The sequence below is a fragment of the Geodermatophilus sp. SYSU D00779 genome (genome assembly GCF_054050595.1).
On record NZ_JBJGZQ010000002.1, the window covers coordinates 56,176 to 171,518 of the forward strand.

The following is a 115,343-nucleotide window of genomic DNA, read 5'->3' on the forward strand; positions in this document are numbered from 1 at the left end:
GAGCAGGACGGCCGGGAGTGCTGGCTGCAACCGGGCGACTACGCGCTCTACGAGACCCACCGCCCCTTCTCCTGGGAGCTGCGCGCCGGCACGGGGCCGGCGTGGTCGCTGCTGGTCCTCACCTGGTGCCGGCCCGGCCCGACGTCCCCCGGGCTCACCGCGCGGCGGATGGACGGCTCGTCGGGTCTCACCGGCGTGCTGGGCCGGATGATGACCGACCTGCTGCGCACCCGGGACGTCGTGGGCACCGACCCCGGTGACCGGCTGGCCGGCGAGCTGCTCGAGCTGGTGACCACCGCGGCCGGCGCCGCTCCCCGACCCCCTGCCGGGCCCCCGCGGGGCGACCGGGCCCTGCTGGCCGCCGTCCGGGCGCACGTGGAGGAGCACCTGGCCGACCCCGCGCTGGACCCACGGTCCATCGCGGCGGCCCACTTCGTCTCCGTCCGGCAGCTGCACCGGCTCTTCGCCGGCGAGGCGGAGACGGCGGCCCGCTACGTGCGGCGCCGGCGGCTGGAGCGGGCCCGCGAGGAGCTGGCCCGCAGCGGCGCGCGCGACCTGCCGCTCACCGCCGTCGCCCACCGCTGCGGCTTCGCCGACCCCTCGGTGTTCGGCCGGGCCTTCCGCGCGGCCTACGGCATGACCCCGTCGCGCTACCGGGCGCTGGCCGCCGGCGACTGACGGACGGCGGCGAGGACGCGGGCCGCGGCGCCGTCGACCGGCACCTCCTCGCGCTCCCCCGTCGCCCGGTCGCGCAGCTCCACGACGCCGTCGGCCAGCCCGCGACCCACGGTGACGATGGTGGGCATCCCGAGCAGCTCGGCGTCCTTGAACTTGACCCCGGGCGAGACCTTCGGCCGGTCGTCGTAGAGCACGGTGAGCCCGGCGGCGACCAGCTCCTGGGCGAGGGCCTCCGCGGTCGAGAAGACCGCGGCGTCCTTGCCGGTGGCGACGACGTGCACGTCGGCCGGTGCGACCTCGCGCGGCCAGACCAGGCCCAGCTCGTCGTGGGTGGACTCGGCGATCGCGGCCACGGCCCGGGAGACGCCGATGCCGTAGGAGCCCATGGTGACCGTGACCAGCTTGCCGTTCTCGTCGAGCACCTTCAGGTCGAGCGCCTCGGCGTACTTGCGGCCCAGCTGGAAGATGTGGCCCATCTCCACGCCGCGGGCGAGCTCCAGGGGGCCGGAGCCGTCGGGGGCGGGGTCGCCGGGCAGCACCTCGGCGGCCTCGATGACGCCGTCCCAGGTGAAGTCCCGGCCCGCCACCAGGTCGAAGACGTGCTTGCCCGGCTCGTTGGCGCCGGTGATCCACCGGGTGCCGGTCACCACCCGCGGGTCGACGAGGTAGCGGATGCCCGACGCGCTCTCGGCGCCGAGCACCTGCGGGCCGATGTAGCCCTTGACCAGCTCGGGGTGGCCCTCGAAGTCGGTGAACGGCTCGACCTCGGCCGGCGAGACCTGCGCCTCGAGCCGCTTGGTGTCGACCTCGCGGTCGCCGGGGATGCCGACGACCAACGGCTCGCGGGCGCCGTCGGGGTGCACCAGCGTGACGACGACGTTCTTCAGCGTCGAGGCGGCCGAGTAGCCGGCGTCCGGGAACAGCTGCTGCGCGACCGCGACCAGCGTCTCGATGGTCGGGGTGTCGGGGGTGTCCTCGACGTGGGCCTCGGGCAGCCCCTCGAGCGGGATCGGCTCGGGGACGACGGTGCTGACCGCCTCGACGTTGGCGGCGTACCCCCCGGGCGAGCGGACGAAGGTGTCCTCACCGATCGGGGTCGGGTGCAGGAACTCCTCGCTCCTGGACCCGCCCATGGCCCCCGACATGGCCGAGACGATGACGTACTCCAGGCCCAGCCGGTCGAAGACCCGGACGTAGGCGTCGCGGTGGGCGGCGTAGCTCTTGTCCAGGCCGGCGTCGTCGACGTCGAAGGAGTAGCTGTCCTTCATCGTGAACTCGCGGCCGCGGAAGAGCCCCGCCCGGGGACGCGCCTCGTCCCGGTACTTGGTCTGGATCTGGTACAGCGTGACCGGCAGGTCCTTGTACGACGAGTACAGGTCCTTCACCAGGAGCGTGAACATCTCCTCGTGGGTGGGGCCGAGCAGGTAGTCGGCGCCCCGGCGGTCCTGGAGGCGGAAGAGGTTGGGGCCGTACTCGGTCCAGCGGTTGGTGGCCTCGTAGGGCTCGCGCGGCAGCAGCGCCGGGAAGTGCACCTCCTGCGCGCCCATCCGGTCCATCTCCTCGCGGACGATGCGCTCCACGTTGCGGAACACCCGGTAGCCCAGCGGCAGCCAGGTGAAGCCGCCGGGCGCGGCTCGCCGGATGTACCCGGCCCGCACCAGCAGGCGGTGGCTCGGGACCTCGGCGTCGGCCGGGTCGTCGCGCAGGGTGCGCAGGAAGAGGGTGGACATCCGCAACAGCACGCGACGAGTCTCCCAGGCGCCCGCCGGGCGCCGTCCACGGGTTTGCGCGGTGGCCGGGCGTGCGTCGCACCGGCGCTGCGCTCAGGCGACGACGCGGCCGCGGAGGACGATGCGCCGCGGGCGGGCCAGGGTGTCGAGGTCGGCGCGGGGGTCGGCGTCGTAGACCACCAGGTCGGCCGGCGCCCCCTCCTCGATGCACGGCAGCCCCAGCCACGAGCGCGCCGCCCACGAGGCCGCGGCCAGCGCCGCCTCGGCCGGGATGCCCGCCGCGTGCAGGGCACGCACCTCGTCGGCGATCCGGCCGTGGTCGATGCCGCCCCCGGCGTCGGTGCCGGCGAACACCGGCACCCCGGCCTCGAAGGCGGCCCGCACGACGGCGCCCGACGACGCGTACAGCCGGCGCATCGTGCTCGCGTAGGTGGGGAACCTCCGCTCCCCCTGCGCGGCGAAGTCCGGGAAGTTCTCGACGTTGACCAGCGTCGGGACGACGGCGGTGCCCCGGGCGACCATCTGCCCGATGAGCTCCTCGGTCAGGCCGGTGCCGTGCTCGATGCAGTCGATGCCCGCGCCGACGAGGTCGGGCAGCGCGTCGGTGCCGAAGGTGTGCGCGGTGACCCGGGCGCCCTCCTCGTGCGCGGCGGCCATCGCGGCCGCGAGGACGTCGGCCGGCCACTCGGGCGCGAGGTCGCCCACGCCGCGGTCGATCCAGTCCCCCACGAGCTTCACCCAGCCGTCGCCGCGGCGGGCCTGCGCCCGGACCTCCTCGACCAGCGCGTCCGGCTCGATCTCGGCGGCCAGGCCGGGGATGTAGCGGCGGGTGCGGGCGATGTGCCGGCCGGCGCGGACGATCGTCGGCAGGTCCGGCTCGTCGTCCAGGGCGCGGGTGTCGACCGGGGAGCCGCAGTCCCGCAGCGCCAGGACGCCCGCGGCGCGCTCGGTCAGGGCCTGCTCGCGCAGCCCGGCGAGGTCCTCGACGTGCACTCCCCCCCGACCGATGCCGACGTGGCAGTGGGCGTCGACCAGACCGGGCGCCAGCCAGCCGCCGCGGCTGACCGTCTCGGCGCCGGGCACCGGCTCGAAGGTGACGCGGCCGTCGCGGACCCACAGGTCGCGGTGCTCCCCCTCGGGCAGCACGACGCCGGACAGGTGCAGGGTCGGGGCGGTCACCGGGAGGGCCGCTCGTCCCCGGGCTGGTCGAAGTTGAGCTTGGTGAGGTCGGGCAGGCCCTGCCCCGGGGGCAGCCCGGGCATGCCACCGGGCATCCCACCGCCCGGGAACCCGCCGCCGAAGGGGTTGCCCGCGCCCGGCGGCAGACCGGGCGCACCGACGGGCCGGCGCGCGGGGCCGCCCCCCTTCTTGGCGGCGCTCCCCTTCCCCTTGCCCTTCTTGCCCTTCTTCGACTGGGCCTGCATCTGCCGCCCGCGGGCCTTCTTCGACATCGGGCCCATGCCGGGCAGGCCCATGCTGCCGGCCATCTGGCCCATCATCTTCTGGGCCTGGGCGAAGCGCTCCAGCAGCTGGTTGACCTCGGTGACGGTGACGCCCGAGCCGTTGGCGATGCGCACCCGCCGCGACGAGTTGATGATCTTGGAGTTGACCCGCTCCTCCGGCGTCATCGAGCGGATGATCGCCGCGGTGCGGTCGAGGTCGCGGTCGTCGACCTGCTTGAGCTGCTCCTTCATCTGCCCGGCGCCGGGCAGCATGCCGAGCAGGTTGGCGATCGGGCCCATCTTGCGGATGGCCATCATCTGCTCGAGGAAGTCCTCGAGGGTGAAGCCCTCGCGGCTGACGAGCTTGCCGGCCATCTTCTCGGCCTGCTCGGCGTCGAACGCCTGCTCGGCCTGCTCGATGAGGGTGAGCACGTCGCCCATCCCGAGGATGCGCGAGGCCATCCGCTCGGGGTGGAAGACGTCGAAGTCGGTGAGCTTCTCGCCGGTGGAGGCGAACATGATCGGCTGGCCGGTCACGTAGCGGACCGAGAGCGCCGCACCACCGCGCGCGTCACCGTCGAGCTTGGTGAGGACGACGCCGGTGAAGCCCACGCCGTCGCGGAAGGCCTCCGCGGTGGTGACGGCGTCCTGACCGATCATCGCGTCGACGACGAACAGCGTCTCGTCGGGCCGGACGGCGTCGCGGATGCCGGCGGCCTGCGCCATCAGCTCGGCGTCGATGCCCAGCCGGCCGGCGGTGTCGACCACGACGACGTCGTGCATGGTGCGCCGCGCGTGGTCGACGGAGTCGGCGGCGACGCGGATCGGGTCGCCGATGCCGTTGCCCGGCTCGGGCGCGAAGACGTCGACCCCGGCCTGGCCGGCGACGATGGAGAGCTGGTTGACCGCGTTGGGCCGCTGCAGGTCGGCGGCCACCAGCAGCGGCGTGTGGCCCTGGGCCTTGAGCCAGCGGCCGAGCTTGCCGGCCAGCGTCGTCTTACCGGAGCCCTGCAGACCGGCGAGCATGATGACCGTGGGCGACTGCTTGGCGTAGCGCAGCCGCCGGGTCTCCCCGCCGAGGATCTCGATGAGCTCCTCGTTGACGATCTTGATGACCTGCTGCGCGGGGTTGAGCGCCTGGGACACCTCGGCCCCGCGCGCCCGCTCCTTGACGGCGTTGATGAAGGCCCGCACCACCGGCAGGGCGACGTCGGCCTCGAGCAGCGCGATGCGGATCTCGCGCGCGGTCGCGTCGATGTCGGCGTCGGTCAGCCGGCCCTTGCCGCGCAGGCCGCTGAAGACCTTGTCCAGGCGGTCGGAGAGGGTCTCGAACACAGCACGTCCTCAGCAGTTCTCGCGGGCGCGGCCGGCCGGTCGCTCCGACCGGCTGCTCGGCCTCCGGCGTCCGGGGAGCCCCGGGGCCGTCGCGCCACCTCCCGACCAGCCTAACGAGCCCGGGCCGGGGGACGGCGGGATCGACCGGCCGGACCGCGTTCGGACCGCGGCCGGGACCCCGGAACGGTCCTCCCGCAGGGTCCCGCCGCAGCCCGGGTGACGTGCTGGAACGGCCACCTTCAGGGTCCCGCGCCGAGCCTGCGAGGCGTGGGGGGAGGGTGGTCCTCTCTCAGGCGGCGCGGCGGGCGGGCGCGGCCACGGCGGCCACCGGCGCGGCCGAGAACACCGCCGTCCCGCAGTCGGCGCAGGCCCACTCGGGGCACTCGCCGCCGTCCTCGGTGTGCCCGTCGACGCACGGCGGCTGGACGAACTCCCGGTCCCCGTCGCAGGAGGGGCAGGGCCAGACCCTGCCCTCGGCTGCGGCGACCTCGAAGGACGTGCCGGTCATGCGGTTGCCTCCCTGCCGTCGTCGGCGGGACCGTTCCGTCCCACTCGCCCCTCGACGGTGGCACGGGGGTACGACAGGACCGCGGACCTCAGCGCGGCGTGTCCGCCGGGCCGGTCACCGGGTCGGGCACCGCACCCCGGACGGCGGCGGCCAGGGCGGCCTCCACGCGGACCCGCTGGTCGCTGCTGATCGGCTCCCCCGAGGGGTTGGCGACGTAGAAGTGGTCGGCGGCGTCGGCCCCGAGGGTCTCGATCCGCGCGGAGGTGACGTCGAGGCCCTCGGTCACCAGAGCCGCGGTCAGCCGGTAGAGCAGCCCCGCCCGGTCCCCCGCGCGCACCTCGACGATGCCGGTGGCGTCGCCGGTCACCTCGCCGTTGTGCCAGGACACCCGCGGTGGGGTCCCACGGGCGGCGTCCTGCCGGTAGTCGGCCTCCCGCTGCCGCAGCCGCTCGGCCAGCGGCAGGGTGCCCTCGAGGGCCGCCCGCACGGCGTCGGCCAGGATCGAGGCCACCGGCGCCCGCCCGAACCGCGGCCGGACGGCGAAGACGGCGGTGGCCCGCTCGCCGACGACGTTGACCTTGGCGGCGCGCACGTCGAGCTGGTTGAGCGCCAGCACCCCCGCGAGCTTGCTGAACAGGCCGTGCCCGTCGGGCGCGACGATCGTCACCTGCTGGCCGTCGGCGACGTCCTCCACCCCGACCGAGATGCCGCTGCCGGCGTCGGCCGGGGCGCCGGTGCTCACCTGCGGCTCCCCCGGGTGCAGCACCGGCTCGGGCTCGGGCACCGGGCTGCCGCCCAGCCGCGCCTGCACCCGGGCGACGAGCGCGGCGACCAGGTGCGCCTTCCAGGGCGACCAGGCCGAGGAGCTGGTCGCGGCGCCGTCGGCCTGCGCCAGGGCGTGCAGCAGCTGCAGCAGCGCGGGGTCGTGCCCGATGGTCGCGGCCACCCGGTCGATCGTGGCGGGGTCGTCGATGTCGCGGCGGGTCGCGGTGTCGGGCAGCAGCAGGTGGTGGCGCACCATCGCGGCCAGCGTGGCGACGTCGGCCTCGGCGAAGCCCATGCGGGTGGCGATCCGGGCCGCGATCGGCTCGCCGACCTCGCTGTGGTCGCCGGGCCAGCCCTTGCCGACGTCGTGCAGCAGGGCGCCGACCAGGAGCAGGTCGGGCCGGTCGACGTCGTGGGTGAGCTCCGCGGCGACCGCGGCGGCCTCGACCAGGTGCCGGTCGACGGTGTAGCGGTGCCAGGGGTGGCGCTGCGGCAGCGAGCGGACCCGGTCCCACTCGGGCAGCAGCCGGGACAGCAACCCCTCCTGGTCCAGCTGCTCGAGGACCGCCACCGCGGGCCGCCCGCTGGCCAGCAGCCGCAGGAACGACCAGCGCACCTCCGACGGCCACGGCTCGGGCACCGGCGGGGAGTGCACCGCGAGCACCTTGAGCGTGTACGGGGAGAGCAGCAGGTCCTCGCGCGCGGCGGCGGCCGCGCCGCGCAGCACCAGGCCGGGGTCGGCGGCGGGGCGGGCGTCGCGGGCGAGCACGACCTCGTCACCCTGGCGGACGACGCCCTCGGCCAGCGGTTCGCGGCGGACCCGGCGGTACCGGCCGCGCGGGCGGACCAGCGCGGCCTCCACCCGCCGCCACGTCTCGTCGGCGACGAAGGCCAGCCGGCGCCCGGCCAGGCTCACCTCGCGCAGCAGCTCGTCCTCGTCGGGCAGGCCGAGTGCCACGGCGACCGGGCGCTGCTCCTGGCGGACCAGCACGTCGGCCGGTCGGCCGGTGCGCCGGCGCAGCTCGTCGCGGACGTCGAGCAGGAACGCGTAGGCCTCCTCGGCCTCGGCGCTGGGCTCGTCGGCCAGCTGGGCGGCGGCCACCGCGCGCAGCACCTGCCCCTCGCGCAGCCCGCCGTAGGCCTCCTTGAGGTCGGGCTCGAGGAGGAAGGCCAGCTCCCCGACCAGCCGGGCCCGGCCGCGGCGCAGGTCGCGCAGCTGGGGCAGCAGCCGGGACGCCGACTGCCGCCAGCTGCCGAGGGTGGCGGCGCGCAGGGTCGCCGCGAGTCCGGCGTCCCCGGCGACGAGGCGGGCGTCGAGCAGCCCGAGGCCGGCCTTGACGTCGGTGGAGGCCACGCCGACGGCCTCGGCGACGGTGCGCACCGAGTGGTCCAGGCGCAGTCCGGCGTCCCAGATCGGGTACCAGACGGCGTCGGCGAGGGCGGCGACCTCCGGCCGTCCCTCGTGCACGAGGACCAGGTCGAGGTCGCCGTGCGGCGGGGGCTCGCGGCGGCCGAGGCTCCCGACGGCGACCAGGGCGACGCCGTCGGTGCCCGTGCGCGGGGGCGCGGCGCCGCGGCGCGGCCGGGGCGGCGGGGTGCCCGCGACCGCGGCGTCCAGCAGGCCGGTCAGCCAGGCGTCGAGCACCTCGCTGCGCTCGGCCCGCGGTAGTGCGGGCAGCGCCCCGGTGTCCAGCACGTTCCCCCCTCGCTCCTCTGAGACGTCTCCCGGACGGCGTCGGCCGGGGTGGCAGGCGACCCCGCCACCCCGGCCGGCCGGCCCCGTCCCGAGGCTCACGCCGGGCCTGCGAGACGTGAGGAGGACGGGGTCCTCCTGCTACAGGGCGTCGGCGCCACGCTCACCGGTGCGGACGCGCACGATCTCGTCGATCGTGGTCACCCACACCTTCCCGTCGCCGATCTGGCCGGTGGAGGCCGCCTCGACGATCGCGTCGACGACGCGGGCGGCGTCGATCTCGTCGACGACGACCTCGATGCGGACCTTGGGCACGAAGTCCACCTGGTACTCCGCCCCGCGATAGACCTCCGTGTGGCCCCGCTGGCGACCGAAGCCCTGGACCTCGCTGACGGTGAGCCCGGCGATGCCGATCAGCTCGAGGGCGTTCTTGACGTCGTCGAGCTTGAACGGCTTGACGATGGCGGTGACGAGCTTCACGCCCGGCTCCTCTCGGTGGGAACGGTGACACCCCGGGCCTCAGCGTGCGCCTGGCCACCCAGGGTCGCGCTGCCGCCCCCGCCTCCGAGGGAGGCGAAGTCGTAACCCGTCTCAGCGTGCACGACGCCGTCGATGCCGCTCACCTCGTGCTCCTCGGAGACCCGGAAGCGCATGGTCTTGGCGATGACGACGCCGATCACCATGGTGAGGACGAACGAGTAGCCCAGCACGACGCCGGCGCCCAGCGCCTGCCGCCACAGCTGGTCGAGACCGCCGCCGTAGAAGAGGCCGTCGACGCCGGCCGTGGTGGACGCCGAGGCGAACAGGCCCACCGCGAGGGTGCCCCACAGGCCGCCGACGAGGTGGACGCCGACGACGTCGAGCGAGTCGTCGTAGCCCAGGCGGTACTTCAGGCCCACCGCCAGGGCGCAGACGACACCGGCGACCAGGCCGACGAGGATCGCCCCGAGCGGCGTCACCGACGAGCAGGCCGGTGTGATGGCGACCAGGCCGGCGACGACGCCGGAGGCGGCGCCGAGCGAGGTGGCGTGGCCGTCGCGCAGCTTCTCGATCAGCAGCCAGCCCAGGGCCGCCGCACCCGTGGCGACCAGCGTGGTCACGAAGACCTCGGCGGCCTGCCCGTTGGCGGCCAGCGCCGAGCCGGCGTTGAAGCCGAACCACCCGAACCACAGGATGCCGGCGCCGATCATCACCAGCGGCAGGTTGTGCGGCCGCATCGGGTCGCGCCCGAAGCCGCGCCGCTTGCCCAGCACCAGGGCCAGCGCCAGGCCCGCCGCGCCGGCGTTGATGTGCACCGCGGTGCCGCCGGCGAAGTCGATGGCCAGCAGGTCGTTGGCGATCCAGCCACCGGTCTCGGACTCCGCGCCGTCGAAGGCGAAGACCCAGTGCGCGACCGGGAAGTAGACCAGCGTCGCCCAGACGCCGGCGAAGACCATCCACGGGCCGAAGCGGGCCCGGTCGGCGATGGCACCGGAGATGAGCGCGACGGTGAGGATGGCGAACATCGCCTGGAAGGCGACGAAGGCCATCGAGGGCACCGTGAAGACCAGGTTCTCGGGCTGGAAGCCGCCGTCCAGACCGCTGGTGCCCAGCAGCGAGGAGAGCCCGAAGAACTCCAGCGGGTCGCCCAGCAGGCCGCCGCCGAGGTCGTCGCCGAAGGCCATCGAGTAGCCGTAGAGCACCCAGAGCACGCTGATCAGGGCGAGCGCGCCGAAGCTCATCATCATCATGTTGAGGACGCTCTTCGCGCGGACCATGCCGCCGTAGAAGAGCGCCAGGCCGGGGGTCATGAACAGCACCAGCGCGGCGCTGACCAGGACCCAAGCGGTGTCGCCGGTGTCCACGGCAACCTCCTGACGGATCGGTGCGGCCTGCATCGGGCGCGGGCCGCACGGGGCGGGGGCCGGGACGTCGCGGACGCCCGGGCCGAGGGGCTGAGCGGCACCCCCTCACGGGAGGGGGCGACGTGGCGTTCACGGTGCCGTCGGCACGTTTCGGCGACCGGCGCGCCGCTGTTTCCGGACGGTGAACTCCGGGCCGCGTGTCCGGCTCCCGTGTTCCGTCCGTGTTGCGGGGCCCCTCCCGGGTCCCGTCGCGCCTTGTTGCGACCTGTGTGCAACTGCGAGTCGTGTGCAATAAGGTCGGCCGGAGTCGCCCGCCGCTGGGGGCCGGGCGAGCTCCCGAGGAGGCAGCGTGCACGTACCCGACGGGTTCCTCGACGCCCCGACGTCCGCCGCCACCGCGGCCGTGGCAGCCGGCGGCGTCGCCCTCGCCCTCCGCGGCGCCCGGCGTGAGCTCGACGAGCGCACCGCTCCCCTGGCCGGCCTCACCGCCGCCTTCGTCTTCGCCGTGCAGATGGTCAACTTCCCCGTCGGCGCCGGCACCAGCGGCCACCTGATGGGCGGGCTGCTCGCCGCCGTCCTGGTCGGTCCGTGGACGGCGGTCCTGTGCCTGACCGTGGTCCTGGTGGTGCAGGCGCTGCTGTTCGCCGACGGCGGGCTGACGGCGCTGGGCACCAACGTGACCCTGCTGGGCCTGGTCGCCGTCGCGGTGGGCTGGGGCGTCTTCCGGCTGCTGGCGCGGCTGCTGCCCACGACGCGCGGCGGCGTGCTGACCGCCGCCGGCGTGGGCGCGTTCCTGTCCGTGCCGGTGGCGGCGCTGGTCTTCGTCGGCCTGTTCGCGGTCGGCGGGGTCGCCGACGTGTCCGTGGGCACCGTGGCCGCGGCCATGGGCGGCGTGCACGTGCTCATCGGGCTCGGCGAGGCGGCCATCACCGTGGCGGTCGTCGGCGCGGTCCTGGCCGTCCGCCCCGACCTGGTGTACGGCGCCCGTGCGCTGCGCCGGGCCACCCTGCTGGCCGAGCGGCCTGCGTCGATGCCGGCGGGCGCGCGATGAGCCGCCGGGGCCGCACCCTGTGGGTCGTCGGCCTGGTCGCCGCCCTCGTCGTGGCGGGCGTCGTCAGCTCCTACGCCAGCGCCTCCCCCGACGGGCTGGAGTGGGCGGCCGAGCAGTCCGGCTTCCTGTCCACCGCCGAGGACAGCGCGGCCGCGACCTCGCCGCTGGCCGACTACGGCGTCTCCGGCGTCGACTCCGAGCGCCTCTCCGGTGGGCTGGCCGGGGTCATCGGCGTGCTGGTGACCCTGGTGCTCGCCGGGGGCCTCACCCTCCTGCTGCGCCGCCGCGGCCGGTCCGCCGCGACCGCGGAGGACTGAGGTGACCGCAGTGCACGGCGGCGTCCTGGGCGCGGCCTACCTCGCCGGGTCCAGCCCGGTGCACCGCCTGGAGCCGCACCTCAAGCTCGTCGCCGTCCTCGGCTTCGCGCTGGTCGTCGTGGCCACCCCGGTCCACGCGCCCTGGGCCTGGGCGGCCTACGGCGGGTACCTGGCGCTGGTCCTGCTGGCCGCCGCCGTGGCCGGTGTGCGGCCGGCCCGGCTGGCCCGGGGGCTCGCCATCGAGGTGCCGTTCGTGCTGTTCGCCCTGCTGCTGCCGTTCGTCGCCCAGGGGCCGCGCGTGCAGGTCGCCGGCCTCGCGCTCTCCGAGAGCGGCCTGGTCGCCGCGGGTGGGCTGCTGGCCAAGGCGACGCTGTCGGTGCTCGCCGCCGTCGTCCTCTCGGCGACCACCGAGCCGCGGGCGCTGGTGACCGGGCTCGAGCGGCTGCGGCTGCCCTCGCTGCTCGTGCAGATCCTGATGTTCATGATCCGGTACGCCGACGTGGTCGGCGGCGAGCTGCACCGGATGCGGGTGGCCCGGGAGTCCCGCGGCTTCGTGGGCCGCAACCTCTCGGCGCTGCGGGTGCTGGGGCCGGCAGCGGGCTCGCTGTTCGTCCGCTCCTACGAGCGCGGCGAGCGGGTGCACCTCGCGATGCTGTCCCGCGGCTACACCGGCCGGATACCGGGCGCACCGGCCGCGGCGGTGCCCGTGCAGGCGTGGCTCACCGCCCTCGCCCTCCCGCTGGGTGCGGCCGCCGTCCTGGCGTCTGGTCTGCTGCTCGGGTGACCGGCCCCGCCCCCTCCCTGCTCGTCGAGGACCTCGCCTTCGCCTACCCCGACGGGCACCAGGCGCTCTACGGCGTCGACCTGCGGGTCGAGGGGGGTGAGCGGGTCGCGCTGCTCGGGCCCAACGGTGCCGGCAAGACCACGCTGGTGCTGCACCTCAACGGCATCCTGACCGGCGGTCGCGGCAGCGTGCACGTGGCCGGGCTGCCGGTCGACCGGCGGAACCTGCAGGAGGTCCGGCGGCGGGTCGGCATCGTCTTCCAGGACCCCGACGACCAGCTGTTCATGCCCACCGTCGGCGAGGACGTCGCCTTCGGCCCGCGCAACCTCGGCCTGCCGGAGCCGGAGGTCGCCCGCCGGGTCGCCGAGGCCCTGGGCGCAGTGGGCATGTCCGGCTACGCGGACCGGCCGCCGCACCACCTCTCCTTCGGCCAGCGGCGGCGGGTCGCCGTCGCCACGGTGCTGTCGATGCACCCGGAGGTCCTGGTGCTCGACGAGCCGTCGTCCAACCTCGACCCCGCCGGACGGCGCGAGCTCGCCGAGGTGCTCGAGTCGCTGCCGGTGACGGTGCTGATGGTCACCCACGACCTGCCCTACGCCCTGCAGCTGTGCCCGCGCTCGGTCGTGCTCGACGGCGGTGTGGTGGTCGCCGACGGGCCGACCCGCGAGCTGCTCGCCGACGCCGCCCTGCTGGCCCGCCACCGGCTGGAGCTGCCCTACGGGTTCGATCCGCGCACCGTGCCCTGACCACCCCACCGTCGTGCACGGACCGACCCGGCCCGGCGAGCCTGGTGACGTGCTGGAACGGCCCCTCCAGGGCACCGCCCCGAGCCTGCGAGGGGTGCGGAGGAGGGGGTCCTCCTTCAGTCGGCGCCGCCGACGAGCGCCTCGGCGAACGCCTCCGGCTCGAAGGGCGCCAGGTCGTCGGCGCCCTCCCCCAGGCCGACGAGCTTGACCGGGATGCCGAGCTCGCGCTGCACGGAGACGACGATGCCGCCCTTCGCGGTGCCGTCGAGCTTGGTGAGGACGACGCCGGTGACGGTCACCGCCTCGGTGAACACGCGGGCCTGGACGACGCCGTTCTGGCCGGTCGTGGCGTCGAGGACCAGCAGCACCTCGGTCACCGGCGCCACCTTCTCGACGACCCGCTTGATCTTGCCGAGCTCGTCCATCAGGCCGCCCTTGGTGTGCAGCCGGCCGGCGGTGTCGATCACGACGGTGTCGACCTCGCCCTCGATCCCGGTGCGCGCCGCGTCGAAGGCGACCGACGCCGGGTCGGCCCCCTCGCGGCCGCGCACGGTGAGGACGCCGACCCGCTCGCCCCAGGTCTCCAGCTGGTCGGCCGCGGCGGCGCGGAAGGTGTCGGCGGCACCCAGGACGACGCTCTTGCCGTCACCGACGAGGACGCGGGCGATCTTGCCGACCGTCGTCGTCTTGCCCGCGCCGTTGACCCCCACGACCAGGACGATGCCCGGCCGGCCGTCGTGCCGGTCCACGCCGAGGCTGCGGTCGAGGTCGGGGCCGAGCACGGCCGTCAGCTCCCGGACCAGCAGCCGGCGCAGCTCCGGGCCCGACGCGGTGGCCAGCACCATCGACTGGGTGCGCAGCCGGTCGACGATCTGCTGGGTGGCGGCCACGCCGACGTCGGCGGCCAGCAGCGTCTCCTCGACCTCCTCCCAGTCGTCCTCGGTCAGCCGCTCGCGGGTGAGGACGGTGAGCAGGCCGCGGCCCAGGTTCGACTGCGAGCGGGCCAGCCGGGAGCGCAGCCGCACCAGCCGGCCGGCCGACGGGGGTGGGGTCTCGAAGACCAGGCCGGGCTCGGGGGTGGCCGGGGGCAGCTCGACCTCGGGCGGGGCCTCGGGCGAGACGGCGTCCGGCTCGGCCGTCGTCCCCATCCCGCTGGCCGTCGCCCCCGAGGACCGGGGCGGCGCCTCCGTCGTCGGCGTGGGCGGGCGCGGCCGGGTCAGCGTGGTGCCGGCGGCGGCGTCGTCGTCCAGCCGGGTGGTCCGCCGGCCGCGACCGACGAGCAGGCTGACCCCGAGGACCAGCCCGACGAGCAGGATCGCGATCGCGATCAGCACGAACTCCATGGCCCTCAGTCTCCCAGCACCCGCGTGCGGGGTCCGTGCGGAACCCGCGGCGGTGGGCCACCCTGGGCGGCATGCCGCTGCCCGGCCGGGAGAACCCGGTCCTCCTCCTCGGTCCCCTGCTGCGGCACGTCGACCCGGTGTCGGCCACCGTGTGGGTGGAGACCGACCGGCCCTGCGAGGTGACGGTGCTCGGCCGCCGCGCCCGCACCTTCTGCGTGGGCGGCCACCACTACGCCCTCGTCGTCGTCGAGGGGCTCGAACCGGGCAGCGTCACGCCCTACGAGGTGCACCTCGACGGCGAGCTGGTGTGGCCGCAGACCTCGTCCCCGTTCCCGCCCAGCCGGATCCGGACGCCGGGCCGGCCCGGGCCCTTCACCATCGCCTTCGGCTCCTGCCGCTACGCCACCCCGAGCACCGTCGACGCCGCCGAGGGCATCCCGCCCGACGCGCTGGACAGCTACGCCGCGCGGCTGACCGGACAGCCCGAGGACACCTGGCCCGACGCGCTGGTGCTGCTCGGTGACCAGGTCTACGCCGACGAGCTGACGCACGCGACCCGTCAGTGGCTGTCGCTGCGCCGGCAGCGGCCGGCCCCGCAGGACGCCCAGGTCGACGACTTCGAGGAGTACACCCGGCTCTACGCGGAGTCCTGGAGCGACCCCCAGGTGCGCTGGCTGCTGTCCACCGTGCCGTCGTCGATGATCTTCGACGACCACGAGATGATCGACGACTGGAACACCTCCGCCGCCTGGCGGCGCAAGGTGACCGGGCAGGACTGGTGGACCCGCCGGATCTGCGGCGGCCTGGTCAGCTACTGGGTCTACCAGCACCTGGGCAACCTCAGCCCCCAGGAGCTGGCCGAGAACGCCACCTGGCAGGCGGTGCAGGAGCACCGGGACGACGCCGAGCCCGTGCTCCAGGCGATGGCCGAGGCCGCCGACCGCGATCCGCGCTCGGTCCGCTGGAGCTACGTGCGGCACTGGGGCGAGGCGCGGATGATCATGGTCGACAGCCGGGCCGGCCGGGTGCTGGACGAGTCCGCGCGGGGGATGCTCGACGAGGACGAGTTCGCCTGGGTCGAGGCGGCGATGCGCCGCGCCGTGGACGAGGGCGTCGAGCACCTGGTGCTGGGCACCTCCCTGCCGTGGCTGCTGCCGCACGCCATCCACGAGGTCGAGCGGTGGAACGAGACGCTCGTCCGGCGGCACCTGGGCCGTCCGCTGGGCTGGGTCTCCGAGCAGCTGCGGCAGGCCGCGGACCTCGAGCACTGGTCGGCGTTCGGCGACTCCTTCGAGCGGCTGGGCCGGGCCCTGGTCGCCCTGGCCCGGGGCGAGCAGGGCCGGGCGCCGGCGACCGTGCTGGTGCTCTCCGGTGACGTCCACCACGCCTACGCCGCCGAGCTCGTGGCCCCCGACGGTCTGACCACGCGGGTGCACCAGCTGACCGTGTCGCCGCTGCACAACCAGGCGCCGCACCCGATCCGGGTGGGCTTCCGCATCGGGTGGAGCCGCTGGGCCCGCCGGCTGACCACGGGGCTGTCCCGCCTGGCGCGGGTCCGCCCCTCGGAGCTGGACTGGGCCAAGCAGGCCGGCCCCTACTTCGGCAACCAGCTCGGCGAGCTGGTCCTGCACGACCGCGACGCCTCCTTCCGGTTGTTCGTCACCCACCGGGTGGACGCGGGTCAGGAGCGGCTGGAGCTGGTCGCCGACCTGCCGCTGTCGGACCCGGTCCCGGCGGAGGTGACAGGCTGACGAGGTGAGCGACCCCCTCGGCACGCGACCCGCTCCGGGCCCCGACCAGCCGCCGATCCCGGTGCGGCTGGTCACCTTCAACACCCACCACGGCGTCGGGGACGACGGCCGGCACGACCTGCCGCGACTGGCCACGGTGCTCGCCGCGGCCGACGCCGACCTCATCTGCCTGCAGGAGGTGGACCGGTACTACGGCGGGCGCAGCGAGGACGTCGACCAGGCGCTGCTGCTCTCCCGGGCGCTGGACATGCAACTGGCCTGGGGCCCGGCGATCGACGAGCCGCGCCGGGACAGGGGGCCGCGCCGGCAGTACGGCAACGCGCTGCTGTCGCGGTTGCCGATCCTCGTCAGCGACGTCCACCCGCTGCCCGGCGGCGGCGAGCCGCGCAGCGCGCTGCGGACCATGGTCGAGCTCGACGGTGCCGCGCTGTGGGTGACGACCACCCACCTGTCCACCCGCTCGCCGCAGGAGCGCGCCGAGCAGCTCGCCGCGATCGCGCAGCTGCACACCGAGCCGATGCAGACCGGCGTCCTCGTCGGGGACTTCAACGCCGACCCGGGCGCCCCGGAGCTGGCTCCGCTGACCGGGCGGTTCGCCGACGCCTGGGAGCTGGCCCCCGACCGCGAGGACCGGGCCGGGTGGCGGTTCTGGCACGCCCGCCAGGGCGGGACGCACCCCGCCCGGCGTCCGCACCGGCGGATCGACCAGGTGTGGGTCTCCCCCGGCGTCGGGGTGACCCGCGCGCACGTGCTCGACGGCGCCGGCGCCTCCGACCACCTGCCCCTGGTCGTCGACCTCGAGGTCCGGTCCGGCGTCTGACGCCGCACACCACGATCGACGTGGGTCGTGCGGCGGAGGTCGGACGACCTCGATCGGCGGAGGACGGGCTCGGGGGCGTCGCTGCTCGCGCAAGCGAGATGGGGCTCCTGGTCGGACGGCGGCGTCGGCGATGCCGACGTGGCCGAAGCGTCGGACGTGGGACACGAGCCGCATCCCCCGGCGCTCGCCCGTACGCCGGAGGCGGTGCGGCCGGCGCATCGAGCCGCACCGCGGTCAGGCGGGCTCGGCCTCGCGCAGGCGCTGGCTGATGACGCCGGTGATGCCGTCCCCGCGCATGCTCACCCCGTAGAGGGCGTCGGCGATCTCCATCGTCCGCTTCTGGTGCGTGATGACGATCAGCTGCGAGGTCGCGCGGAGCTGCTCGACGAGGGTCAGCAACCGGCCGAGGTTGACGTCGTCGAGGGCGGCCTCGACCTCGTCGAGCACGTAGAACGGCGAGGGTCGGGCCCGGAAGATGGCCACGAGCAGCGCGACGGCGGTCAGCGAGCGCTCGCCACCGGAGAGCAGCGAGAGCCGCTTGACCTTCTTGCCCGGCGGTCGGGCCTCGACCTCGACACCGGTGGTCAGCATGTCCTCGGGGTCGGTGAGGTGCAGCCGTCCGTGCCCGCCCGGGAAGAGGACGGCGAAGACCTGCTCGAACTCCCGCTGCACGTCGGCGAAGGCCGAGGCGAAGACGTCGTGGATCCGCCCGTCGACCTCGCGGACGACGGTGAGCAGGTCGCGGCGGGTGGCCTTGAGGTCCTCGAGCTGCGTGGCCAGGAAACCGTGCCGCTCCTCGAGCGCCGCGAACTCCTCCAGCGCCAGCGGGTTGACCTTGCCGAGCGTGGCCAGGTCGCGCTCGGCCTTCGCGGCGCGACGCTCCTGGGCGGCCCGGTCGTAGGGCACCGGGACGGGCTCGGGCTCGCCGGCGTCCTGCGCGGCCGCGAGCTGCGCGGGGGTGGGCGGCACCGGGGCCGCCGGGCCGTACTCGGCCAGCAGGGTGGACAGGTCGACGCCGTACTCCTCGGCGGCCCGGTCCTCCAGCGCCTCGATGCGGTAGCGCTGCTCGGCGCGGGCCACCTCGTCGCGGTGCACCTCGTCGGTCAGCCGCTCCAGCTCCGCCGTGGCCGACCGGACGGCGGCGCGCACCTCGAGCAGCTCGGCCTCGCGGGCGGTCCGCACGCGGGCGAGCCCGTCGCGCTCCGCGGCCGCCCGCTCCAGGGACGACGCCAGCGCGGTCAGCGCCGTCTCCGCGCCCGACCGCACGCGGGCGGCGACCTGCGCACCGCGCTCCCGGGCGACGCGGGCCGCCGCGGCGCGCTCGCGGGCGGCCCGCTCCTGGCGGGCCTGCCGGCGCAGCGACTCCGCCCGCCCGGACAGCGCCCGGGCCCGCTCCTCGGCGGTGCGCACCGCCAGCCGCGCCTCGGTCTCGGCCTGCCGGGCCGCGGCCGCCGCCAGCCGCAGCCGGTCGCGCTCGGCGGGGTCGGGCTCCTCCTCCACCGGCGCGGCCTCCGCTTCCGCCAGCCGCTCCGCCAGCCCGGCGAGCGCGGTCTGCGCCTGCTCGAGCGCCTGCTCGGCGCGCACCCGGGCGGCCGCGGAGCGCTCGGCCTCGGCGGTGGCCGACCGGGCGGCCGCGCCGAGCTCGGCCAGCTGCGCGGCGACGGCGGAGCGGCTGCGGTCGGCGGCCTGGCGGGCGGCGAGGGCCTCGTCGACGTCGGCGGAGCGGGCGCGGGCGGTCTCCCGCGCGGCGGCCAGCCGGTCGGCGAGCTCGGCGGCGCGCGCGGACGCGGCGGCCAGCTCCCGCTCGGCGTCGTCCACCCGGGCGCGGACCTCCAGGCCGGACGGCGCGTCGGCCTGGCCGCCGACCGACCAGTCCGAGCCGACCAGGTCACCGTCGGCGGTCACCGCCCGCACCCGCGGGTGGCGGCCGACGAGGGTGACGGCGACGTCGAGCGAGGGAACGACGGCGACGCGGTCCAGCGCGCGGTCCAGGGCGGGGTGCAGCTCCGCGGGGGCGTCGACGAGGTCGCGGGCCCAGCGCACGCCCTCGGGCAGCTGCGGCCAGCCCTCGCGCGGCAGCGCCGGCAGGCCGCCGGTGACCAGCAGCCCGGCCCGGCCGCCGTCGACGGCCTTGAGGTGGGCGAGCGCGGCGGCGGCACCGGCGACGGAGTCGACGACGAGCGCGTCGGCCAGGCCGGCCAGGGCCGCGGACAGCGGGACCTCGGCGCCGGGGGCGACGGTGACCCGCTCGGTCACCGGGCCCAGCACGCCCGGCAGCCCGGCGGCGAGCACTGCGGCCGCGCCGTCGGCGGGGGCCAGGCCCTGGGCCAGGGTGTCGCGCCGGGCCTGCGCGGAGGCGCGGTCGCGCTCGGCGGCCCGCTCGGCGGCGACCAGCTCGGTGACCGCCTTCGCGGCCTCGGTGTGCGCAGCGACGGCGTCCTGGTGCGCGGTGACGAGGGCGACGTCGCCGTCCTCCTGCTCGGCGACCGCCTCGCGGCGCTCGGCCAGCCGCTCGGCGGCGACCTCGGCGCGGTCGGCGGCCTCGCCGGCGGCCAGCGCCAGGCGCTCGATCTCCGACTCCCCCGCGGCGACGCGGGAACGTGCGGCGGCGACCTGGCCGGAGAGCCGGGCCAGGCCCTCGCGGCGGTCGGCCAGCGCGCGGGCGGCGGCGACCCAGGATCGCTCGGCCTCGGCGAGCGCGGCCTCGACCTCGGTGCGGGCGGCGACCGCGGCGGCCAGGCGACCGCGCTCGGATTCCAGCCCGGCGGCGAGCTGGGCCTCGGTGGCGGCAACCCGGTCGGCCTCGGCCTCGAGCTGCTCGGGGTCCCGGCCGGCGGCGGCCGCGGGCGGCGCGGCGGAGAGGTGGCGGTGCCGTTCGCCGGCCAGCTGCGCGATGCCGCGGAAGCGCTCGGTGAGGGCGGAGAGCCGGTACCAGGTGTCCTGGGCGGCGGCCAGCAGCGGGGCGTTCGCGGCGAGGTCGCTCTCCAGCGCCGACTCGCGCGCCGACGTCCGTGCCAGGTCGGCCTCGACGACGGTGCGCCGCGCCCGGGCGGCGGTCTCGTCGGCGACGTCCTTGTCCAGCGCGTCGCGCAGCTGCACCAGGTCGTCGGCGAGCAGCCGCAGCCGGGCGTCGCGGAGATCGGCCTGCACGCCCGCCGCACGGCGGGCGACCTCGGCCTGCCGGCCCAGCGGCTTGAGCTGACGGCGCAGCTCGGCGGTGAGGTCGGCCAGCCGGTCGAGGTTGGCCTGCATCGCCTCGAGCTTGCGGAGCGCCTTCTCCTTGCGCTTGCGGTGCTTGAGGACGCCGGCGGCCTCCTCGATGAAGGCGCGGCGGTCCTCGGGGCGGCCGGAGAGGACGGCGTCGAGCTGGCCCTGGCCGACGATCACGTGCATCTCGCGGCCGATGCCCGAGTCGCTGAGCAGCTCCTGGACGTCGAGCAGCCGGACCTTGTCCCCGTTGATCTCGTACTCGCTCTCCCCTGAGCGGTACATCCGCCGGGTGATCGAGACCTCGGTGTAGTCGATCGGCAGGGCGCCGTCGGCGTTGTCGATCGTGAGGGTCACCTCGGCCCGGCCCAGGGCCGGGCGGCCGGCAGTGCCGGCGAAGATGACGTCCTCCATCTTGCCGCCGCGCAGGCTCTTGGCGCCCTGCTCGCCCAGGACCCAGGCGATGGCGTCGACGACGTTGGACTTCCCGGAGCCGTTGGGTCCGACGACGGCGGTGATCCCCGGCTCGAGGCGCAGGGTCGTCGCGGAGGCGAAGGACTTGAAGCCCTTCAGCGTCAGGCTCGAGAGGTGCACAAGATCAGGTGCTCAGCCGCGGGCGCGGGCGACCCCGGCCCCGTTCAGGGGCTCGCCGCCCTGGGTGTGCGGAGGGCGGGGAGGACGGGGTCCTCTGACGAGGTGCGGGGCCCTCTGTCAGGCCAGCGCGGGCTCGGCGTTGTCGCCGGCCAGGCTGAGCAGCTCGTGGGCGATGGCGGCCTCGCGTTGGGTGCGCAGCTCTTCCAGTTCCTGCTCCAGACGACGCACCTTGGCCCGCAGGACGGCGTTCTCCTCGGCTACTCGGAGCTCCGCGGGGGCGACGACGTGACCGAACAGGGCCTTGGCCATGGCAACAACGGCCTTTCGACTGCGTGAGGGGATGACCTGCGCCCCGTAAGACGGTCGGCGCGGTCCGTGTGTTCCCAGGGTGACAGGCCCGGACACGCAGGTCAACGGGCACACCCCGACGCTCCCGTGTCGGGGACGTGTCACGTTCGTCACGCCGTCGTGAACCCGGTACTGCCCTCGACCGGCTCGTCCCGGACGTCGACCCGCGTCACCGCGCCGGGCGCCCGCGGGCCCTGCAGGTCGGCCAGGACGGCGTCCACCGCGGCGTCCGGTCCCTCGAGGACGACCTCGACGCGCCCGTCGGGCAGGTTGGTGGCCGAGCCGGCCAGCCCCGCCGCCTCGGCCCGCCCGCGGACGAACCAGCGGTAGCCGACGCCCTGCACCGAGCCCGAGACCAGGGCCACCGCGCGCCGCGTCACGACTCCTCCCACCCGCTCCCGCGGGGCGCTCCGCTCCTCGCTGCGGTGCCCACCTGTCCACTCACGACCGGCGGGCCCTCGGGCGCGGCTGGCAGCGCGGGCAGCTGTAGCTGGAGCGGTTCATGAACGACTCGCGCACGATCGGCGTCCCGCAGCGCGGACAGGGCCGGTCGGCCTGGCCGTAGACAGCGAGGTGCCGGGAGAAGTAGCCGCTCTGCCCGTTGACGTCGACGTAGAGCGAGTCGAAGGAGGTGCCGCCCTGGGCGAGGCTCTCGGTCAGCACGTCCCGCACCCCCTCCAGCAGGTCGGCGACCTGCGCCCGCGTGAGCCGGTCGGTCGGGCGGTTGCCGTGCAGCCGGGCCCGCCACAGCGACTCGTCGGCGTAGATGTTGCCGACCCCGCCGATCAGCGTCTGGTCCAGCAGCGCCCGCTTGACCTCGGTGCGCCGACGGCGCAGCGCCGCGCTGAACCCGTCGGCGTCGAAGCCCTCGTCCAGCGGGTCGATGGCGATGTGCGCCAGCCGGGCCGGGATGTCGTCCGCACTGGCTCCGCCCGCCCCACCGCCCCCGGCGCAGTCCTCCACCACCAGCCCGCCGAACGTGCGCTGGTCGACGAAACGCAGCTCGCGGCCCCCGTCGGTGAAGGTGAAGCGGGCACGCAGGTGCGTCTCGTCGGGCTGGGAGGGCTTCTCGACCAGCAGCTGGCCGCTCATCCCGAGGTGCGCGACGAGCGCCTGACCGGCGGGCGTGCCATCGGCCTCGGCCAGGGGCAGCCACAGGTACTTGCCGCGCCGGTGGGCGGCGGTCAGCGTGCGTCCGGTCAGCGCGGCGACGAAGTGGTCGACGCCCTCCAGGTGGCGGCGCACCGCACGCGGGTGACGCACCTCGACGGCGGCGACGGTGCGCCCGGCGACCCAGCGCTCCAGACCGCGCCGGACCACCTCGACCTCGGGCAGCTCTGGCACGCCGGCTCAGCTCGCCCCGGACTCGGCCGGGACGGCCGCACCGTCTAGCGCCTCACCGTCGGTTCCCCCGCCGTCCGGGCCGGCGCCGTCGGACAGCGCGCGCCAGGCGGCCTCCGCGGCCTCCTGCTCGGCGGCCTTCTTGGTGCGGCCGGACCCGCGGCCGTGGACGGTGCCGGAGAGGACGACGGCGGCGGTGAAGGTCTTGGCGTGGTCGGGACCGGTGTCCTCGACCACGTAGGTCGGCGCACCGAGGCCGAGCCGGGCGCCCAGCTCCTGGAGGCTGGTCTTCCAGTCCAGGCCGGCGCCGCGGGTGGCGGCCTGGTCGAGCAGCGGGTCGAACAGCCGGTGCACGATCACCGCGGCGGTCTCCAGGCCCAGCCCGACGTGCACGGCGCCGATGAGCGCCTCCACCGCGTCGGCGAGGATCGAGTCCTTGTCCCGGCCGCCGGTGGTCTCCTCGCCGCGGCCCAGCAGCAGGTGCGGGCCCAGGCCGCCGTCCCCGAGCCGGCGGGCGACGCCGGCCAGCGAGGCCATGTTGACCACCGAGGCGCGCAGCTTGGCCAGCCGGCCCTCGGGCAGCTCGGGGTGGCGCCGGTAGAGCTCGTCGGTGACGACCAGCCCGAGCACCGAGTCCCCGAGGAACTCCAGCCGCTCGTTGGTCGGCAGCCCGCCGTGCTCGTAGGCGTAGGAGCGGTGGGTCAGCGCCAACGCCAGCAGGCCGCCGGGCAGCTCGACACCGAGGGCGTCGAGGAGCCAGGCGGCCGCGCGGTCGGCGTGCGCCGCACCCGCCGGGGAGCGGCCGGCGGCCCCGCCCGGAGCGGGCTGGGTACCGGTGGCCGTCGTCCCCACGGCTGGTCCTGCCGGGGTCAGACCGAGAGGACCTGACGGCCCGCGTACTGCCCGCAGTTCGGGCAGGCCTGGTGCGGCGGCTTGGGCTGGCCGCAGGCCCGGTTCGGGCACGGCGTCAGGGTCGGCGCGGAGGCCTTCCACTGCGAACGCCGGGCACGGGTGTTGGCGCGGGACATCTTCCGCTTCGGGACGGCCACGTCAGTTCTCCTCTGGGTTGTCCGCAGCGGGGGTGCCCGGTGCGGCGGCGAAACGGCCGGCGAGCCCGGCCCAGCGCGGGTCGAGCTGCTCGTGCGTGTGGTCGGCGGGCAGGTCGTCGAGCCGCTGCCCGCAGTCGACGCACAGGCCGGCGCAGTCCTCGGTGCAAGTCGGCGCCAGCGGCAGGCTCAGGACGACGAGGTCGCGGACCATCGGCTCGAGGTCGAGGTGCTCGCCCTCGACGCGGCGGACCTCGTCCTCCTCGCTGGTGGCCTCGGTGGTGCTGCCCTCGTAGGCGAACAGCTCCTGGACGTCGAGCTCCAGGGTGTCCTCGATCGGCTCCAGGCAGCGCGCGCACGAGCCGGCGACGGGGACGTCGACCTCCCCGGAGACCAGCACGCCCTCCATGACCGACTCCAGCCGCAGCCGCAGCCGGACCTCGGCGCCCTCGGGGACGCCGATGAGCTCGACCCGCCAGTCGGCGGGTGCCGGGAGCGTGCGCTCGATCTCCTGCATCGAGCCGGCGCGGCGACCGAGCTCCCGCAGGTCCACGAACCAGGGGTGGGCGGCGGGACGCCGGGCGTCCGTGGACGCGGCGCCTGGGCGGGGCGGCGGTGCGGCAGGCATGTCAGTACTCGCGGTAGGCATCGGGGGAGGTGGCCAGCCGGGGTGCGGGGACCTCCGGCGGTCGGACCAGGGACCCAGCCTACCCGATGGGGAGCGACGCCGTTCCGGAGTGGAGGTGGTCCCTCAGCTGTCGCGGAGGCTGGCCCGCGCCTTCTCGACCGAGCGCAGCATCCGCTCGAGCGTGCCGCCGAAGTCGGCAAGCCGGGTGTCGACGTACTCGTCGACCTCGGTGCGCATCCGGGCGACGTCCGCCGCGGTCTGCGCGCCGAGCTCGTCGGCGCGGTCGACCGCGCCCCGGTAGACCTCGGTCTCGCTGATCAGCCGCTCGTGCTCGGCCTGCGCGGCCGCCAGGATCTCCGCCTGCTGGGCCTGCCCGTCGGCGATCAGCGCCTCGCGGTGCCGGCGGGCCTCCTCGACGATCTGCTGGGCCTCCTCCTCAGCCTGGGCGAGCAGGTCCTCGGCCTCGGCCTGGGCGCGGGCGAGCAGGTCGTCGCGCTGCCGGCGGGCCGTGCCGAGGATCTCCTCGCGCTGCCGCCGGGCCGCCCCGACCGCCTGCTCGGTCTCGCTGCGGATGCGGCCGGTCAGCCGCTCGGCCTCGGCCTGCGCCTGCTGCAGGATCTCGGTGCGCTGCTCGACGATCGCCCCGGCCTTGTGCACCTCGGCGGGCAGGTTCTCCCGGAGGTCGTCGAGCAGGTCGAGCAGGACGTCGCGGGGCACCATGCACGAGCCGCCGGACATCGGCACGCTGCGGGCGTTCTCGATGACGCTGCTCAGCTCGTCGACGGTCTCGTAGAGCCGGTAGACGACCTCGGTCACGTCCCCTCCTCGCTGGCGCTCGTCGGCGCCGCGACCGGCGGTGCCGCGCCCTCGCGCGACCTCGCGAGCTCGGTCACGTCCCCTCCTCGCTGGCGCTCGTCGGCGCCGCGACCGGCGGTGCCGCGTCCCCGCGCGACCTCGCGAGCTCGGTCACGGCCCCTGCTCCCGGTGCGCGGTGAGCCGTTCCTGCACGACCTTGGGGACCAGCCCCGAGACGTCGCCGCCGAAGGTGGCGATCTGCTTCACCAGGCTGGAGGACAGGTGCCCGACCTGGGGGGCGGTGGGCACGAAGAGCGTCTCCACCCCCGCCAGCTCGCGGTTCATCTGCGCCATCTGCAGCTCGTACTCGAAGTCGCTGACCGCGCGCAGCCCCTTGACGATCACGGGGATGTCCTTGGCGCGGCAGTAGTCGACGAGCAGGCCCTGGAAGCTGTCGACGGTCACGTTGGGCACGTCCGCGACCGCGTCGCGCAGCAGGGCCATGCGCTCGTCGACGCTGAACAGCCCGGCCTTGCCGGGGTTGACCAGGACGGCGACCACGAGTTCGTCGTAGAGGCCCGCCGCCCTGGTGATGACGTCGACGTGGCCGTTCGTCACGGGGTCGAACGACCCGGGGCAGACCGCTCGCCTCACGGACAGCGACCGTACCGGAGCACGGCCTCCCCATAGCGGCGCTCGCGCAGTCCGCGCAGCGGTGTCGGCCACTCGAAGGGTTCCTCGCGGCTGGAGCGCTCGACGACGACCACGGCGTCCTCGGCCAGCCACTCCCCCGCGACCAGCGCCTCGAGCACCCGGAGGACCTCGGGCAGCGGCGTGGCGTAGGGCGGGTCGGCGAGGACGACGTCGAAGCGGGCCGGCGGCGGCCCGGCGACCACCGTGGGCACCGAGCCGGACACCACCCGTGCGCCGGGCAGGCCCACCGCGTCGATGTTGGCGCGCAGCACCGGCAGCACCCGCGGGCCGTTCTCGACGAACACCACCTGGGCCGCGCCGCGGCTGAGCGCCTCGAGGCCCAGGGCGCCGGAGCCGGCGTAGAGGTCCAGGACGGCGGCGCCCTCGAGGTCGGTCAGCGTCGAGAGGCTGTTGAACAACCCCTCCCGGGCGCGGTCGCCGGTGGGCCGCACACCCGACGGCGGCACCCTCAGCCGACGACCTCCGGCGGTGCCGGCGATGATCCTGGTCACGCCTTCTCGAGGTACTCGGCGCGCTCGTCGGTGGCCAGCGCGGCCACCTCCATCGCCAGGCCCGGGTGGTCGGCGAGACCACCCTCGGTCTCCAGCAGGGAGGCGGCCTCGGCGCGCGCCTCGGCGATGAGCTCCTCGTCCTCCAGCAGCGACAGCAGCTTGATGCCGGAGCGGCGGCCGGACTGGGCGGCGCCGAGCACGTCGCCCTCGCGGCGGGTCTCGAGGTCCAGCCGGGCCAGCTCGAATCCGTCGGAGGTCCCGGCGACCGCGGCCAGCCGCTGCCCGGTGGCCGAGGTGGTGGGCGCCTCGGAGACCAGCAGGCACAGTCCCTGGTGCTTGCCGCGGGCGACCCGGCCGCGGAGCTGGTGCAGCTGGCTGACGCCGAAGCGGTCGGCGTCCATGACGACCATCACGGTGGCGTTGGGCACGTCGACGCCCACCTCGACGACGGTGGTGGCCACCAGGACGTCGACCTCGCCGGCCGCGAAGGCCCGCATCCGCGCCTCCTTGTCCTCCGGCGTCATCCGGCCGTGCAGGACCTCCAGGCGCAGCCCGGCCAGCGGCCCCTCGCGCAGCTGCTCGGCGACGTCGAGGACGGCCAGCGGCGGACGGCGGCCCGGGCCCTCCTCGGCGGGAGCGCCGTCGGCGTCGTCGGGCTCCTCCTCGGTGGCGGCGTCCTCGCCGATCCGCGGGCAGACGACGTAGGCCTGGCGGCCGGCGGCCACCTCCTCGCGCAGCCGCTCCCAGGCGCGGTCGAGCCAGGCCGGCTTGTCCCGGACCGGGACCACCGAGCTGGCCACGCCGCCGCGCCCACCGGGCAGCTGGCGCAGCGTGGAGGTCTCCAGGTCGCCGTAGACGGTCATCGCGACCGTGCGCGGGATCGGCGTGGCGGTCATGACCAGCACGTGCGGGGGCCGGTTGCCCTTGGCCCGCAGCGCGTCGCGCTGCTCGACGCCGAAGCGGTGCTGCTCGTCGACGACGACCAGGCCGAGGTCGGCGAAGTCCACGCCCGCCTGCAGCAGCGCGTGCGTGCCGACGACGATGCCGGCGCTGCCGTCGGCGACCGCGGCGCGCCCCTCCCGCCGCGCGGCGGCCTTCTGCGAACCGGTGAGCAGCACCACGCGGGTGCCGGCCGGGTCGCCGTCCAGCTCGCCGGCGCGGCCCAGCGGCCCGAGCATCGCGCTGATGCTGCGCGCGTGCTGGGCGGCGAGCACCTCGGTGGGGGCCAGCAGCGCGGCCTGCCCGCCGGCGTCGACGACCTGGGCCATGGCCCGCAGCGCGACGACGGTCTTGCCCGCACCGACCTCGCCCTGCAGCAGCCGGTGCATGGGCTGCTCGCGGGCGAGCTCCGCGGCCAGCTCCTCCCCCACCTCGCGCTGGCCCTCGGTGAGCGCGAAGGGCAGCGCCGCGTCGACGGCGTCCAGCAGCCCGCCGGACCGCCGGTGACGGGCCACGCCCGGCTCCAGAGCGGCGGCGCGGCGGCGGGCGGCGAGGGTCAGCTGGAGGGTGAGCGCCTCGTCCCACTTGAGCCGGTGCTCCGCGCGCTCGACGTCCTCGTCGGAGGTGGGCCGGTGGATGTCGAGCAGCGCGGCCGGGAGGCTGGGCAGCCCGTGCCGGACGCGCATCTCCTCGGGCAGCGGGTCCTCGACGAAGCCGAAGCCGCCGGAGGCGTCGAGCAGCAGCCGCACCGAGCGCTGGATCACCCAGCTGGAGACCTCCTTGCTGGCCGGGTAGATCGGGATGAGCGCACGGGCCCAGTCGACGTCCTCGTCGTCCCCGGTCATGAGGTGGCAGTCGGGGTGGGCGAACTGCAGCCTGCTGCGGTACTCGCTGACCGTGCCGGCGAACAGCCCCCAGGCGCCGGGCACCAGACGGGTGTGCCGGTGGTTGAAGAAGACCAGCTTCATCGTCCCGGCGCCGTCGCCGACGGTGACCTCGGTGAGGGTGCCGCGCCGCTGCCGCATCGGGCGGCTGTCGACCGACCGGACCTGGGCCAGCACGGTCACCCGGTCGCCGACCTGCAGGTCGTCGAGGCGGGTCATCTCCCCCCGCTTGGCGTAGCGGTGCGGGTAGTGCCGCAGCAGGTCGCGCACGGTGTGCAGACCCAGCGACTCCGCCATCGCCTTGGCGGTCCTGGCACCGAGCACCCGGTCCAGCCGGGTCGTCATCCCCACCGCCATCACTCCACCCCCACCTGGAGCGGGACCCCCTCGGGCGCGCCGTCGTAGCGGGAGACCTCGACCGTCGGGTGGACGCCCGCGAGGTGCGCGCACACGGCGTCGGCGAGCTCGGCGTCCGGGCCCACGACCAGGGTGACCAGCTCGCCGCCGGCCGACAGCATGCGGTCGAGCAGCTCGCAGGCGACGGCGACCGGCTCCGCACCGATGAGCAGGACGTCGCCCTCCGCGGAGCCGAGCACGTCGCCGGGCGAGCAGCGCCCCGCGCTGGTCAGCGCCTCCTGCTCGGCGACGGTGAGCTGGGCCCAGCGGGTCGCCGCGGCCGCCTCGGCCATGGTGATGACGTCGTCGCCGAAGCGCCGGCTGGGGTCGGCGACGGCCAGCGCGGCCAGGCCCTGCACCGGCGAGCGGGTGGGGACGACGGCGACGTCGCGGCCCTCCTCGCGGGCACGCTCCGCGGCGCGGGAGGCCAGTGCGGTCAGCGTCGGGTGGTTGGGCAGCACGACCACGCCGGCCGCGCCGGACCCCAGGACGGCGGCGAGCACGTCGTCCTCCCGCACGCCGTCGGGCCCGCAGGGGACGACGGCGGCGCCCTCGTCGGAGAACAACCGGGTCAGCCCGCCGTCGGGGACGATCGCCACGACCGCCCGCGCGTCGGGCACCGGCGCCGGCGGTCGCACCGGGGCCAGCGGGGTGACCGAGATGCGGTACGGGCGCCCCGCCTCGATGCCGGCCTCGATCGCGGCGCCGACGTCGGCGACGTGCACGTGCACGTTCCACTCGCGCCCGCCGGGGGTGTCGACGCCGACGACCACCAGGCTGTCGCCGAGGGCGGCCAGCCGCTCGTGCAGCTGCGCCACGGCGGCCTCGTCGCTGTCGGCCAGCAGGTACTGCACCTCGCTGCCCGGCCCGGCCGGCGGCTGGTGCGGCAGGTCGCCGTGGTCGTGGGCGTGGTGGGGGTGCCCGCGCTGGGGCCGGCGGGCCAGTGACGGGCGGTCGGGCTCGACGCCGGTCACCGTGGTCACCAGCGCGTCGAGGACGAGGCACAGCCCCGCTCCCCCGGCGTCGACCACCCCGGCGTCGCGGAGCACGGTCAGCTGCCCGGGCGTCGCCTCGAGCGCAGCGCGGGCGCCGTCGGCCGCGGCCCGCACGACCTCGCCCAGGGCGTCGTGCCCGGCCGCGACCGCGGCGACCGCCGCCTCGGCACCGGCCCGCGCGACCGTGAGGAACGTCCCCTCCTCGGGGTCGGCGACCGCGCCGTAGGCGGTGTCGGCGGCCTTCTGCAGGGCCGCGGCGAGGGTCGGCCCGTCGGCCGGGGGCTGCCCGGCGAGCTGGTCGGCCAGCCCGCGCCACAGCTGGGCGAGGATGGTGCCGGAGTTGCCGCGGGCGCCCAGCACCGCGCCGCGGGCCAGCAGCGCCCAGGCCGGCTCGGTGCCGCCCTCCCCTGCCTCGTCGAGCGCGGCCACGGCGGCCTCGGCGGTGGCCAGCAGGTTCGTGCCGGTGTCGCCGTCGGGGACGGGGAAGACGTTGAGGTCGTCGATGCGGCTCCGGGCCGCGGACAGGACGGCGACCGCGGCCCGGCACCACTGGCCGACCGCGGCGTCGTCGAGCGCCGGCAGCACGGCCGGAGGGTACCCACGCGGACCGACGACGCCGGGTGCACGACCGGGCGGAGGCGTGGTCCCGCCGACCTCCGCGACGTCTCCGCCGAGGACCGGTTAGACTCTCCGTTGGTCTGTGTGCGGGCGCGTCGGCGTGCCGCCGTCCGTGAGCGAATCTTCTGGGAGTGATCCACCGTGGCTGCCGTGTGCGATGTCTGTGGCAAGGGGCCCGGTTTCGGTATGTCGGTGTCGCACTCGCACCGGCGGACGCCGCGCCGTTGGAACCCGAACATCCAGTCCGTGCGGGCGCTCGTCGCCCCGGGCAACCGTCGCCGCATCAACGCCTGCACCTCGTGCATCCGCGCGGGCAAGGTCGTGCGCGCCTGACGGTCGCCCCCGGCGGCCAGGAGCGGGGCCTCAGCCGATGCCGCGGGCGCGGGCCGCCTCGACCACCAGGTCGACCACCGTCTGCTGCGGCAGCGCGGTGCTGTCGATCACGAGGTGGTAGATGCGCGGCGAGGTCGCGTCGACCCGGTAGGACCGGCGCACGTACCCCTCGCGCGCCGCGTCGTTGGCCCGCAGCTCCCGCCGCACCTCGTCGCGCGGGCGTCCGGTGCGCGCCACCACCGCGTCGAGCCGCCGCTCCTCGGGTCCGTCCAGGCGGACGTGCAGCGCGTCGGGACGGTCGCCGAGCACCAGCGCGGCGGCCCGGCCGAGGACCACCCCGCCCTGCCCGTCGGCGATCTCGCGCACCACCCGCTCGGTCTGCAGGCGGAACGTCCGCTCGTCGAGCTGCTCGGTCACCGGGACGACGCCGCCCATCGGGTCGGGCATGGTGCCCAGCGAGGCGACGATCCGCCACAGCCCGCGGGCGACGTTCTCGTCGTTGGCCTCCGCCTCGGCCAGCGGGACGCCGAGCCGGCCGGCCACCTGCGCGGGGATGGCCCGGTCGTGGAAGACCAGGCCCAGCCGCGCGGCGACCGCCGGGCCGACCAGGTCACCGCCGGCGCCGTAGGAGGCCGAGATCGTCACCACACCGGCTCCGCTCACCGCTCCTCCTCACCGGTCAGCCGCTTGCCCAGGAACACCGCCCCGGGCAGACCCGCGTACACGCCGTACCCGGGTGCAGGGGTGTAGCCGAGTGCGGCGTACAGCGCCAGCGCCTCGGGCTGCCGGGACCCCGAGTTCAGCACCACCGAGCGGGCGCCGGCCGCGGCCGCGCTGTCCTCGAGCGCGGCCATGAGCAGCTGCGCCAGGCCCTGCCGGCGGAACTCCGGCGCCACGTACACGCGCTTGACCTCGGCCACGCCAGGGGCGTGCACCCGCCACCCGCCGCACCCCGCGGGGACGCCGTCCACCTCGGCCACGAGGAACAGCCCCGCCGGGGCCTCGAACTCGGCCGGGCCGACCACGGCCTCGTCGGGCCCGCCGTAGCGGGTCACGTACTCCTGCTGCACGCGGCCGACGAGCTCGCGCGCCAGCGGGTCGTCGTAGGGCACCGCCCGCAGCACCACCGGGCGGCCGTCGGCCAGCCGGGCGTCAGCGGAAGTGCGCATGACCGGTCCCCTCCGCCCCGACGGCCGCGGCGACCGCCTCGGCCGGCTCGCCGTCCACCCGCACCCCCGGCTCGCCCCCGCGCACCGTGCCGATCCGCGCCCAGCCCTCCGGCAGGTCGGCACCGGCCGGGAAGGTGGCCAGCATCGCGTGGTCCTCGCCGCCGGTGAGCACCCAGGCCATCGGGTCCCCGCCGAGGGCGGCCGCGACCTGCTGCAGCGGGCCGGGCAGCTCGAGGGTCGCCCGGACCAGAGCGGCCCGGTCGACGTCGACGAGCACGCCGCTCTCCTCCGCGACGTGCCCCGCGTCGGCGAGCAGCCCGTCGCTGACGTCGCACATCGCCGTCGCGCCCGCCTCGGCCGCGGCCGGGCCGGCCGCGTACGGCGGCGCCGGACGGCGGTGCGCGGCCACCGCGGCGGCCGGGCTGGTGAACCCGCGCCGCAGCACGGCCAGGCCGCACGCCGACCAGCCCAGCCGGCCGGCCAGAGCCAGCACGTCGCCGGGCCGGGCACCCGAGCGCAGCACCGGCGCCCGCCCTCCCAGGTCACCCAGCGCGGTCACCGACAGGACGACGCCCCCGCTGTCCGGGGCCGCGGACACCGTGTCGCCGCCCACGACGGCCGCTCCCAGCGGCGCGCACTCCGCGGCCAGCCCGGCGGCCACCCCCTCCAGCCACGTCGTCGGGGTGTCCGGCGGGCAGGCCAGGCCGACCAGCAGCGCGGTCGCCACCCCGCCCATCGCGGCCACGTCGGCGAGGTTGGCCGCCGCCGCCTTGTGCCCGACGTCCTCGGCCGACGACCAGTCGCGCCGGAAGTGCCGGCCCTCGACCAGGACGTCGGTGGTGGCGACCACGCGACCGTCGGGGGCCCGCAGCACGGCCGCGTCGTCGCCGGGCCCGACCTCGGCGACCCGCGCGACGCCGGACCGCGCGAGCACGCGAGCGATCACGCCGAACTCGCCGACGACCCGCACGCTGTCGGCGGGGTCGTCGCGCGGGACCAGCGGACGAGGACGAGTCACCGGTCCCTCCAGCTCACTGCGGTAGGTTGCGCAACTGTCCGCCCACCGGCGCGGACGCCGCACCCGCAACGCCAGCCGAGGAAAGGTCTCCCGTGGTCCACGCCTACATCCTCATCCAGACCGAAGTCGGCAAGGCCGCCCAGGTGGCGTCGACCATCAGCGAGATCGCGGGTGTCACCAAGGCCGAGGACGTCACGGGCCCCTACGACGTGATCGTCCGGGCCGAGGCCGAGACCGTCGACGAGCTCGGTCGGCTGGTCGTCGCCCGCGTGCAGTCGGTCGACGGCATCACCCGCACGCTGACCTGCCCCGTCGTCAACATCTGAGCGCCCTGACCGAGAACCCCACCCCGGAGCCCGGTCCGCCGCCGCGGCCCTCCCGGCCGGACGACCCCCTGCGGCGCGTGGCGCTCGTCGTCACGGCCGTCGTCCTGCCGCTGGTGGTCGTGCTGCTGGTGCTCACCCGCGTCCTCGGTGGGGACGACGCCGGCGACCGGACCGACGACGCGGTCGCCGACGTCGAGGGCACGCAGGCGCCCGAGCGGGCCGACCTGCCGCCGCTGCCGGTGGACGTGCCACCGGTGACCCCGGAGGCCGACGCGAACTGCCCGGCGCTCATGGGCGCCCTGCCGCTGGAACTGGCCGGCGAGCAGTCCCGCCCGGTCCAGTCCGACTCCCCGTACGCCTACGCCTGGGGCGAGCCGCCGGTGGTGCTCGTCTGCGGTGTCGAGCGGCCCGCCGCGCTGGAGCCGACGTCCCCGCTCATCCAGGTCAACGGCGTCGAGTGGCTGGTCGACACCACCGACCCGGACAGCATCGTCTGGACCGCCGTCGACCGGCCGGTCTACCTGCAGGTGACCGTCTCCGCGGACACCGACTCCGCACCGGTCACCGCCCTCGGCCCGGTCATCACCGGGACGCTCCCCGCCCAGCCGGTCGACGCCGGCGGCTGAGCCGGCGACCCCGAGGAACCGGGATGGGATCCGCGTCGATCAGCGCAGGCACGGGTGCGGGACGCCCTCGTCGCTCCGGCCATCAGTGCGGTGCCGACATCCGCCGCGCACCGGGTGACCCGCTGAGGCGAGCAGCGAGCTGATGGCCCGGTTCGTCCTGTCGGTGATGCCGTTCGCCGGACACGTGACCCCGACGCTGGCCCTGGCAGCCGAGCTGGTGGGCCGCGGTCACGACGTCGTGGTGTACACCGGCGCCAAATACGCGCCGCGCTTCGCCGCGGTGGGCGCGCGCTGGGAACCGTGGCGGCAGGCGCCCGACTTCGACGACGCCGACCTCGCCGCCACCTTCCCGCAGGTGGGCACCGGCAAGGGAGTCCGGGCGGGTCGGGCCAACGGCGAGCACGTCGTCCTGGGCACCGGCGCCGGTCAGGTTCGGGACCTGGTGACGCTGGCCGAGCGGGTCCGCCCCGACGCGATCGTCACCGACCAGATGTCCGTCGGTGGTGCTCTGGCCGCCGAGGTGCTGGGGCTCCCGTTCGCCACCGTGGCGGTGATCCCGCTCGTGCTGGCCAGCCGACACCTGCCGCCGCCGGGGATGCGACTGGGACCTGCGTCCACGGCGGCCGGACGAGCCCGGGACGCCGCACTCCGGGCCCTGGCCGGCGCCGGGACCCGCCGGCTGCTCGACCCGATCATCACGGGTGTCCGCGCCCAGGTGGGCCTCGGTCCGGCCCCGGTGTCCGGCTTCGACGGGTTGTTCTCCACCCGGCTGGTGCTCGCCCAGGGTGTCCCCGGCTTCGACTACCCCCGGCCGGACCTGCCGGCGTGGGTCCACTACGTCGGCCGGCTCGCCCCGCCGCCCTCGCCGGGTGTCTCCCAGGAGCTGCCCCAGTGGTGGTCCGAGCTGGTCGAGGCCCGGGCCGAGGGCCGACCCGTGGTGCACGTCTCCCAGGGCACGTTGCACGTCGACCCCGGGGACCTCCTCCGGCCCGCGCTCTCCGGTCTGGCCGACAGCGGCGCGCTCGTCGTGGCGACCACGGGCCGGGACACCACGGGGTCTCTCGGACCCGTGCCGCCCAACGCCCGCGTCGCACCCTTCCTGCCCTACGACCTGCTGCTGCCCCTGGTCGACGTCATGGTGAGCAACGGCGGCTGGAGCAGCGTCCTGGCCTCGGTCGCGGCCGGTGTCCCGCTCGTCGTGGCAGGCGCGGACCTGGACAAGCCCGAGGTGGCCCGGCGGGTGGCGTGGAGCGGCGTCGGTGTGGACCTCCGCACCGGTCACCCCCGCGCGGCGCGCGTCCGGGACGCCGTCGACCGGGTGCTCGCCGAGCCCGCGATGCGCGAGACGGCACAGCGGTTGTCGCAGGACCTCGCCGCGGCCGGTGGCGCGGGGCGGGCCGCTGAGCTCGTCGAGGAGTCGCTCACCGGACCGTGACGGCCGGCACAGCCTCGTCGGACACCCCGCCCACCGGGAGCCCCGGCTCACGGGGACGGGAGGCGCTCCAGCTGGGCCGCCACGACGGCCCGGACCTCCGCGGTCGCCGACTCCACCGACCCGGAGACGGCGGTGACCGCCACGCTGAACGCCCCGCGCGCGCACCAGGCGAGAGCGGCCGGTGCAGCCACCCCCGCCGCCGGGGCGCCCTCCTCGAGTTGCAGCAGCCGGCAGCCCGGGGGCAGGTCCGGCGGGTCCTCGCGCAGCAGGCCGCCGTAGACCTCGGCCTCGTGGGCGGCCAGGTCCGCGGTGAACGCCGCGGCGCCGTCGGTCGTCTCGAACTGGTGGGCAGCGACGGTGGTCAGCGGCCCGGATCCCGAGCCCCAGTAGCGCTCCCAGCCGAAGCGGTAGCCGTAGTCGTCGAGCACCTCGCGCTCACGGGCGGCGTCCTCGGCGTAGCCGGCGACGTCCTCGACCAGCTTCTCCCCGGCCGGGGGTGAGAGGGCGTCGTCGGGCACGCGCGGCAGGCCGGAGGGCACCGCGGGGACGACGAGGCCCTCGAGCTGCCGGGGCGTGTCCGGTGTCGCCGCGGCCGGTGCGGCGGAGGAGTCGCCGTCCGTCGAGGTGGCGCAGCCGGTCAGCAGGGCCAGCAGCAGCGCCAGCCCGCCGCGCCGGACGGCCGCCACCGGGCTCACGCCCGGGTGCCGTCCAACGTCGGGTGGCCGGCGGCGGTCGGCGCGACGGCCAGGGCGACCTCGACCAGCCGGTCCACCAGCGCGGTGAAGTCGACGCCCGAGGCCGCCCACATCCGCGGGTACATCGAGATCGGCGTGAACCCCGGCATGGTGTTCACCTCGTTGACCACGAGCCGTTCGGCGCCGTCGGGGCCGGTGCCGAGGAAGAAGTCGACCCGCGCCAGGCCGCGGCAGTCCATCGCCAGGTACGCGCGGCAGGCCGCCTCCTGCACCGCCCGGGTCTGCTCGGGGGTGAGGTCCGCGGGGACGTCGAAGTCCGCGGCGTCGTCGAGGTACTTGGCCGCGAAGTCGTACCAGTCCGTGCCCGGGTGCAGCCGGATCTCCGCCGGGAGGCTCGCCTGCGGCAGCCCGCCGCCGGGCGTGGCCAGGACGCCGCACTCGATCTCCCGCCCGGGGACGGCGGCCTCGACGACCACCTTGGCGTCGACCGCGGCGGCGGTCGCGACGGCCTCGGGCAACTGCGCCCAGTCGGTGACCTTCGTGATCCCGATGCTGGAGCCGGCCCGCGAGGGCTTGACGAACACCGGCAGGCCCAGACGCTCCCGGGTGGGGTCGTCGAGCAGCGTGGGGTCGGGCGACAGCGCCCCGGAGGGGTCGCGCAGCACCACGTGGTCGCCCTGGGGCAGCCCGGCGGCGGTGAGGAGCTTCTTGGTGAACTCCTTGTCCATCGACGCCGCGCTGGCGAAGACGCCCGAGCCGACGTAGGGGATGCCGCTCATCTCCAGCAGCCCCTGGATGGTGCCGTCCTCGCCGTAGGCGCCGTGCAGCACGGGGAAGACGACGTCCACGGCGATCCGCTCCCCCGTGCCGTCCAGGCGCTGCAGGCCGCGCCCGCTCGGGTCGCCGACCAGCGTCACCGGGGTCCCGCCGGCGACCTCCGGCAGCGCGCCGTCGACGATCGCCAGCCGCTGCCCCGGGTCGGTCAGCACCCAGCCGCCGTCGCGGGTGATGCCCACGGGGACGACGTCGTACCGGTCCGGGTCCAGCGCCGCGAGGACGGCCCCGGCGGAGACGCAGGAGATGGGGTGTTCCGCGCTGCGGCCGCCGAAGACCACCGCGATCCGCCGCTTGCCCGCCTGTCCGCTCATCGCGGCCGACCCTAGTCGAGGCCCTCCACCGCGCCCGGACGACGGGCAGGACGGACCTATCGCGTCCGGATGTGGGAACCTCGACCCGATGAACGCAGCCGGAACGGCGACGACCTCGCGCAGGCTGCGCCTGGCGGGGGCCGCCGTCCACCTCTACACCGCGATCGGCTCGGTGCTCGGGCTGCTCATCGTGCTGGCCGCGTTCGACGGCGACGCGGTGGCCGCCCTGTGGCTGGGCCTGGTGGCCCTCGTCGTCGACGGCACCGACGGGATGCTGGCCCGCCGGCTGCGGGTCAAGGAGACGATCCCCTGGTTCGACGGCGCCCGGCTCGACGACATCGTCGACTACCTCACGTACGCCTTCGCGCCGGTGGTGCTGCTGTGGACGACCGGGTCGCTGCCCGGCGGCGCCGCGGGGTGGGTCGTCGCCGCGCTGCCGCTGCTGGCCTCCTGCTACCAGTTCTGCCGGGTCGACGCGAAGACCGAGGACCACGCGTTCCTGGGCTTCCCGAGCTACTGGAACGTGGTCGCCTTCTACGCCGTCGTCCTCGACCTGGCCCCGGCGGTGGTCGCCACGGTGCTCGTCGTGTGCTCGGCGCTGGTGTTCGTGCCGGTGCGCTACCTCTACCCGTCGCGGACGAAGGCACTGCGCGGGCTGAGCCTGGCGCTGACGGCCGTCTGGCTGGCCACCTACGCCGTCCTGCTGGTGCAGGTGCCCGACCCGCACCCAATCGTGGTGGCCCTGTCGCTGGCCTACCTCGGGTACTACGTCGGGGTGAGCCTGTGGCTGACCGCCCGGGCGGCTCGCCGCCGGCGGGCCGAGTTCGCCGCGGCCGCCTGAAAGAGGACCCCGTCCTCCCCACCCCTCGCAGGCTCAGGGCGGTGCCCGGGACGGGGCCGCTCCACGACGTCACCGGGTGCTACAGGCCCCCGAGGGCGGCGTCCAGCGCGATGGCGAGGTCGGTGACCACGTCGGTGGTGTCCTCGATGCCGCAGGAGAACCGGACGAAGCCCGGCGGGACGTCGTCCCCGCCCCACTGGGCCCGCCGGTCCAGCGTGCTGTGCAGACCACCGAAGCTGGTGGCCGCCGCCCACAGCCGGCTGGTGGCGACCAGCCGCGCGACGGCGGCCTCGTCGGGCAGCACCGCCGAGACGACGCCCACCGGACGGGCCATCTGCCTCGAGGCCAGCGGGAACGAGGGGTCCTCCGGCCGCCAGGGCCACCGGACGCCGGTCACCCGGGGATGGGCGGCCAGCAGCTCGGCGACGGCGCGGGCGTTCTCCGCCTGGCGGGTCAGCCGCAGGTCGAGCGTGGCCATCGAGCGGTGGCCCAGCCATGCCTCGAACGGCCCCGGGGTCGCGCCGGTGTGGTCCCGCCAGCTCTTCAGGCGCGCGTACACCGCGTCATCGGTGGTGCTCACGTGCCCGAGCAGCAGGTCGCTGTGCCCGGTCAGCGCCTTGGTGTCCGCCCCGATGGTGAGGTCGGCACCGAGGGCCAGCGGACGCTGGCCCAGCGGCGTGGCGGTGGTGTTGTCGACGGCGAGCAGCGCGCCGGCGTCCCGGGTCGCCTCCGCGACCGAGGCGACGTCGCAGACGTCGAGCTGGGGGTTGCTCGGCGTCTCCAGCATCACCAGCCGGGCACCCCGGAGCTCCCCACGGGCGGCGCGGCCCTCGATCTCCGGCGTCGGCACGTACTCCACCCGCAGGCCCAGCCGGTCGAGCTCCTCACGTCCCAGCAGCCGGGTCGTGTAGTAGCCGTCGGCAGGCAGGACCACCCGGTCCCCCGCGCTCGCGCAGGCCATGAGCGCGGCGGTGACCGCGGCCATGCCCGTCGCGAAGGACAGGCAGCGACCGCCGTCGAGCTCGCCCACGGCCGCCTCGAAGGCGCGGAGGGTGGGGTGCTCGGTGCGCGCGTACGCGTCCGCCCCGTCGGCGCGCGGTGGCCGGTCCCCGAGGTGGAACGGCGCGGCGAAGACCGGCGAGGGCCGCAGCGGCGCGCCCGGCACGGGCGCGTCCTCACCGGCACGGACCGAGCGGGTGCCGTCGCCCCACTCCTCCGGCAGCTCGCTCACGTGCGCTCCGCTCTGGTCGACGCGGTCACTCGGGCTTGGCCTCCCTGGACATGATGTCCTTGACGATCTGCGTCACCGGGACGCCGTCGTGGCACACCCGGACGACGGCCTCGGTCAGCGGCATGTCGACCCCGTGCGCCCGCGCCAGGTCCAGCACGGGCTGGCAGCTCTTCACCCCCTCGGCGACCTGCCGGGTGGTCCGCTGCACCTCCTCCACCGACATGCCGCGCCCCAGCCGCTCGCCGAAGGTGCGGTTGCGCGACAGCGGGGAGCTGCAGGTGGCCACCAGGTCGCCCAGACCGGCCAGCCCGGCGAACGTGGCGGGCTCGGCGCCCAGGGCCGCGCCCAGCCGGGCGGTCTCGGCCAGCCCGCGGGTGATCAGCGAGGCCCGGGTGTTGTCGCCGAAGCCCATGCCCTCGGTGATGCCGCAGGCCAGCGCGATGACGTTCTTGACCGCGCCGCCGAGCTCGCAGCCCACCAGGTCCTGGTTGGTGTACGGACGGAAGTAGGGGGTGTGGCAGGCGGCCTGCACCTGCGCCGCGCGGTCGTGGTCCTCGCAGGCCACCACGGTCGCGGCCGGCTGCTCCTCGGCGATCTCGCGGGCCAGGTTGGGGCCGGACAGCGCGGCGACCCGGTCGGGCCCGGCGCCGGTGACCTCGCCGATCACCTGGCTCATCCGCTTGGTGGTGCCCAGCTCGACACCCTTCATCAGCGAGAGCAGCACGGCGTCGGGGGGCAGCAGCGGCGCCCACTCGGTGAGGTTGGCCCGCAGCGACTGGGAGGGGACGGCGAGCACCACGATCGCGGCGTCGGCGAGCGCCTCGGCGGCGTCGGCCGTGGCGCGCAGCCGGTCGGGCAGCCGGATGCCGGGCAGGTAGTCGGGGTTCTCCCGGGTCTCGCCGATCGCGTGCGCCAGCTCCGGGCGGCGGGCGTGCAGCACCACCGAGCAGCCGGCGTCGGCGAGCACCTTGGCGAAGGTGGTCCCCCAGGAGCCGGCCCCCAGGACGGCGGCCCGCGTGCCGATGCTGCGGCTCACGCGGCGCTCCCGGGCAGGTCGCCGGGCAGCGTGCGCCGCGGGTGGGGGGTGGTCGAGGTGGGCACCGGCTCCCCGCGGAGCTCGGCCAGCTGGTCGCGCACGCAGGCCATCATGCGGTCGGTCACCTCGCGCAGCAGCTCCCCGGTCAGCGGCCGGCCCGCGCGCACCTGCGCGCGCAGGTCGGTGAGGTCCACCGGCTCGCCGACCAGGTGGTCGGCGCGCGTGCGCAGCCGCGGGTGCAGCTGCTTGGTGTGGTAGTCGTGCAGCCGCTGCGGCCCCCACTGGGCCACCGGCAGGACGACGGCGTCGGTGGTCAGCGCCAGTCGCGCGACCCCGGTGCGGGCCTCCATGGGCCACCAGTCGGGGTCGCGGGTGACCGACCCCTCGGGGTAGATGACCACGACGTTGCCGGCGGCGAGGTCGGCCTCGGCGGCCGCCAGCGAGTTGCGCGCGTCGGCCCGGCCGCGGGCCACCGGGATCTGCCCGGCGGCGCGCAGGATCCGCCCGGCGAGCCCGGTGAAGACCGCCTCCTTGGCCAGGAAGTGCGGCACGCGGCCGCAGTCCCAGACCAGCCGGGCGCAGGCCAGGGGGTCGAGCACCGACACGTGGTTGGCCACCAGGAGGACCGGGCCGGTGCGCGGGAAGCGCTCGGCGTGCCGGTAGCGCATCCGGAACAGCAGCCCCGTGACCGGGTAGACCACCGCGACGCACAGCGCCAGGGCCGGCGGCAGCGGCCGGCGGGTGCGCCACCGCGACGACGGGGCTCCGGTGCGGCGCGATCCCCCGGTCCCCGGGGACCCGTCCTGCGTCACCGGTTCCTCCCTCCTGCCCGCCCGGCCCCGGCCGGACCGGCGACGTCCTGAGGACCCATCGTGGCCCGGACCGGTCCGCGCGGCGCACCGGGGTCCGGTCCGGCCGGTCGGCGCCCTCCGCCGGTGTGCTCACATTGTGGCCGTGCGCGCGTGGTCGGTCGTCGTCCCGGCCAAGCGGCTGCGGCTGGCCAAGACCCGCCTGACCCCGCTGCCCGCGGGCCTGGAGGGTCCGCCGGGGACCGCGCACGACCGGCTGGTCCTGGCGCTGCTGGCCGACACCGTGGCGGCGGCCCTGGCCTCGCCCGCCGTCGCCGCCGTCCTCGTCGTCACCGACGACCCCGCGGCCGCCGGGACGGTGACCCGGCTGGGCGCCGCCACGGTGCCCGACGAGCCCGACCGGGGCCTCAACCCGGCGCTCGCCCACGGCGCCCGCGTCACCGGGGCCGCCGCGGTGGCCGCGCTCTCCTCGGACCTGCCGGCGCTGCGCCCGGAGGAGCTGACCGCCGCCCTCGCCGCGGCGGAGGTCGCGGCGCGCTGCTTCGTCGCCGACGCGCAGGGCACCGGGACGACGCTGCTCACCGCCGTCGGCACCGCCCTCTCCCCCGCCTTCGGAGCCGGGTCGGCGCAGCGGCACGCGGCCGGTGGCGCCGTCCCGCTGACCGGTGGCTGGCCGGGGCTGCAGCGGGACGTCGACACACCCGGCGACCTGGAGGCCGCCCGGGCGCTGGGCGTCGGCCCGCACACCGCGGCGCTGCTGGGCGGAGCCGCCCGGCCGCCCGGCTGACCCGTTGCCGGCGACCCACCGGCAACCGGACTGCGGCACGATGAGCCCGTGCCCTCGACCAGACCCGGCGCCCCCGCCGACCGGTACATCAACCGCGAGCTGTCGTGGTTGGACTTCAACGCCCGTGTGCTGGAGCTGGCGGAGGACGACTCCCTGCCGCTGCTGGAGCGGGTGAAGTTCCTGGCGATCTTCGCCGGCAACCTCGACGAGTTCTACATGGTCCGCATCGCCGGCCTGAAGCGCCGGCAGAGCACCGGTCTGACGGTGCGCTCCCCCGACGGGCTGACCATCCGCGAGCAGCTGGCGCGGGTCACCGAGCGGACGCGCGACCTGGTGCACCGGCACGCCGACGTCTTCACCAAGGACATCTCCCCGCGCCTGGAGGAGGCCGGGATCCGGATCGTGCACTGGGGTGAGCTGGCCGAGCACGAGGCCAAGCGGCTGCGGGAGTACTTCCGCGACCAGGTCTTCCCGGTGCTGACCCCGCTGGCGGTCGACCCGGCGCACCCCTTCCCCTACATCAGCGGGCTGTCGCTGAACCTCGCCGTCCAGGTGCGCGACCCCGACACCGGCGCGCCGCGCTTCGCCCGGCTCAAGGTGCCCAACAACGTGCCCCGGTTCGTGCGGGTCGCCAGCTCCGACCGCGACGCCACCTTCCTGCCGCTCGAGGACCTCATCGCCGCGCACCTGCAGCAGCTGTTCCCGGGCCTCGACGTCATCGACCACCACCTGTTCCGGGTGACCCGCAACGCCGACCTGGAGGTCGAGGAGGACCGCGACGAGGACCTGCTGCAGGCCCTGGAGCGCGAGCTGGCCCGCCGCCGCTTCGGCCCGGCGGTGCGGCTGGAGGTCGCCGAGCCGATGGACCCGCGGATCCTCGACGTGCTCATGAGCGAGCTGGAGGTGGACGGCTCCGACGTCGTCCACGTGCCCGGCCTGCTCGACCTCGCCGCGCTGTGGGAGCTCTACGGCCTCGACCGGCCGGAGCTCAAGGACGAGCCGTTCGTGCCGGCCACCCACCCGCGGTTGTCGGAGGGCGAGACGCCCAAGAGCGTGTTCGCGACCCTGCGGGAGGGCGACGTGCTCGTCCACCACCCGTACCACTCGTTCGCGACCAGCGTGCAGCGCTTCATCGAGCAGGCGGCCGCCGACCCGAACGTGCTGGCGATCAAGCAGACGCTGTACCGCACCTCGGGTGACTCCCCGATCGTCAACGCGCTCATCGACGCCGCGGAGGCGGGCAAGCAGGTCGTCGTCCTGGTGGAGATCAAGGCGCGCTTCGACGAGGAGGCCAACATCAGCTGGGCCCGCTCGCTGGAGCGGGCCGGCTGCCACGTCGTCTACGGGCTGGTGGGGCTCAAGACCCACTGCAAGACGGCGCTGGTGGTGCGCCGGGAGAGCGGCGTGATCCGCCGCTACTGCCACATCGGCACGGGCAACTACAACCCGAAGACCGCGCGGCTCTACGAGGACCTCGGCATCCTCACCGCCGACCCCCGGGTGGGCGCCGACCTCACCGACCTGTTCAACACCCTCACCGGCTACTCCCGGCAGACCACCTACCGCCGGCTGATGGTCGCCCCGCACGGCATCCGTCCCGGGCTGGTGGAGAAGATCCGGCGGGAGGCCCGCCACGCCCGCGAGGGCCGGCCGTCGGGCATCCGGATCAAGGTGAACTCGCTGGTCGACGAGGAGCTCATCGACGCCCTCTACGACGCGTCGTCGGCCGGTGTCCCCGTGGAGCTGCTCATCCGCGGCATCTGCTCGCTGCGGCCCGGCGTCCCCGGGTTGTCGGACAACGTGCGGGTGCGCTCGATCGTGGGCCGGTTCCTCGAGCACTCGCGGGCGATGTGGTTCGCCGGCGGTGGGGACGACGAGTGGTGGATCGGCAGCTCCGACCTCATGCACCGCAACCTCGACCGCCGCGTGGAGGTGCTGCTGCGGGTGTGCGACGAGACCGCCGAGCGGGAGCTGCAGGGGATGTTCGACGCGGCGATGGCCGAGGGCGTGCGCTGCTGGGAGCTGGGCAGCGACGGCACCTGGACCCGCACCGGCGAGTGCGACTACCAGGGCGCGCTGATGGCGGCGGCGGTGGACCATGCCGGCTGAGACCGGCGGTCTGGTCCGCGCCGCCGGTGGCGCCCTGTGGCGCCCGGCGGACGGCGGCGGCCTCGAGACCGCGCTGGTGCACCGGCCCAAGTACGACGACTGGTCGCTGCCCAAGGGCAAGCCCGACGAGGGCGAGCACCTGCTGGAGACCGCGGTGCGCGAGGTGGCCGAGGAGACCGGGCTGGACGTCGTCGTCGGACGGCGCAGCGTGCGCACCGAGTACGAGGTGCCGGAGGGTCCCAAGCGGGTCGACTACTGGCTGATGCGGGTGGTCGGCGGCGAGTTCGAGCCCAACGACGAGGTCGACGAGCTGCGCTGGCTGCCGGTCGAGGATGCCTGCGCGCTGGTCAGCCACGCCCACGACCGCGCCGTGCTGGCCGACCTGGCGCGCACCGACGTCCCCCGGCAGCCCTCGCTGCTGCTGGTCCGGCACGCCAAGGCCGGCAGCAAGTCCGACTGGGACGGCCCCGACGAGCTGCGCCCGCTGGATGGCAAGGGCCGCCGGCAGGCGGCGCGGCTGGCGCGGGTGCTCCCGCTGTTCGCCCCCGTGGAGCTGCTCACCGCCGAGCGGGTCCGCTGCCGGCAGACCCTCGAGCCGCTGGCCGCCCGGCTGGGCCAGGGCATCGGCTCACTGCCCCAGCTCGGCGAGGAAGAGTACGCCGCCGATCCGCAGGCGGCCCTCGTCGCGGTCGAGCGGCTGCTCGGCCCGCGTGAGGAGCCGGGGGTGGCCGTCGTCTGCAGCCAGGGCGGGGCGATCCCGTCGGTGCTGGCGGCCCTCGGCGTCCGCTTCGCCGGCGTTCCCGGCACCTTGCACCCGCCCGCTGCGAAGGGCAGCACGTGGGTGCTGGGCGGGCGGCCGGGCGCGCTGTCGGCCGACTACTACCGGGACTTCTCGGCCGACGCCGCCGAGGACCCGGCCTTCACCGGCCTGCGCTGAAGGCCGCGGGCACCCGGCGTGGTGGCTGCTGCGGTCGCTCGTACCGGGCGGCGCAGTGCCGCGCTGTCGCGCTGTTCCTGACGCCTCCGCGCCGCTGCAGCGGCGCGCACGCGGGTGGAACAGCGCGAGGGTGGGAAGTCGTGGACAGCCACCCGAGCGCACTGCCGGACGGCCCCGTCCTCAGGCGGGGAGGGCGGGCAGCGCCTTGGGCAGCCAGGCCGGACGGCGGGCCTCGAAGGCCTCGATGTCGGCCAGGTGCCGCTCGGTGAGCCCGACGTCGTCGAGGCCCTCCAGCAACCGCCAGCGGGTGTACTCGTCGACCTCGAACGGCACGCTGTGGCCGCCGTAGGAGACGCGCTGCTCCTGCAGGTCGACGGTCACCGGCGTGGCGGGGTCGGCCTCCACCGCCGCCCACAGCGCCTCGACCTCGGCCTGCGGCAGGACGACGGTGAGCAGCCCGGACTTGGTCGAGTTGTTCTTGAAGATGTCGGCGAACCGCGAGCTGATGACCACGCGGAACCCGCCGTCGAGCAGCGCCCAGCAGGCGTGCTCGCGCGAGGAGCCGGTGCCGAAGTCCGGACCGGCCACGAGGACCGACGCGTCGGCGTACTGCGGCTGGTTGAGCACGAAGTCCGGCTCGTTCCGGCGCCAGGCGACGAACAGGCCGTCCTCGAACCCGGTGCGGGTGATCCGCTTCAGGTACTCGGCCGGGATGATCTGGTCGGTGTCGACGGCGCTGCGGCGCAGGGGGGCCGCGGTGCCGGTGTGCGTGGTGAAGGCGTCCATGGCTCTCAGGGCTCCAGTGCGGGTCAGACGGTGGCCGGGACGGGGGCGTCGGCCAGGTCGGCGGGGGCGGTCAGCTTCCCGGTCAGCGCGGTGGCCGCGGCGACCGACGGGGACACCAGGTGGGTGCGCCCGCCCTTGCCCTGCCGGCCCTGGAAGTTGCGGTTGCTGGTCGAGGCCGACCGCTCCCCCGGCTTGAGCTGGTCGGGGTTCATGCCCAGGCACATCGAGCAGCCCGCGCCGCGCCACTCGGCGCCGGCCTCGGTGAACACGCGGTCCAGGCCCTCGGCCTCCGCCTGCAGCTTGACCCCGACCGACCCGGGGACGACGAGCATCCGGGTGTCCGGGTCGATGTGCTTGCCGCGCAGCAGCTCGGCGGCGATGCGCAGGTCCTCGATGCGGCCGTTGGTGCAGGAGCCGAGGAACACGGTGTCGACCTCGATCTCGCGCAGCGGCGTGCCGGGCGTCAGCCCCATGTAGGCCAGCGCCTGCTCGGCGGCGCGGCGCTCGCCCTCGTCGGCGATCGCCGCGGGGTCCGGGACCGACGCCGCGATCGGCAGGCCCTGGCCGGGGTTGGTGCCCCAGGTGACGTACGGCGTGAGCTCGGCGGCGTCGAGGACGACCTCGGTGTCGAAGACCGCGCCCTCGTCGGTGCGCAGGGTCTCCCAGTACTCGACGGCGGCATCCCAGTCGGCGCCCTGCGGGGCGTGCGGGCGGCCCCGCAGGAAGTCGAGGGTGGTCCGGTCCGGGGCGATCAGCCCGGCGCGGGCGCCGGCCTCGATCGACATGTTGCAGATCGTCATCCGGGCCTCCATCGAGAGGGCCTCGATGGCGCTGCCGCGGTACTCGATGACGTGGCCCGCGGCGCCGTTGGTGCCGATCTTGGCGATGACGGCCAGGATGACGTCCTTCGAGGACACCCCCTCGGGCAGCACGCCGTTGACGGTCACGGCCATCTGCTTGGGCCGGTACTGCGGCAGGGTCTGCGTGGCCAGCACGTGCTCGACCTCGCTGGTGCCGATGCCGAACGCCAGCGCACCGAACGCGCCGTGCGTGGAGGTGTGGCTGTCGCCGCAGACGATCGTCATGCCCGGCTGGGTCAGTCCCAGCTGCGGGCCGATGACGTGCACGATGCCCTGGTCGCGGTCGCCCATCGGGGCCAGGCGGATGCCGAACTCGGCGGCGTTCTTCCGCAGCGCCTCGACCTGCGCGCGGCTGACCGGGTCGGCGATGGGCTTGAGGATCTCCAGCGTCGGGACGTTGTGGTCCTCGGTCGCCATCGTCAGCTCGGGGTGGCGCACCGTGCGGCCGGCGGCGCGGAGGCCGTCGAACGCCTGCGGGCTGGTCACCTCGTGCACCAGGTGCAGGTCGATGTAGAGCAGGTCCGGCTCGCCCGCGGCGCTGCGCACGACGTGGGCGTCGTAGACCTTCTCCGCCAGGGTCTTCGGCACGGCTGGTCCCTCCGGGGTCGGGGCTCGCTCCGGTGCGGACGACCGGGCTGGCCATCTCACGCTGTGGGATGCGAGTATTGCTGTGTGGGACAGCCTAACCCCGTCGCCGTCTTGGACAAAGCGGTGGCCATCCTCCGCGCCGTGGCCGCCGAGCCCGCGACCCTCGCCGAGCTCGTCGAGCGCACCGGGCTGCCCCGGGCGACCGCGCACCGGCTGGCCGTGGCCCTCGAGGGGCACCGCCTGGTCCGGCGCACGCCGGCCGGCGCGTGGGCGCCCGGCCCGGCACTGGCCGAGCTCGGCCGCGGGGTGGCCGACCTCGCCGAGCTGGCCGGCCGGCACCTGGTCGCGCTGCGGGACGCCAGCGGGGAGAGCGCCCAGTTCTACGTCCGGGACGGCGCCAGCCGGGTCTGCGTGGCCGCCGCCGAGCGGGCGCACGGGCTGCGCGACACCGTGCCGGTGGGGGCGCGGCTGCCGATGACGGCGGGCTCGGCCGCGCACGCGCTGCTCGCCTTCGCCCCCGCCGACGAGGTCACCCCGCTGCTGCCCAGCGCCAGCTTCACCGCCCGCACGCTGCTCGACGTCCGCCGCAGGGGCTGGGCGCACAGCATCGCCGAGCGCGAGCCCGGGGTCGCGTCGCTGTCGGCCCCGGTGCGCGACGCCGCGGGCGGGGTCCTGGGCGCCGTCTCCATCTCCGGGCCCGTCGAGCGACTGGGTCGCCGTCCCGCCCCGGAGGTGGTCGGCGCGGTGCTCGAGGCCGCCGGCGCCATCTCGCGCGCCGCCCGCTGAGGGAGACCCCCTGCCACCCGTCCGCTCCGCTCTGGCGGCGTCGACCACGGGGTCGTTGCAGGGCCTCGCGGCGGGTCTGCGCATGCCGCCTGCCGGGAGCCCGTGATCGACCCGGGAGGGGACGGCGCGGGCCATCCCCCCAGATGGCGGCCGGAGGCCGCTGCGCAGCCGCCTGGCCGCCCGGGCAGTTCCCCTCCGCGGTCCCCCGGTCGAGACTGGGGGCATGACCGCCACCGAGCCCACCCACCGCGGCCGCGCCCGGATCGCCGAGCCCGGGGAGGGCATCGGCCTCGACGAGCTGGCCCTGGCCACCCGCAACCACGGGATGCCGCTGGAGGCGCTGCGCTACGACGTCACGCCGCCGGGGCTGCACTACGTGCTCACCCACTACGACATCCCCGCCGTCGACCCGGCCACCTGGTCGCTCGAGGTCGGCGGCGCCGTCGGCCGCCCGCTGCGGTTGACGCTGGAGGACCTGCACCGCCGTCCCGCCGTGACCTCCCGGGTGCTGCTCGAGTGCGCCGGCAACGGCCGTGCCCGCTTCGAGCCGCGGCCGGTGAGCCAGCCGTGGCTGCTGGAGGCCGTCGGCACCGCCGAGTGGACCGGCACGCCGCTGGCCCCGCTGCTCGAGGAGGCCGGGATCGCCGACGGGGCGGTCGACGTCGTCTTCACCGGCGCCGACCACGGCGTGGAGCGCGGCGTCGAGCAGGACTACGCGCGCGGCCTGCCGCTGGCCGAGGCGATGCGCCCGGAGGTGCTGCTGGTCTGGGGGATGAACGGCGTGCCGCTGCCGCCCCAGCACGGCGCTCCGCTGCGGCTGCTGGTGCCGGGCTGGTACGGCATGGCGCACGTGAAGTGGCTGACCCGGGTCGAGGTCCTCGACCGGCCCTTCGACGGCTTCCAGAACGCCACGGCCTACCGGCTCAAGGTGGACGCCGGCGACCCCGGCGAGCCGGTCACCCGGATCGCGCCCCGCGCGCTGCTCAGCCCGCCCGGCTGGCCGGACTTCATGACCCGCGAGCGCTTCCTGCGCCCCGGACCGGTTCCGCTGACCGGGCGGGCCTGGTCGGGCCGGGCCCCGGTCACCGGCGTCGAGGTCAGCACGGACGGCGGGGCCACCTGGTCGGCCGCCGAGCTCGACCCGGCCGACCCGGCGCACCCCTTCGCGTGGCGGGCCTGGCGCTACCCGTGGACGGCGGAACCGGGCACCTGGGAGCTGCTCGTCCGGGCGACCGACGCCGAGGGGAGCCAGCCCACCGAGCAGGTCTGGAACCGGCAGGGCATGGCCAACAACCTGGTGCAGCGCGTGCCGGTCACGGTCCTCGAGTGACCGGGTCCGCTCGCGGACGTGGCCCCGCCCTGAGCGTGCGCAGGGTGGGGAGGACGGTGGCCCTCCTGCAGGGACCCGCCGCGAGCGTGCGAGCGGTGGGGGGCAGGAGGGTCCTTCTTCAGTGCCCGACGGGCCGGTCCTCGTCCCCCGCGACGTCGGCGCCCGGATCGACCACCACGGGGCGCAGCCGCGACCACAGGGCGAACGCCGCGGCGAAGACCAGCATGGCGATGCCGACCCACAGGTTGGCGTTGAAGTCGCCGGTCTTGGCCCGGTCGTCCGGTGAGTCGCTGAACAGCCCCATGAGGACCAGCACGACGCCGTAGAAGCCGATGAGGCCGGCGATGACGTTGCGGACGTCGAAGGCCCCCGCCCGGTGCGCCCGGGGCTGCTGTCCGGTGTTGCTCACGTGCGGCTCCTCTGCGGTGCGGCAGTCATCGGAAGACGACGTTGAGGACGATCACCATGACCAGGGAGATCCCGGCCAGCTTGGTCGGCGACTGGTACCAGGGCAGCCGGTGCGCGTCGGGGTCGGTGCGCTGCTCGCGCGGCGTCTCGGAGTAGACCAGCCCGGCGAGCTCGGCCACCGGCTTCGGGCGGGTCACCAGGGAGACCGCGACGCTGACGACGATGTCGACGACGAACGCGGCGCTCGCGGCGACGAAGCTCGCGCCCTGACCGCTGAGCGGGATCACGCCCACCGACGCCGCGCCGAACGCGTCCTCGCTGAGGAAGGCGACGAGGACGGCGGCGAGCGTGCCGGACACCAGGCCGGCCCACCCCGCGGTCGCCGTCATCCGCTTCCAGAACATGCCGAGGATGAACGTGGCGAACAGCGGCGCGTTGAAGAAGCCGAACAGCGTCTGCAGGTAGTCCATCAGGTTGCTGTAACCGGAGGCGATCAGCGCCGTCCCGATGGCGACGACCGTCGCGCCGACCGTGGCCCAGCGGCCGACCTGCAGGTAGTAGTGGTCCGGCTCGTCCTTCTTCACGTACGTCTGCCACAGGTCGTAGCTGAAGACCGTGTTGAAGGCCGAGATGTTGGCGGCCATGCCGGCCATGAACGCGGCCAGCATGCCGGCGATGGCGACGCCGAGCAGGCCGTTGGGCAGCACGTCGCGGATCAGCGCGAGCATCGCGTCGTTGTACTGGAGCTCACTGCTCTGCCCGGCCTTGAGCTGCTGGATCTCCGGCACCAGGACGCCGGCGATGATGCCCGGGATCACCACGATGAACGGCACGAACATCTTCGGGAACGAGCCGATGACCGGCGTGCTCCGGGCCGCGGACATCGACTTGGTCGCCATCGCGCGCTGGACCTCGACGAAGTTCGTCGTCCAGTAGCCGAACGAGAGCACGAAGCCCAGGCCGAACACGATCCCGATGACCGACCACACCGGGCTCTCGAAGGTGGACAGCTCGGTGCCGGGCCAGGACCGCAGCTGCTCGGCGTTGCCGGCCTCGGTGACCCGGTCGACGAGACCGCCGATCCCGCCGACCCGGTGCAGGCCGATCAGGGTGAGCGGCAGCAGCGCCGCGACGATGACGAAGAACTGCAGGACCTCGTTGTAGATGGCCGCCGACAGCCCGCCGAGGGTGATGTAGCTGAGGACGACGGCCGCGGCGACGATCAGCGAGACCCACAGCGGCCAGCCCAGCAGCGACTCGACGATGGTCGCGAGCAGGAACAGGTTGATGCCGGCGATGAGGATCTGGGCCAGCGCGAACGACAGCGCGTTGACCAGGTGGGCCCCGGTGCCGAACCGGCGCCGCATGAACTCCGGGACGCTGCGCACCTTCGACCCGTAGTAGAAGGGCATCATCACCACGCCCAGGAACAGCATGGCCGGGACCGCGCCGACCCAGAAGTAGTGCATGGTCGGCATGCCGAACTGCGCGCCGTTGGCGGACATGCCGATGATCTCGACCGCACCGAGGTTGGCGGAGATGAAGGCCAGCCCGGTCACCCACGCGGGCAGCGACCGGCCCGACAGGAAGAAGTCGAGGCTGTCGGAGACCCGCTGGCGCGCGGCCAGTCCGATCAGGAGCACGACCGCGAAGTAGACGACGACCAGCAGGTAGTCGACGAACGAGGCGTCGAGGCGGAGCGCATCCACGGGTCGGGACCTCCTGTGGGAGCGTGTGGGTCAGGCGAGGCGCCGGGCGCCTGCGGAGGGCACGACCGCGAAGGCCCGCGGCGGGGTGAAGCCCTGCTGCGCGAAGCGATCGGTGATCGCCCGCGCCACGCCGTCGGTGCGGTCGGCGTCGACCAGCACCACGGCGCTGCCACCGAAGCCGCCGCCGACCATCCGGGCGCCGGCGGCGCCGGCCTCCAGCGCGGTGTCCACGGCGGTGTCGAGCTCGACGGTGGAGATCTGGAAGTCGTCGCGCAGCGAGGCGTGCCCGGCGGTGAGCACCGGCCCGATCGCGCCGGGGTCGGCGGTCTCGCGCAGGATCCGCACGACCTCGAGGACGCGGGCGTTCTCGGTGACGATGTGCCGCGCGCGCCGCAGCAGCACCTCGCCCTCGGGGGTGCCGTCGTCCAGCGGGGCCAGCGCGGCCACGTCCGGGACGTCGCGCAGGGCGCGCACGCCGAGCCGCTCGGCGGCCCGCTCGCACTCGCGGCGCCGGTCGCCGTAGCCGCCGGTGGCGTGGTCGTGCGTCGTCCCGGTGTCGACGACGAGCAGCTCCAGCCCGGCCGCCCGCAGGTCCAGCGGCACCTGCTCGGTGCTTCGGTCGCGGGTGTCGAGGAACAGCGCGTGCCCGGCGGTGCACAGCAGCGACGCGGACTGGTCGAGGATGCCGGTGGGCGCGCCCACGAAGTCGTTCTCCGCCCGCCGCGCCACGTCGACCAGGTCGGCGACGGCGAGGTCGGGGGCGGCGAGGTCGCGCAGCGCCAGCGCGACCGAGCAGGACAGCGCGGCGGACGACGACAGCCCCATGCCGGCCGGGACGTCGCCGTCGACCAGGACGCTCACCCCGCCGGGCACGCGGTCGCGCAGCGCGTCGACGACGCCGGCCGGGTAGCCCGCCCAGCCACCGGGCCGCCCGGGCGCGAGCTCGGTGACCGGCACCTCCACCCGGTCGTCGGGGTGCTGCGCGGAGACGAGGGCGACCAGCCCGTCGTCCCGGCGGGCGACCGCGGCGCGCGTGGTCTGCGGCAGCGCCACCGGCAGCACGAAGCCGTCGTTGTAGTCGGTGTGCTCGCCGATGACGTTCACCCGGCCCGGCGCGGCCCAGACCCCCTCGGGCGGCCCGCCGAACGCCTCGGTGAACGCCTTCCGGGCCACGTCCGCCGCCGTCACCGCACCGTCCCCACGTTCCTCAGCTGCTCGGCGACGTCCTCCGGGACCGTGTCGGTGATGAAGGCGCCCATGCCGGACTCCGAGCCGGCCAGGTACTTCAGCTTCCCCGGCGCCCGGCGCAACGAGAACAGCTGCAGGTGCAGCCACCAGTCCTCGCGCCCGCGGCCGACCGGGGCCTGGTTCCAGGAGGCGATGTAGGGCATCGGGGTGTCGAAGCGGTGGGCGAAGCGGCCCAGCACGTCGAGGTAGAGCTCGGCCAGGGCGTCGCGCTCCGCAGCCGTGAGCGCGGGCAGGTCGGGCACCCGCCGGTGCGGGAAGACCTGCAGCTCGTAGGGCCAGCGGGCGGCGGCCGGCACGAACGCCGTCCAGTGCTCGTTGGCGGTGACCACGCGGGGCCCGGCGCGCTCGGCCGTGAGCACGTCGGCGAACAGGTCGCCGCCGGTCTCCCGCCGGTGCCGCTCGACCGAGGCCAGCACCTTCTCCACCCGCGGCGTCACGAACGGGTAGGCGTAGATCTGCCCGTGCGGGTGGGAGAGGGTCACCCCGATCTCCTCGCCGGAGTTCTCGAAGACGAAGACCTGCTCGATCCCGTCGATGCCCGACAGCTCGGCGGTGCGCTCGGCCCACACGTCGACGACCAGCCGGGCCCGGTCGGCGCCGAGCGTGGCGAAGGACCGGTCGTGCTCGCTGGTGAAGACCACGACCTCGCAGCGGCCGAAGCCGGGGTGCAGCTCGGTCAGCGGGGCGCCGGGCGCGGTCGGGGGGACGTCGCGCTCGACGGCCGTCGCCAGGGACGGGAAGCGGTTCTCGAAGACGACGACCTGGTAGTCGGCCTCGGGGACCTCGGTGGGTTCGCGGCCGGGCCGGGTCGGGCACAGCGGGCAGAGGTCCGCCGGGGGCAGGAAGGTCCGCGTCTGCCGGTGCGAGGCCAGGACCACCCACTCGCCGAGCAGCGGGTCCCGGCGCAGCTGCGAGTGGGTGCTGACCGGGGGCAGGTCACGGGGGTCCTCGGCGGTGTGCGGGGGCGCGGTGTCCCCGGCGTCGAAGTAGAGGATCTCCCGGCCGTCGGCCAGCCGACGACTCGTCCGGATCACGGGTGGGACCTGCCTTCCCGCCGCTCGTGACTGTGCGTGAACGGCGTCCCGACGCTAGACCCGCCCCAGCGACCCGGCCACCCCGGCGGCACCGGAGACGACGAGAGCCCCCGGTCGGGTGACCGGGGGCTCTCGCTCGCTGTAGCCCCGAAGGGATTCGAACCCTCGCTACCGCCGTGAGAGGGCGGCGTCCTGGGCCGCTAGACGACGGGGCCGTGCGTCTCCATGCTGCCACGCGCCGTCGGTGGCCCGCGCACCGGGGTGGGCGGCCCGAGGACGACGAGAGCCCCCGGCCGGGTGGCCGGGGGCTCTCGCTCGCTGTAGCCCCGAAGGGATTCGAACCCTCGCTACCGCCGTGAGAGGGCGGCGTCCTGGGCCGCTAGACGACGGGGCCGTGCGGGTGGTGCTGAGGAACTGTGTCTCCAGGCAGACGTCTTCCTCGCTGGGGTACCAGGACTCGAACCTAGACTAACGGAACCAGAAACCGTCGGGCTGCCAATTACCCCATACCCCAAGGGTGGTGCTGCACCTCGCGGCGCTGCATACCACCATACCCGATGCCCGGGGGTGGTCCGGGCACCCCCCACGGTGACGGTGGTCGCAGGTCGAGCGCGGCGGTCCGCACCTCCGGCCGCAGCCACCGGCGGGTGCGCACGACCAGGCCGACGTACGCGGCCATGGCCAGCAGGTCGATGAGCACCACGAGCACGCCGGTCCCGGCCGGGACGGCGTCGGTGGCCACGCCCTCCCCCAGCGACCCGGCCAGCAGGAAGACCACCACGTTGTTGACGGCGTGCAGCACGATCGCCGCCTCCAGGCCGCCGGTGAGCCAGACGACCGCCGAGGCCGCCAGCCCGAAGGCGAACCGGTCCAGGAACGTCCAGACGTCGGGCGGCAGGTGGGCCGCCGAGAACAGCGCGGCGGTCAGCACCGCCGCCACCACCGCGCCCGCGCGGGGCCGGCCCACCCACCCGGCGATCGCCTGGCTGAGGTACCCGCGGAACACGTACTCCTCCGCGGCCGACTGCAACGGCGTCGTCAGCAGCACGACGAGCAGCAGCCACACGAACCCGTCGACCGGGCCGGTGGCCTCCCAGTCCCCGGCCACGAAGCCCAGCAGGACGCTGAGCAGGAGCCCGGCAGCGAGCGTGGGCAGCGCCAGCAGCGTGTACGGCGCCAGCAGCCGCCACCGCAGCCGGGCCAGCACCGACGACGACCAGCCGATCCGCATCCCGTGCGCGGCGGCCCACGACAGCCACACGCAGGGGATGGCGACGATCAGTGAGATGTTCGTGAGCAGCAGCAGGCCGGGATCGGTGAGGTCGGTCGGGTCGATCGCCGTGGGGTCCGGCAGCACCCCGGTCGCGAAGCCGGCGACGAACACCACCGCGGTCGCCGCGAGGGTGGCGACGAGGTAGACCGCGGTGAACAGCAGCAGGCCCAGCAGCGGCCGCCACCAGTGCCAGTCGCGCGAGCGCATCGCCTGCAGGTACTCGACCGGTTCGTCGTGCGGCGGGGTGCCCGGCGGCAGCTGCCACCGCATCCCGGGCGGGGGCACCCACGGCGCGGGTGGCGGCCCCCACGGCGGGGCGGTGTGCGGCCCCGGCTGCAGCGGCACCGGTCCGAGCGGCCACGGGACCGGACCGACCGCCGTCCCCGCGGCCGGCGGCGCGTGCCCGCCGTACAGCGCCCCGGGGACGTACGGCGGCGCTCCGTAGGGCCCGGTCGGCGGCGGCCCGGTGTAGGGCTCGTCGTCCGGCACGGCCCAGCCGGGCGGTCCCGCTGCGCTCATCCGGTCACCCGGGGACGGCGGCCCGCGCCGCGGCGAGGCGGGCGAGGGTGCGCTCGCGACCCAGCAGCTCGATGGACTCGTACAGCGGCGGCGACACCGTGCGGCCGCTGACGGCGACGCGCACCGGGCCGAACGCCTGGCGCGGCTTGCGGCCCAGCCCCTCGACGAGCGCCTCCCGGAGCGCGGCCTCGATGGCCGGCGTCGTCCACTCGGGCAGCTCGCGCAGCGCGGCCTGCGCGGCGTCGAGCACCTCGGTCGCCTCCGGGCCGGCCAGCTGCTTGGCCGCGGCCGCCGGGTCGACCTCGACGTCGTCCACGAACAGGAAGCCGAGCAGCCCCACGGCGTCGGAGAGGACGATCATGCGCTCCTGGGCCAGCGGGGCGATCGTCTCGAGGACGCGCCGCTGCTCGGCCGTCGGCGGCTCGGCGACCAGCCCGGCGCGGGCGAGGAAGGGCACCACCCGCTCGGTGAAGTCCGCCACCGGCAGCGCGCGCAGGTGGGTGGCGTTGATCGCCTCGGCCTTCTTCAGGTCGAAGCGGGCCGGGTTGGCGCTGACCCGGGTGACGTCGAAGGCCTCGACCATCTCCTGCATCGAGAAGACGTCGCGGTCCTCGGCGATCGACCAGCCCAGCAGGGCGAGGTAGTTGGCGAAGCCCTCGGGGACGAAGCCGCGCTCGCGGTAGACGTCGACGTTGGACTGCGGGTCGCGCTTGGAGAGCTTCTTGTTGCCCTCCCCCGTCACGTAGGGCAGGTGGCCGAAGCGCGGTGCGCCGGAGGCGACGCCGATGTCGGTCAGCGCGCCGTAGAGCGCCAGCTGCCGCGGCGTGGAGGGCAGCAGGTCCTCCCCGCGCAGGACGTCGGTGATGCCCATCAGGGCGTCGTCCACCGGGTTGACGAACGGGTAGAGCGGCACCCCGTTGGCCCGGACGATGACGAAGTCGGGCACGGAGCCGGCGGCGAAGCGGATCTCCCCGCGGACCAGGTCGGTCCAGGCGAGGTCCTCGTCGGGCATCCGCAGCCGCAGCACCGGCTCGCGGCCCTCGGCGCGGAAGGCCGCCTTCTGCTCGTCGGTGAGGAACCGGTCGGCGTTGTCGTAGCCGAGCTTCGGGTCCTGCCCCGCGGCCAGCCGGCGGGCCTCGACCTCCTCGTTGGTGGAGAAGGACTCGTAGGCGTGCCCCGCCGCCAGCAGCTTCTGGGCGACCTCGCGGTAGACCTCGTGCCGCTCGGACTGCCGGTAGGGCCCGTGCGGGCCGCCGACCTCCGGGCCCTCGTCCCACTCCAGGCCCAGCCAGCGCAGGCTGTCGAGCAGGTGCCGGTAGGACTCCTCGGAGTCGCGGGAGGCGTCGGTGTCCTCGATGCGGAAGACGAACGTGCCGCCGGTGTGCCGGGCGTGCGCCCAGTTGAACAGCGCGGTCCGGAGCAGGCCGACGTGCACCGTGCCCGTCGGCGACGGGCAGAAGCGGGTGCGGACGGCGGTCACCGCAGGCCGCCGGCGGTGGAGGTGGTGTCGGCGCCGCTGACGCCGTTGACCAGGGACCCCAGGCCCTCGATGGCGCACTCCACCCGCTGGCCGGGCCGGATCGGACCCACGCCGCTGGGGGTGCCGGTGAGCACGACGTCGCCGGGCAGCAGGGTCATCACCTGCGAGATGTAGGAGACCAGCGTCGGGATGCCGAAGAGCAGCTGGCTGGTGCGGCCGGACTGGCGCAGCTCGCCGTCCACCGTGCAGGTGACCTCGAGGTCGGCGGGGTCCTTGCCGAGGCCGGCGAGGTCGGTCTCGATCCACGGGCCCAGCGGGCAGAAGGAGTCGAAGCCCTTGGCGCGGGTCCACTGCCCGTCGCTGGCCTGCATGTCCCGCTCGGTGACGTCGTTGGCGATCGTGTAGCCGAACACGCTGCCCAGCGCCTGCTCCGGGGTGACGTGGCGGGCGCCGCGGGCGCCGATGACGACGGCCAGCTCGACCTCGTGGTGGACGTTGGTGCTGCCCGGCGGGATGCGGATGGCGTCGCCCGGGCCGATGACCGTCGTCGACGGCTTGAGGAACAGCAGCGGCTGCGACGGGGCGTCGCCGGTGCCCATCTCCTCGACGTGCGCCGCGTAGTTCTTGCCGACGGCCACCACCTTGCTCGGCAGGATCGGCGAGAGCAGCCGCACGTCGGCCTGCGCGTGGCGCTGGCCGGTGAAGGAGATGGTGCCGAACGGGTGGCCCTCGATCTGGGCGACCTGGCCGTCGCCGTCGAGGACACCGAAGGACATGCCCGAGGGCGAGGCGAAGCGGACGATGCGCACGCTCCGAGGCTAGTCGCCGCTCTGCGCGCGCCCGTGCCGAGGAGGACCTACCGTGCCCCCATGGCCTGCCGTTTCTCGGAACTCGTGGTGGACAGCCGCGATCCCGAGGCGCTGGCGGCCTTCTGGGCCGAGGTCCTCGGGTACGGGGTCCTCGGCCGCGAGGAGGACGGTGCCGTGGAGATCGGTCCGGCCGCCGGCTTCGGCGGTCCGGCGCCGACGCTGGTCTTCGCCCCGGTGGCCGAGCCGACGCCGGGGAAGGTGCGGCTGCACGTCGACGTCAGTCCCACCGACCGCGACCAGGACGCCGAGCTGGGACGGCTGCTCGCCCTGGGAGCCACCCGGGCGGACGTGGGACAGTCCGGCGCGGAGAGCTGGTACGTGCTGGCCGATCCGGAGGGCAACGAGTTCTGCCTCCTGCGCCGCCGCCTCGATCCCCTGTGACCGAGTCCAGACAGAGGAGACCGACATGATCCTGATCGTCATCAAGATGCCCGTCCGGCCCGACCGCATCGACGAGTTCCGGACCCACGCCGACGAGTACGCCCGGGCGGTGAACGCCGAGGAGGGCAGCCTGTTCTTCGAGTGGTCCCGCAGCGTCGAGGACCCGAACACCTTCGTCTGCATCGAGGGCTTCCGGGACTCCGAGGCCGGCGCCTCGCACGTCGCCACCCCGCACGCCAAGGCCGCGTTCGACTGGATGTCCGACCTGGTCGCCGAGCAGCCGCAGATCATCTACATCGACGCCCCGGAGGTCAGCGGCTTCGGCCCCATGGGCGAGGTCAAGCCCCGGGGCTAGCCGCCGCGGGGCGCGGGGGACGCGTCGTCCCCCGCGCAACCGCCGCTGCACCTGCGAGAGTGATCACGTGACCCGCGCTCTCGCGGTGCTGACGTGCCTCGCGCTGCTCACGGTCGTGGTCGAGGCGACCGACGACCCGCGCCCGCTGCTCGCCGTCGCCCTCGGCGTGACGTTCGCGGCGCACGCGCTCGTCGCGCTGCCCTGGCTGGCCGGTCAGCCCGTGCCGCGCCGGTACTGGCTGACCGCCGGCCACGTGTGCCTGCAGCTCCCCCTCGGCGTGCTGATGTTCGGGGCGGCGCACGCCGGGGTGGGGGCGACCCTGCTGCTGCTCGTGCTGGTCGCGCAGAGCGTGCTGCTCCTGCCGCTGCCGGCCGCTGCCGTGGTCACGGCACTGGTCCCCCTCGTGCACGCCGGGATGGGCTGGGCCGACTTCGCGCGCAACGGCCTCGGGATGTTGGGCGCGGCGGTCTTCACCGCGGTCGTCACCGCACTGCTCCAGCGGGAGCAGCAGGCCCGGGCCGAGCTGGCCGAGGCGAACGAGCGGCTGCGCGGGTACGCCGCCCAGGCCGAGGAGCTGGCGACGACGCGGGAGCGCAACCGGCTGGCCCGCGACATCCACGACGGCCTCGGCCACCACCTGACCGTCGTGCAGATGCAGGTGCAGGCCGCCCGGGCCGTGCTGCCGTCGGACCCCGGCCGCGCCGACGAGGTCCTCGCCAAGGCACAGCAGCAGGCCAGCGAGGCGCTGGCCGAGGTCCGCCGGTCGGTGGCCACGCTGCGCGAGCCCCGGACGTCGCCGCCGCTGCGCACCGCCCTCGAGGCGCTCACCGCGGAGGTCTCCGCGGCCGGCGTCCCCGCGACGCTCGAGGTCGTCGGCACCGAGCGGCGGCTGCCCGCGGAGGCCGAGGAGTCCCTGTTCCGGTCGGCGCAGGAGGGGCTGACCAACGTCCGCAAGCACGCGGCGGCGACCTCGGCCCGGGTGACCCTGACCTACGGCGACGACGGGACGGTGCGGCTGAGCGTGCGGGACGACGGCTGCGGCCTGCCGGCCGGTGCGCACGACGCGGACCCGCGCGGCTTCGGGCTGGTCGGGCTGCGGGAGCGGGCGGCGCGCGCCGGCGGGCAGCTGGTCGTGGCACCGGTCCCGGGCGGGGGCACCGAGCTGCTGGTGGAGGTGCCGGGATGAGCGCCGTCCGCGTGCTGGTGGTCGACGACCAGGCGCTGTTCCGCGAGGCGTTGGCCACGCTGCTGGGCGCCCGGCCCGAGGTCGAGGTCGTCGGGGAGGCCGGGGACGGGCAGCAGGCGCTGGAGCGGGCGGCCGCTCTGCAGCCCGACGTCGTCCTCATGGACCTGCACATGCCGGTGCTCGACGGGATCGCCGCGACCCGGCGGCTCAAGGTCGAGCAGCCCGGTGTGCGGGTGCTGGCGCTGACGACCTTCGACGACGACGAGGACGTCTTCGCCGCGCTGCGGGCCGGCGCGCTGGGCTACCTGCTCAAGGACGTCTCCTCCGACCGCCTGGTCGAGGCGGTGCTGTCGGCGGCGCGCGGGGAGTCGGTGCTGCAGCCGTCGGTGGCGGCCAAGGTGGTGGCCCGCTTCGCGCAGCTGGACGACGCCCCGCGGTCCCGGCCGCAGCCGCTGGTCGTGCCGCTGTCCGACCGCGAGCTCGACGTGCTCCGGTTGCTGGCGGACGGCCGCAGCAACCGGGAGATCGCGCGGGCGCTGTTCCTGGCCGAGGGCACGGTCAAGAACCACGTGACCAACGTGCTGGGCAAGCTCGGCGCCAGGGACCGCACCCAGGCGGCGCTGCGCGCCCGGGCCCTCGACCTGCTCTGAGGGTCATGCCGGGACGTGACCGGCGACCGTGACCTCCGGCACCTGGCAGGGACGGCGCGACGCCCGACGCTCTGCGGCATGACGACGCAGACCCCTCCCCAGCACACGCACAGCCGCGGCCGGCGCACCTGGCACCTCGTCCGCCACTACCTCGAGATGGTCGTCGCGATGGTGGTCGGGATGGCGGTCCTGGGCCCGGTCGAGGCCCTCCTCTGGCCCGGCGTGGACGACCGGGTCGACGTGCACGCCGTGGTCATGGCCACCAACATGGCCGTCGCGATGGCCGCCTGGATGCGGTTCCGCGGCCACTCCTGGCCGGCGATCGCGGAGATGTCCGCGGCGATGTACGTGCCGTTCGCCGTCCTGCTGGTGCCCTACTGGGCGGGCGCGGTGTCCGGCTCGTTCCTGTTCACCGCCGGGCACGTGCTGATGCTCCCCGCCATGGCGCTGGCGATGTGGTGGCGCCTCGACGAGTACGCCGGCTGCTGACGGTGCCGTGCGCCCGGGGCGCGTTCCCACCGGGGACGCGCCCCGGGCACACGACCGGCCGTCACCGCCCCCGGCAGGTCACCGGTTGCGGACGGCGTAGGTGAGGGCGTCGACCAAGGCGTGCCAGGAGGCCTCGACGATGTTGTCGTGGACGCCCACGGTGGTCCACTCCCCCACCCCGTCGGTGCTGTCGATCAGCACCCGGGTCGTGGCGCCGGTGCCGCCCTTCCAGCCCAGGATGCGCACCTTGTAGTCGGCCAGCGAGACGTCGGCCAGCTGCGGGTACCGGCTGACCAGCGCCTGGCGCAGCGCGTTGTCCAGCGCGTTGACCGGGCCGTTGCCCTCGCCGGTGCTGATGACCCGCTGCCCGTCGACGTGCACCTTGACCGTGGCCTCGCTCATGACCTGGCCGTTGCCCCAGTGCTCGACGGAGGTCCGGTAGCTCTCCAGCTCGAACAGCGGCGGCGGCGCGTCGGGCAGCTCGGCGCGCAGCAGCAGTTCGAAGGAGGCGTCGGCGGCCTCGAACGACCAGCCGTCGGCCTCGAGCACCTTGACCCGGTCGACGACGCGGCCGATGACGTCGGTGTGCCCGTCGAGGTCGACGCCGAGCTCGCGGCCCTTGAGCTCCACCGACGCCCGGCCGGCCATCTCGGTGACCAGGATGCGCATGTCGTTGCCCACGAGCTCGGGGTCGAGGTGGTTGTACAGCTCGGGGCTGACCTTGATCGCGCTGGCGTGCAGGCCGGCCTTGTGCGCGAACGCCGAGGCGCCGACGTAGGGCTGGTGCTCGTCGGGGGCGATGTTGGCCAGCTCGGCGATGGCGTGGCTGACCCGCTGCAGCTCGGTCAGGCAGCCCTCGGGGACGACCGGCAGGCCCATCTTGGTGACCAGGTTGGCGATCAGCACGAAGGTGTCGGCGTTGCCGGCGCGCTCGCCGTAGCCGTTCGCCGTCCCCTGCACGTGGGTGACGCCGGCCTCGACCGCGGCCAGGGAGTTGGCGACGGCGCAGCCGGTGTCGTCCTGGCAGTGGATGCCCAGGCGGCCCTCGACCCGCGCGCGGACGTCGGCGACGACCCGGCCCACGCCCATCGGCAGCATCCCGCCGTTGGTGTCGCACAGGACCCCGACCTCGGCGCCCGCGGCGAAGGCCGTCCGCAGCACCTCGACGCCGTGGTCGGGGTCGGCGGCGTACCCGTCGAAGAAGTGCTCGCAGTCGACGAACACCCGCCGGCCGTGCCCGACCAGGAAGGCGACGGTGTCGCGCACCATCGCGAGGTTCTCCTCGAGCGTCGTCCGCAGCGCCTCGCGCACGTGCCGGACGTCGGACTTCGCGACCAGGCAGACCACCGGCGTCTCGGCGTCGAGCAGTGCGCGCACCTGGGCGTCGTCCTCGACGCGGACGCCGGCCTTGCGGGTGGAGCCGAACGCCACCAGCTGGGCGTGCCGCAGCTTGAGCTCGGTGCGGGCGCGGGCGAAGAACTCGGTGTCCTTGGGCAGCGCGCCCGGCCAGCCACCCTCGATGAAGCCGACACCGATCTCGTCGAGCAGCCGGGCGACGGCCAGCTTGTCGGCGACGGAGTAGCTCACGCCCTCGCGCTGGGCGCCGTCGCGCAGCGTGGTGTCGAAGACGTGGAAGTCGGGCTGGGTGGACATCGGATCTCCTGCGGGTGGGCGGCCCGAACACGAAAAAGACCCCCCGGGTACGGGAGGTCGGCGCGCGGTCGGGGAGGTGACTGCGCGCTACGTGCTAATGAGCGAGGCGATGGCGTTCGAGCCGGCGGGGTGCATCGCCGTCGAGTAAAGCACGCCCGGGCGTCCGGTTCGACCGCCGCCGTGCCGTGCCCACCGATGGACTCCCGGGGGTGGCCCCGACACACTGCCCAGCGCAGGGTCGCAGGCGACGACGCCCATCGGGAGGCCCGGGTGCCCCATCCGTTCGACCGCAGCGGTACCGAGGTCGGCCCCGACGGCGTCCGGCGCTACACCCGGCTGCCCCGCCGGACGACCTGGTCGCCTCCGCCCGCGAGCGGCTGGCCGACTTCAAGGTGCCGCAGTACCTGTCCGTCCGCAGCGAACCGCTGCCCCGCAACGCCGGCGGCAAGGTGCTCAAGCCGCCGCTGCGGGAGCGGGGCGACTGGCAGCCCGTCGGCTGACGCCCGACCACCCGAGGGGTCCGTGCCCACCCTCGAGACCGTCCGTGGCCCCGTCGACACCGCCGACCTCGGCCCGACCCCCGTGCACGAGCACGACCTCGTCCTGTCGACCGAGCACGTCCGGGACCACGGGGTCGGCACCTGGTGGGACGAGGACGAACGCGTCGCCGACGTGCTGACCGAGCTCGGGTCACCCGGCAGCGACACCGATCCGGGCGCACCGTTGCGGGTCCGGGCTCACGACCGGTGGTGAGCCCGGACCCCCGGTGACCAGCTCAGCTGGTCATCGGGGGCGCTCAGCCGCCGGCGAGCGCGGCGAGCCGGTCGCCGACCTCCTGGGTGCGCACCGGGGCCTGCGGGTCGCGGGTGGAGAGGTCGAAGGCGACGGCGGCGTCGACCTTGCGGGCCTGGTCGGCACGGCCGAGGTGCTGGAGCAGCAGGCCGACCGACAGCACCGTGGCGGTGGGGTCGGCGACCCCCGTGCCGGCGATGTCGGGTGCCGAGCCGTGCACCGGCTCGAACATGCTGGGGTTGGTGCCCGAGGCGTCGAGGTTGCCGCTGGCGGCCAGCCCGATGCCCCCGGTGACGGCCGCGGCCAGGTCGGTGACGATGTCGCCGAACAGGTTGTCGGTGACGATGACGTCGAAGCGGCCCGGGTCGGTCACGAAGAACATCGAGGCCGCGTCGACGTGCTGGTAGGCGACGGTGACCTCGGGGAACTCCGCGGAGACCTCCTCGACCGTCCGCGACCACAGCGACCCGGCGTGGGTGAGCACGTTGGTCTTGTGGATCAGCGTCAGGTGCTTCCGCGGCCGGGCGACGGCCCGCTCGAAGGCGTAGCGGACGACCCGCTCGACGCCGAACGCCGTGTTCAGGCTGACCTCGGTGGCCACCTCGTGCGGGGTGTCGCGGCGCAGGACGCCGCCGTTGCCCACGTAGGGCCCCTCGGTGCCCTCGCGCACGCAGAGCATGTCGATGGCGCCGGGCCCGGCCAGCGGGCTGCGGACGCCGTCGAACAGCCGGGCCGGGCGCAGGTTGACGTGGTGGTCCAGCTCGAAGCGCAGCCGCAGCAGCAGGCCGCGCTCGAGGATCCCCGGCGGGACGCTGGGGTCGCCGATGGCACCGAGCAGGATCCCGTCGTGCTCGCGCAGCTCGTCGAGCACCGTGTCCGGCAGCAGCTCGCCGGTGCGCTGCCACCGCGACGCGCCGAGGTCGTAGGGGGTGCTCTCGACGTCGGGCGCGACCGCGCGGAGGACCTTGAGGCCCTCGGCCACCACCTCCGGACCGATTCCGTCTCCAGGGATCACAGCCAGGCGCATGGGGACAGACCCTAGGTCAGCGCGGGGTGAGGTCCGCGGAGCGGGCCTCACGCGCGCCGATCCGGCCGGCGATGTCACCGAGCAGCTCGGCCGGGACCGGGCTGTCGACGGTCACCGCCATGAGCGCCTCGCCGCCGCGGGTGGTGCGGCTGACCTGCGCGCCGGCGATGTTGATCCCGGCCTCCCCCAGCGCCGCACCGACCGCGCCGACGACGCCGGGCCGGTCGGTGTAGACGAAGAACAGCAGGTAGCCCGAGGCGTCCAGGTCCATGTCGAAGCCGTTGACCTCGACCAGCTTGGGCACCTGGTTCTTGCCGAAGAGGGTGCCCGAGACCGTCACCTCGGTGCCGTCGGCCATCGCGCCGCGGACGCTGATGAGGTTGCGGTAGTCGGGGCTCTCCACGTCGCTGGTGAGCGCCACCTCGAGGCCGCGCTGCTGGGCGAACAGCGGGGCGTTGACGTAGGTCACCTGCTCCTCGACGACGTCGAGGAAGACGCCCTTGAGGACGGCCAGCTGGAGCACCGAGTCGTCGAACTCGGCGATCTTGCCGCGCACCTCCACGGTGACCGACTGGGCCAGCCCGCCGGCGACGGCGGTGAACACCCGGCCGAGCTTCTCGGCCAGCGGCAGGCCCGGGCGGACGTCCTCGGCGACGACCCCGCCCGCCTGGACGTTCACCGCGTCGGGGACGAAGTCTCCCTGCAGCGCGAGCCGGACCGAGTGCGCCACGGCGGTGCCCGCCTTGTCCTGCGCCTCTGTCGTCGATGCGCCCAGGTGGGGGGTGACGACGGTGTTGGGCAGCCCGAACAGCGGGCTGTCGGTGCACGGCTCCTTGGCGTAGACGTCGATGCCGGCCGCGCGGACCTGGCCCGACGCGAGCGCCTCGGCCAGCGCCGCCTCGTCGACCAACCCGCCGCGGGCGGCGTTGACGATGATCACGCCGCGCTTGGTGGTGGCCAGCTCGGCCGCGCCGATGAGGCCGAGGGTCTCCGGCGTCTTGGGCAGGTGGACGGTGATGAAGTCGGCCTCGCGGAGCAGCTCCTCCAGCGACACCATGCGGACGCCGAGCTGCGCGGCCCGGCCCGGCTGGATGTAGGGGTCGTAGGCGATCAGCGTGACGCCGAAGGCGGCCAGCCGCTGCGCCACCAGCTGGCCGATCCGGCCCAGGCCGACCACGCCGACGACCTTGTCGGTGACCTCGACGCCGGTGAACTTCGAGCGCTTCCAGGTGCCCTCGCGCAGCGACGCGTCGGCGGCCGGGATGTGCCGGGCAGCGGCCAGCAGCAGCGCCACCGCGTGCTCGGCCGCGCTGACGATGTTCGACGTCGGCGCGTTGACGACCATGACGCCGCGCTCGGTCGCCGCGGCCACGTCGACGTTGTCCAGCCCGATGCCGGCGCGGGCGACGACCTTGAGGTTCGGGGCGGCGGCCAGCGCCTCGGCGTCGATCTGCGTGGCGCTGCGGATCATCACCGCGGCGGCGTCGGCCAGCGCGGGCAGCAGGGCGGCGCGGTCGGCGCCGTCCACGTGACGGATCTCGACGTCACGCCCCAGCACCTCCAGCACGCTGGGGGCGAGTTCTTCGGCGATCAGGACGACGGGCGCGGTCGTGGTCACGGGACCACAGCCTAGGGAGCAGCGCCGCCCCGGGCCCACCAGCCCCTTCCCGGGGTGATCAGCGATCCCCCGCCGAGGAGTGGGGTCGCTTGCCCGGGTGGGGACGGCCGGACATCCTGGCCGGGACGGTCGGCGGACGCCGGCGCCGACGGAGGAGACCATGAGCACCCACGACGACGAGCACGGCTCCGGCACGGACCCCCGGTACACGCCTCCGCAGCAGTACGGGCAGCCGCCCCCGCAGTCCGGGCAGCCGTACGGGGGCCAGCAGTACCAGCCCTCCCCGTACGGCCAGGGCCAGCCGCCCGGCCAGCCCGGGTACGCGCAGCAGTACGGCCAGCCGGGGTACCCGCAGCAGTACGGCCAGCCGGGCGGCTACGGCCCGTACGCGCCGCAGGGCCAGTACGGCCAGTACGGGCAGTACGGCCAGTACGGGCAGACGGCGGTGCCCGCGCGCCCCACGCCGGTCGTGGTCGCTGCCGTCCTCGGCTTCGTCTTCGGCGCCTTCGGCGTGCTGATGTCCCTGGGCCTGCTCCTCGGCGGCGCGGTGTTCGGCACCGTCTTCGAGGACCTGGTCGCCAGCGACCCGGCCTTCGAGGACGTCGACACCAGCGGGGTCGACACCGGTCAGATCACCGGCGTGCTCGTGGTCCTGGGGATCCTCGCCCTGGTCTGGACCGTGCTCATGATCTGGGGCGCGGTGCGCGCGCTGACCGGTCGCAGCCGCGTGCTGCTGCTGGTGGGCGGGGCGATCGCCGTGGCGGTGACCGCGCTGTTCCTGGTCGGCGTCCTCTCCGGCGTGTCGACCGGCGGGGCCGGTGGCGGCGAGGTCGTCTTCTCCCTGCTGCTGTTCCTCGCGGCCCTGGCGATCGTCGTGCTGCTGTGCCTGCGGCCGGCCGCGCAGTACTTCGCCGCGCACCGCGCGCGGCGCGGCCGCTGACGCCGGGCCGGGGGCGCCCCGTGTCCGAGACCGACCGGGCCGGCACCCGACGGCCGCCGCACGTCCTCATGGCGGCGGTCGCCGGCTCGGTCGAGGCCTTCCTGCTGCTGCTGGCCGCCCTGCTCTACTTCACCTACAGCGCGTTCGGTCCGTGGCTGGCCGTCTTCGGTGCGGTGTTCCTCGGCCTGGCGATCGCCTGCGTCGTCGGCAGCGTGCTGGCGCTGCGCGGCCGGACGCCCCGCGTCCTGATGGTCGCCGCGGCGACGGCGGCCGCGATCGCCGTGGTCCTCATCGCGATCTCGGCCGCCGGCGGGGCGGGCTTCGACGCCTTCTCGGCGGCGGTCGTGCTGCTCGGCGTGGGACCCGTCGTCCTGCTGCTGCAGGCGCCGTCCCGGGAGTGGTTCGCCGCCTCCCGCAGCCGCTGAGCCGCGGGACGACGAGGCCCCCGCTGCCGATCGGCAGCGGGGGCCCGGAGGATGCCGTCGGCCCCGTCCCGGGCCCCGCCCTGAGCCTGCGGAGGGTGGGGAGGACGGGGTCCTCTCTCAGCTCCGTGCAGCGGTGCCGGTGTAGTCGTCGGACGTCGACACCCAGCTCATCAGGCCGCGCAGCTTGCGCCCGGTCTCCTCGATCGGGTGCGCCTCGGCCTCGGCCCGACGGCGCTTGAAGTCCGGCGCACCGGCGTCCTGGTCGGCGATGAACTCGGCCGCCCACGAGCCGTCCTTGATCCGGGCCAGGACGTCCTTCATGGCGTCCTTGACGTGCTGGTCGATGACCTTCGGGCCGGAGGTGTAGTCGCCGTACTCGGCGGTGTCGGACACCGACCAGCGCTGCTTGGCGATGCCGCCCTCGTACATGAGGTCGACGATCAGCTTCAGCTCGTGCAGGCACTCGAAGTAGGCGATCTCGGGCTGGTAGCCGGCCTCGGTGAGGGTCTCGAACCCGGCGGTGATCAGCGCACTGGCGCCGCCGCAGAGCACGGCCTGCTCGCCGAACAGGTCGGTCTCGGTCTCCTCGGCGAACGTCGTCCTGATGACGCCGGCGCGGGCGCCGCCGATGGCCTTGGCGTAGGACAGCGCCAGCTGCAGGGCCTGGCCGCTGGCGTCCTGCTCCACGGCGACCAGCGCCGGCACGCCCTTGCCGTTCTCGAACTCGCGGCGCACCAGGTGGCCGGGGCCCTTGGGGGCGACCATGGCGACGTCGACGCCGGCCGGGGGCTTGATGTAGCCGAACCGGATGTTGAAGCCGTGGGCGAAGAACAGCGCGTCGCCGTCCTGCAGGTTGGGCTCCACCGACTCGGCGTACACCCTCCGCTGCACGTGGTCCGGGACGAGGATCATGATCAGGTCGGCCTCGGCAGCGGCCTCGGCCGGGGTCACGACCCGCAGGCCCTCGGCCTCGGCCTTGGGCTGGCTCTTGCTGCCCTCGGGCAGGCCGACGCGGACGTCGACGCCCGAGTCGCGCAGCGACAGCGCGTGGGCGTGGCCCTGGCTGCCGTAGCCGATGACGGCGACGGTGCGCCCCTGGATGATCGACAGGTCGGCGTCGTCGTCGTAGAAGATCTCGGCGGCCATGCGGTGGTTCGTCCCTTCGGTGGTGTGACGGGTGGCCCCTCTCCCGAGGCTCGCCCCGAGCTTGCGAGGGGTGAGGAGGAGAGGGGTCCTTCTGCCTTTCAGGCGGTGCGCTCGACCGGGCGCAAGGTACCGGCGCCGCTCATCGAGCGCGGACCCCGGCCCAGGGCGACCGTGCCCGACTGCGCCATCTCCTTGATGCCCAGCGGGGCGAGGACGGCGAGCAGGGCCTGGAGCTTGTCCGGCGTGCCGGTCGCCTCCAGGGTCACGGTGTCGGTGTTGACGTCGACCACGCGGGCGCGGAACAGCTCGGCGGTCTGCAGCACCTGGGTGCGGTCGGCCATCGGCGCGCGCACCTTGACCAGCAGCAGCTCGCGCTGGACGGCGGCCTCGGCCTCCAGCTCGACGATCTTGATGACCTCGACGAGCTTGTTCAGCTGCTTGGTGATCTGCTCCAGCGGCTGGCTCTCGGCGTCGGCGACGATCGTCATCCGGGACAGGTCCGGGTTCTCGGTCGGCCCGACGGCGAGGGACTCGATGTTGAAGCCGCGCCGGCTGAACAGGGCCGAGACGCGCGCCAGGACACCGGACTTGTTCTCGACGAGGACCGACAGGGTGTGGCGGCTCATTGCCAGGGTTCCTTTCGACGTGACGACTGGCACCGGGTGTGGCCCCCGTTCAGGGCCCCGCCGCGAGCCTGCGAGCGGTGGGGGGAACGGGGGTCCTTCGACTCACACCTGGTCGTCGCCGAAGACCGGGCGGACGTCCCGCGCGGCCAGGATGTCGTCGTTGCTGGCGCCCGCGGCCACCATCGGCCACACCTGCGCGTCGGCACCGACGATGAAGTCGATGACCACCGGGGCGTCGTCGATGGCCATCGCCTTCTCGATGACGGCGTCGACGTCGTCCTTGCTCTCGCAGCGGAGACCGACGCAGCCCAGCGCCTCGGCCAGCGCCACGAAGTCGGGGATGCGCACCGGCGTGGGCCGGCCCTCGGCGTCGACCGGGTGCAGCTTGGTGTTGGAGTAGCGCCCCTCGTAGAAGAGGGTCTGCCACTGGCGGACCATGCCGAGGTTGCCGTTGTTGATCAGGGCGACCTTGATCGGGATCCCCTCGATGGCGCAGGTGGCCAGCTCCTGGTTGGTCATCTGGAAGCAGCCGTCGCCGTCGATGGCCCACACGGTGGTGTCCGGGCAGCCGTACTTGGCGCCCATCGCCGCGGGCACGGCGTAGCCCATCGTCCCGAGGCCGCCGCTGTTGAGCCACGTGCCGGGCTTCTCGTACGTGATGAACTGGGCGGCCCACATCTGGTGCTGGCCGACACCGGAGGCGTAGATCGCGTCCGGTCCGGCGATCGCGCCCAGCCGCTCGATGACGTACTGCGGCGACAGCGCGCCGTCCTCGGGCCAGTCGTAACCGAGCGGGTACTTCTGGCGCCACTGGTCCAGCTGGGCCCACCAGGCGGACAGGTCGGGCGTGCGGCCGGCGTCGCGCTCGGCGCGCAGCGCGGTGACCAGCTCGGCGATGGTCTCCCGCGCGTCCCCGACGATGGGCACGTCGGCCTTGCGGTTCTTGCCGATCTCGGCCGGGTCGATGTCGGCGTGCACGACCTTGGCCCCGGGGGCGAACGACGACAGCTGGCCGGTGACCCGGTCGTCGAAGCGGGCGCCGAGGGCGACGAGCAGGTCGGCCTTCTGCAGCGCGGTGACCGCGGTGACGTTGCCGTGCATCCCGGGCATCCCGAGGTTCTGCGGGTGGCTGTCCGGGAACGCGCCGCGCGCCATGAGGGTGGTGACCACGGGGGCACCGGTGAGCTCGGCCAGCTCGGCCAGCTCGGCGCTCGCCTGCGCCTTGATGACCCCACCGCCGACGTAGAGCACCGGCCGGCGGGCGGCGGCGATCAGCGCGGCGGCCTCGCGGACCTGCTTGCCGTGCGGGCGGGTGGTCGGCTTGTAGCCGGGCAGGTCCAGCCGCGGCGGCCACGAGAAGTCGGTGGTGGCCTGCAGGGCGTCCTTGGAGATGTCGACCAGCACCGGGCCGGGGCGGCCGGTGGCGGCGAGGTGGAAGGCCTCGGCGATCCGCTGCGGGATCTCGGCGGCGTTGGTGACCAGGAAGTTGTGCTTGGTGATCGGCATCGTGATGCCGCGGATGTCGGCCTCCTGGAAGGCGTCCGTGCCGATCGCCGCACTCGGGACCTGACCGGTGATCGCCACGATCGGGACCGAGTCCATGTAGGCGTCGGCCAGCGGGGTCACCAGGTTGGTCGCGCCGGGGCCGGAGGTGGCCATGCAGACACCGACCCGGCCGGTGGCCTGGGCGTAGCCCTGCGCGGCGTGCCCGGCGCCCTGCTCGTGCCGGACGAGCACGTGCCGCACCCGCGAGTCGAACAGCGGGTCGTAGGCGGGCAGGATCGCGCCGCCCGGGATGCCGAAGACGACCTCGACACCGACCGCCTCGAGCGACCGCACGAGGCTCTGCGCCCCGGTGATGCCGGTGAGCGGCTCGGCGGCGGCCTCCTCGACCGAGCGGGCGGTCGTCTCGACCCCCGTCAGTGCCTCGGCGGCCTCGCGGGTGGCGGACCCACCCGGGGTGGTGCTGGTCATGGCGTCTCCTGGCCGTGCGTCTCGCTGGTCGGGCCTTGCTGGGGTGCCCCGGAACGGGGCCGTCGGTCGGTGCCGTGCGGTGGTCGGCGGTGCCTGCGGCGCGGGCCGGCGGCGTCGGAGGAGGTCGGGGCCCGCAAACGAAAGACCCCTCGTGCCTGCGGGCACAGAGGGGTCAGCGCGTCGGTCGAGAGGACCGACGCGCTAGGCGACTACGAGGAGCAGGCAGGCCGGGCGCACACGGCCACTGTGCGCCTCGACCAGGCCCGCCGTCAACCGAGCCGTCTCACGCAGTGGGAACGCGTGTCGTCAGACGTGGGACGGCGCGCGGTCGCCGTCCCGCACGCCCCCGACCGGCCCGACGAGCACCGCGGCCAGGTCGGCGGGGGGCACCGGACGGCCGAGCAGGTGGCCCTGCAGGAACCGGCAGCCCAGCCGGCGCAGCGCCGCGAGCTGTCCGGGCGTCTCCACGCCCTCGGCGACGACGTCCAGGCCGAGGGTGCGGCCCAGCTCGACGACGCTGGCGACGACGGCCGCGGTGCGCGGGTCGTCCTCGATGCGGGCCACGAACTCACGGTCCATCTTGAGGACGTCGACGGGCAGCCGGGACAGCCGCGCCAGGGTGGAGTGGCCCGTGCCGAAGTCGTCGATGGAGATGACGCAGCCGGCCTCGCGCAGCGCGGCGAGCTCGCGCTCGACGCGGTCCTCGGCGTCGACGAGCACCGACTCGGTGATCTCCAGCATCAGCCGGGAGGCCGGCACGCCGGAGGCGGCGAGCGCCCGCGCGACGTCGGCGGCCAGGCAACCGGCCTGCAGGTGCCGGACGGAGACGTTCACCCCCAGCTTCAGGTCGTGCCCCTGCGCCAGCAGCGGTGCCAGGGCCGCGGTCGCGGCGCCGAGCACCCAGCGCTGCAGCGGCACGACGAGGCCCTCGTCCTCGGCCACCCCGACGAACTCCTCCGGGGGGACGTCGCCCAGCTCGCGGTGCCGCCAGCGCACCAGGGCCTCCACGCCGAGCACGCGGCCCTCCTCCACGCCGACGACCGGCTGGAGCACCACCGACAGGCCGCCGTCGGCGATCGCCTCGGGCAGGTCCCGGGCCAGCCGGGCGCGCCGGTCGACGACCCGGACCAGCGCCTCGCCGGTGGTCCGGACGCAGTTCTTGCCGGCGGCCTTGGCCGCCCGCAGTGCCAGGTCGGCCCGCCGCACGGCCTCGGCGGGGTCCCCGCCCACGGGCAGCTCGGCCACGCCCACGCTGCCGGAGACCGCGAACACCAGCCCACCGCGGCCGCTGCCGTCGGGAGCCGGTGGGCGGTGCTCGCGGTCGAGCAGCACGACCAGCCGCTCGGCCAGCACGGCCGCCTCGTCCCGCCCGGCGCGCACGAGGACGGCGAACTCGTCGCCGCCGAGCCGGGCGACGACGTCGTCGTCCCGCGCGGCCGCCCGCAGCGTCTCGGCCACCTCGCAGAGCAGCCGGTCGCCCTCGTCGTGGCCGGCGACGTCGTTCACCGCCTTGAAGCCGTCGAGGTCGACGAGCAGCAGGCAGCCGGGGGTGGTGCCGGCGGACACCTCACCGAGCGCCGCCATGAAGCGGGCGCGGTTGGGCAGGCCGGTGAGGAAGTCGGTGTAGGCCATCCGCTCCAGCTCGCGCTGGGTCGAGCTGCGGTCGGTGACGTCGCGCAGGTGCAGCACCAGGCCGCCGCGGTCGCCGGCGCCGGACACCCCGGCCGGGGCGGCGCCGGAGGGGGCGGCCCCGGTGAGCTCGACGTCACGCCAGCCACCGCCGCGGGCGCGCAGCCGCGCGGTCGTGGGCAGCAGGCCCACCGTGGTGCCGCCGCGGACGGCCTGCGCGACCCGGGGGACGAGGTCGCGGTCCTCCTCGTCGAGCAGATCGGCGAGCAGTCGCCCGGTCAGGTCGCGGTCGGTCCAGCCGAGCTGGGCCTCCACGGCACCCGAGGCCCAGCCGATGCGGCCGGTGCCGTCGAGGACGACGGTGACCGCGTCGCCGCTGTGCACCAGAGCGCGGAAGTAGCCCTCGGTGCGCAGCAGGCGCCGGGTGAGCCGGTAGCCGTCGCCGGCCCACAGCACGGTGCGCAGCGAGGTGAGGGCGACCAGCGCCGCTCCCCCGCCGGCCTCCACCGGGTCGATCCCCCGCCCGGCCAGCACGCCGGCGAGGAGCAGCAGCAGCACGCTCGAGGCCACGCCGGAGGCCAGCACCAGGCCGCGGAGCGCGACGATCGGCCGGTCGAGGTCCGGCGTCGTCGGCTCGCCGGGGTCCGACCGCACGGCCAGCACGCTCGCGGCCAGCATGGCCATCCAGGCCTGCTCGGTGACGACGGTGGCGGCGGTGCTGCCCAGCGTCCGGCCGAGCGCACCGCCGATCGCGACGGCCGCCATCGCGACGGAGGCGGCGAGCAGCCAGACCGCTGCTCCGCGGCGCGCGCCGCGGACCCCGGTGACGGTGACCAGCCCGACGCCGACGAGGACGGCCCCGACCCCCGGGTAGCCGACGGCGATCAGCCCGTCGGCCGCGCCCTCGACACCGGTGAGCAGCGCGGCCAGCAGCACGTGGCCGGACACGGCCACCGCCAGCGTCGCGATGAGGCCGTCGAGCACCGTGCGCCAACCGGGCCACCGGCGCGACCGCGGCGGCAGCAGCCGGAGCGCGGCCAGCGCGGCGAGCGGCACCGCCAGCAGCATCGGCACGTCCTCGGCGCCGCCGAACTCCAGGTCCGCGCCGGCGCGGACGGTGGCGAGGACCTGGCCCACGGCCAGCAGGCCCAGCGCTCCCCCCAGCGCCCGCCACGGCCGCGCGGACCGGCCCGGCAGCCGGGCGGCGCCGCGCCCGGCCACGACCGCGGCCGCGCCGGAGCCGAGGGCCAGGCAGGCGGGGACGAGCGCGGGCGCCAGCGGGGAGCGGGTCAGCTCCAGGACGGCCGTGGCCGCGGCGAGCAGCCCGAGCAGGACGAGGACCGGACCCGCAGCTCGGACGGCGGGCATCAGCGGGACCCGACGAGGCCCGGCCAGAGCTGTCCGGCGCCCTCGTCGAGCATGCCGACGAGGTCGAGCAGGCGCATCGGCCGCGCCAGCAGGAAGCCCTGCGCGAAGCCGCAGCCCGCGGCGCGCAGCGCGCCCAGCTGGGCCGGCGTCTCCACGCCCTCGGCGACGACGTCCAGACCCGACGCCCCGGCGATCGCCACGACCGACTCGCACAGCGCGCGGGCCTTCGGGTCGCGGTCGACGCGCAGCACGAACGCGTGGTCGAGCTTGAGCACGTCGATCGGCAGCCGGGTCAGGTGCGCCAGCGACGACCGGCCGGTGCCGAAGTCGTCGAGCGCCACGTGCACGCCCATGAGGCGCAGCGCCTCGATGTCCACGGCCACGTGCTCGCCCTCGGACATCAGCGTCGCCTCGGTGATCTCCAGGATCAGCCGCTCGGGCGCCAGCCCGGTCGCCTGCAGCACGGCGGCGACGTCGCGGACCAGGGTGCGCGCGGCGACGTGCGAGGCGGAGATGTTCACGCCCAGCCGCAGCGGCACGGGGCCGTGCGGGAGGGTCAGCACGGCCTCGGCGGCGGTCTCCAGCGCCCAGCGCTGCAGCTCGCCGATCACGCCGGCGCGCTCGGCGATCGGCACGAACTCCGCCGGGGGCACCTCGCCGAGCTGGGGGTGCTGCCAGCGCAGCAGCGCCTCGACACCGGTGACCCGCCGCTCGCTCAGCGAGACCACCGGCTGGAAGAGCACCGAGAGCTCGCCGCGGTCCCAGGCGCCGGGCAGGTCCTCGCGCAGCCGGGCACGCCGCTCGGCGGCGCTGCCCAACGCCGGCCGGTAGCGCAGCGCGGTGCCCGTGCCGGCGGCGGCCGCCGCCCGGACGGCGAGCTCGGCGCGGGTCATGAGGTCGGCGACCGACTCGGCGGCGCCCAGGTCCACCACGCCGATGGCGGCGCTGAGGTCGAAGAGCCCGGCGGCGGTGTCCAGCGGCTGCTCGATCACCGACAGGCAGCGGTCGGCCAGCAGGTCGACCGCGTGCGGCGCGCCCTCGGCCAGGACGGCGAAGGCGCCACCGCCCACCCGGGTGACCGCGTCGCAGCCGCGCACGGTGGCCCGCAGTCGCCGGCCGACCTCGACCAGCACCGCGGTGACGACGTCCCGGCCGGCGTCCTCGCGCACCTCGTCGAGGCCGTCGAGCTCGACCAGCAGCAGGCTGCGGCAGGTGGTCCCGGCCTCGGCGAGGGCCGCCTCGAGCCGCTGCTCGCAGCCGGCCCGGTTCGGCAGCCCGGTGACCGGGTCGGTGAACGCGACCTGCTCGAGCGCCCGCTCGCGTGCGACCCGCTCGGTGGTGTCGCGGCAGTGCAGCACGACGGCGCCCACGACGGTGTCCGAGCGCAGGTCGGTGAAGCTGGCCTCCAGGTGCCGCCAGGTGCCGTCTGCGTGCCGCAGCCGCAGCGGCAGCACGCCGGGGGGCGTCGCGTCGCCGGCCGCCGGCAGGAGGGCCCGGGCGACGGGCAGCGCGTCCTCGGGGTGCACCAGTTCGAGCAGGTCGGCGCCCACGGGCACCGCGGTGGGGCTGCCGAGCGTCGTCCCCAGGGTCGCCGAGGACCAGGTGACCCGCAGGTCGCCGTCGAGGACGAGGACGGCGTCGCTGCTGGCGGCGACCAGGGAGCGGAAGTACGCCTCGCTGCGCCGCAGCCGGGCGCCGAGGAGCTGCTCGTCACGGGCGGTCAGCCAGCGGTGCAGCACGGCGAGGACGGCGCACAGCGAGCCACCGACGGCGATCACCGGGCTGATCCGGTGACCGGTCAGCGACACCGCGGCCGCCCCGAAGCAGGCGACCGTCATCGCCAGGTGCGGCAGCAGCTGGCGCAGGTGCGTGGAGCGGCCGGTCCGCGGCCGCGGGGAGGCGTCCGGGCACGGGCCCGGATCGAGCAGGACGGCGGCGCCGAGCAGCACCAGCCCGCCGGCGACGAGGAAGCGGCCGACGTCGCCGACGGCGTGCTCCTCCGTCAGCATCGCCGAGGTGCCCAGCGCCCGGCCGGGGGCGAGCAGCGCCGTCGCGGCCAGCAGCACCAGCGCCATGGGCTGGCGGCGGCTCTCGATGACGCCCAGGAGGAGGACGGCGGCGGCCACCGTGGCCGAGGTGACGACGACGGCCGCGGCGAGGACGACACGCCCGCTCGGGTCGAGGTCCAGCCAGCTGACCTCGGGGCCGAGCACCAGCACCTGCACGACGAGCACGCAGGCGATGAGGAAGAGGGTGAGCTCGACGGCCGGACGGGCTCCGCCGCGCAGCCGCGAGGGGGCGACGAGGGTGAGGATGCCGAGGACGGCGAGCACGTAGCCGGGGACGGTGGGCAGCCAGCGCAGGGCCACCTGCTCCAGCGGGGAGTCCGGTGCCGCGACCGCGACCGCGACCAGGCCGACCACCGGCATCAGCGGGGCCAGGGCGAACAGCCGCCAGCCCCGCCACCCGGCATGCTTCGACCGCCCGGCGGTCCACAGCACGATCGCGGTGGCGATGCCGAGCGCGCCGAGGGCGAGGTCGCCGACGTGTCCCGGGCCCGGCGTGCTCGCGGACACCGCACAGGCGGTCCCCACGGGCACGGTGCTCCCGACGAACCACCACCTCAGCTTGTCCACACCTGCTCAGTCGGCAGGCAGCCGGGGCGACGACAGGGGGACGGACCCGGTGCTCACCCCTCCGGGTGACGGCCTCGCGCCCGGTGACGTGCTGGAGCGGCCCCCTCCAGGGCCCCGCAGGCCCCGTCCGGAGGCTCACCCCGAGCTCGCGAGGGGTGGGAGGGACGGGGTCCTTCCCCGAAGGGTGGGGTGGGAGGGCGGCCCCCTTGCCGGGTCCCGCCGCGAGCCTGGTGACGTACTGGAACGGCCCCCTTCCAGGGTCCCGCCCTGAGCGTGCGAAGGGTGGGGTGGAAGGGGGTCCTTCACTCAGCCGCAGACCGCGCCCTGCGCCGCCGAGCTCACCAGCTTGGCGTACTTGCCGAGGACGCCGGTGGTGTAGCGCGGGGGCAGCGGCGTCCACCCGGCCCGGCGGCGGGCCAGCTCGTCCTCGTCGACCAGCAGGTCGAGGGTGCGGGCGGCGAGGTCCAGCCGGATGCGGTCGCCGTCCTGCACGAACGCGATCGGGCCGCCGTCGGTGGCCTCGGGCGCGACGTGACCGACGCACAGGCCCGTCGTCCCACCGGAGAACCGGCCGTCGGTGAGCAGCAGGACGTCCTTGCCCAGGCCCGCGCCCTTGATGGCGCCGGTGACGGCGAGCATCTCACGCATGCCCGGCCCGCCCCGGGGGCCCTCGTAGCGGATCACCACGACGTCGCCGGCCTTCAGCGTGCCGTCGGTGACGGCGTCCATGGCGCCCTGCTCGCCGTCGAAGACGCGCGCGGTGCCCTCGAAGACGTCGGCGTCGAAGCCGGCCGACTTCACCACCGCGCCGTCCGGGGAGAGGGAGCCGCGCAGGATCGTCAGGCCACCGGTCCGGTGGATCGGGTTGTCCATGGCGTGGACGATCGTGCCGTCCAGGTCCGGCGGGGCGATCTCGGCGAGGTTCTCGGCCATGGTCTTCCCGGTCACGGTCAGGACGTCGCCGTGCAGCAGGCCGGCGTCGAGCAGCGCCCGCAGCACGACCGGGACGCCGCCGACGCGGTCGATGTCGGTCATCACGAACCGGCCGAAGGGCTTGACGTCGGCCAGGTGCGGGGTGCGGTCGCCGATCCGGTTGAAGTCCTCGAGCGTGAGGTCGACCTGGGCCTCGTGCGCGATGGCCAGCAGGTGCAGGACGGCGTTGGTCGAGCCCCCCAGCGCCATGACCACGGTGATCGCGTTCTCGAACGCCTCCCGGGTCATGATCTGCCGGGCGGTGATCCCCTGGCGCAGCAGGTTGACCACGGCCTCGCCGGAGGCGATCGCGACGGCGTCGCGGCGGCTGTCCGGCGCCGGCGGCGCGGCGCTGCCGGGCAGCGCCATCCCCAGCGCCTCGGCGACGCTGGCCATCGTGTTGGCGGTGTACATGCCGCCGCAGGAGCCCTCGCCGGGGCAGGCCGCCTTCTCGATGGCGTCCAGCTCCTCACGGCTGATGAGCCCGCGGGCGCAGGCGCCGACGCCCTCGAAGACGTCGATGATCGTCAGGTTGTCCCGGTCGCCGAGCCGTCCGGGCAGGATCGAGCCGGAGTAGACGAAGACACTGGCCAGGTCGAGGCGGGCGGCGGCCATCAGCATGCCCGGCAGCGACTTGTCGCAGCCGGCGAGCAGGACGGTGCCGTCGAGCCGCTCGGCGAAGACCACCGTCTCCACCGAGTCGGCGATGACCTCGCGGGAGACCAGCGAGGCGCGCATGCCCTCGTGGCCCATCGAGATGCCGTCGGAGACTGAGATGGTGCCGAACTCCAGCGGGTAGCCGCCGGCGGCGTGCACGCCCTCCTTGGCCCGCTTGGCCAGCCGGTCCAGCGAGAGGTTGCACGGGGTGATCTCGTTCCAGGACGAGGCGACGCCGATCTGCGGCTTCTCCCAGTCGTCGTCACCCATGCCGACCGCACGCAGCATCGCCCGCGCCGGGGCCTTGGCGATGCCGTCGGTCACCTCGTAGCTGCGCGGCTTGAGGGGGCTGTGCGTCGCACTGTGGGACTCGTGTCCCGGGATGAGGTCCTCGCCGATGGTCACGTCCGGCGACTCTATGCCGATCCGCCCGATCCGCCGAGAGAGCGTCGACACTGGTATCGACACCACCACCGACCCGGAGGGAACGTCGTGTCCGCCACCGCCCGGCGCGAGCTGGCCGAGTTCCTCCGCTCCCGCCGTCGCCAGGTCGACCCCCGGGTCGCCGGGGTGCCCGCCGGCGGTCCGCGGCGCACGCCGGGGTTGCGCCGGGAGGAGGTCGCGCTGCTCTCCGGCGTGAGCCACACCTGGTACACGTGGCTCGAGCAGGGCCGCGACATCCGGCCGTCCCGGCAGGTGGTCGACGCGCTGGCCCGTACCCTGCGGATGTCACCGGCCGAGCACGAGTACGTGCTGCGGCTGACCGGACACGGCGGCACCGCCCCGGCGGGCGCGGCCGAGGGCATGCCGGCCCACGTGCAGCGGCTGCTCGACGCGCTGGGCCCCTCCCCCGCGTACGCGATCACCGCCGACTGGACCATCGTCGGCTGGAACCGCGCCTACGAGCGGCTCTACCCCGGGGTGGCCGCCGTGCCCGCGGCCGAGCGGAACCTGCTGTGGCTGGTGTTCACCGACCCCGCCGTCCGTTCCCTGCTGGCCGACTGGGCGGGCGACAGCCGCCGCTTCCTCACCCAGTTCCGCGCCGAGGTGGGCCCCCGGCTGGCCGACCCGGAGGTGGTCGACCTGGTGGCCCGGCTGGAGGCGGCCAGCCCGCACTTCCGCACCGGCTGGGCCAGCCACGACGTGGACCGGTTCAGCTCCTCGGAGCGGCGCTTCGAGCACCCCCGGGTCGGGACGCTGCTGCTCGAGCACCACCAGCTCACGCCCGCCGACGCACCGGGCCTGCAGCTGGTCGTCTACACCGCCGCCGAGGGCGGGGACGCCGCCGACCGGCTGGCGCGGCTGTCGGCCTGAGCCGGTCTGGGAGGATGTGCAGACGTGGCGACAGCGCGTCTGCGGATGAACCGGGTGGCGCTGCTGCCGGTCGTCCTCCTCGTGGTCTGCGTCCTGCCCCTGGCGTTCGCCGCCGGGTGGACGCTGGTCTTCCTGCTGGTCCCCCTCCTGGCCGCGGCGTACGTCCTGCGGACCGGGGTGGACGTCGGCGACGGCGGCGTCACGGTGCGCTCGCTGGCCGGCTCGCGCGCGGTGCCGTGGGGCGACGTGGCCGGCATCCGCGTCGGTGAGCGCGGCGACCTGTGGCTGGTGACCGTCCGCGGCACCGAGCTGCGGCTGCCGGTGCTGCGCGCCCGCGACCTGCCGTGGCTGGCCGCCGTCTCCGGTGGCCGCATCCCCGCGCCCGGACCCGCCTGACGGGCACCGGGCCCGACCGGCCGTCAGACCGGGTGGACGTCGACGAGACCGTCCAGGCCGGCGAAGTCGCCCGGGTTGCGCGTCGCGACTGCGAGACGGTTCGCGCGAGCCACTGCGGCGATGAGCAGATCGAACTGCCGCCGCCGCGGCTGTCGCCCGGACCGGCGGACCGCCGAGACGATCTCACCGAAGGCGCGCGCGGCTGCTGCGTCGACCGGGATCGGGTCGTAGAGGGCTTCGATCTCCTGCACGTGCCGCTGACGGCGGGCGCGCTCGGCGTCGTCGTCGGTGACCAGCGGACCGGCGGCGAGCTCGGCCAGGGTCACGACGCTGATCGCCGTCGTCTCGGGGAGAGCCGCGACCACGGCGGGGTCGGGGAGGTCGAGGACGACGGAGGTGTCGAGCAACCACGGGGGTTCCGCCGCTCCCGACGCAGGACTCAGAGGTCGGCCCACGGGTCGGCCACGTCGTCGAGGTCGGCGCGGTACCGCGCCGCATCCAGGGGATCGAGCCGGCGCGCGACCTCGGCCAGCCGGTCCCGGTGCACGACGCGCTGCCGCCCAGCCGGGAGCGGGCGCAGTTCGGCGACGGGCACCCCGTTGCGGGTCACGACGAAGGTCTCGCCGGCCTCCACCCTCCGGATGACCTCGGCGTTGTCGTTCCTCAGCTCGCGCTGGGCGATCTCGGCCACGGACGTACTGTAGCACCGGGTGCTACAGCGCATCTCCCCAGCCGCTGCGGGCGAATCGCTCCCAGCGCGCGCACGTACTGTTCCAGGGGTGAGCCGGCAGCGCGCGCGACGGGGACGGGGGCTGGTCGCCGCCCTGCTGGCCGTCGTCCTGGCCGGGTGCGGCAGCGACGGCTACGAGCCCGCCGGCCCCTTCCGGCCGCAGCCGGAGGGCCCGCCGCCGCAGGTCGGCCCGCCCACGGAGTCCTCGCAGGCGCCCGCCCCGGGTGATCCCGCCGACCCCGAGTCGGAGGAGGAGGCCGGCGACCCGAACGTGGTGGCCTCCGGCCTGACCGTGCCCACCGGGCTGGTGGTGCTGCCCGACGGCAGCGCGGTCGTCGGGGAGCGCGAGACCGGGCGGCTGCTGCAGGTCTTCCCCGACCGCTCCCCCGCCCGCGAGCTCATGACCGTCGGGGGCATCGACACCGCCGGGGACGGCGGCCTGCTCGGCCTGGCCATCTCGCCGACCTTCACCGAGGACGGGCTCTTCTACGCCTACGTCTCGACGGCCACCGACAACCGGGTGGTCCGCTTCCCGATGGGCGGCACCCCCAACCCCGTGCTCACCGGCATCCCGCGCGGCGGGACGCACAACGGCGGCGGGCTGGTCTTCGCCCCCGACGGCACGCTGTTCGTCGGCACCGGCGACACCGGCGACGCGGGCCTGGCCCAGGACCCCGCCTCGCTGGCCGGCAAGGTGTTGCACGTCGACGTCTTCGGCCGCCCGGTGGGCGCCGGCCCCGTGTACAGCACCGGCCACTCCGACGTGACCGCGCTGTGCCTGGGCGGCGAGGAGGCGCTCTACGCCACCGACGACTCCGCCCAGGGGCCCGACGAGCTCGACGCCGTCCCCGAGGGCAGCGACGCCGGCTGGCCCACGGCGGGCCCGGACAGCACCGACCCCGTCGTGGAGTTCGACCCCGCGGAGGGCGGCCTGGCCGGGTGCGCGGTCGCCGGGCGCACCGTCTTCCTCGGGGCGCTGGACGGCCGGCGCATCCACACGGTGCAGCTCGACAGCAGCGGCGCGGTCACCGAGGAGCCCGGCGCGTTCCTCACCGACCGGTACGGCCGGCTGCGCACCGTCGTCCTCGACGGCGAGGGCGCGCTGTGGGTCACGACGTCCAACAAGGACGGCGTCGGCACCCCGGCCGAGGACGACGACCGCGTGCTGCGCGTCTTCCCGCCGGGCGGGGCCTCCGACTCGCCGCTGTAGGAGCTCCTCGACGACCATGGCGCCGTGACCACCCTCGTGGTGGACGGGGTGGTCACGGCGCCATGATCGCGGGAGTCAGCTCCCGACCACGCGCTCCTCGAGCATGCGCTTCACGGTCGCGGCGTCGGCCTTGCCGCGGGTGGCCTTCATGACGGCGCCGACCAGCGCACCGAGAGCCTGCACCTTGCCGCCCCGGACCTTGGCGACGACGTCGGGCGCCCCGGCGATCGCGGCCTCCACGGCGGCGACCAGCTCGTCGGACTCCCCCATCACCGCCAGGCCGCGAGCCTCGACGACCTGCGCCGGGTCGCCCTCGCCGGCCAGCACGCCGTCGAGCGCCTGGCGGGCCAGCTGGTCGTTGATCGTGCCCTCGGCCACGAGGCGCGTGAGCTCGGCGACCTGACGCGGGGTGACGGCGAGCTCGCCGAGCTCCACCCCGGCGTCGTTGGCCCGGCGGGCCAGCTCGCCCAGCCACCACTTGCGGGCGTCGGCCGGCGTCGCGCCGGCGGCGACGGTGGCGTCGACCAGGCCGAGGGCACCGGCGTTGACCAGCCAGGCCATCTCGGTGGCCGACAGGCCCCACTCCTCCTGCAGCCGCGCGCGACGGGCGGCGGGCAGCTCGGGCAGCTCGGCGGCCAGCTTCTCGACCCACTCGGCGTCCGGCGCGACCGGCACCAGGTCGGGCTCGGGGAAGTACCGGTAGTCGGTCGCCTCCTCCTTGCTCCGGCCCGGCGAGGTGCTGCCGGTGTCCTCGTGGAAGTGCCGGGTCTCCTGCAGCACGCGGCCCCCGGCGTCCAGGACGGCGGCCTGGCGGCGCATCTCGTACCGGACCGCCCGCTCGACGCTGCGCAGCGAGTTGACGTTCTTGGTCTCGGTGCGGGTGCCCCACTCGAGGGCGCCGACCGGTGCCAGCGAGGTGTTCACGTCGCAGCGCAGGCTGCCCTGCTCCATCCGGACGTCGGAGGCGCCCAGGGTCTGGATGATCTCGCGCAGCTCGGTGACGTAGGCGCGGGCGACCTCGGGGGCCTTCGCGCCGGCGCCCGGGACGGGCCGGGTGACGATCTCGACCAGCGGGATGCCGGCCCGGTTGAAGTCGACCAGCGAGTGCGAGGCGCCGTGGATGCGGCCGGTGGCGCCACCGACGTGCAGGTTCTTGCCGGTGTCCTCCTCGAGGTGCACCCGCTCGATCTCCACGCGGTACGTCTCGCCGTCCACCTCGACGTCGAGGTGCCCTGCGGTGCACAGCGGCTCGTCGTACTGGCTGGTCTGGAAGCCCTTGGGGATGTCCGGGTAGAAGTAGTTCTTCCGGGCGAAGCGGCACCACGACGCGATCCGGCAGCCCAGCGCCAGCCCGATGCGGATGGTCGCCTCGATGGCGGCGGCGTTGGCCACCGGCAGCGAGCCGGGCAGGCCCAGGCAGACCGGGCAGGTCTGGGTGTTGGGCTCGGCGCCGAAGGTCGTGGCGCAGCCGCAGAACATCTTCGACGCGGTGCCCAGCTCGACGTGGGTCTCCAGGCCGATGACCGGCTCGTAGCGGGTGAGGAGCTCGTCGTAGTCCACGAGGCGGTCTGCGGCGTGGGAGGACGGGGCCTGCGCGGTGGTCATGAGGGGTCGTTCTCCTTGCGGACGGAGCGGCCGGTCAGCACGGCGCCGACGGCGGTGAGCACGCCCAGGACGAGGAAGACGGCGAAGAAGGCCTCGCCGGTGAGGATCCAGCCGACCAGGCCCACGAGGACGACGAACGCGGTGAGGCCCCACGCGGCCTTGAGCGCCCCGTTCACGCGGGCGCCTCCGCCCGGCTGGTGAGCTGGTCGAGGAACCGGGAGCCGCGGGCGGCGTCCAGCGCCGCCTCGACCGCGGCGGCGACCCGGTAGCAGCGGTCGTCGGCCAGGGCGGGGGCCATGACCTGGAAGCCGACCGGCAGCCCCTCGGACAGCCCGCACGGCACCGAGATCGCCGGCAGCCCGGCGAGGCTGGCCGGCAGGGTGCACAGGTCGGCGGCGTACATCGCCAGCGGGTCGTCGACGCGCGCGCCGATCGGCCAGGCGACCGTCGGGCTGGTCGGGCTCACGAGCACGTCGACGTCGTCGAACGCGGCGGTGAAGTCCCGGGTGATCAGCGTGCGGACCTTCTGCGCCTGCCCGTAGTAGGCGTCGTAGTAGCCGGCCGACAGGGCGTAGGTGCCGAGCACGATCCGCCGCTTGACCTCGGGGCCGAAGCCCTGCTCGCGGGTCAGCGACATGACCTCCTCGAGGGAGCGGCTGCCGTCGTCCCCCACCCGCAGGCCGAAGCGCATGCCCTCGAAGCGGGCGAGGTTGGACGACGCCTCGCTGGGCGCGATCAGGTAGTAGGCCGGCAGCGCCAGGTCGAACGCCGGGCAGGACACCTCGCGCACCTCGGCGCCCATGCCCGCCAGCAGCTCGACGGTCTCCCGCACGCGGTCCAGGACGCCGGCGTCGTAGCCCTCGGTGTGCCCGTCGCCGCCGAGCTCGCGGACGACGCCCACGCGCAGGCCGGCCAGCTCGCCGCGCGCGCCCTCCTGCACGGCCTTCACCAGCACCGGCGCGGGGGCGTCGATGCTGGTGGAGTCGCACCGGTCGTGCCCGCCGATCGCCTCGTGCAGGACGGCGGCGTCGAGCACGGTGCGCGCCATCGGGCCGGCCTGGTCGAGGCTGGAGGAGAACGCGATCAGGCCGTAGCGGGAGACCGCGCCGTAGGTGGGCTTGTGCCCGACCAGCCCGGTCATCGCGGCCGGCTGGCGGATCGAGCCGCCGGTGTCGGTGCCCAGCGCCCACGGGGCCAGCCCGCCGGCGACCGCCGCCGAGGACCCGCCCGACGAGCCGCCGGGGATCCGGTCGGGGTCCCACGGGTTGCGGGTCGGGCGGTAGGCGGAGTTCTCGGTGGAGGAGCCCATCGCGAACTCGTCCATGTTGGTCTTGCCGAGCAGCACCGTGCCGGCCGCCTTGAGCCGGGCGGCCACGGTCGCGTCGTACGGCGGGCGCCAGCCCTCGAGGATCTTCGAGCCACTGGTCGTGGGCACGCCCTGGGTGACGAAGACGTCCTTGAGCGCCACCGGCAGGCCGGACAGCGGGCCGAGCTGCTCACCCTCGGCGCGGGCGACGTCGACCTCGGCGGCGCGGGCCAGCGCGGCCTCGGCGTCGACGTGCAGGTAGGCGCCGAGGACGTCGTCCTGCGCGGCGATCCGGTCGAGGTAGGCCTGCGTGAGCTCCACCGAGCTGGTCTCGCCGGCGGCCAGCCGGCGGCCGAGCTCGGCGGCGTCCAGGGTCGTCAGGTCGGTGTCCATCGGGGTGCTCACTCCTCCTCCCCCAGGATCTGCGGCACGCGGAAGCGGTCGTCCTCGGCCGCCGGGGCCTCCGCGAGGACGACGTCCCGCGGCAGGCTCGGGGTGACGACGTCCTCGCGGGTGACGTTGGTCAGCGGCACCGCGTGGGTCATCGGGGGGACGTCCTCGACGTCGGCCTTGCCGACCTCGGCGACCGCGTCGAGCACCGCGGACAGCTGCCCGGCGAAGTGGTCGAGCTCCTCGTCGGTGAGGGCGAGCCGGGCCAGTCGGGCCAGGTGCGCGACGTCGTCGCGCCCGAGTCCGGCGGTGACCTCGCGGCCGAGCGCGGCGGGTGCCTGCGGCTCGGCCGTCTCCTGCGGGGAGGGGGTGCTCATGCTGGGGCGGAACTCTCCTCGGTCGGCGCTCGACGGGCGCTCGTCACCACGTTCGGAACCCCGCCACTGTACGTGCCGGGCCGTCCGCGCCGGTCGGCCGGAGGCGGCTCCGGGGAGGTCGCTCGACCCGCGGGTGGTCGATGGGGGAAGCTGACGCCGCCCGCGATCGACGGAGATCGGCCCGACCCTCGAGCACGGAGGAACCGTGTCCTATCTCCTGCGGCTGGTCGTGCCCGACCGCCCCGGCATCCTCGGCGCCGTGGCCACGGCGCTGGGTGAGGCGGGCATCGACATCGTCTCCGTCGACGTGCTCGAACGCGGCGGTGGCGTCGCGGTCGACGATGTCGTCGTGGACCTGCCCCGCGACCGGCTGCCCGACAGCCTGATCACCACCGCGCAGTCCGTGCCGGGAGTGCAGGTCGAGTCGCTGCGCCCCTTCGCCGGGCCGCTCGACACCCACCGCGAGCTGGAGCTGCTGGAGGCGCTGTCCCGGGCGGCCGAGGGCACCGCCGCCAAGTTGCTGGCCGCCGAGCTGCCGCGGGTGTTCCACAGCGGCTGGGCCGTCGTCCTCTGCGGGGACGGCGACGGCCCGTGCGAGGTGCTGGCCGCCTCCGACGCCGCGCCCTCCTTCGACGGGATGACCGTGCCCTGGCTGCCGCTGTCCAGCGCGCGGCTGCTGCCCAGCGAGGACGCCTGGCTGCCGGAGCGCTGGCGGGAGATGGCCATCGAGATGATGGCCACCCCGTTCGGCAGCCCGCGGACGGCGGTGGTCATCGGCCGCTCCGGAGGACCGGCGTTCCGCCGCTCGGAGCTGCTCCGGCTGGTGCACCTCGCCGGCATCGCCGCGAGCGTCGCCCACCTGCCCCCGGCCTGAGGCCCCACCGGCCCCGTCAGGGAGCCGGGGTCCTCCTCAGCGGGGTGTCTGCTGGTGCAGGGCGAGCCGCCACCGGCCGCCCCGGCGCACGTAGACGCTGCTCATGAGCGCCGAGTAGGGCGCGGCGCCGCCGCGCCGGGCCACCACGCCGTACGTCACCACCGCGGCGTCCTCGCCGAGCGGCAGGACCCGGGGGCTCTCGAGGTCGTAGGCCGCCCACGGGGGGGGGCCGGCCAGAGAGGCGATGACGGTGGCGCGGTCGTCGAGCCGCAGTCCGCCGGGCAGCAGCATGACCACCTCCTCGTCGAGGACCCGCTCGTAGAAGGCGGTCGCTGCCCCCGGACCGTCGGACAGCGCCCGCCAGCCCTCCTCCTCGAGCGCGATCAGCTCCGCGTCGACCACCCGTCTCCCCCTACCCAGCGCCGTTCCCGATGGTGGCGACGGCGCGGGCCGCGTCCGGCCCCTCGTCGAGCAGCACCCGGAAGCCGTCGTCGTCCAGGATCGGCGCCTTGACCTGCACCGCCTTGTCGTACTTGCTGCCCGGGTCGGCCCCGACGACGACGAACCCGGTCTTCTTGCTGACCGACCCGGTGACCTTGCCGCCGCGCTCCTGGATCGCGGCGATGGCCTGGTCGCGGCTGTGGTCGCGCAGCGAGCCGGTGACGACGACGGTGACCCCGGTGAGCGGCCCCGGTCCGTCGCCCTCCCCGTCGTCGGCCATCCGGACCCCGGCGGCCCGCCACTTCTCGACCACCTCGCGGTGCCAGTCGACGGTGAACCAGTCCTTGACCGAGCGGGCGATCGTGGGCCCCACGCCGTCAGCGGCGGCGAGCTCCTCCTCGGAGGCCTCGGCGATGCGGTCCAGCGAGCGGAAGTCGCGGGCCAGCGCCTGCGCCGCCGTCGGGCCGACGTGCCGGATGGAGAGCGCGACCAGCACCCGCCACAGCGGCACGTCCTTGCGGGTCTGCAGGTTGGCCAGCAGCTTGCGCCCGTTGGCCGAGAGGTCGCCGTCCTTCCTGGTGAAGAACGCGGTGCGGCACAGCGCCGCCTCGTCGAGGAAGAACAGGTCACCCTCGTCCTGCAGCAGGCCGCCCTGCAGCAGCGCGATCGCCGCCTCGTAGCCCAGGTTCTCGATGTCGAACGCACCCCGGCCGGCCACGTGGAAGACGCGCTCCCGCAGCTGCGCGGGGCAGGACCGGGCGTTCGGGCAGCGGATGTCGGCGTCGCCCTCCTTCTCCGGCCGCAGCTCCGTGCCGCACTCGGGGCAGTGCGTCGGCATCACGAACTCGCGCTCGTCGCCGGTGCGCGCGGCGACGACGGGACCGAGCACCTCGGGGATCACGTCGCCGGCCTTGCGGATGACGACGGTGTCGCCGATCAGCACGCCCTTGCGCTTGACCTCGCTGGCGTTGTGCAGCGTGGCCAGCTGCACCGTCGACCCGGCGACCTTCACCGGCTCCATGTACGCGAACGGCGTCACCCGCCCGGTGCGCCCCACGTTGACCCGGATGTCGAGCAGCTTGGTGGTGGCCTCCTCCGGCGGGTACTTGAAGGCGATCGCCCACCGGGGCGCGCGCGAGGTCGAGCCCAGCCGCCGCTGCAGCGCCACCTGGTCGACCTTGACCACCACGCCGTCGATCTCGTGCTCCACCGAGTGCCGCTGCTCGCGGTAGCGCTCGATGTAGGCCCACACGCCCTCGAGGCCGTCGAGCACCTCGAACCGGTCGCTCACCGGCAGCCCCAGCTCGCGCAGCCGGGCGTAGGCCTCCGACTGCCGCTCGGGCGAGAACCCCTCGCGGGCACCGAGGCCGTGCACCACCAGGCGCAGCGGCCGGGAGGCGGTGATCCGCGGGTCCTTCTGGCGCAGCGAGCCCGCGGCCGCGTTGCGCGGGTTGGCGAACGGCGCCTTGCCCTGCTCGACCATGCCCGCGTTGACGTCGGCGAAGGCGGCCACCGGGAAGTAGATCTCGCCGCGCACCTCGAGCAGCGGCGGGACGGTGCCGTCGTCCGGGTCGCCGGTGAGCTGCTGCGGGACGTCGTCCATCGTGCGCACGTTGGCGGTGACGTCCTCCCCCGTGACGCCGTCCCCCCGGGTGGCCGCGCGCACCAGCCGGCCGCGCTCGTAGACCAGGTCCACCGCGACGCCGTCGACCTTCAGCTCGCACAGGTAGACCGCCGCGGAGCCGACCTCCCGCTCGACGCGGGCGGCCCAGGCCGACAGCTCGTCGCCGGAGAACGCGTTGTCCAGGCTCTGCATCCGCTCCAGGTGCCGCACCGGGGCGAACGTGGCGGTGAAGCCGCCGTTGACCTTCTGGCTCGGCGAGTCCGGCGTGACCAGCGCCGGGTGGGCGGCCTCGATCGCCTTGAGCTCGCCCATGAGCTCGTCGTACTGGCCGTCGCTGACCAGCGGCGCGTCCTGCACGTAGTAGGCGAACGCGTAGCGGTCGAGCTCCTCGGACAGGTCGCGGTGCCGGGTCCGCGCCTCGTCGGGGACCTCGGTGACGTCCTCCCGCTCGGCGGCGGCCTCCACCCGTGGGGCGTCGGCCAGCGGCTGGTCCAGCTCGGCGTCGGTGGTCACGGCGGAACGGTAACCGGCGGGTCCGACGGCGAACCGACCGTCACCCAGCTGTGTGCATCACTCCGGCAGCAGGTACCGCGCGGCCTCGCGGACGTGGGTCATCGCCCTGCGCGCGTAGCCGGGTGTCGCGCCGGCCAGGCCGCACGACGGGGTGAGGGTGACGGCCTCGTGCAGCTCGTCGGCGGGGAAGCCGAGCTCGCGCCACCACGCCTGCAGCCGCGACGCGGTCGCCCTCGGTGCGGGCAGCGGGGCGTCGGTGCCCGGGACGACGCCCGGGAACAGGTGGGTGCCGGCCTCGACGGCGGTGCCGAGCGCGTCGAGGTCCTGCACGAGCCCGAGGTCGAAGGAGACGGCGTCCGCCCCCGCGGCGTGGAGGAGCCCCAGCGGCGCGCGGTCGGCGCAGCAGTGCACCACCACGGGGCCGGGCAGCGCGTCGACGACGGCGGCGAGCTCCTGCTCCACCACCGGCGCATCGACGGCGGGCAGCCTCCCCCACCCGCTCGCGGTGGGCAGCGCGCCGGCGAGGACGGCGGGCAGCGACGGCTCGTCCAGCTGCACGACGACCTGCGCACCCGGTACCCGCGCGGACACGGCGGCGACGTGCGCGGCGAGACCCTCCGTGAGCGACTGGGCGAGGTCCCGGCGCGCACCCGGGTCGACGACGGCGCGGTCACCGCGGGTGCGCTCCAGGCCGGCGGCCAGCGTCCACGGGCCGGTGGCCTGCACCTTGAACGGCCCGGTGTAGCCCTCGGCGACGTCGTACAGCGCGTCGAGGTCGCGGGCCAGCAGCTCCCCGGCCCGGCGCTGGTCCATCCCCGGCCGCGGCACCAGCCGCCAGCCCGCGGGCGTCAGCTCGACCGCGAGGTCCACGAGCAGCGCGGCGCTGCGCCCGACGAGGTCCGCGCCGGCGCCGCGGCCGGGCAGCTCCGGCAGGTGCGCGAACTCGGGCAGCTCGCCGGTGACCACCCGCAGCGCCTCGACCGGGTCGGTGCCGGGCAGCGAGCCGACCCCGGTGGCCGGACCCCACGACGGGCGCGCGGGCGCCGGCTCCTCCTCGGCGGACGGGTCGACCGGTGGGACGGGGTCGATCGGTGGGGTCACGGCGGCGACGGTAGTCCGCGCGTCGCCGCCCGGGGCCGTACGGCTAGGCGGTGGCGAGGACCGTGCCCTGGCCCAGCACCAGGTCGCCGCGCTCGGCGTCGGGGGCGTAGAGCACCGCCGACTGCCCGGGCGCCACGCCGCGCTGCGGCGACCCCAGCAGCAGCCGCAGGCCGCCGTCGTCCCCCGCGGTCACCCGGCACGGCACGGGGGTGCCGTGCGCCCGCAGCTGGACCTCCGCGGGGAACGGCAGCGCGGGCGCGGTGCCCGTCCAGGTCGGCGGCGCGGTGCGGACCTCCTCGACCCCGGCGAGGTCGGCGGTGCCGATGGTCACGGTGCGGGTCACCGGCTCGATGCCGAGCACGTAGCGGGGCCGGGAGTCGCCGACGGCGACGCCGAGCCCGCGCCGCTGGCCGACGGTGAAGCCGTAGGCCCCCGCGTGCTCCCCCACCGTCGCGCCGGTGGCGGCGTCCACGACCGGCCCGGGCTGCGCGCCGAGCCGCCGGGCGAGGAAGCCGCGGGTGTCGCCGTCGGGGATGAAGCAGATGTCGTGCGAGTCGGCCTTGGTGGCCACCGCGAACCCGCGCTCGGCGGCGATCTCGCGCACCCGCTGCTTGGTCATCGAGCCCAGCGGGAAGACCGCGCCGGCCAGCTGGTCGGCCGTGAGGACGGCGAGCACGTAGGACTGGTCCTTGGCCGCGTCGACCGACCGCCGCAGCTCCCCGCCGGCCAGCCGCGCGTGGTGGCCGGTGACGACCGCGTCGAAGCCGAGCGCCCGGGCCCGGTCCAGCACCGCGGAGAACTTGATCTTCTCGTTGCAGCGCAGGCACGGGTTGGGCGTGCGGCCGGCGGCGTACTCGGCGACGAAGTCCTCGACGACGTCCTCGGTGAAGCGCTCGGCGAGGTCCCAGACGTAGAACGGGATGCCCAGCTCGTCGGCGACCCGGCGGGCGTCGTGCGCGTCCTCGACGCTGCAGCAGCCGCGGGCGCCGCTGCGCAGCGTCTGGCGGTCCGGCGAGAGCGCCAGGTGGACGCCGGTGACGTCGTGCCCGGCGTCGACGGCCAGCGCCGCGGCGACCGCGGAGTCCACGCCGCCGCTCATCGCGGCCAGGACCCTCATGACGACTCCTGATCGGCTCCGCGGTCGCTCCGCTCCTCGCTCGCAGAGCTCGCTGCGGTGCTCACTCCCTGTCGGCTCCGTGACCTCGCTGCGGTGCTCACTCCCTGTCGCCTCATCGCCTGCCCATCCCCGCCCGGCGGGCGCGCTCCACGACCGGGCCGATCACGTCGAGGACGGCGTCGACGTCGGCATCGGTCGAGGTGTGCCCGAGGCTGAAGCGCAGCGAGCTGCGTGCGCGGTCGGGGTCGGCCCCCGTGGCCAGCAGCACGTGGCTGGGGCGCGCGACGCCGGCGCTGCAGGCCGACCCCGTGGAGCACTCCACGCCGCGGGCGTCGAGCAGCATGAGCAGCGCGTCGCCCTCGGCGCCGGGGAAGGACAGGTGCGCGTTGCCGGGCAGCCGCCCCGGCCCGCCGGCGACGACGTCGTCCAGCGGGGCGCCGTTGAGCTGGGCGTCGGGCACCTGTGCCATCACGCCGCCCACCAGCCGGTCGCGGAGCACGGACAGCCGCGCGGCCCGCTCCTCCCGCTCGGCGACGGCGAGGGTGGTGGCCACCTGCAGCCCGACGATCGCGGCGACGTCGAGGGTGCCGGAGCGCACGTCCCGCTCCTGCCCACCACCGTGCAGCAGCGGGGTGCACTCGGCCTCACGGCGCAGCAGCAGGACGCCGGCGCCCATCGGCCCGCCGAGCTTGTGGCCGGTCATGGTGAGCGCGTCGACGCCGCTGGCGGCGAAGTCGACCGGCACCTGCCCGACCGCCTGGACGGCGTCGCTGTGCAGCGGGACGCCCACGTCGTGCGCGACCTCGGCGAGCGCGGCCAGGTCGCTGACCGTGCCGATCTCGTTGTTGGCCCACATGACGCTGGCCAGGGCGACGTCCTCACCGGTGCCCAGCGCCGCGTGCAGCGCCTCGGGGGTGATCCGGCCGGTCGGCTCGACGGGCAGCCAGGTGACGTCGGCGCCGTCGTGCTTGGCCAGCCACTCGACGCTGTCGAGCACCGCGTGGTGCTCCGCGGGGCTGACCACGATGCGCCGGCGGCGGGAGTCGGCGTCGCGGCGGGCCCAGAACAGGCCCTTGACGGCGAGGTTGTCGCTCTCGGTGCCGCCGCCGGTGAACAGCACCTCCGACGGGCGAGCGCCCAGCGCCTCGGCCAGCCGCTCGCGCGACTGCTCGGCGACCCGGCGCGCGGCGCGGCCGCTGGCGTGCAGCGAGGAGGCGTTGCCCACGCGGCCCAGCTGCTCGGTCATCGCGGCCAGCACCGCGGGCAGCATCGGCGTGGTCGCCGCGTGGTCCAGGTACACCGCCTCGGAGCTGCTCATGACGCCGCCAGGGTAGTCCCGGCGTCGCGGACCGCCTCCCGCGGCGGAGCAGCCGCCCGCCCGGCCAGCCGCGCGCCCAGCAGCGCGAGGGAGGTGCAGACGGCGATGGACGCCGCCACGGCCGCGGGCAGACCGAGCAGCCCCTCCGTGGCCGCCGCGACGAGGACGCCGGCCAGCCCGATGGACAGCGCCGACAGGGTGACGTCGGCGATCTGCAGCGCGGCCGAGTCCGCACCCCTGCGGTGCTCCGGTGACTGCTCGAGCAGCAGGACGCCGACGCTGGGCATCCCGAAGCCCATGCCCAGGCCGGCGAGCGCCCAGGTGAGGTAGGCCGGCCAGCCGCCCAGCGCGGGGACCGCGGCCAGCACGGTCGCGGCCAGGCCCACGGCGAGCAGTCCGAAACCGAGCCGCAGCAGCCGCTCCCGCGGCACCTGCGGGAAGCGGCCCTGCAGCTGCGAGGCCAGCGCCCAGCCGACCGCGCCGGCGGTCAGCGGGAGACCCGCGGCGGTGGGGCTGTAGCCGTGCACGGTGGTCAGCAGCAGCGGGATCAGCGCGTCCATGCCGAAGAAGGCGCCGGCCAGGAGTCCACGGGAGGCGACCACCGCCGGCAGCCCCGGGGCGACGCGGGCGGTCCCGCGCGGCAGCAGGGGGCGCAGGCCGGCGAGCAGGGCGCCCGCGCCGACGACGGCGACGGGCACCGCCAGCAGGTCCAGGCGCTGGCCGGCGTACTGCAGCGCCGCGATGCCGAGACCGGCGAGCACCGCGCACCACCGGCGTCCCCTCGCCGGGGGTGGCGGGGAGTCCGGCGCGGTCAGCGACCGGCCGGCCGAGAGCACCAGCAGGGCGCCGAGGACGATCAGCGGCAGCAGGCCGAGGAAGACCAGCCGCCAGCTGGCGTGCGTGGTGACCAGCCCGGCCAGGACCGGTCCCACCAGGGCCGGGAGCACCCACGCCGCGGAGATGGCGCCGAACAGGCGGGGCCGCAGGGAGGAGTCGTAGGCCTGCCCCGCGATGACGTACAGCAGGACCACCATGACGCCGGCGCCGAGCCCCTGCAGGGCCCGGCCGGCGACGAAGAGCGCCATGCTCCCGGCCAGCCCGGCGACCAGCAGCCCCGCGGCGAAGGCCGCGACGCCCCAGGGCAGTGCGACGCGGGGACCGCGGCGGTCACCGGCGTCCCCGCCGACGACCATGCCCACGACCGAGGCCACGAGGAAGGCGCTGAACGGCCAGCCGTACCAGGCCAGCCCGTCGAGCTCGGCGACCGCGGTGGGCATCGCCGTCCCGACGGCCATGGCCTCGAACGCGATGAAGGTGACGAGCATGAGCAGGCCCGCCGTCGTCCGCCGGTGCGCCCGGTCGAGGATCCCCGGCACCGTGCTCGCGTCCACCTCTCCGCCAACCCGGTCGGGGTCCGGACACTTCCCGCCGGACAGACGTCGAGCGCCGGCCCCCGACGGGACCGGCGCTCGACGTGGCGACGTACTGGAACGGCCCCGTCCCGGGTCCCACCCTGAGCGTGCGAAGGGTGGGGAGGACGGGGTCCTTCACTTGCGGGCGTTGATGGCCTCGGTGGCCTGCGGGACGACGGTGTTCAGGTCGCCCACGACGCCGAAGTCGGCCAGCTCGAAGATCGGGGCCTCGGGGTCCTTGTTGACCGCCACGATCGTCCTCGAGGTCTGCATGCCGGCCCGGTGCTGGATGGCGCCGGAGATGCCGACCGCGATGTAGAGCTGCGGGCTGACGGTCTTGCCGGTCTGCCCCACCTGGAAGGTGTGCGGGTAGTAGCCGGAGTCGACCGCGGCGCGGGAGGCGCCGACCGCCGCACCGAGGGAGTCCGCGAGCGCCTCGATGATGGAGAAGTTCTCCGCCGAGGCGACGCCGCGACCGCCGGAGACGACGATCGAGGCCTCGGTCAGCTCCGGGCGGGAGGACTTCTGCTCCACGACCCGGTCGACGACGCGGGTGGCCTTGGCGGCGTCGGACAGCTGCACCGACACCTGCTCCTCCTCGGCCGCGCCGGGGGCCGGCTCGGGGGTGACCGAGTTGCCGCGCACCGTGTAGATCGGGGTGCCGACGGTGACCTTGGAGTGCACGATCGTCGCCCCGGCGAAGGCGACCTGGGTCGCGGTGCCGTCGGGGGCGATCTCGGTGACGTCGGTGAGGAAGCCGCTGCCGGTCTTGATGGCCAGCCGGCCGGCGATCTCCTTGCCCTCCGGGGAGGACGGGATGACCACCGCGGCAGGCTGCTTCTCGGCCACCAGCTGCGCGAGCACCTCGGCCTTGGGGGCGACCAGGTACTGGTCGACCTCCTCGGACTCGGCGACGTAGACCCGCTGCGCGCCGTACTCGGCCAGCTGCGCCTTGGCGGCGGCCGCCGCGCCGGGACCGCCGACGACGACCGCGGAGGGCTCGCCGAGCGCGCGGGCGGCGGTCAGCGCCTCCAGCGTGGTCTTGCGGACACCCTCACCGGCCGGGTTGAGCTCGACGAGGACCAGGACCTCTGCCATGACTGTGTCTCCTCCTGCGCTTCGATCCGGGTCAGACGATCTTCTGGGTGGCCAGGAAGTCCACCAGCTTGGCGGCGCCGTCGCCCTCGTCGTTGACCTTGACCCCGGCGCCCTTCGGCGGGCGGCCGGCGAAGTCGAGCACCTGGCTGGTGGCGGTGGCCAGACCGACGGTGGAGGGGTCGATGCCGAGGTCGGCCAGCGACTTCTTCTCCACCGGCTTCTTCTTGGCGGCCATGATCCCCTTGAAGGAGGGGTAGCGCGGCTCGTTGATGGTGTCCCAGGTGGACACGATCGCCGGCAGCGGCGCCTCCAGCGCCCAGTAGCCGCCGTCGGTCTGCCGTTCGACCCGTGCCACGCCCCCCTCGACGGTCAGCTTGCGCGCGCCGGACAGCTGCGGGATGCCCAGCCGCTCGGCCAGCAGCGCCGGCATCACCGACAGCTGCCCGTCGGTGGACTCCGCACCGCACAGCACGATGTCGAACGGGATCTGCTGGAGCGCCGCGGCCAGGATCGCCGACGTCTGCGGGGCGCAGGCGCCGTGGATGGCGTCGTCCACCACGTGCACGGCCTTGTCCGCGCCCATCGACAGGGCCTTGCGGATCGCGTCGGCCGCCGAGTCGGGGCCGACGGTCAGCACGGTGACCTCACCACCGTGGGCCTCCTTGAGCTGGAGGGCCTCCTCGATGGCGTACTCGTCGATCTCGTTGACGACGTTGTCCGCGCTGCCCCGGGCGACGGTGTTGTCCGCCGGGTCCAGGTTGCGCTCGCTCCCGGAGTCGGGGACCTGCTTGACCAGAACGACGATGTCCATCGTCAACCCACCTCCACGCATAGGGGCGCGGGCCAGCGCCCGCCTGCTCCGATAGTGGAGGTTACCGTCGGGTAACGGCCGTCCCGTCGGGGGTCGGGGTGACCTGGGTCACCTGCGCACCCGGCCGGGTTCAGCGCCCGGAGAAGGTGGCCTTGCCCGGCCCGCTCTCCAGGAACGAGCGCATACCGGTCTTCTGGTCCTCGGTGTCGAACAGCTCGGCGAACAGCCGGCTCTCCAGGGTCAGGCCCTCGCGCAGCGGCCGGTCCAGGCCCTCGTCGATCGCCTTCTTGGCGGCGGCCAGCGCCAGCGGCGGCCCGGCGGCGAACTTGCGGGCCATGGCGAGGGCGGTGTCGTACACCTCGGCGTCCGGGACGACGGCGTCGGCCAGCCCGACCTCCAGCGCCTCCTCCGCACCGACGTGGCGGCCGGTGAAGACCAGGTCCTTGGCCTTGGCCGGGCCGACCAGGCGGGCCAGCCGCTGGGTGCCACCGGCACCGGGGATGACGCCGAGCAGGATCTCCGGCTGGCCGACCTTTGCGCCGGCCCCCATGACCCGGAAGTCGGCGCACAGGGCCAGCTCGTAGCCGCCGCCGAGCGCGTAGCCGGTGATGGCGGCGATGACCGGCTTGGGGATCTCCTGGACCGCCGTGAAGGAGTCCGTGAGCTCCCGGCCCCAGGCCACCATGCTGCGGCCGTCGAGCTGGGACATGGCCTTGATGTCCGCGCCGGCGGCGAAGACCCGCTCCCCGCCGTAGAGCACGACGGCGCGCACGTCCTCGCGCTCGCCGGCCTCCAGGGCCGCGGCGCGCACCTCCAGGTGCAGCTGCTCGTCGATCGCGTTCATCTTCGGCCGGTCGAGGCGGATGGTCCCCACCCCGTCCTCGACCTGCAGCGTCACGAACTCCGGATCTGCCACGGGGACCTCCTGGCGGTGGACGACGTCGTCGTCCGCACCCTAACCAGCGGCCGGCACCGGTCCCCGTGGCGGTCGGCCGGTTCTGGCAGCGGCCCCTCTGCAGGGCCCCGCCGCGAGCTCGCGGGTGGCGGGAGGGCGGAGGGGCCCTCCCTCAGGCGGCCGGCGGCAGGTACTGCAGCCGGCTGTCCTCGAAGATCCGGCGGTCCGGCGCCACGACGAGCTCTGCGTCCCCGCGGGCGGCCTCGAGCGCGGCGACCAGGAACCCGCAGCGCTGGGTCGAGGGCACGCGGTACCCCGGCCCGGTGACCACCCAGATGCCCGACCCGTCGCCGGCGCGCTGCAGCACGTCGCCGGCGACGGCGGCCGAGGGTGTGCTCGTCATGCGGGCCTCGTAGTCGGTCCAGTCGACCCGGTCGGCCGGGCGCAGGTCCGGGTAGACGACCAGGTCCAGCCCGGCCTCCGGCGGCACCAGCCGGGCCACCGCGGGCCCGAGCTGGTCGGGGCAGAAGACGACGAGGTCGCCGGGGGCCGCGTCGTCCAGCGCCCGGGCGACCTCCCCGGCCTGCGTGCGGGGCTCCGCCACCTGGGGCAGCGCGGTGACCAGCCCCAGACCGGCGACCGCCACCAGCGCAGCGGCGCGGACGGCGGGGCCGGGCAGGGCCGCCACGCCCAGCGCGGCCAGCGTCAGGAAGGCGAGCACCGCCACGCTGGTGTAGCGGTCGTGGACCGCGGTGCCCGTGAGCCGGCTGACCTCGCCGGCCACCAGCAGCGTGCCCAGCGACAGGGCCAGCAGCACCAGGCGCGAGCGGCGCGGCCGCAGGGACAGGACCACCGTGCGCTCGCCGGGGCGCCGGGCGGCGGCCGCGGCGAGCAGGCCGACGGTGGCCAGCAGCAGCAGCGCCGTCCCGAGGACGTGGGCACGCACCTGGCCCCCGCCCTGCCAGGCCTCCAACGCCAGGGGAAGCACGGCGAAGCCGGGCGAGGCCGCCCACGGGGTCCCGGTGTGGGCCAGCTGCACGAGGAACGACAGCAGCCAGGGGCTGAACAGCAGCCCGCCGAGGGCCAGCCCGGCGAGCAGGCGCAGCGCCGGGCCGCGGCGGAACGGCAGCGCCGCGAGCGCGAGCACCCCGGTGACCGCGACGACGTGGAAGGCCCACACGTGCGTCAGCAGCAGGGCGCCGGTGACCGCGCCGAACCCGAGCACCGGCCCGGCGCCGGGGCGGCGCACCACCGCGGTGCCCGCGCCGATGCCGACCACGGTCAGCAGCACCAGCAGCGCGTACATCCGCGTCTCGCTGGCGTAGCGGATGAGGAAGGGCGAGGTCGCCAGCAGCACGACCAGCGCGGCCGCCGCGCGGCGGCCGGCCAGGCGGCGGGCGACGTACCAGGCGAGCGGCAGCGTGAGGACGCTGATGACCGCCGACAGGGCGCGCACCGCGGTCGCGCTGGTGCCGAACAGCGCCGTCCAGACGTGCAGGAGCAGGTAGTACAGCGGCGGCGACCCGTCCTGCTCCAGCGCGGCGAACAGGTCCGGCAGCGGCAGGTGGGCGATCGCGACGCTCTGCGCCTCGTCGAGCCAGAGCTCCGGCGGCGCGACGAAACGGGTGACCACCCCGGCGGTGACGAGACCACCGAGGAGGACCCACAGGACGGCGACCGACCACGGCTGACCGGAGCGCTCGCCGAGGCGGGTCCACAGGGCGGACCGGCGGGCCGGGCGGACCGGTGCCGGGGAGGTGGGGGCGGCCTGCGTGCCGCCGAGCCTAGGCAGCACGCGGGAAACGGCGGGGCAGCCACCCGGGGGCCCCGGAGGCGGCGGACCCGGCGGGTCCCGCTCCGACGTCGGCGGTGGAGCCGGTCCCCGGCAGTGGCCTGCGCACGCGTCCTCCGAAGCTCTCCCGGTGTCCCCCGGGTCCTGATCCGCCGCGCCGGTCCTCCCGGCACGACGAGACGGCGACACCCCGGTGCTCCTGGAGCGGAACCCGGGGTCAGCCCGTCGGGGCGGCCGCGCTGCCGCCCCCCGCAGTCTGACCGGACGCCGGGTCGGCGCGCCACAGCACCCCCAGGCCGGACGGCGAGGTCGCCACCTGAGCGTAGTGGGCCGACAGCTCTGCGGTGACGGCGCGGGTGCCCGCGGCCCGCCGCACGTCGGGGTCCGCCCGGTCCAGGCCCAGCACGACGACCGCGTCGAGGTCACCGCGCACCGCGGGCAGGTCGACCACCGGCGGGATGCGCTCGAGGCCGCGCATCTGCGGGTCGGCGTCCAGCCGCTGCCGCAGGTACGGCGGCCCGTCGAAGCGCACCTGGAAGTAGTCGTGCACCGCCTCGTAGTGGCCGACGTCGACGCCGCCCGCGCGGACGGCCAGCCGGCTGGACTCGTGGCGCAGCGGGTCCGGGAAGCCGGTGCCGGGCGAGACGACCGACCGGTCGTACTGCAGGACGGCGATCGTCGAGCCCGGCGGGATGTGCTCGGCCAGCGCCAGCAGCTCGGCCACCTCGTCGGCCGCGGCGGACTCCGCGGGCAGCCGGGTGGCCGCGGCGGCCGAGGCGGCGGCGACCAGGAGCACGGCCGCGGCGGCGCCGGCGCGCGGGCCCGGGGGGCGGGTGGCCGCCCACAGCACCAGGAGCAGCGGGGGGAACCAGGCGAGCCGGGCGGCGAGGAAGCCGAAGTCGGTGCTCAGGCGGTCCGGAGTCAGCCAGTAGACCGCCGTGACGCCGACGACCAGCAGCCCGAGGGCGACCCGCTCCGGCCCCAGCCCGGGGTCGCCCGGCCGCGCCCGCCGCAGCGCCGCGGCGGCGAGGACGGCGAGCACGACGACGGTGAGCAGCGCCGGCAGCCGCTCCGCGCCCCAGCCGGTGACGAACGGCCGCAGGCCGGTGGCGAGCTCCCCGAGCCGCCGCGACGACGCCGCGAGGTCTCCCTCGGCCGGCGGCCCCTCCCCCGTCGCCAGGTAGCCGGCGGTCAGCGCGGCCGACGGCAGGACGGCCAGCAGCACCGGGACGGCGTGCCGGCCGACGGCGGCGGGGACCGGCTGCCCACCGCGGACCGCCCCGGTGGCGCGCACCCCCGCCAGCGTCAGCGCGCTGCCGGCCGCGAACACCCACGGCAGCAGGTGGGCGCTCCAGGTCAGCACCAGCAGCCCGGCCAGGCCCGCTCCCGCGGGGATCCGCCACCCGTCCCGGCGGCGCAGCACCAGTGCGAGGACCAGCAGGGCCCCGATCACCCCGAGCACGAAGTTGTAGAAGCCGTAGGCCACCAGGTGGCTCCCGGCGAGGGGCAGCGCCGCCGCGGCCAGCCACCAGGTCCGCCGGTCGAGGGCGCGCACCGCGCCGGCCAGCGCGCCGACCAGCCCGAGCACCAGCCCGGCGACCAGCAGCTTCTCCCCGCCGTCCGGCCCGGCCAGGGGCACCAGCCCGGCCAGCAGCAGCGTGGCCAGCATGTTGGGCACCGGTGTCAGGTCGGTGCGGTAGTGCTCGGCCAGCACCGCGCCGGTCGCGCCGTCGTCCCCGGAGTGCAGCAGCACCCAGGCTCCGGCGACGTGCGCCGGGCCGTCCTGGCTGAGCACCGTGGGGAACAGCACCAGGGGCAGCAGCTGGACGACGACCCCGAGCGCCAGGGCCACCCCCGCCACGACCGCCGGCAGGGACGGGCGTCGACGCGGGCCGACCGGCGCGGTCCCGTCCCGGGTCCCGCCCCGAGCCTGCGAGGGGTGGGGAGGACGGGGTCCTCCTGTGGTGGGGGGCAGGGGGGCCTCTTCCTACGCCACCCGGCGGGCGGTCCAGCGCCCGTCGGAGCGCTGCACCTGCAGCGCCAGCCCGAAGGTCTCCGACAGCGCCTCCTGGGTGACCACCTGCTCCAGCGGCCCGGCCGTGACGACCTCTCCGCCGCGGAGCAGCAGCGCGTGGGTGTAGCCCGGCGGGATCTCCTCGACGTGGTGGGTCACCAGCACCTGCGCCGGGGCGTACGCGTGGCGGGCGAGGTCGGTCAGCCGGCTGACCAGGTCCTCGCGGCCGCCGAGGTCCAGCCCCGCGCCCGGTTCGTCGAGCAGCAGCAGCTCCGGGTCGGGCATGAGCGCACGGGCGATCTGCACCCGCTTGCGCTCGCCCTCGCTGAGCGTGCCGAACGGGCGGTGCGCCATCGGGGTCACGCCCCACTGCTGCATGAGCATCGCCGCGCGGGTGAGGTCGTGGACGTCGTAGCGCTCCCGCCAGCGGCCGACCACCGCGTACCCGGCGGAGAGGACGACGTCGCCGGTGCGCTCGCCGGGCTCGATCCGCTGGGCCAGCGCGGCGCTGGTCAGCCCGATCCGCGGCCGCAGCTCGAAGACGTCGACCGCCCCGAGGGTCTCCCCGAGCAGCGTGACCGCGCCGCGGGTGGGGTGCATCTGCGCCGCGGCCAGCTGCAGCAGCGTCGTCTTGCCCGCGCCGTTGGGGCCGAGGACCACCCAGCGCTGGTCGGCCTCGACCGTCCAGTCGATGCCGCGCAGCAGGTGCGTCTCCCCGCGCACGACGTCCACACCCTGCATCTCGACGACCGGATCGCTCGACACGACCCCATCCAACCAACCCGCCCCCGGTCCCGCGCCGCTGCGGCCCGGAGCCGGTCGGGGCTGACAGGATCGCCGACGTGCGCAACAGCCCGGACGAGTACGAGGTGTGGCCCGGCCGACCCGCCCCCCTGGGCGCCCACTGGGACGGCACCGGCACCAACTTCGCGCTGTGGTCGGCCGGCGCGCACGCGGTCGACCTGTGCCTGTTCGACGAGGACGGCACCGAGCACCGGCACCGGCTGCAGGAGAACACCCACCAGGTGTGGCACGGCCGGCTGCCCGGCGTCGGCCCCGGCCAGCGCTACGGCTACCGCGTGCACGGCGGCTGGGACCCCAGCGCCGGACAGCGGTACAACCCGGCCAAGCTGCTGCTGGACCCCTACGCCCGCGCCATCGACGGCGACCAGACCCTGCACCCGGCCCTGTTCGGCTTCCGGTACGAGGGCGGCGAGGGCCCCGACCCGCGCGACTCCGCGCCGTACGTGCCGCGCGGGGTCGTCGTCCGCGACGCCTTCCCGTGGGACGGCGACCGCTCCCCCGCCACCCCCTGGTCGGACACGGTCATCTACGAGGTGCACGTCAAGGGCGCGACGACCCGCCACCCCGACGTCCCCCCGGCGCTGCGCGGCACCTACGCCGGGCTGGCCCACCCCGCGTTCGTCGAGCACCTGCAGTCCCTCGGCGTGACCGCCGTCGAGCTGCTGCCGGTCCACCAGTTCGTCAGCGAGCCGCACCTGCTGCGCCGCGGGCTGACCAACTACTGGGGCTACAACACGCTGGGCTACTTCGCCCCGCACGCGGCGTACAGCTCCTCGGGCACGGCCGGGCAGCAGGTCACCGAGTTCAAGGCGATGGTCAAGACGCTGCACGCCGCGGGCATCGAGGTGGTCCTCGACGTCGTCTACAACCACACCGCCGAGGGCGACCACACCGGCCCGACGCTGTCGTTCAAGGGCATCGACAACGGCGGCTACTACCGGCTGCGCGAGGGCGAGCCCTCCCGCTACCAGGACTACACCGGCTGCGGGAACACCCTCGACGTCCGCCGTCCCCAGGTGCTGGCGCTGCTCATGGACTCGCTGCGCTACTGGGTCACCGAGATGCACGTGGACGGCTTCCGCTTCGACCTCGCCGCGGCGCTGGCCCGCTCGCTGCACGACGTCGACCGGCTCTCGGCGTTCTTCGACGTCGTCCACCAGGACCCGGTGGTCAGCCAGGTGAAGCTGATCGCCGAGCCGTGGGACGTCGGCCCGGGCGGCTACCAGGTGGGCAACTTCCCGCCGCTGTGGACCGAGTGGAACGGCCGGTACCGCGACACCGTCCGCGACGTGTGGTCCGGCGCCCGCGTCGGGGTGCGCGACCTGGCCTACCGGCTGACCGGCTCGTCGGACCTCTACCGCTCCGACGGCCGCCGTCCCTTCGCCAGCGTGAACTTCGTGACCGCCCACGACGGCTTCACCCTCGCCGACCTGGTCACCTACGAGCACAAGCTCAACGAGGACAACGGCGAGGACAACCGGGACGGCGAGAGCCACAACCGCAACTGGAACTGCGGGGTGGAGGGCCCGACCGACGACGCCGAGGTCTGCGCGCTGCGGAGCCGGCAGGTGCGCAACCACCTGGCCACGCTGCTGCTGTCGACCGGCGTCCCGATGCTCACCGCCGGCGACGAGCTGGGCCGCACCCAGCTGGGCAACAACAACGCCTACTGCCAGGACAACGAGATCTCCTGGCTGGACTGGTCGGACGTCGACGAGGACCTGAGGGCCTTCGTCGGCCGCCTGCTGCGGCTGCGCCGGGAGTCGCCGGTGCTGCGGCAGGAGGCCTTCTTCGAGGGCCACGAGGTCGCCGACACCGGCGGCACCCGCGACCTGGCCTGGTTCGCCCCCGGCGGCGCGCAGCTGGACACCGGCGACTGGTTCGACAACGACCTGCAGACGATCGGGATGTACCTCGACGGCCGCGGGATCCGGCACCGCGACCAGCGCGGCCGGCCGGTGCAGGACGACTCCTACCTGGTGCAGCTGCACGCCGGCGCGGAGCCGGTCACCGTGCACCTGCCCGGCGCGCCCTGGGCCGACGGCTACGAGTTCGTCGTCTCGACCGAGTGGTCCACCGGCGCGCCGCCGCGTCCGACCGTGGTCGCGCCCGGCCCGATCGAGGTACCGCCCCGCTGCGTCTGGCTGTTGCGCGTCCTCCGGAGGCCGTGACACCGCGGCCGGGTGCCATCCGGTCGTCGCCGGCCCCGTTGTGGGGCTGCCCGCGCCTCGCGGGTGCTGCAGCGCCGCTCGCGGGTGCAGCAGAGCCGACAGAGCACGCTGCAGCGCCGGCAGAGCACGAGGAACGCCGGCAACGGGAGCCGCCGACTCCCGCGCGGTTCCTGCCGCTCCCGCGCCGGTGCACCGGCGCGGGGTCGGGTGGAACGGCGCGGGAGTGCACTACCAGAACGCCGAGAGCCCCGGTCCGCACGGACCGGGGCTCTCACGGGCATGGCCACCCTCCAGGGTCCCGCGCCGGGAGTGCGAGGCGTGGGGGTGGTCCTTCCTCAGTCGGGCTGCTGCTCGAAGGTGATGACCGTCCAGCCCAGCAGCAACCGGTCGCCGTCGGAGAGCGGGTGGGCGACGCCCGGCTCGAGCTGGGTCCACTCGGTGGCCTCGGGACCGGCGACGTGGGTGCCGTTGAGCGAGCCCAGGTCGACCAGCGACACCTCGCGGCCGTTGCGCTGGATCGCGGCGTGCGCCGAGGAGAGCACGTTCTGGGTGTCGGCGATCGGTACCGGCCGCGCCGAGCCCGCCGTGACCAGCTCATGGTTGTCCGGACGCCGGCCGAGCACCAGGTCCTCGTCGACCGTCACGACCAGGCCGTCGTCGAAGCGCAGCACCGGGGGAGGTGCGGTGTCGGGCTTCCAGAACGCGGTCGCCTCCCCCTCGTCCTCCCGCGGCTGCGAGGGGGTGGCCGTCGCGCCGTAGCCCGAGGAGCCCGCGCTGCCGAAGCCGGCGTCCGAGCTCGCGGTGAACGACGACGCCGCGGTCTGCGGGGCGGCGGCCGACGACGGGTGCGCCACCGCGGCGAGCTGCAGCATCGCGCCCGAGCCGGGGACCGTGCCCTCGACCAGGTCGTAGGCGACGCCCGGCGGCATGGAGGGCACCGGCTGGCCCGGGCCGACGTAGAGGGTCTGGCCGAGCTGGAAGCCGCTGGCGAGGGTGCAGCCGTCGACCGACGAGCCCGACACCGGGACGCCGTCCACGGCCGGCTGGCCCTTGCCGGACCACAGCGCGACGCCGGTGCCCGAGCCGCCCGCGGTGTCGACGAGGACCAGCGCGAAGGAGGCCGAGCTGCCACCGAGCGCGGAGACCTGCCCGGCGATCGCCCCGAGGACGCGCTCCGCGCCGGGACCGGACACCCCCAGGCAGGCGTGCAGCGCGGCGACCAGGGCCGGCGAGCCGGGGGCGTCCACCCACAGCAGGCCGCCTCCGCGTCGGGCGACGACGGAGTCGCCTGGCAGGACTTCACAGCGGTCGGGCATGGCTTCCAGCCTAGAGGCGACTCACCCGCCTGGGTGACCGGTCCTCCCCGCCACGCCGATCACCCGGCGGGCCGGCGGGACCCCTGGGACCGGCGTGGCGGGTGTGCCGGCCGTGACCGAGGGCCTCCTGTCCCCCGCTGCTCGCAGGCTCGCAGCGGGACCCTGCGAGGAGGTCGTTCAGGCGCTCGCGACGACCCCCAGTTCGGCCGGGTCGGCCAGGTGCTCGGAGTGCGGCAGCACGCGCACCGTGTACCCGAAGGCACCGGTGCGCTCCAGCGGGACCGTGGCGGTGAACCAGTGCCGCGACCCCTCGGTGTGCTCGTGCGCCATGGGCAGCGTGGTCACCTCGTGCAGGCCGTCGGCGTCGTCCACCCGCCCGTAGGCCGCCTGCACCTGGACGTCGGACGGCGTGAGCCCCGGCAGCTCCACCTCCGCCCGCAGCGCCAGCGTCGAGCCGATCTCCGGGGTGTCGCCGGCGCCGGTGGCCTCGACGTGCGCGACCCGCACGGTGCTCCAGCGGTCGAGCAGCCTGGCGCGCCAGCCGGCCTCGGTGCGGGCCGCGCCGTAGCCGGAGTCGGCCATCGCCCGGGAGGAGCGGGCCGCCGGCACGTAGAGCTGCTGCACGTAGTCGCGCACCATCCGGGTCGCCAGGACCTTGGGGCCGGTCTCGCGCAGCGTGTGCCGCACCATCTCGACCCATCGGCTGGGGACGCCGTCCCGGTCGGTCTCGTAGAAGCGCGGGATCACCTGGGTGCCGAGCAGGTCGTAGATGGCCCGCGCCTCGATGTCGTCGCGGCGGTCGGGGTCGGCGATGCCGTCGGCGGTGGGGATGGCCCAGCCGTTCTGGCCGTCGAACCACTCGTCCCACCAGCCGTCGCGGATGGAGAGGTTCAGCCCGCCGTTGAGCGCGGCCTTCATGCCCGAGGTGCCGCACGCCTCCAGCGGGCGCAGCGGGTTGTTGAGCCAGACGTCGCAGCCCCAGTAGAGGTAGCGGGCCATGCCGATGTCGTAGCCGGGCAGGAAGGCGATGCGGTGCCGGATCGCGGGGTCGTCGGCGAACTTCACCATCTGCTGGATCAGCTGCTTGCCGCCGTCGTCGGCCGGGTGGCTCTTGCCGGCGATGACCAGCTGCACCGGACGCTCGGGGTCGAGCAGGAGCGCCCGCAGCCGCTCGGGGTCGCGCAGCATGAGGGTCAGCCGCTTGTAGGAGGGCACCCGGCGGGCGAAGCCGATCGTGAGGACGTCGGGGTCGAACGCGCTGTCGGTCCACCCCACCTCGTGCTCCGCGGCGCCGCGGGACAGCGCCGTGTCCCGCAGCCGGCGGCGCACCTCCTCGACCAGCCGGCCGCGCAGCATCCGGCGGGTGCTCCACAGCTCGCCGGAGGGGATGCGGTCGACGCCGTCGAAGTGCACCGGGCCCTCGACCTCGACCGGGTCGCCCTGGCTGGTGACCTGCGTGCCCATCTCGACCAGCTCGCGCGCGGTCCAGGTGGGCGCGTGCACGCCGTTGGTGATCGAGCTGATCGGCACGTCGCCCTCGTCGAAGCCCGGCCACAGGCCGCGGAACATCGACCGGCTGACGTGCCCGTGCAGCCGGCTGACGCCGTTGGCGCGCTGGCCCAGCCGCAGGCCCATGTGCGCCATGTTGAACTTCGCCGGGTCCTGCTCGGCGCCCAGCGGGATCAGCTGGTCCAGGGGGACGCCGAAGCCGGCGAAGTAGCGCTCGATCAGCGCCCGCGGGAAGCGGTCGATGCCGGCCGGCACCGGCGTGTGGGTGGTGAACACCGTGCCGGCGCGGACCGCCTGCAGCGCCTCGGCGAACGACAGCCCGTGCGACTCGGTGAGCTCGCGGATCCGCTCGATGCCGAGGAAGCCCGCGTGCCCCTCGTTGGCGTGGTAGACCTCCGGCGCCGGCGTCCCGGTGAGCTGGCAGTAGGCGCGCAGCGCCCGCACGCCGCCGATGCCGAGCAGCATCTCCTGGCGCAGCCGGTGGTCCTCGTCGCCGCCGTAGAGGCGGTCGGTGACCCCGCGCTCGGCCGGCGTGTTCTCCTCGATGTCGCTGTCGAGCAGCAGGAGCGCCACCCGGCCGACCTGGGCCCGCCACACGTGCGCGAACAGGGTGCGCCCCTCGGGCAGCGGGACGTTGATGACGACGGCGGTGCCGTCGGGCTGGCGCAGCAGCTTCAGCGGCAGGCCGTGCGGGTCCAGCGACGGGTAGTGCTCCAGCTGCCAGCCGTCGGCCGACAGGCCCTGCTCGAAGTAGCCGGCCCGGTACAGCAGCCCCACGCCGATCAGCGGGACGCCGAGGTCGGAGGCGGCCTTGAGGTGGTCGCCGGCGAGGATGCCCAGACCGCCGGAGTACTGCGGCAGCACCTCGGTGATGCCGAACTCCGCGGAGAAGTAGGCGACCGTCGCCGGCGCCCCGTCCCCGAGCGACTGGTACCAGTGCGGCGCCGACAGGTACTCCTGCAGGTCGTCGACGACGTCCTGCAGCCGGCGCACGAACCGCCGGTCCCGCGCCAGGGTGGCCAGCCGCTCGGCCGAGACCTCGCCCAGCACCTTCACCGGGTCGCCGTTGCAGGTCCGCCACAGCTCGGGATCCAGTGCCTCGAAGAGGTCACGGGTCTCGGCGTGCCAGGACCACCGGAGGTTGGTGACCAGCTGGGACAGCGGCAGCAGCTCCTCGGGGAGCGATGCCCGGACGGTGAACCGGCGGAGTGCGCGCACGGGCCGAGACTAGCGACGGCCACCACGGCCCTCGGAGCGGTGCACCGCCCGACGCGCGAGGATGAGCCATGGCCAGCCGACGTCCCGGTCACCCCTCCGTCCCACCCGTCCCGCACCACGAGCGGCAGGCCACTGCGGCCGATGTGCTCACCCGACGCGCCCTCGATAGCGTGGCGGGGATGACTGGCCGCGCTGACCTCCGCCTCGGCATCACCGATGTCGCCCCCGTCGTGTCCTGCGGCGCGTTCTCCGCGCGCGCCGTGGTCGGTGAGCACCTGCCGATCACCGCCACCGTCTTCCGCGAGGGCCACGACGCCGTCGCGGCCGACGTCGTCGTGACGGGCCCGGACGGCTCGCGTCAGCCGTTCAACCGGATGGAGCGCTTCGGCGACCAGCCCGACCGCTGGCTGACCACCGTCGTCCTCGACCGCGAGGGCCGGTGGACCTACCGGGTGGAGGCCTGGAGCGACCCGCTGGCGACCTGGCACCACGCCGTCGAGGTGAAGATGGCGGCCGGCCAGGGCCCCGAGGAGCTCGCCAACGACCTGGAGGAGGGCGCCCGGCTGCTCGACCGGGTGGCCGCCGAGGCCGGCGACGACTGGCGGGACCGGGTGACCGAGGCCGCCGCGGCCCTGCGCGACACCTCGCGCGAGCTGCCGGCCCGGGTGGCCCCGGCGCTGGCCGAGGCGCTGCAGCGCTACCTGCACGACCACCCGGTGCGCGAGCTGGTCACGCCCGGCCCGGAGTACGAGGTGTGGGTGGACCGCCCGCGGGCGCTGTTCGGCTCCTGGTACGAGTTCTTCCCCCGCTCCACCGGCCCGGTGGTCGACGGCCGGGCGACCCACGGCACCTTCGCCACCTCCGCCGAGCGGCTGCCGTCGATCGCCGACATGGGCTTCGACGTCGTCTACCTGCCGCCGATCCACCCGATCGGCACGGTCAACCGCAAGGGCCCCAACTCCCCGCAGTACCCCGGCGGCAACCCGCACGAGGTCGGGCCGGACGACCCGGGGTCGCCGTGGGCCATCGGCAGCGCCGAGGGCGGGCACGACGCCGTCCACCCGCAGCTGGGCACGATGGAGGACTTCCGCGGCTTCGTCGAGCGCACCCGCGAGCTGGGCATGGAGGTGGCGCTGGACTTCGCGCTGCAGGCCGCGCCCGACCACCCCTGGGTCAAGGAGCACCCGGAGTGGTTCACCACCAAGCCCGACGGGACCATCGCCTACGCGGAGAACCCGCCGAAGAAGTACCAGGACATCTACCCGATCAACTTCGACAACGACCCCGAGGGCATCTACGCCGAGTGCCTGCGGGTCATCCGGGTGTGGATCGACGCCGGGGTGCGCATCTTCCGCGTCGACAACCCGCACACCAAGCCGCTGAACTTCTGGCACTGGCTGATCTGGACGGTCAAGGAGACCGACCCCGACGTGCTGTTCCTCGCCGAGGCGTTCACGCGGCCGGCGATGATGCACCAGCTGGCCCGCATCGGGTACACGCAGTCCTACACGTACTTCACGTGGCGCACCGAGCGCGGCGAGCTCGAGGAGTACGGCCGCGAGCTGGCCGCCAACTGCCACTACATGCGGCCGAACTTCTTCGTGAACACCCCGGACATCCTGCACGCGTCGCTGCAGCTCGGTGGCCCGCCGATGTTCAAGATCCGCGCCGCCCTGGCGGCGATGATGAGCCCGACGTGGGGTGTCTACTCGGGCTACGAGCTCTTCGAGCACGTCGCGGTGCGCCCCGGCAGCGAGGAGTACCTCGACAGCGAGAAGTACCAGCTGCGGCCGCGTGACTGGGCCGCCGCCGAGTCCTCCGAGCGCAGCCTCGTGCCCTACCTGCGCCGGCTCAACGAGGTCCGCCGCGCCCACCCGGCCCTGCAGCAGCTGCGCACGCTGCGGTTCCACCACGTGGACAACCCGAACCTCATCTGCTTCTCCAAGACCGACCCCGGCTCGCAGGACGCCGTCCTGGTCGTGGTGAACCTCTCCAGCCACCACACCCAGATCGGGACGACGGCCCTCGACCTGCCGGCGCTCGGCCTGGACTGGTACGAGCGGTTCACCGTGACCGACGAGCTGACCGGCAACAGCTGGGACTGGGGCCAGTTCAACTACGTCGAGCTCGACCCCTACCGGGAGCCGGCGCACGTCTTCTCGATCACCTACCCCCGGCAGGTCCGGGTACCGCCGCCGGTGGCGTGAGAAAGGACCCGCCCGCCCCCCACTCGCAGGCTCGCGGCGGGCCCCTGCAGGCGAGCCACGACCTCTCATCCGCAGCACTACCCGAGGGGCACTACCTCTGATGACCGTTCCCGTCCCCGACTCCCCCGCCGGCCGCCCCGAGGTGACGCCGTCGGCGCTGCCGGCCCCCGGCACCGACCCCGAGTGGTACAAGCGCGCCGTCTTCTACGAGGTGCTCGTCCGCGGCTTCGCCGACAGCAACGCCGACGGCGTCGGCGACCTCCGCGGCATGATCGACAAGTTGGACTACCTGCAGTGGCTCGGCATCGACTGCCTCTGGCTGCCGCCGTTCTTCGCCTCGCCGCTGCGTGACGGCGGCTACGACATCAGCGACTACACCGCGGTGCTGCCCGAGTTCGGCGACATCGAGGACTTCAAGGTCCTGCTGGCCGAGGCCCACGCCCGCGGCATCCGCGTGATCATCGACTTCGTCATGAACCACACCTCGGACCAGCACCCCTGGTTCCAGGCCAGCCGCAGCGACCCCGAGGGTCCCTACGGCGACTTCTACGTGTGGAGCGACGACGACACCCGCTACGCCGACGCGCGGATCATCTTCGTCGACACCGAGAGCTCGAACTGGACCTTCGACCCGGTGCGCAAGCAGTACTTCTGGCACCGGTTCTTCTCCCACCAGCCCGACCTCAACTTCGAGAACCCCCGGGTGCAGGAGGCGATCGTCGACGCCCTGCGCTTCTGGCTGGACCTGGGCATCGACGGCTTCCGGCTCGACGCCGTCCCCTACCTCTACGAGGAGGAGGGGACCAACTGCGAGAACCTGCCCAAGACCCACGAGTTCCTCAAGCAGGTCCGCAAGGTGGTCGAGGCCGACTACCCCGACCGCGTGCTGCTGTGCGAGGCCAACCAGTGGCCGGCCGACGTCGTCGAGTACTTCGGCGAGGACGGCGACGAGTGCCAGATGGCCTTCCACTTCCCGGTGATGCCGCGCCTGTTCATGGCCGTCCGGCGGGAACAGCGGTTCCCCATCTCGGAGATCATGGCCCAGACGCCGGACATCCCGGACAACTGCCAGTGGGGCATCTTCCTGCGCAACCACGACGAGCTGACCCTCGAGATGGTCACCGACGAGGAGCGCGACTACATGTGGGCGGAGTACGCCAAGGACCCCCGCATGAAGGCCAACATCGGCATCCGCCGCCGGCTGGCGCCGCTGCTGGACAACGACATGGACACCCTCGAGCTGTTCAACGCGCTGCTGCTGTCGCTGCCCGGCTCACCGGTCCTCTACTACGGCGACGAGATCGCCATGGGCGACAACATCTGGCTCGGCGACCGCGACGGCGTCCGCACCCCGATGCAGTGGACGCCGGACCGCAACGGCGGCTTCTCCACCGCCGACCCGCAGCGGATGTACCTGCCGCTCAACGCCGACCCGGTCTACGGCTACCAGGTCACCAACGTCGAGTCGCAGCTGCGCAACACCAACTCGATGCTGCACTGGCTGCGGCAGATGATCCAGGTCCGCAACCAGCACCCGACCTTCGGTCTGGGCAGCTTCGCCGAGATCGGCTCGCGCAACCCGACGGTGCTCTCCTTCGTCCGCGAGTTCGGCGACGACGTGGTGCTCTGCGTCAACAACCTCTCCCGGTTCCCGCAGCCGGTGGAGCTGGACCTGCGCCGCTTCGAGGGCTACACGCCCGTCGAGCTCACCGGCCGGGTGGAGTTCCCGCAGATCGGCGTCCTGCCCTACATGCTCACCCTGGCCGGCCACGGCTTCTACTGGTTCGAGCTGGCCAAGCCCGCCGAGCCGGTGGAGGAACCCGCCGAGACCGACGACACCTCGGTCGCCGACACCCTGCTGGCCGCGGGCCTCGTCGGCAGCGGGGAGGAACCGCCCCCGGGCGGCACGGCCGACACGGGAGGACCCCGATGAACGTCCTGACCGGACTGCTCCAGGAGTGGATGCCGTCCCAGCGCTGGTTCGGCAGCAAGGGACGGGAGTGGGCCGACGTCGCGGAGGAGAGCTTCTTCCTCGACCGGTCCCACCCCGTGCTGTCGATCCACCGGGTGACGGTCACCTACACCGACGGCGTCAGCGAGACCTACCTGGTGCCGCTGTCCTGGCGCGACCACCCCGCGGAGGAGCTGACCGCGGCCCTCATCGGCACCGTCCCGCACGAGAACGGCGAGAACTACGCCTACGACGCGATGCGCGACCGCGAGGCGACCTCCAGCTGGCTGACCCACCTCGCCGAGGGGGCGACGGTCGGCCCGATGCGGTTCGTCCCGGGCGAGGGCGCGGAGATCCCGGCCGGGATCCCCGGCGACATCGTCTCCACCGAGCAGAGCAACACCTCGCTGGTCTACGGGCAGGAGGCCATCCTCAAGCTGTTCCGCCGGCTCGAGCCCGGCCTGAACCCGGACGTCGAGATCCACAGCGCCCTGCGCCGGACCGACAACCCGCACATCGCGCCGCTGCTCGGCCACGCCGAGATCGACCACGACCGGGACGTCGACACCCCGCCGGCCACGGTCTTCATGCTGCAGACCTTCGTGCCCAACGCCAGTGACGGGTGGCGGCTGGCCACCGCCAGCGTGCGCGACCTCTACGCGGAGGGTGACCTGCACGCCGACGAGGTGGGCGGGGACTTCGCCGCCGACAGCGAGCGGCTGGGCGCGGCGACCGCCTCGGTGCACGCGGACATGGCGCGGGTGCTGCCGACCGAGGAGGCCGACCCGGCCTGGTTCGGCACGGTCGCGCGGCAGATGAACGAGCGGCTCGACGCCGCCATCGAGGTCGTGCCCCAGCTGGCCGAGCACGCCGACGGGCTGCGGGCGGTCTACGCGGCGGTGGCCGAGAGCCCCGAGCCCGTCGTCCGCCAGCGGGTCCACGGCGACCTGCACCTGGGCCAGGTGCTGCGCACCGCGACCGGGTGGATCGTGCTGGACTTCGAGGGCGAGCCGGCCCGCCCGCTGGCCTCGCGGCGGGAGCTCGACAGCCCGATGCGCGACGTCGCCGGCATGCTGCGCAGCTTCGACTACGCCGCCCGGCACATGCTCGTGGAGCAGCCGGGTGATCAACAACGCGCTTACCGCGCGCAGGAGTGGGCAGAGCGCAACCGGAGCGCCTTCTGCGCGGGCTACGCGGCCGCGAGCGGGATGGACGCCTGCGGCAACAGCCCGTTGCTGCGGGCGTTCGAGGCGGACAAGGCCGTCTACGAGTGCGTCTACGAGGCGCGCAACCGCCCGCACTGGCTGATGATCCCGCTGCAGTCGCTGTCCCGGCTCACCGCCGCGGGCTGACGCGCGCGGCACGACCACCGACACATCGGCACCGAAGAGGACGGCGAGCGATGACACCCCCGGACGAGACCGAGCGCACCACCGACTCACCCCTGACCGGCGGGCAGCCCCCCGCGACGCGGGAGGAGCTGCAGGCCGTCGTCGAGGAGAAGACCGCCGCGGCCGAGGCGGCCGTGGAGGGGCCGGTCGTCAACGCCGCCCCGGCGCGCAAGCGGGCCGCGGCGAAGAAGGCCCCAGCCGCGAAGAAGACCCCAGCCGCGAAGAAGGCCACCGCAGCCGAGGGCACGGCGGCGAGGAAGACGACCGCCCGCAAGACGACCGCGAAGAAGACGGCGACCGGCGCTGCGGCGCCGGCGGAGAAGGCGACCAAGCGGGCGCCGCGCACGAGGGCTGCCGCCCAGGGAGACGTCGTCGCCGAGCAGGGCGGCACCGCCGCGCCCGTGGTGGCCCCGGCGCCGATCGCGGAGCCGGGCAGCCCGACCGGCGCCCCGGCGGGCCAGCCCGAGCCCCCGAGCCCCGACCCCGCCGAGCCGAACACCCCGCAGGCGCCGGACGAGGACGGCGGCACGTCCACCGCGACCACGCCCACCGGGACCACGCCCAGCGAGGCCGCACCCACGGGCACCCCGGACGGGACCGCGCCCGCCGAGGGCGCCGCGGCCGGAACCGGGTCGGAGGTGGCGGCGGCGACGGTCCCCGAGGGGCAGGAACCCGCCGAGGAGGGCCTGGCCCACCAGGAGGCGCCCGCCGAGGTCGGCGAGGAGCAGCTGCGCGCCGTCGTCGACGGGTGGTCCTACGCCCCGCACAGCGTGCTCGGCGCGCACCCCGCCCGCGAGGGGTGGGTGGTGCGCACCCTGCGCCCCGACGCGGTCTCGGTGACCGTCGTCGACGAGGACGGCTCCCGCTACGACGCCCGCTCGCTGCACCCCGGGGGCATCTTCGAGGCGCACCTGCCGAAGCAGCCCGGCGACTACCGGGTCGAGGTGACCTACGGGGACGGCGAGGGCGGCACCAACACCTTCGTCGTCGACGACCCGTACCGCTGGCTGCCCACCGTCGGCGAGCTCGACCAGCACCTCATCCGCGAGGGCCGGCACGAGCGGCTGTGGGAGGTGCTCGGCTCGCACGTGCGGCGCTACGACACCCCGCGCGGTCCGGTCGAGGGCGTCTCCTTCGCCGTCTGGGCGCCCAACGCCCAGGGCGTGCGGGTGACCGGCGACTTCGACTACTGGGAGGCCCGCGCCTACCCCATGCGCTCGCTGGGCTCCTCCGGTGTGTGGGAGGTCTTCATCCCCGGCGTCGCCGTGGGTGTGAAGTACCGCTACCACGTGCTCGGCCGCGACGGCGTCTGGCGGCACAAGTCCGACCCGCTGGCCTTCGAGACCGAGGTGCCGCCGCTCAACGCCTCGATCGTCACCGAGTCGACGCACGAGTGGAACGACGACGAGTGGCTGGCCGAGCGGGCCCGCGGCGGCTGGCACGAGCGGCCGATGAGCGTCTACGAGGTGCACGCGGGCTCCTGGCGGCAGGGCCTGTCCTACCGCGAGCTGGCCGACGAGCTGGTCGACTACGTCGTCGAGCACGGCTTCACCCACATCGAGTTCATGCCGCTGGCCGAGCACCCGTTCGGCGGCTCGTGGGGCTACCAGGTCACCTCGTACTACGCGCCGACCTCCCGCTTCGGCAGCCCCGACGACCTGCGCTACCTCATCGACCGGGCGCACCAGGCGGGCATCGGCGTCATCGTCGACTGGGTGCCGGCGCACTTCCCCAAGGACGAGTGGGCGCTGGCCCGCTTCGACGGCACCCCGCTGTACGAGCACGGCGACCCGCGCCGCGGCGAGCAGCTGGACTGGGGCACCTACGTCTTCGACTTCGGCCGCTCCGAGGTCCGCAACTTCCTGGTCGCCAACGCGCTGTACTGGTGCAAGGAGTTCCACGTCGACGGCATCCGGGTCGACGCGGTCGCCTCGATGCTCTACCTGGACTACTCGCGTGACGAGTGGGTGCCCAACGTGCACGGCGGGCGGGAGAACCTCGAGGCGATGGCGTTCCTGCAGGAGGTGAACGCCACCGTGTACCGCGAGGTCCCCGGCGTGGTGACCATCGCCGAGGAGTCGACGGCCTGGCCCGGCGTCACCCGGCCCACCCACCTCGGCGGCCTGGGATTCGGTTTCAAGTGGAACATGGGCTGGATGCACGACTCCCTGGCCTACATGTCCAAGGAGCCGGTGCACCGCAGCTACCACCACGGCCAGCTGACGTTCTCGATGATCTACGCCTACTCCGAGAACTACGTGCTGCCGATCAGCCACGACGAGGTCGTCTACGGCAAGGGCTCGCTGCTGCGGAAGATGCCCGGCGACCGGTGGCAGCAGCTGGCCAACCTGCGCGCCTACCTCGCCTACATGTGGGCCCACCCCGGCAAGCAGCTGCTGTTCATGGGCTCGGAGTTCGCCCAGGACGCCGAGTGGGCCGAGAGCCGGTCCCTGGACTGGTGGCACCTCGACGACCCCGCGCACCGCGGCGTCCTGCAGCTGGTGACCGACCTCAACGCCCGCTACAAGGAGACCGCCGCGCTGTGGTCCCTGGACGTCGACCCGTCCGGGTTCCAGTGGATCGACGCGAACGACGCCTCGGGCAACGTGCTGTCCTTCCTCCGTTACGGGCGGGCGACGGCCGCCGGCGACGGTGCGGACGGCGACAGCGGTGGGGTCCCGGCGCTGGCCTGCGTCGCGAACTTCTCCGGCACCCCGCACC

100 protein-coding genes and 3 tRNA genes (2 of these 103 only partly in view) are annotated in these 115,343 nt (G+C 75.0%); 34 read left to right on the plus strand and 69 right to left on the minus strand.

Going from position 1 to position 115,343, the window contains the following annotated elements; translation table 11 throughout:
- A protein-coding gene (locus ACI79G_RS01620; protein ID WP_456879090.1) for a helix-turn-helix domain-containing protein crosses the window boundary here: on the plus strand, positions 1-678 show its 3' portion. The gene continues 261 nt to the left of window position 1, outside the view; the window shows 678 of its 939 coding nt (coding positions 262-939); the start codon falls outside the window, past its left edge; it ends in the stop codon at positions 676-678.
- On the opposite strand, the gene ACI79G_RS01625 is transcribed toward ACI79G_RS01620, so the two are convergent.
- The 7 genes from ACI79G_RS01625 to ACI79G_RS01655 all read right to left on the minus strand — a co-directional run bounded on the left by ACI79G_RS01625 (position 651) and on the right by ACI79G_RS01655 (position 9,995).
- Positions 651-2,420: a proline--tRNA ligase gene (locus ACI79G_RS01625; protein WP_456879091.1), complete on the minus strand. Its 1,770-nt coding sequence runs from the start codon at positions 2,418-2,420 to the stop codon at positions 651-653. The genes ACI79G_RS01620 and ACI79G_RS01625 overlap by 28 nt on opposite strands.
- Before the next feature lie 81 nt (positions 2,421-2,501).
- Positions 2,502-3,587, minus strand: coding sequence for an amidohydrolase family protein (locus ACI79G_RS01630; protein ID WP_456879095.1), 1,086 nt, complete (start codon positions 3,585-3,587; stop codon positions 2,502-2,504).
- The gene (ffh, locus tag ACI79G_RS01635) at positions 3,584-5,185 is read right to left on the minus strand and encodes a signal recognition particle protein (RefSeq protein WP_456879096.1); all 1,602 of its coding nucleotides are present in this window, start codon (positions 5,183-5,185) and stop codon (positions 3,584-3,586) included. Before ffh ends, ACI79G_RS01630 begins: the two co-directional genes overlap by 4 nt.
- Positions 5,186-5,474: 289 nt before the next feature.
- Positions 5,475-5,693, minus strand: a complete 219-nt coding sequence (locus ACI79G_RS01640) for a hypothetical protein (RefSeq protein WP_456879098.1) — start codon at positions 5,691-5,693, stop codon at positions 5,475-5,477.
- 88 nt (positions 5,694-5,781) lie between these two features.
- The gene (locus ACI79G_RS01645) at positions 5,782-8,154 is read right to left on the minus strand and encodes a [protein-PII] uridylyltransferase (RefSeq protein WP_456879099.1); all 2,373 of its coding nucleotides are present in this window, start codon (positions 8,152-8,154) and stop codon (positions 5,782-5,784) included.
- 138 nt (positions 8,155-8,292) lie between these two features.
- Positions 8,293-8,631 (minus strand): P-II family nitrogen regulator, encoded by a 339-nt coding sequence (locus tag ACI79G_RS01650; protein WP_091212422.1) that lies wholly within the window; start codon positions 8,629-8,631, stop codon positions 8,293-8,295.
- The gene (locus ACI79G_RS01655) at positions 8,628-9,995 is read right to left on the minus strand and encodes an ammonium transporter (protein WP_456879101.1); all 1,368 of its coding nucleotides are present in this window, start codon (positions 9,993-9,995) and stop codon (positions 8,628-8,630) included. Before ACI79G_RS01655 ends, ACI79G_RS01650 begins: the two co-directional genes overlap by 4 nt.
- A 349-nt stretch (positions 9,996-10,344) precedes the next feature.
- Here ACI79G_RS01655 and ACI79G_RS01660 point away from each other — a divergent pair, with 349 nt between their 5' ends.
- Genes ACI79G_RS01660 through ACI79G_RS01675 form a run of 4 tightly spaced genes read left to right on the plus strand, consistent with a single transcriptional unit; the run spans position 10,345 to position 12,893 of the window.
- On the plus strand, positions 10,345-11,046 hold the full coding sequence (locus tag ACI79G_RS01660) for an energy-coupling factor ABC transporter permease (protein WP_456879103.1): 702 nt from the start codon (positions 10,345-10,347) through the stop codon (positions 11,044-11,046).
- Positions 11,043-11,363, plus strand: coding sequence for a PDGLE domain-containing protein (locus ACI79G_RS01665; RefSeq protein ID WP_456879105.1), 321 nt, complete (start codon positions 11,043-11,045; stop codon positions 11,361-11,363). Before ACI79G_RS01660 ends, ACI79G_RS01665 begins: the two co-directional genes overlap by 4 nt.
- Before the next feature lies 1 nt (position 11,364).
- Complete coding sequence (gene cbiQ / locus ACI79G_RS01670) at positions 11,365-12,147, plus strand: cobalt ECF transporter T component CbiQ (protein WP_456879107.1); 783 nt, start codon at positions 11,365-11,367, stop codon at positions 12,145-12,147.
- The gene (locus tag ACI79G_RS01675) at positions 12,144-12,893 is read left to right on the plus strand and encodes an energy-coupling factor ABC transporter ATP-binding protein (protein WP_456879109.1); all 750 of its coding nucleotides are present in this window, start codon (positions 12,144-12,146) and stop codon (positions 12,891-12,893) included. The genes cbiQ and ACI79G_RS01675 overlap by 4 nt, the downstream gene beginning before the upstream one ends.
- Positions 12,894-13,009: 116 nt before the next feature.
- On the opposite strand, the gene ftsY is transcribed toward ACI79G_RS01675, so the two are convergent.
- Positions 13,010-14,236 carry a signal recognition particle-docking protein FtsY gene (gene ftsY / locus ACI79G_RS01680; protein ID WP_456879113.1) on the minus strand — a complete coding sequence of 409 codons (1,227 nt, stop codon included), beginning with the start codon at positions 14,234-14,236 and terminating at the stop codon, positions 13,010-13,012.
- 71 nt (positions 14,237-14,307) lie between these two features.
- On the opposite strand from ftsY, the gene ACI79G_RS01685 reads away from it, so the two are divergent.
- Together ACI79G_RS01685 and ACI79G_RS01690 are read left to right on the plus strand one after the other, a co-directional pair.
- Positions 14,308-15,987: an alkaline phosphatase D family protein gene (locus ACI79G_RS01685; protein ID WP_456879116.1), complete on the plus strand. Its 1,680-nt coding sequence runs from the start codon at positions 14,308-14,310 to the stop codon at positions 15,985-15,987.
- A gap of 4 nt (positions 15,988-15,991) precedes the next feature.
- The gene (locus ACI79G_RS01690; protein ID WP_456879117.1) at positions 15,992-16,807 is read left to right on the plus strand and encodes an endonuclease/exonuclease/phosphatase family protein; all 816 of its coding nucleotides are present in this window, start codon (positions 15,992-15,994) and stop codon (positions 16,805-16,807) included.
- A 234-nt stretch (positions 16,808-17,041) separates the two neighbouring features.
- Here the strand turns inward: ACI79G_RS01690 and smc are convergent, their stop codons facing one another.
- The 12 genes from smc to ACI79G_RS01750 all read right to left on the minus strand — a co-directional run bounded on the left by smc (position 17,042) and on the right by ACI79G_RS01750 (position 29,770).
- On the minus strand, positions 17,042-20,608 hold the full coding sequence (smc, locus tag ACI79G_RS01695) for a chromosome segregation protein SMC (RefSeq protein WP_456879119.1): 3,567 nt from the start codon (positions 20,606-20,608) through the stop codon (positions 17,042-17,044).
- Positions 20,609-20,725: 117 nt separating this feature from the next.
- A complete protein-coding gene (locus ACI79G_RS01700) occupies positions 20,726-20,917 on the minus strand; it encodes a hypothetical protein (RefSeq protein WP_091212440.1) in 192 nt (63 codons plus the stop codon).
- 149 nt (positions 20,918-21,066) lie between these two features.
- Complete coding sequence (locus ACI79G_RS01705; RefSeq protein ID WP_245699866.1) at positions 21,067-21,336, minus strand: acylphosphatase; 270 nt, start codon at positions 21,334-21,336, stop codon at positions 21,067-21,069.
- Positions 21,337-21,397: 61 nt separating this feature from the next.
- A complete protein-coding gene (mutM, locus tag ACI79G_RS01710) occupies positions 21,398-22,300 on the minus strand; it encodes a bifunctional DNA-formamidopyrimidine glycosylase/DNA-(apurinic or apyrimidinic site) lyase (protein WP_456879121.1) in 903 nt (300 codons plus the stop codon).
- A 6-nt stretch (positions 22,301-22,306) separates the two neighbouring features.
- Positions 22,307-23,149, minus strand: a complete 843-nt coding sequence (rnc, locus tag ACI79G_RS01715; RefSeq protein ID WP_456879123.1) for a ribonuclease III — start codon at positions 23,147-23,149, stop codon at positions 22,307-22,309.
- Between the two features lie 17 nt (positions 23,150-23,166).
- A complete protein-coding gene (gene rpmF, locus ACI79G_RS01720; protein WP_012950020.1) occupies positions 23,167-23,346 on the minus strand; it encodes a 50S ribosomal protein L32 in 180 nt (59 codons plus the stop codon).
- Between the two features lies 1 nt (position 23,347).
- Positions 23,348-23,896, minus strand: a complete 549-nt coding sequence (locus ACI79G_RS01725; RefSeq protein ID WP_456879124.1) for a YceD family protein — start codon at positions 23,894-23,896, stop codon at positions 23,348-23,350.
- A 198-nt stretch (positions 23,897-24,094) separates the two neighbouring features.
- The gene (locus ACI79G_RS01730) at positions 24,095-24,787 is read right to left on the minus strand and encodes a hypothetical protein (RefSeq protein ID WP_456879126.1); all 693 of its coding nucleotides are present in this window, start codon (positions 24,785-24,787) and stop codon (positions 24,095-24,097) included.
- Between the two features lie 150 nt (positions 24,788-24,937).
- Positions 24,938-25,420, minus strand: coding sequence for a pantetheine-phosphate adenylyltransferase (coaD, locus tag ACI79G_RS01735; protein WP_456879127.1), 483 nt, complete (start codon positions 25,418-25,420; stop codon positions 24,938-24,940).
- Positions 25,417-25,971, minus strand: coding sequence for a 16S rRNA (guanine(966)-N(2))-methyltransferase RsmD (gene rsmD, locus ACI79G_RS01740; protein ID WP_456879129.1), 555 nt, complete (start codon positions 25,969-25,971; stop codon positions 25,417-25,419). Before rsmD ends, coaD begins: the two co-directional genes overlap by 4 nt.
- Complete coding sequence (gene recG / locus ACI79G_RS01745; RefSeq protein WP_456879130.1) at positions 25,968-28,139, minus strand: ATP-dependent DNA helicase RecG; 2,172 nt, start codon at positions 28,137-28,139, stop codon at positions 25,968-25,970. Before recG ends, rsmD begins: the two co-directional genes overlap by 4 nt.
- 11 nt (positions 28,140-28,150) lie before the next feature.
- Entirely contained in the window at positions 28,151-29,770 is a 1,620-nt protein-coding gene (locus ACI79G_RS01750; protein ID WP_456879132.1) for a DAK2 domain-containing protein, read from the minus strand.
- Between the two features lie 183 nt (positions 29,771-29,953).
- Here ACI79G_RS01750 and rpmB point away from each other — a divergent pair, with 183 nt between their 5' ends.
- On the plus strand, positions 29,954-30,136 hold the full coding sequence (rpmB, locus tag ACI79G_RS01755; RefSeq protein WP_425283681.1) for a 50S ribosomal protein L28: 183 nt from the start codon (positions 29,954-29,956) through the stop codon (positions 30,134-30,136).
- A 30-nt stretch (positions 30,137-30,166) separates the two neighbouring features.
- Here rpmB and ACI79G_RS01760 read toward each other — a convergent pair whose 3' ends face one another.
- The 3 genes from ACI79G_RS01760 to ACI79G_RS01770 are packed head-to-tail and all read right to left on the minus strand — an operon-like array spanning position 30,167 to position 32,323.
- On the minus strand, positions 30,167-30,799 hold the full coding sequence (locus ACI79G_RS01760) for a cytidylate kinase-like family protein (RefSeq protein WP_456879134.1): 633 nt from the start codon (positions 30,797-30,799) through the stop codon (positions 30,167-30,169).
- The gene (locus ACI79G_RS01765; protein WP_456879136.1) at positions 30,796-31,305 is read right to left on the minus strand and encodes a GNAT family N-acetyltransferase; all 510 of its coding nucleotides are present in this window, start codon (positions 31,303-31,305) and stop codon (positions 30,796-30,798) included. The genes ACI79G_RS01760 and ACI79G_RS01765 overlap by 4 nt, the downstream gene beginning before the upstream one ends.
- The gene (locus tag ACI79G_RS01770; protein ID WP_456879138.1) at positions 31,289-32,323 is read right to left on the minus strand and encodes a thiamine-phosphate kinase; all 1,035 of its coding nucleotides are present in this window, start codon (positions 32,321-32,323) and stop codon (positions 31,289-31,291) included. Before ACI79G_RS01770 ends, ACI79G_RS01765 begins: the two co-directional genes overlap by 17 nt.
- Before the next feature lie 92 nt (positions 32,324-32,415).
- Here ACI79G_RS01770 and ACI79G_RS01775 point away from each other — a divergent pair, with 92 nt between their 5' ends.
- The 3 genes from ACI79G_RS01775 to ACI79G_RS01785 all read left to right on the plus strand — a co-directional run bounded on the left by ACI79G_RS01775 (position 32,416) and on the right by ACI79G_RS01785 (position 34,710).
- Entirely contained in the window at positions 32,416-32,649 is a 234-nt protein-coding gene (locus tag ACI79G_RS01775) for an Lrp/AsnC ligand binding domain-containing protein (protein ID WP_091212468.1), read from the plus strand.
- A 77-nt stretch (positions 32,650-32,726) separates the two neighbouring features.
- Positions 32,727-33,275: a DUF3515 domain-containing protein gene (locus tag ACI79G_RS01780; protein WP_456879141.1), complete on the plus strand. Its 549-nt coding sequence runs from the start codon at positions 32,727-32,729 to the stop codon at positions 33,273-33,275.
- 142 nt (positions 33,276-33,417) lie between these two features.
- The gene (locus tag ACI79G_RS01785; RefSeq protein WP_456879143.1) at positions 33,418-34,710 is read left to right on the plus strand and encodes a glycosyltransferase; all 1,293 of its coding nucleotides are present in this window, start codon (positions 33,418-33,420) and stop codon (positions 34,708-34,710) included.
- Positions 34,711-34,757: 47 nt separating this feature from the next.
- On the opposite strand, the gene ACI79G_RS01790 is transcribed toward ACI79G_RS01785, so the two are convergent.
- Positions 34,758-35,405, minus strand: a complete 648-nt coding sequence (locus ACI79G_RS01790; protein ID WP_456879145.1) for a hypothetical protein — start codon at positions 35,403-35,405, stop codon at positions 34,758-34,760.
- Positions 35,402-36,553, minus strand: coding sequence for a D-alanine--D-alanine ligase family protein (locus ACI79G_RS01795; RefSeq protein ID WP_456879147.1), 1,152 nt, complete (start codon positions 36,551-36,553; stop codon positions 35,402-35,404). Before ACI79G_RS01795 ends, ACI79G_RS01790 begins: the two co-directional genes overlap by 4 nt.
- A gap of 88 nt (positions 36,554-36,641) precedes the next feature.
- Here ACI79G_RS01795 and ACI79G_RS01800 point away from each other — a divergent pair, with 88 nt between their 5' ends.
- On the plus strand, positions 36,642-37,394 hold the full coding sequence (locus ACI79G_RS01800; protein ID WP_456879150.1) for a CDP-alcohol phosphatidyltransferase family protein: 753 nt from the start codon (positions 36,642-36,644) through the stop codon (positions 37,392-37,394).
- Positions 37,395-37,473: 79 nt separating this feature from the next.
- Here ACI79G_RS01800 and ACI79G_RS01805 read toward each other — a convergent pair whose 3' ends face one another.
- From ACI79G_RS01805 to ACI79G_RS01815, 3 genes are read right to left on the minus strand one after another with little or no spacing between them, the layout of a single operon-like run.
- The gene (locus ACI79G_RS01805; protein ID WP_456879152.1) at positions 37,474-38,625 is read right to left on the minus strand and encodes a cystathionine gamma-lyase; all 1,152 of its coding nucleotides are present in this window, start codon (positions 38,623-38,625) and stop codon (positions 37,474-37,476) included.
- Positions 38,626-38,650: 25 nt separating this feature from the next.
- The gene (locus ACI79G_RS01810; protein WP_456879154.1) at positions 38,651-39,661 is read right to left on the minus strand and encodes an NAD(P)H-dependent glycerol-3-phosphate dehydrogenase; all 1,011 of its coding nucleotides are present in this window, start codon (positions 39,659-39,661) and stop codon (positions 38,651-38,653) included.
- Positions 39,658-40,473 carry a lysophospholipid acyltransferase family protein gene (locus ACI79G_RS01815; RefSeq protein ID WP_456879156.1) on the minus strand — a complete coding sequence of 272 codons (816 nt, stop codon included), beginning with the start codon at positions 40,471-40,473 and terminating at the stop codon, positions 39,658-39,660. The genes ACI79G_RS01810 and ACI79G_RS01815 overlap by 4 nt, the downstream gene beginning before the upstream one ends.
- 142 nt (positions 40,474-40,615) lie before the next feature.
- Between ACI79G_RS01815 and cofC the strand changes: the two genes are divergently transcribed.
- Genes cofC through ACI79G_RS01830 form a run of 3 tightly spaced genes read left to right on the plus strand, consistent with a single transcriptional unit; the run spans position 40,616 to position 44,303 of the window.
- Positions 40,616-41,257 carry a 2-phospho-L-lactate guanylyltransferase gene (cofC, locus tag ACI79G_RS01820; RefSeq protein WP_456879158.1) on the plus strand — a complete coding sequence of 214 codons (642 nt, stop codon included), beginning with the start codon at positions 40,616-40,618 and terminating at the stop codon, positions 41,255-41,257.
- Positions 41,258-41,305: 48 nt separating this feature from the next.
- On the plus strand, positions 41,306-43,366 hold the full coding sequence (locus tag ACI79G_RS01825; RefSeq protein ID WP_456879160.1) for an RNA degradosome polyphosphate kinase: 2,061 nt from the start codon (positions 41,306-41,308) through the stop codon (positions 43,364-43,366).
- Entirely contained in the window at positions 43,356-44,303 is a 948-nt protein-coding gene (locus tag ACI79G_RS01830) for an NUDIX hydrolase (protein WP_456879162.1), read from the plus strand. The genes ACI79G_RS01825 and ACI79G_RS01830 overlap by 11 nt, the downstream gene beginning before the upstream one ends.
- A 180-nt stretch (positions 44,304-44,483) precedes the next feature.
- Here the strand turns inward: ACI79G_RS01830 and leuD are convergent, their stop codons facing one another.
- Together leuD and leuC are read right to left on the minus strand one after the other, a co-directional pair.
- Positions 44,484-45,089 (minus strand): 3-isopropylmalate dehydratase small subunit, encoded by a 606-nt coding sequence (gene leuD, locus ACI79G_RS01835; protein WP_456879164.1) that lies wholly within the window; start codon positions 45,087-45,089, stop codon positions 44,484-44,486.
- A 23-nt stretch (positions 45,090-45,112) separates the two neighbouring features.
- Complete coding sequence (gene leuC / locus ACI79G_RS01840) at positions 45,113-46,537, minus strand: 3-isopropylmalate dehydratase large subunit (protein ID WP_456879166.1); 1,425 nt, start codon at positions 46,535-46,537, stop codon at positions 45,113-45,115.
- Between the two features lie 123 nt (positions 46,538-46,660).
- Here leuC and ACI79G_RS01845 point away from each other — a divergent pair, with 123 nt between their 5' ends.
- Positions 46,661-47,323 (plus strand): IclR family transcriptional regulator, encoded by a 663-nt coding sequence (locus ACI79G_RS01845; protein ID WP_245699872.1) that lies wholly within the window; start codon positions 46,661-46,663, stop codon positions 47,321-47,323.
- Between the two features lie 223 nt (positions 47,324-47,546).
- Entirely contained in the window at positions 47,547-48,653 is a 1,107-nt protein-coding gene (locus tag ACI79G_RS01850; RefSeq protein WP_456879169.1) for a sulfite oxidase, read from the plus strand.
- Between the two features lie 118 nt (positions 48,654-48,771).
- Here the strand turns inward: ACI79G_RS01850 and ACI79G_RS01855 are convergent, their stop codons facing one another.
- From ACI79G_RS01855 to ACI79G_RS01900, 10 genes are all read right to left on the minus strand, one after another.
- Positions 48,772-49,062, minus strand: coding sequence for a hypothetical protein (locus ACI79G_RS01855; protein ID WP_091212505.1), 291 nt, complete (start codon positions 49,060-49,062; stop codon positions 48,772-48,774).
- Between the two features lie 25 nt (positions 49,063-49,087).
- Complete coding sequence (locus ACI79G_RS01860; RefSeq protein ID WP_456879172.1) at positions 49,088-50,770, minus strand: sodium:solute symporter family protein; 1,683 nt, start codon at positions 50,768-50,770, stop codon at positions 49,088-49,090.
- 30 nt (positions 50,771-50,800) lie between these two features.
- Positions 50,801-51,958, minus strand: a complete 1,158-nt coding sequence (gene galK / locus ACI79G_RS01865) for a galactokinase (protein ID WP_456879174.1) — start codon at positions 51,956-51,958, stop codon at positions 50,801-50,803.
- Positions 51,955-53,052 (minus strand): galactose-1-phosphate uridylyltransferase, encoded by a 1,098-nt coding sequence (gene galT, locus ACI79G_RS01870; RefSeq protein ID WP_456879176.1) that lies wholly within the window; start codon positions 53,050-53,052, stop codon positions 51,955-51,957. Before galT ends, galK begins: the two co-directional genes overlap by 4 nt.
- Before the next feature lie 142 nt (positions 53,053-53,194).
- Positions 53,195-53,267: transfer RNA gene (locus tag ACI79G_RS01875), tRNA-Glu, on the minus strand.
- A 106-nt stretch (positions 53,268-53,373) separates the two neighbouring features.
- Positions 53,374-53,446: transfer RNA gene (locus ACI79G_RS01880), tRNA-Glu, on the minus strand.
- 48 nt (positions 53,447-53,494) lie between these two features.
- Positions 53,495-53,566 (minus strand) — tRNA-Gln (locus ACI79G_RS01885).
- Complete coding sequence (locus ACI79G_RS01890; RefSeq protein WP_456879178.1) at positions 53,552-54,844, minus strand: CPBP family intramembrane glutamic endopeptidase; 1,293 nt, start codon at positions 54,842-54,844, stop codon at positions 53,552-53,554. The genes ACI79G_RS01885 and ACI79G_RS01890 overlap by 15 nt, the downstream gene beginning before the upstream one ends.
- A 4-nt stretch (positions 54,845-54,848) precedes the next feature.
- Positions 54,849-56,324: a glutamate--tRNA ligase gene (gene gltX / locus ACI79G_RS01895; RefSeq protein WP_456879180.1), complete on the minus strand. Its 1,476-nt coding sequence runs from the start codon at positions 56,322-56,324 to the stop codon at positions 54,849-54,851.
- A complete protein-coding gene (locus tag ACI79G_RS01900; RefSeq protein WP_456879182.1) occupies positions 56,321-57,133 on the minus strand; it encodes a fumarylacetoacetate hydrolase family protein in 813 nt (270 codons plus the stop codon). Before ACI79G_RS01900 ends, gltX begins: the two co-directional genes overlap by 4 nt.
- A gap of 60 nt (positions 57,134-57,193) precedes the next feature.
- On the opposite strand from ACI79G_RS01900, the gene ACI79G_RS01905 reads away from it, so the two are divergent.
- The 5 genes from ACI79G_RS01905 (at position 57,194) to ACI79G_RS01925 (ending at position 60,254) form a co-directional block, all read left to right on the plus strand.
- Positions 57,194-57,574 carry a VOC family protein gene (locus tag ACI79G_RS01905; protein ID WP_456879184.1) on the plus strand — a complete coding sequence of 127 codons (381 nt, stop codon included), beginning with the start codon at positions 57,194-57,196 and terminating at the stop codon, positions 57,572-57,574.
- Between the two features lie 25 nt (positions 57,575-57,599).
- A complete protein-coding gene (locus ACI79G_RS01910) occupies positions 57,600-57,929 on the plus strand; it encodes a putative quinol monooxygenase (protein WP_456879186.1) in 330 nt (109 codons plus the stop codon).
- A 67-nt stretch (positions 57,930-57,996) separates the two neighbouring features.
- Positions 57,997-59,115 carry a sensor histidine kinase gene (locus tag ACI79G_RS01915; RefSeq protein WP_456879188.1) on the plus strand — a complete coding sequence of 373 codons (1,119 nt, stop codon included), beginning with the start codon at positions 57,997-57,999 and terminating at the stop codon, positions 59,113-59,115.
- Complete coding sequence (locus ACI79G_RS01920; RefSeq protein WP_456879191.1) at positions 59,112-59,765, plus strand: response regulator; 654 nt, start codon at positions 59,112-59,114, stop codon at positions 59,763-59,765. Before ACI79G_RS01915 ends, ACI79G_RS01920 begins: the two co-directional genes overlap by 4 nt.
- 78 nt (positions 59,766-59,843) lie before the next feature.
- Positions 59,844-60,254: a hypothetical protein gene (locus ACI79G_RS01925; protein WP_456879193.1), complete on the plus strand. Its 411-nt coding sequence runs from the start codon at positions 59,844-59,846 to the stop codon at positions 60,252-60,254.
- 78 nt (positions 60,255-60,332) lie between these two features.
- Here ACI79G_RS01925 and cimA read toward each other — a convergent pair whose 3' ends face one another.
- Positions 60,333-61,907 carry a citramalate synthase gene (cimA, locus tag ACI79G_RS01930; protein ID WP_456879195.1) on the minus strand — a complete coding sequence of 525 codons (1,575 nt, stop codon included), beginning with the start codon at positions 61,905-61,907 and terminating at the stop codon, positions 60,333-60,335.
- Positions 61,908-62,429: 522 nt separating this feature from the next.
- On the opposite strand from cimA, the gene ACI79G_RS01935 reads away from it, so the two are divergent.
- Complete coding sequence (locus ACI79G_RS01935) at positions 62,430-62,660, plus strand: hypothetical protein (protein ID WP_456879197.1); 231 nt, start codon at positions 62,430-62,432, stop codon at positions 62,658-62,660.
- A 43-nt stretch (positions 62,661-62,703) separates the two neighbouring features.
- Here the strand turns inward: ACI79G_RS01935 and ACI79G_RS01940 are convergent, their stop codons facing one another.
- Positions 62,704-63,726 carry a 3-isopropylmalate dehydrogenase gene (locus ACI79G_RS01940; RefSeq protein ID WP_456879199.1) on the minus strand — a complete coding sequence of 341 codons (1,023 nt, stop codon included), beginning with the start codon at positions 63,724-63,726 and terminating at the stop codon, positions 62,704-62,706.
- 16 nt (positions 63,727-63,742) lie between these two features.
- Entirely contained in the window at positions 63,743-65,344 is a 1,602-nt protein-coding gene (gene serA, locus ACI79G_RS01945; protein ID WP_456879201.1) for a phosphoglycerate dehydrogenase, read from the minus strand.
- Between the two features lie 160 nt (positions 65,345-65,504).
- Here serA and ACI79G_RS01950 point away from each other — a divergent pair, with 160 nt between their 5' ends.
- Positions 65,505-66,284 carry a hypothetical protein gene (locus tag ACI79G_RS01950; RefSeq protein WP_456879203.1) on the plus strand — a complete coding sequence of 260 codons (780 nt, stop codon included), beginning with the start codon at positions 65,505-65,507 and terminating at the stop codon, positions 66,282-66,284.
- A gap of 20 nt (positions 66,285-66,304) precedes the next feature.
- The gene (locus tag ACI79G_RS01955; protein ID WP_456879205.1) at positions 66,305-66,709 is read left to right on the plus strand and encodes a hypothetical protein; all 405 of its coding nucleotides are present in this window, start codon (positions 66,305-66,307) and stop codon (positions 66,707-66,709) included.
- Between the two features lie 117 nt (positions 66,710-66,826).
- Here the strand turns inward: ACI79G_RS01955 and ilvC are convergent, their stop codons facing one another.
- The 6 genes from ilvC to ilvD form a co-directional block, all read right to left on the minus strand.
- On the minus strand, positions 66,827-67,957 hold the full coding sequence (gene ilvC, locus ACI79G_RS01960; RefSeq protein WP_456879414.1) for a ketol-acid reductoisomerase: 1,131 nt from the start codon (positions 67,955-67,957) through the stop codon (positions 66,827-66,829).
- The gene (gene ilvN, locus ACI79G_RS01965) at positions 67,954-68,481 is read right to left on the minus strand and encodes an acetolactate synthase small subunit (RefSeq protein ID WP_091212547.1); all 528 of its coding nucleotides are present in this window, start codon (positions 68,479-68,481) and stop codon (positions 67,954-67,956) included. The genes ilvC and ilvN overlap by 4 nt, the downstream gene beginning before the upstream one ends.
- A 102-nt stretch (positions 68,482-68,583) precedes the next feature.
- Positions 68,584-70,455 (minus strand): acetolactate synthase large subunit, encoded by a 1,872-nt coding sequence (locus ACI79G_RS01970; protein ID WP_456879208.1) that lies wholly within the window; start codon positions 70,453-70,455, stop codon positions 68,584-68,586.
- Between the two features lie 306 nt (positions 70,456-70,761).
- Complete coding sequence (locus ACI79G_RS01975) at positions 70,762-73,452, minus strand: putative bifunctional diguanylate cyclase/phosphodiesterase (RefSeq protein ID WP_456879209.1); 2,691 nt, start codon at positions 73,450-73,452, stop codon at positions 70,762-70,764.
- Positions 73,452-76,028 carry a putative bifunctional diguanylate cyclase/phosphodiesterase gene (locus tag ACI79G_RS01980; protein ID WP_456879211.1) on the minus strand — a complete coding sequence of 859 codons (2,577 nt, stop codon included), beginning with the start codon at positions 76,026-76,028 and terminating at the stop codon, positions 73,452-73,454. Before ACI79G_RS01980 ends, ACI79G_RS01975 begins: the two co-directional genes overlap by 1 nt.
- A gap of 366 nt (positions 76,029-76,394) precedes the next feature.
- Positions 76,395-78,122, minus strand: coding sequence for a dihydroxy-acid dehydratase (gene ilvD, locus ACI79G_RS01985; protein WP_091212557.1), 1,728 nt, complete (start codon positions 78,120-78,122; stop codon positions 76,395-76,397).
- An 87-nt stretch (positions 78,123-78,209) separates the two neighbouring features.
- On the opposite strand from ilvD, the gene ACI79G_RS01990 reads away from it, so the two are divergent.
- Both ACI79G_RS01990 and ACI79G_RS01995 read left to right on the plus strand, forming a co-directional pair.
- Entirely contained in the window at positions 78,210-79,031 is an 822-nt protein-coding gene (locus ACI79G_RS01990) for a helix-turn-helix transcriptional regulator (protein ID WP_456879213.1), read from the plus strand.
- A 24-nt stretch (positions 79,032-79,055) separates the two neighbouring features.
- Complete coding sequence (locus tag ACI79G_RS01995) at positions 79,056-79,427, plus strand: PH domain-containing protein (RefSeq protein WP_456879215.1); 372 nt, start codon at positions 79,056-79,058, stop codon at positions 79,425-79,427.
- 23 nt (positions 79,428-79,450) lie between these two features.
- On the opposite strand, the gene ACI79G_RS02000 is transcribed toward ACI79G_RS01995, so the two are convergent.
- Together ACI79G_RS02000 and ACI79G_RS02005 are read right to left on the minus strand one after the other, a co-directional pair.
- Positions 79,451-79,834, minus strand: a complete 384-nt coding sequence (locus ACI79G_RS02000) for a PIN domain-containing protein (RefSeq protein ID WP_456879216.1) — start codon at positions 79,832-79,834, stop codon at positions 79,451-79,453.
- A 32-nt stretch (positions 79,835-79,866) separates the two neighbouring features.
- Entirely contained in the window at positions 79,867-80,118 is a 252-nt protein-coding gene (locus ACI79G_RS02005) for a type II toxin-antitoxin system Phd/YefM family antitoxin (protein ID WP_091212565.1), read from the minus strand.
- A gap of 88 nt (positions 80,119-80,206) precedes the next feature.
- Here ACI79G_RS02005 and ACI79G_RS02010 point away from each other — a divergent pair, with 88 nt between their 5' ends.
- Positions 80,207-81,367 (plus strand): PQQ-dependent sugar dehydrogenase, encoded by a 1,161-nt coding sequence (locus ACI79G_RS02010; protein WP_456879219.1) that lies wholly within the window; start codon positions 80,207-80,209, stop codon positions 81,365-81,367.
- A gap of 75 nt (positions 81,368-81,442) precedes the next feature.
- Here the strand turns inward: ACI79G_RS02010 and gatB are convergent, their stop codons facing one another.
- The 4 genes from gatB to gatC are packed head-to-tail and all read right to left on the minus strand — an operon-like array spanning position 81,443 to position 85,045.
- Positions 81,443-82,972, minus strand: a complete 1,530-nt coding sequence (gene gatB, locus ACI79G_RS02015) for an Asp-tRNA(Asn)/Glu-tRNA(Gln) amidotransferase subunit GatB (RefSeq protein ID WP_456879221.1) — start codon at positions 82,970-82,972, stop codon at positions 81,443-81,445.
- A complete protein-coding gene (locus ACI79G_RS02020) occupies positions 82,969-83,148 on the minus strand; it encodes a hypothetical protein (RefSeq protein WP_091212573.1) in 180 nt (59 codons plus the stop codon). The genes gatB and ACI79G_RS02020 overlap by 4 nt, the downstream gene beginning before the upstream one ends.
- Positions 83,145-84,671 (minus strand): Asp-tRNA(Asn)/Glu-tRNA(Gln) amidotransferase subunit GatA, encoded by a 1,527-nt coding sequence (gene gatA / locus ACI79G_RS02025; RefSeq protein WP_456879223.1) that lies wholly within the window; start codon positions 84,669-84,671, stop codon positions 83,145-83,147. The genes ACI79G_RS02020 and gatA overlap by 4 nt, the downstream gene beginning before the upstream one ends.
- Before the next feature lie 8 nt (positions 84,672-84,679).
- On the minus strand, positions 84,680-85,045 hold the full coding sequence (gatC, locus tag ACI79G_RS02030; RefSeq protein WP_456879225.1) for an Asp-tRNA(Asn)/Glu-tRNA(Gln) amidotransferase subunit GatC: 366 nt from the start codon (positions 85,043-85,045) through the stop codon (positions 84,680-84,682).
- Positions 85,046-85,250: 205 nt separating this feature from the next.
- Here gatC and ACI79G_RS02035 point away from each other — a divergent pair, with 205 nt between their 5' ends.
- Positions 85,251-85,919, plus strand: a complete 669-nt coding sequence (locus ACI79G_RS02035; RefSeq protein WP_456879226.1) for an ACT domain-containing protein — start codon at positions 85,251-85,253, stop codon at positions 85,917-85,919.
- A 36-nt stretch (positions 85,920-85,955) separates the two neighbouring features.
- Here ACI79G_RS02035 and ACI79G_RS02040 read toward each other — a convergent pair whose 3' ends face one another.
- From ACI79G_RS02040 to ACI79G_RS02095, 12 genes are all read right to left on the minus strand, one after another.
- Positions 85,956-86,321 carry a nuclear transport factor 2 family protein gene (locus ACI79G_RS02040; RefSeq protein ID WP_456879228.1) on the minus strand — a complete coding sequence of 122 codons (366 nt, stop codon included), beginning with the start codon at positions 86,319-86,321 and terminating at the stop codon, positions 85,956-85,958.
- Positions 86,322-86,331: 10 nt separating this feature from the next.
- Positions 86,332-88,497, minus strand: coding sequence for an NAD-dependent DNA ligase LigA (gene ligA, locus ACI79G_RS02045; protein ID WP_456879230.1), 2,166 nt, complete (start codon positions 88,495-88,497; stop codon positions 86,332-86,334).
- A gap of 57 nt (positions 88,498-88,554) precedes the next feature.
- A complete protein-coding gene (locus ACI79G_RS02050) occupies positions 88,555-89,598 on the minus strand; it encodes a methionine synthase (protein WP_456879231.1) in 1,044 nt (347 codons plus the stop codon).
- 43 nt (positions 89,599-89,641) lie between these two features.
- The gene (gene mnmA, locus ACI79G_RS02055; RefSeq protein WP_456879232.1) at positions 89,642-90,715 is read right to left on the minus strand and encodes a tRNA 2-thiouridine(34) synthase MnmA; all 1,074 of its coding nucleotides are present in this window, start codon (positions 90,713-90,715) and stop codon (positions 89,642-89,644) included.
- Between the two features lie 112 nt (positions 90,716-90,827).
- Positions 90,828-92,033 carry a cysteine desulfurase family protein gene (locus ACI79G_RS02060; protein ID WP_456879234.1) on the minus strand — a complete coding sequence of 402 codons (1,206 nt, stop codon included), beginning with the start codon at positions 92,031-92,033 and terminating at the stop codon, positions 90,828-90,830.
- Positions 92,030-93,424 (minus strand): MFS transporter, encoded by a 1,395-nt coding sequence (locus ACI79G_RS02065; protein ID WP_456879235.1) that lies wholly within the window; start codon positions 93,422-93,424, stop codon positions 92,030-92,032. The genes ACI79G_RS02060 and ACI79G_RS02065 overlap by 4 nt, the downstream gene beginning before the upstream one ends.
- A gap of 156 nt (positions 93,425-93,580) precedes the next feature.
- The gene (locus ACI79G_RS02070; RefSeq protein ID WP_456879237.1) at positions 93,581-94,543 is read right to left on the minus strand and encodes an electron transfer flavoprotein subunit alpha/FixB family protein; all 963 of its coding nucleotides are present in this window, start codon (positions 94,541-94,543) and stop codon (positions 93,581-93,583) included.
- A 31-nt stretch (positions 94,544-94,574) separates the two neighbouring features.
- A complete protein-coding gene (locus ACI79G_RS02075; RefSeq protein WP_456879238.1) occupies positions 94,575-95,354 on the minus strand; it encodes an electron transfer flavoprotein subunit beta/FixA family protein in 780 nt (259 codons plus the stop codon).
- A gap of 130 nt (positions 95,355-95,484) precedes the next feature.
- Positions 95,485-96,270, minus strand: a complete 786-nt coding sequence (locus ACI79G_RS02080; protein ID WP_456879240.1) for an enoyl-CoA hydratase/isomerase family protein — start codon at positions 96,268-96,270, stop codon at positions 95,485-95,487.
- A 151-nt stretch (positions 96,271-96,421) separates the two neighbouring features.
- The gene (locus ACI79G_RS02085) at positions 96,422-98,044 is read right to left on the minus strand and encodes a glycosyltransferase family 39 protein (protein ID WP_456879241.1); all 1,623 of its coding nucleotides are present in this window, start codon (positions 98,042-98,044) and stop codon (positions 96,422-96,424) included.
- 214 nt (positions 98,045-98,258) lie between these two features.
- Positions 98,259-99,902: a hypothetical protein gene (locus ACI79G_RS02090; RefSeq protein ID WP_456879243.1), complete on the minus strand. Its 1,644-nt coding sequence runs from the start codon at positions 99,900-99,902 to the stop codon at positions 98,259-98,261.
- 126 nt (positions 99,903-100,028) lie between these two features.
- Positions 100,029-100,820 carry an ABC transporter ATP-binding protein gene (locus ACI79G_RS02095; RefSeq protein ID WP_456879245.1) on the minus strand — a complete coding sequence of 264 codons (792 nt, stop codon included), beginning with the start codon at positions 100,818-100,820 and terminating at the stop codon, positions 100,029-100,031.
- Positions 100,821-100,897: 77 nt separating this feature from the next.
- On the opposite strand from ACI79G_RS02095, the gene glgX reads away from it, so the two are divergent.
- Complete coding sequence (glgX, locus tag ACI79G_RS02100) at positions 100,898-103,030, plus strand: glycogen debranching protein GlgX (RefSeq protein ID WP_456879247.1); 2,133 nt, start codon at positions 100,898-100,900, stop codon at positions 103,028-103,030.
- A 335-nt stretch (positions 103,031-103,365) separates the two neighbouring features.
- Here glgX and ACI79G_RS02105 read toward each other — a convergent pair whose 3' ends face one another.
- Entirely contained in the window at positions 103,366-104,346 is a 981-nt protein-coding gene (locus ACI79G_RS02105; RefSeq protein ID WP_456879250.1) for an FHA domain-containing protein, read from the minus strand.
- Between the two features lie 177 nt (positions 104,347-104,523).
- A complete protein-coding gene (gene glgP / locus ACI79G_RS02110; RefSeq protein WP_456879254.1) occupies positions 104,524-107,073 on the minus strand; it encodes an alpha-glucan family phosphorylase in 2,550 nt (849 codons plus the stop codon).
- 179 nt (positions 107,074-107,252) lie between these two features.
- Between glgP and ACI79G_RS02115 the strand changes: the two genes are divergently transcribed.
- The 4 genes from ACI79G_RS02115 to glgB all read left to right on the plus strand — a co-directional run.
- Positions 107,253-109,280, plus strand: a complete 2,028-nt coding sequence (locus tag ACI79G_RS02115; protein ID WP_456879258.1) for an alpha-1,4-glucan--maltose-1-phosphate maltosyltransferase — start codon at positions 107,253-107,255, stop codon at positions 109,278-109,280.
- Between the two features lie 100 nt (positions 109,281-109,380).
- Positions 109,381-111,213, plus strand: coding sequence for a maltose alpha-D-glucosyltransferase (gene treS, locus ACI79G_RS02120; RefSeq protein WP_456879261.1), 1,833 nt, complete (start codon positions 109,381-109,383; stop codon positions 111,211-111,213).
- A complete protein-coding gene (locus ACI79G_RS02125; RefSeq protein ID WP_456879264.1) occupies positions 111,210-112,583 on the plus strand; it encodes a maltokinase N-terminal cap-like domain-containing protein in 1,374 nt (457 codons plus the stop codon). The genes treS and ACI79G_RS02125 overlap by 4 nt, the downstream gene beginning before the upstream one ends.
- Positions 112,584-112,633: 50 nt before the next feature.
- Positions 112,634-115,343 carry the 5' portion of a 1,4-alpha-glucan branching protein GlgB gene (gene glgB, locus ACI79G_RS02130; RefSeq protein ID WP_456879267.1) on the plus strand. 194 nt of this gene lie beyond the right edge of the window, so only the first 2,710 of its 2,904 coding nucleotides appear in the window; the start codon lies at positions 112,634-112,636; its stop codon lies off the right edge, out of view.

Excerpts from the sequence above, each read along its gene's own strand:
- ACI79G_RS01905 (WP_456879184.1), top strand. The coding sequence starts at position 57,194 with ATGGCCTGCCGTTTCTCGGAACTCGTGGTGGACAGCCGCGATCCCGAG.
- ACI79G_RS02075 (WP_456879238.1), bottom strand. The coding sequence starts at position 95,354 with ATGGACATCGTCGTTCTGGTCAAGCAGGTCCCCGACTCCGGGAGCGAG.
- ACI79G_RS01830 (WP_456879162.1), top strand. The coding sequence starts at position 43,356 with ATGCCGGCTGAGACCGGCGGTCTGGTCCGCGCCGCCGGTGGCGCCCTG.
- ACI79G_RS01800 (WP_456879150.1), top strand. The coding sequence starts at position 36,642 with ATGAACGCAGCCGGAACGGCGACGACCTCGCGCAGGCTGCGCCTGGCG.
- ACI79G_RS01785 (WP_456879143.1), top strand. The coding sequence starts at position 33,418 with ATGGCCCGGTTCGTCCTGTCGGTGATGCCGTTCGCCGGACACGTGACC.
- ACI79G_RS01850 (WP_456879169.1), top strand. The coding sequence starts at position 47,547 with ATGACCGCCACCGAGCCCACCCACCGCGGCCGCGCCCGGATCGCCGAG.
- ACI79G_RS02115 (WP_456879258.1), top strand. The coding sequence starts at position 107,253 with ATGACTGGCCGCGCTGACCTCCGCCTCGGCATCACCGATGTCGCCCCC.
- treS (WP_456879261.1), top strand. The coding sequence starts at position 109,381 with ATGACCGTTCCCGTCCCCGACTCCCCCGCCGGCCGCCCCGAGGTGACG.
- ilvN (WP_091212547.1), bottom strand. The coding sequence starts at position 68,481 with ATGAGCCGCCACACCCTGTCGGTCCTCGTCGAGAACAAGTCCGGTGTC.
- ACI79G_RS02105 (WP_456879250.1), bottom strand. The coding sequence starts at position 104,346 with ATGCCCGACCGCTGTGAAGTCCTGCCAGGCGACTCCGTCGTCGCCCGA.
- ACI79G_RS02125 (WP_456879264.1), top strand. The coding sequence starts at position 111,210 with ATGAACGTCCTGACCGGACTGCTCCAGGAGTGGATGCCGTCCCAGCGC.
- gatB (WP_456879221.1), bottom strand. The coding sequence starts at position 82,972 with ATGACCACCGCGCAGGCCCCGTCCTCCCACGCCGCAGACCGCCTCGTG.
- recG (WP_456879130.1), bottom strand. The coding sequence starts at position 28,139 with ATGACGACCCGGCTGGACCGGGTGCTCGGTGCCAGGACCGCCAAGGCG.
- ACI79G_RS02070 (WP_456879237.1), bottom strand. The coding sequence starts at position 94,543 with ATGGCAGAGGTCCTGGTCCTCGTCGAGCTCAACCCGGCCGGTGAGGGT.
- ACI79G_RS01920 (WP_456879191.1), top strand. The coding sequence starts at position 59,112 with ATGAGCGCCGTCCGCGTGCTGGTGGTCGACGACCAGGCGCTGTTCCGC.
- ACI79G_RS01765 (WP_456879136.1), bottom strand. The coding sequence starts at position 31,305 with ATGCGCACTTCCGCTGACGCCCGGCTGGCCGACGGCCGCCCGGTGGTG.
- cimA (WP_456879195.1), bottom strand. The coding sequence starts at position 61,907 with ATGTCCACCCAGCCCGACTTCCACGTCTTCGACACCACGCTGCGCGAC.
- ftsY (WP_456879113.1), bottom strand. The coding sequence starts at position 14,236 with ATGGAGTTCGTGCTGATCGCGATCGCGATCCTGCTCGTCGGGCTGGTC.
- mnmA (WP_456879232.1), bottom strand. The coding sequence starts at position 90,715 with ATGAGGGTCCTGGCCGCGATGAGCGGCGGCGTGGACTCCGCGGTCGCC.
- ACI79G_RS02060 (WP_456879234.1), bottom strand. The coding sequence starts at position 92,033 with ATGAGCAGCTCCGAGGCGGTGTACCTGGACCACGCGGCGACCACGCCG.
- ACI79G_RS01975 (WP_456879209.1), bottom strand. The coding sequence starts at position 73,452 with ATGCCCGCCGTCCGAGCTGCGGGTCCGGTCCTCGTCCTGCTCGGGCTG.
- ACI79G_RS01950 (WP_456879203.1), top strand. The coding sequence starts at position 65,505 with ATGAGCACCCACGACGACGAGCACGGCTCCGGCACGGACCCCCGGTAC.
- ACI79G_RS01795 (WP_456879147.1), bottom strand. The coding sequence starts at position 36,553 with ATGAGCGGACAGGCGGGCAAGCGGCGGATCGCGGTGGTCTTCGGCGGC.
- gatA (WP_456879223.1), bottom strand. The coding sequence starts at position 84,671 with ATGGACACCGACCTGACGACCCTGGACGCCGCCGAGCTCGGCCGCCGG.
- ACI79G_RS01640 (WP_456879098.1), bottom strand. The coding sequence starts at position 5,693 with ATGACCGGCACGTCCTTCGAGGTCGCCGCAGCCGAGGGCAGGGTCTGG.
- ACI79G_RS01890 (WP_456879178.1), bottom strand. The coding sequence starts at position 54,844 with ATGAGCGCAGCGGGACCGCCCGGCTGGGCCGTGCCGGACGACGAGCCC.
- ACI79G_RS01925 (WP_456879193.1), top strand. The coding sequence starts at position 59,844 with ATGACGACGCAGACCCCTCCCCAGCACACGCACAGCCGCGGCCGGCGC.
- ACI79G_RS01910 (WP_456879186.1), top strand. The coding sequence starts at position 57,600 with ATGATCCTGATCGTCATCAAGATGCCCGTCCGGCCCGACCGCATCGAC.
- ACI79G_RS01685 (WP_456879116.1), top strand. The coding sequence starts at position 14,308 with ATGCCGCTGCCCGGCCGGGAGAACCCGGTCCTCCTCCTCGGTCCCCTG.
- ACI79G_RS01970 (WP_456879208.1), bottom strand. The coding sequence starts at position 70,455 with ATGACCAGCACCACCCCGGGTGGGTCCGCCACCCGCGAGGCCGCCGAG.
- gatC (WP_456879225.1), bottom strand. The coding sequence starts at position 85,045 with ATGAGCACCCCCTCCCCGCAGGAGACGGCCGAGCCGCAGGCACCCGCC.
- leuD (WP_456879164.1), bottom strand. The coding sequence starts at position 45,089 with ATGGACGCCTTCACCACGCACACCGGCACCGCGGCCCCCCTGCGCCGC.
- ACI79G_RS01940 (WP_456879199.1), bottom strand. The coding sequence starts at position 63,726 with ATGCGCCTGGCTGTGATCCCTGGAGACGGAATCGGTCCGGAGGTGGTG.
- ACI79G_RS01700 (WP_091212440.1), bottom strand. The coding sequence starts at position 20,917 with ATGGCCAAGGCCCTGTTCGGTCACGTCGTCGCCCCCGCGGAGCTCCGA.
- ACI79G_RS01665 (WP_456879105.1), top strand. The coding sequence starts at position 11,043 with ATGAGCCGCCGGGGCCGCACCCTGTGGGTCGTCGGCCTGGTCGCCGCC.